A 109,601-nucleotide genomic window follows, 5' to 3' on the forward strand; every position below is an offset into this window, starting at 1 on the left:
GTCGATCGTCGCGACCGGGGTCGTCGCCTACCTCTACGTCGCGACGCTCAACGGCTCGCTCACCGACGCCACGAAGGTCAACGGCCGGGCGGTCGCCGCCCTGGTCGCGATCGGCGCGCAGCTCGCCGGGGCCCTGCTGGAGCCGGTGCGCTCGACGCTCGGCTTCGGCCAGATCAACGCGCTGCTCATGGTCCTGGTCGTCCTCGACGTCCTGCTCCCCGGCGACCGCCGTCGGACGAAGGGCCTGCTCATCGGCGTGGCGGCGGCGATCAAGCTGACGCCGGCCGTCTTCGTCGTCTACTTCCTCTTCCGCCGCGACTTCCGCTCGGCCGCGCGCGTGGTCGGCGGGTTCGTCGCGGCGGGGGCGCTGCTGTGGCTGATCCGGCCGTCGGCGTCGGTCACGTACTGGACGAAGCTGGTCTTCGACGCGGGCCGCATCGGCGGCGTCGACTACGTCGGCAACCAGTCGCTGAAGGGCCTGGTGACGCGGATCGGGCTGCCCGAAACCGCGGGCAACGTCGTGTGGCTGCTGGCCGCCGTCGCCGTGATGGCCGTGGTCGCGGTGGTCATCGTGCGGGCCGCGGAACCCGTGCTCGCGCTCACCGCGTGCGCGCTCGGCGGGCTGCTGGTGTCGCCGATCTCGTGGACCCACCACTGGACGTGGTGCGTGCCGGTCCTGGTGCTGGCCGGGTACTACGGCGTCCGCGCGTGGCGGACCGACCGCGTCGTGACGTGGTGGTCCGGCGCCGTCGTGGTCGCGGGCCTGGCGCTGTTCATCGTCGGCCCGATGTGGTTCGCGCCGCGCCCGGCGCCGTCGCTGGGCTGGTGGCTGGCGACGGAGTCCTACGAGCTGTTCGGCCTGCTCCTGCTGGTGCTCGCCGCGATCGCCGCGCCCCGGCTGCGCACGAAGAAGGGGGCCCTCCCCGCCGTGGCGGAAAAGGCCCCCTCCGAGGCTCCTCAGGTCAGCTGAGGCGCTCGACCACGTACTCGACGGCCTGCGTCAGCTTGGTGACGTCGTCCGGGTCGATGGCCGGGAACAGGCCGACGCGCAGCTGGTTGCGGCCCAGCTTGCGGTACGGCTCGGTGTCGACGATCCCGTTGGCGCGCAGCACCTTCGCCACCGCGGCGGCGTCCACGTCGTCGGTGAAGTCGACCGTGCCGACGACCTGCGAGCGCAGGTCCGGGTCCTTCACGAACGGCGTCGTGTAGCTCGTCTTCTCGGCCCACTCGTACAGCCGCGACGACGAGTCCTTCGTGCGCGAGGTCGTCCAGGCCAGGCCGCCCTGGCCGTTCATCCACTCGATCTGCTCGGCGAGCAGGAACAGCGTGGCGACGGCGGGGGTGTTGTACGTCTGGTCCTTGCGGGAGTTGTCCAGCGCGGTGGTCAGCGACAGGAACTCGGGGATCCAGCGGTCGCTCCCGCCGATCTCGCCGATCCGCTCGACGGCGGCCGGGGAGGCCAGCGCGATCCAGAGGCCACCGTCCGCGGCGAACGACTTCTGCGGCGCGAAGTAGTAGACGTCGAAGTCCTCGGCCTTGACCGGCAGCCCGCCGGCGCCGGAGGTGGCGTCGATCGCGACGAGCGCGTCGCCGCTGCCTTCGGGGCGGCGCACCGGGACGGCCACACCGGTGGACGTCTCGTTGTGCGCCCAGCCGACGAGGTCCGCGCCGGCTTCGTAGGCGATGTCGGGCGCGCTGCCCGGCTCGGCCTTGACGACGATCGGGTCGGCCAGGAACGGCGCGCCCTTGGTCACGGTCGCGAACTTCGAGGAGAACTCGCCGTAGGTGAAGTGCTGCGCGCGCTCGCGGACCAGGCCGAAGGCGGCCGCGTCCCAGAACGCCGTGGTGCCGCCGTTGCCGAGGATCACCTCGTAGCCCTCGGGCAGGGAGAACAGCTCGGACAGGCCCGCCCGCACGCGCCCGACGAGGGACTTGACCGGCTTCTGCCGGTGCGACGTGCCGAGGTAGGTGGAGCCGGACTCCGCCAGTGCGCTCAGCTGCTCGGCGCGGACCTTCGACGGTCCGCAGCCGAACCGGCCGTCGGCCGGCTTGAGGTCTGCGGGGATGGTCAACTCAGCGTCGGTCATGTGGCCAGTCTCTCAGGTCGGGATGCGGCTGGTGAAGGTGGTGTTGAGGTGTCCAGTATGTGAAACAAAGGGGTGTTCCGGGCACTGGGACGCCCGCCGTCGACTGTAGGCGGCTCGGCTGTACGGCGGCTTCTCGCGGCGGGCCTTGGGGGTAAAAACACGGTTTCCGCCGGTCCCGGCCGCCGGTAGGTTCCCGCCATGAACACCGTCCAGCTGCGCTTCCCGGCGCCGCCCGAGGTGCTGTGGAACGCGCTTCCCGCGGCCGTCGCGACGCTCGGCGGGTTGACCCCGTGGTACGACCGGCCGCGGGGAACCGTGTTCTTCAAGACCGGGATGACCTTCCTCAGCTGGGGCCAGAACGTCACCGCGCAGGTTTCGCAGGGAACGGAAGGCTCAGTGCTCACGGTGACGACCAGCCTGAAGTTCGGCCTGTTCGACTGGGGTGAGGGCAAGCGCCTCGCCCACCGGTTCGCGGCGGTCATCGCCCAGGTGGCCGGCACCACCGCGCTGGCCTAGGGCCCCGCTCACCACCCTGGGGGTGTGAGCGGGGCCCGGCGGGTCAGCGCCAGCCGTCGACACCGCCCGGCACCGGCGCCGCCGGGTCGTACGGCGTGCGCGTGAAGATGAACGTCGCCAGGTCCAGGTGCGTCGCCACGCCCTCGGCGTCCCGGCCCACCTCCAGCGTCTCGCCCGCGTAGTACCCGTCCAGCCCGACGTACGTGTCACGGCCCGTCGCGCGGAACCGCGAACTGCGGCCCGCCCCCTCGGCTGGGGCCAGCAACAGCAGCCCGTCACCCTGGATCCGCAGGTGGTACGGCGTCGGCCCCCAGTGCCACAGCCCGGTCAGCGCCAGCAGCGCCGGGTCGACGGCGGCCGGCTGCCACTCGGCGGGCAGCCTCGGCTCCCGCTCGTCGGTCAGCGTGATCAGGTCCAGGCAGAGCTGGGTGATGCCGACGCCGGACGTCGAGTTCGTGAGCACCAGCGCGCCCGTCTGGGCGACCGGGTCCACCAGCGTGACCGCGAGGAAGCCCGGCATCGAGCCGGTGTGGCCGGCCAGCCGGCGGCCCTGGTAGCGCACCAGCATCAGGCCGAGGCCGAAGCCCGTCGTCCAGACGTCGGTGTCGTCGACCGTCACCATCGTCCGCATCTGCTCGATCGTCTCCGGGGACAGCACGCCGCCGCCGTGGCCGCCGAGGAACGCCGTCCAGCGGCCGAGGTCCTTCGCCGTCGACCACAGCTGGCCGGCGGGCGCCATCGCGCCGGCGTCCGGGCTCGGCTCCGGCAGCAGGACGTCGGCGAAGGGGTGCACCGCGAAGCCGTCCGCGTGCGCGCCGGTCGGGTGCGGGGTCGTGCGGGTCATCCCGAGCGGGCCGAGGACCTCCTCGTCCAGCACGGACAGCCAGCCCTTGCCGCGGTGGCGCGAGACGAGCTCGCCGAGCACGCCGTAGCCGACGTTCGAGTAGTGGAACCGCGCGCCCGGCCGGTGCTTGGTCGCGCCATCGGCGAGGCTCCCGACGAGCGCGTCCCAGTCGCCGCCGGGCGTGCGTTCCCACCACAGACCGGGCGACTCGGACGTCAGGCCGGACGTGTGCGAGAGCAGCTGCGCGACCGTGGCGGCGCCGAACGGCGTGCCCGGGACGTGCTTCTCGAGCGGGTCGTTGAGGTCGACCAGGCCTTCGTCGCGCAGCCGCATGACGGCGGTCGCGACGAGGGTCTTGGTGATCGAGCCCAGCCGGTACTGGGTGTCGGTGCCGGGCGGCTGGTCGCCGACGCGCCCCCGGGCCCCGGACCAGACGATCTCCCCGTCCCGCACCACGGCGGCGACGAGCGAGGGGGCCCGGCAGGCGGCCTGCTCGTGGGCGATCCGGCGGAGCAGGGCGTGTTCGGTCGACTCAAGCATGAGGGCATTCTGCCGCGCGGAGCTCAGCCGAGCAGGTTCCGGGCCATCGCCGTCGTCACCGCGGCCGTCCGGTCGGACACGCCGAGCTTGCCGAACACGCGCAGCAGGTGCGTCTTCACCGTCGCCTCGCTGATGTGCAGGGCCCGGCCGATGTCCGCGTTCGTGCCGCCCTTCGCGACCAGCCGCAGCACCTCGACCTCACGCGCCGACAGCGGTTGCGGCTCCGGGTTGCGTACGCGGTTGACCAGCTTCCCGGCCACCGACGGCGCCAGCACCGTCTCACCGCGCGAAGCCGCGCGGATCGCGTTTGCCAGCTCCGTGCGCGACGCGTCCTTCAGCAGGTAGCCCGACGCGCCCGCTTCGACCGCGCGCAGGATGTCGGCGTCCGTTTCGTACGTCGTCAGGACGACGATCCGGCGGCCCGGCTGGTCGCGCAGGATGCGTTTCGTGGCGCCGACGCCGTCGAGACCCGGCATCCGCAGGTCCATCAGCACGACGTCCGGCTGGGCGACGCGGTCGAGGGCGACGGCTTCGTCGCCCGAGCCCGCCTCGCCGACCACCGTCAGGTCGGGTTCGGCTTCGAGCATGCCCCGCAGGCCTTCGCGGACGACGGGGTGGTCGTCGACGAGCATGACGCGGATCAAGCCGGCACCTCCAGGGTGAGTTCGGTGCCGCTCGGGCCACTCCGGACGCTCAGTGTGCCACCCACCTGCTCGGCGCGGGACCGCATGCCGCGCAAGCCGAAGCCGGTCACGCCGTCCGGATCGAAGCCCGTGCCGTCGTCCCGGACGGACAGCCGGACGGCGTCGTCCACAACGGACAGCCGCACCGAGACCGCCGACGCGCCCGCGTGCCGCCGGACGTTGTTCAGCGCCTCCTGCGCGCCCCGCAGCAGCACCACCTCGCCCGCCATGCCGATCGCCGGGAGCGCACCGTCCACTTCGTACCGGACGATCACGCCCGTCTCGTCCGCGAGCCGGTCGGCCTGACGGCGGACAGCGTCCACAAGAGACCCGGAGGCCAGGTCCGCCGGCGCCAGCGCGGCGACCATCGCGCGGGCCTCGGTGAGGTTGTCCCGCGCCGTGCGGGCGGCCAGCTCGGCGTGCCGCCGCGCCGCCGCCGGGTCGGTGTCCACTTCGGACTCGATGGCCTGGGCGAGCGTGACGATGCTGGTGAACCCCTGCGCGAGGGTGTCGTGGATCTCGCGCGCCAGCCGCTCGCGTTCGGCCGCCGTGCCCGCCTCGCGGGAAAGCCGGGACACCTCGGCCTGGCTTTCCTCGAGCTTCGCGATCAGGTCCGCCCGCGCCCGGCTCTCCTCGATGACGTGGCCGATGAACTTGCCGCACAGCACACCGAACACGACGAGGATCGCGGTCATCGGCAGCAGGATGTGCAGCACCGGGCCGCGTACCCCGTCGGCGGCGACGGACGACGCGGGCACCAGCAGGATCATGACCGTGGTGAGCACCGCGGCCGGGCGGAACGGGAGCGTCGAGAACAGCAGCGGGCAGGCCATGAACAGGATGAAGCTCGACGTCGTGTCGGCGAAGAGACCGATCCCCACCAGGGCCACCACCGCGACGGCGAACGCCCACTGCTGCCCCGTCGGCGGGTCGTCGGCGCGCACGACCCGGCGCCCCCACACCAGGTAGGTCAGCGCGAGCGCGGTGAGCGCCCCGACCGCGACGACGGCGCGCACCGGATCGGACTCGTCCAGCAGCACCAGCGTCGTCGTGGCCAGGTACGCGACCGCGAAGAGGATCTCCCAGAGCCAGTTGAACCGGTCCCAGGCGTCCTTCACTTCGCGTCGGTCCACCGGAACGTCAGCCTCGCCAGCACCGCGCCCACCACGCACCAGATCCCCAGCACCAGCGCCACCCGCGGGAGTTCCCATGCCCCAGCCATCTCCATTCCGACCGCGCCGTCCGGCAGGAACACCGACCGGAACCCCTGGCAGATCCACTTCAGCGGGAAGAACGACGCGATGTCAACCATGATCTTCGGCAGGCTCGTGATCGGCGTGACGAACACGCCGGAGATGAACTGCAGCACCAGGTACAGCATCTGCACGACGGCGACCGCGCCGGTGGTGGACTTCGCGAGCGAGCTGAGCGCGATCCCGAGCAGCGTGCACGAGACGATCCCCAGCGCGAACACCCAGAGCAGCGTCAGCCACTTCTCCGGTTCGGTCGGCAGCTTCAGCCCGAACAGCAGCACGGCGACCGCGGCCATCAGCACGGTCTGGGCCAGGCTGGACACCGCGACGAGCACCATCTTGCCGACGAAGTAGGACGCGGACGGCATCGGCGTGCCGCGAAGGCGTTTGAGCGCCCCGGTTTCCCGGTCGGCCGAGACGCCGGTCGCGATGCTGTTGAACGACGTCGAGACGATGCCGGAGCCGATCATCCCGGCCGCCAGCAGCTGCCCGGACGTGACGCCGGCGAGCGCGGTCGGACCGTCCAGGATGGACCCGAGCAGGATCATCAGGACGGCGGGCAGGGAGAAGGTGAAGACCACCTGTTCCTTGTGCCGGAAGAACTGCCGCAGCTCGGTGCCGCCGCGGGCGAGTCCCAGCGACAATGGGCCCGGCAAAGCGCCTCCTGCTTTTCGGGGGTTCCGGGTGGCGGAGCCCCCGGCCTGGGGCGAAGCCCCGGATGTCGCAGCGGTCATGCCTTGTCTCCGATCAGGTCCAGGTAGATGTCCTCCAGGCTCGGCCTGGTCACGGTCAGCCCGGCGAGCTCCCTACCCCCAGCAGAGAGCTCGGTGACGAGCTTGGTCGGGTACGCGGTGCGCTCGACGTGCGCGCCGCGTTCGTCGGTCCACCGCACGGTCGCCTCGGCGGCGGCCCGGCCCCCGAGGTTCTGCGGCGTGTCCTGCGCGACGATCTCGCCGCGCGCGATCACCGCGACGCGGTCGGCGAGCGCCTCGGCCTCGTCGAGGTAGTGGGTGGTCAGCAGGATGGTGGTGCCCTCGGCGGCGAGGTCGCTGATCAGCGTCCAGAACTGCCGGCGGGCCTCGGGGTCGAAGCCGGTGGTCGGCTCGTCGAGGAAGAGCAGCTCGGGCCGCCCGATGATGCCGAGCGCGACGTCGACGCGCCGGCGTTGCCCGCCGGAGAGCGACTTGACCCGCGCCTTCGCCTTCTCGGCGAGCCCGACCTTCTCGATCACCTCGTCGGGATCGCGCGGGTCGGGGTAGTACTTCGCGAAGTGCCGGACGGTCTCGGCGACGCTCAGCTCGGCGGCGTCGTTGGCGGTCTGCAGGACGATCCCGATCTTCGACCGCCACGCGCGGCCGGCCCTGCCGGGGTCCTCGCCGAGCACGCTGACCTCGCCGGCCGTCCGCTGCCGGTGTCCTTCGAGGATCTCGACGGTCGTCGTCTTGCCGGCGCCGTTCGGGCCGAGCAGGGAGAACACCTCGCCTTGGGCGATGTCCAGGTCGAGCCCGGCCACCGCCAGGTGACCCGGGTACTGCTTGCGCAGGCCGCGCACGCTCACTGCTGTGGTCATGGCTCACAGCCTGCTCGCGCGGCGGCTTGATCGGGAGCAACGGGCAGCTGAATCCCGGTGTCCACCGTTCGGTGGACAGAGTCGTCAGCCTGGCCTGCTTGGTTCCACGGGAAACCTCGAAAACGGTGTCATACAAGCAAAAACCTGAACTTTCGATCACGCGTAACCGCCGCGCGGGTGAACGACACTATTGACAACTTGTCTAACATGACAGAATGTCTCACAAGTGGGTGACCGCCAGCGACGGTGTCCGCCTCTCCGTCACCATCGACGGCCGGGAAGACGGGCCCACGGTCGTGCTCGTGCACGGCTACCCCGACAACAGCTCGATGTGGGGCGGGGTAGCCGCGTCGCTGACGGCGAAACACCGGGTCGTCACCTACGACGTCCGCGGGGCCGGACAGTCGGACAAGCCGTCGGGACGCGCGTCCTACCGGCTGGACCAGCTGGCCGACGACCTGCGCGCGGTCGTCGAGGCGGTGCAGCCGGCCGGGAAGGTGCACCTGGTCGCCCACGACTGGGGCTCGATCCAGACGTGGCACGCCGTCACCGGCGAAGGGCTGCGCGGCCGGGTCGCGTCCTACACGTCGATCTCCGGCCCGAGCCTGGACCACGCCGGCGCCTGGTTCCGCGCGCAGCTCACCCGGCCGACGCCGAAGCGGCTCAAGAACGCGCTGAGCCAGTTCCTGCACTCGTGGTACATCCTCGCGTTCCAGGTCCCGCTGATCCCGGACCTGTTGTGGCGCACCGGGTTGCTGGGCAAGCAGATCCAGCGCATGGAGCCGGACGCGGCGCCGCCGGACAAGTCCGACGGCCTCCACGGCCTCGAGCTGTACCGCGCCAACATGTTCACGCGGCTCTCGCGGCCCGCCCCGCGCCCCGCGGACGTCCCGGTGCAGGTGCTGGCGCCGACCGGCGACGCCTACGTCACCACGCCGCTGCAGACCGAGGTCGCCCGCTGGGTCCCCGACCTGCGGATCCGCCGGGTCGTCGGGACGCACTGGGTCACCCGCGCCAAGCCGGACGTCGTCGCGCGGGCCGCCGCCGAGCTGATCGAGTACGCCGAAACCGGCGCCGAAAGCCGGGCTCTCCGCCAGGCCCGGGTGGGTGTCGGCCGGTTCGCGCACAAGCTGGTCGTCGTCACCGGTGCGGGCAGCGGCATCGGCCGGGCCACCGCGCTCGCCTTCGCCGCCGAGGGTGCCGACGTCGTCATCACCGACATCGATTCCGCGGCCGGTGCGGAAACCTTGAAGCTGCTGGAAGACCACGGCATCGCCGAGTACACAGTGGACTCCTCGGACGGCGACGCCGTGCACCGATTCGCCCAGGATGTGCGGGAGAACCACGGCGTCCCGGACATCGTCGTCAACAACGCCGGCATCGGGATGTCCGGCCCGTTCCTCGACACGTCCGTCGAAGACTGGGAACGCGTCATCGACGTCAACCTCTGGGGCGTGATCCACGGTTGCCGCGCGTTCGCGCCGATGCTGGCCGAGCGCGCCGAGGGCGGTCAGATCGTCAACCTCGCCTCGGCGGCCGCCTACCTGCCGTCGAAGATCCTGACCGCGTATGCGACGACGAAGTCCGCGGTGCTGACGTTGAGCGTCTGCCTGCGTGCCGAGCTGGCCGCGCACCACATCGGCGTCACGGCGGTGTGCCCGGGCATCGTCAAGACGAACATCACGAACACGACCACGTTCGTCGGAGTGTCCGAAGAGGAGCAGCGACGGCGTCAGAAGGAAAGCTCGAAGCTGTACGCGCGACGCGGGTTCGGCCCGGAGGGCGTCGCGCGGGACATCCTGCGAGCCGTCGAGAAGGATACGGCGATCGCACCGTCCACCCCGGAGGCCAAGGCCGCGCTCGTCCTTTCGCGACTGACGCCGGGGCTGCTGCGGGCGGCGGCGAAGCTGGACTTGACGCCGTGAGCCGGCCGCGGCGGATGTCGCCGCAGGCGCGCCGCGACGACCTGATCCGGGCCGCGCTCGATCTGTTCGGTTCGCGGGCGCCGGAGCTGGTCACCGTGGACGACATCGTCGCGCGTGCCGAGGTCTCGCGGCCGCTGTTCTACCGGTACTTCTCCAGCCTGCGCGAGCTGCAGGTGGAGGCGCTGCGCACGGTCACCGACGGGCTGATCGACGGTCTGGCTGGCCTCGAAGAAGGCCCACCGGAAACCCGGCTGAAGGCGGCGGTCCGCGGCCTGATCGACGTCGCCGACCACTACCGCGCCGGCTACATCGCCCTGCTGCGCAGCGGTTCCGTGATCGCGACGTCCGAAACGGACGCGGCGATCGACGAGGTCCGCAACCGCGCGGTGGCCCTGATCCTGGACGCCCTCGGCGTCGAAGACCCTTCGCCGTTGCTCTCGCTGACCCTCCGCTGCTGGACCGCGGTCGTCGAGGGAGCCCTGCTGAGCTGGCTCCAGGAGCGCACGGTCCCGCGCGAGAACCTGGACACCTGGCTGGTCGACCAGCTCACGGCCATGCTCGGCGCCACCGCCGCCCACGACGAAGCCGGAGCTTTCACGTGAAAGCTCCGGCTTCGGGGCGGGGTCAGTGCTTGGTGACCAGTTCCCAGCCCTCGACGTCCTCGGGGGTGCGGGGCGCCGGGCCGATGTACTTGGCCGACGGCCGCACCAGACGGCCGGTGCGCTTCTGCTCCAGGATGTGCGCGGCCCAGCCGGCGGTGCGCGCCGAGCTGAACATCGCGGGCATCATGTGCGGCGGGACCTGCGCGAAGTCCAGGATGACCGCGGCCCAGAACTCGACGTTCGTCTCGATCGGGTGGTCCGGACGCCGCTCGCGCAGCTCCTTCAGCGCCGCCTGCTCCAGCGCCGCGGCCGCCTCGTAGCGGGCCGCGCCCAGCTCCTGGCAGGTGCGGCGCAGCACGCGCGCTCGCGGGTCCTCGGCCCGGTAGACGCGGTGCCCGAAGCCCATCAGGCGTTCCTTGCGGTCGAGGATGCCCTTGACCAGGCCCGCCGGGTCGCCGGTGCGCTCGACCTCTTCGATCATCGGCAGCACGCGCGCCGGGGCGCCGCCGTGCAGCGGGCCCGACATCGCGCCGATGGCGCCGGACATGGCCGCCGCGACGTCCGCGCCGGTCGAGGCGATGACGCGGGCGGTGAAGGTCGACGCGTTGAGGCCGTGCTCGGCCGCCGACACCCAGTAGGCGTCCAGCGCCTTGACGTGCGCCGGGTCGGGCTCGCCGCGCCAGCGGATGAGGAACCGCTCGGTGATCGAGTGGGCCTCGTCGACGCGGGTCTGCGGCACGGCGGGCTGGCCGATGCCGCGCGCCGACTGCGCCACGTAGGAAAGGGCCATCACCGAGGCTCGGGCCAGCTGCTCGCGGGCCTCTTCGTCGGTGATGTCGAGCAGCGGGCGGTAGCCCCAGATCGGCGCGAGCATCGCCAGCGCGGCCTGGACGTCCACCCGGACGTCGCCGGTGTGCACCGGCAGCGGGAACGGCTCGGCGGGCGGGAGGCCGTGGCCGAAGCGGCCGTCGACGAGGAGGCCCCATACGTCACCGAAGGTCACCTTGCCGGCGAGGTCCTCGATGTCGACGCCGCGGTAGCGCAGCGCACCGCCGTCCCGGTCGGGTTCGGCGATCTCGGTGTGGAAGGCGACGACGCCCTCCAGGCCCGGTCGGAAGCCGTCGTCGGGTTGGCCGGACGGCTGTGGCTTGCTGATCGTGGAGGTAGTCACTGTTTCGCGGAACCTTTCGGTGCGCTTTTTTCCCCGTCTTGGTGGTGGTGCTCGCGCGGACGGAATAGCGCACGGAAAGCGCGCACCATCGCACGGATGGATAGACCTTGCTCCCTCGATCGCCGGGGGGCAATCGAAAGATGCGGTGGTTTCGGTCACGATTACGAGAACGATTCAGTCACCGAGGCCGTCCGGCAGGAGAATTTTCACCACACTGTGTGACGAAGCCCAGGTTAAAGGTATGTTTCCGAACCAGGCGATGCCGTGGTCCGGGTGATAGACCTGTGCGATGCACCTCAGCCCGCAGGAGCGCGACAAGCTGCTCGTCCACGTGGCGGCCGACGTCGCGCGGAAGCGGCTGGACCGCGGCGTCCGGCTGAACTACCCGGAAGCGGTCGCGCTGATCACCGACCACGTCCTCGAAGGCGCTCGCGACGGCCGCACGGTCAGCGAGCTCGTGGCCAGCGGCCGGACCGTGCTGTCGCGGGCGCAGGTGCTCGACGGCGTGCCCGAAATGGTGGACTCCGTGCAGGTCGAAGCCACTTTTCCGGATGGCACGAAGCTCGTCACCGTGCACGACCCGATCGTGTGAAGGAGGGCCGATGCACCCCGGCGAGATCATCCCCGGCGACGAGCCGGTCGAGCTGAACCCGGGCCGCCCGCGCGTCCGGCTGCTCGTGCGCAACCTCGGCGACCGGCCGGTCCAGGTCGGCTCGCACTACCACTTCGCCGCGGTGAACCCCGGCCTCGAATTCGACCGCGATCTCGCCCGCGGCCACCGGCTGGACGTCCCGGCGGGGACGTCCGTGCGGTTCGAACCCGGCGTCGAACGGGAAGTCGATCTCGTCCCGCTCGCCGGCGCCCGGCGCGTCCCGGGCGTGCGGTCCGAATTCTCTGGAGACTTCTGAAATGCCGCAGATCGACCGCGAGCGCTACGCCGAGCTGTTCGGCCCGACCACCGGCGACCGGATCCGGCTCGCCGACACCGACCTGCTGATCGAAGTCACCGAAGACCGCTCGATGGGGCCCGGCGGCTCCGGCGACGAGGTGCTCTTCGGCGGCGGCAAGGTCATCCGCGAGTCGATGGGCCAGGGCATGGCGACCCGTGCCGAGGGCGCGCCCGACCTGGTCATCACCGGCGCGGTCATCCTCGACCACTGGGGTGTGGTCAAGGCCGACCTCGGCGTGCGCGACGGCCGGATCGTCGGCATCGGCAAGGCGGGCAACCCGGACACGATGGACGGCGTCGACCCGGCCCTGGTCATCGGGCCGTCGACGGAGGTGCTGGCCGGCAACGGCAAGATCCTCACCGCCGGCGGCATCGACTGCCACGTCCACTTCATCTGCCCGCAGCTCGTCGACACGGCGCTGGCGGCGGGACTGACCACTTTGGTCGGTGGCGGCACCGGTCCGTCCGAAGGGACCAAGGCGACCACGGTCACGCCCGGCGCGTGGAACCTCGGCCGCATGCTGTCCGCGATGGACGGTTACCCGGTCAACGTCCTGTTGCTGGGCAAGGGGAACACGGTCCGGCACGAGGCGCTGCGCGAGCAGCTCGCGGCCGGCGCGGGCGGCTTCAAGCTGCACGAGGACTGGGGCACGACACCGGCGGCGATCGACGCGTGCCTCACGGTGGCCGACGAAGCCGGCGTCCAGGTCGCGATCCACACCGACACGCTCAATGAGGCGGGCTTCCTGGAGTCCACTGTGGACGCCATCGGGGGACGCTCGATCAACGCGTACCACACCGAGGGCGCCGGCGGCGGGCACGCGCCGGACATCATCGAGGTCGTCTCGCTGCCGAACGTGCTGCCGTCGTCGACCAACCCGACCCGGCCGCACACGGCCAACACGCTCGACGAGCACCTCGACATGCTGGTCGTCTGCCACCACCTCAACCCGTCGGTGCCGGAGGACCTCGCCTTCGCCGAGAGCCGGATCCGGCCGTCGACGATCGCCGCCGAAGACGTGCTGCACGACATGGGCGCGATTTCGATGATGAGCTCGGACTCGCAGGCGATGGGCCGGATCGGCGAGGTGATCATCCGGACGTGGCAGACCGCGCACGTGATGAAACGCCGCCGCGGCGCGCTGCCCGGCGACGGCGCGGCCGACAACCTGCGCGCGCGTCGCTATGTCGCCAAGTACACGATCAACCCGGCGATCGCGCACGGCATGGAGACCGAGATCGGCTCGGTCGAGGTCGGCAAGCTCGCGGACCTCGTGCTGTGGGAGCCGAAGTTCTTCGGCGTCCGCCCGCACGTGGTGCTGAAGGGCGGGTTCCCGGCGTGGGCGGCGATGGGTGACGCGAACGCATCCATCCCGACGCCGCAGCCGGTCCTGGCGCGCCCGATGTTCGGCGCTGCGATCGGGGCGGCGCTGAGCCTGCACTTCGTCGCACCGTCCGCTTTGGACAGTGGTTTGCGCGAGACGTTCGGTATCACGCGTCCACTGGTCGCGGTGTCCAACATGCGTGCGCGGACCAAGGCGGACATGGTGCTCAATGACGCGACGCCGGACGTCCGCGTCGAGCCGGACAGCTTCGCGGTGCACGTCGACGGTGAGCTGATCGAGCCGCAGCCGGTGACGGAACTGCCGATGGCCCAACGGTACTTCCTGTTCTGATGGACCTTTCGGCGCTGATCCTCGCGGACTCCCGCTTCCCCGGCGGCGGGCACGTCCACAGTGGCGGGCTGGAGGAGGTCGTCGCGCGCAAATTGGTGACTTCGGTGCGCGATCTCCCGGGGTTCCTTTCCGGCCGGTTGCGGACGGCGGGTTTCCTGGCGGCCGTTTTCGCCGCTGCTTCGGCACATGCGGCCGCACGTTCTGTCTCCAGTGGACACTGGTCCACTTTGGATGTCGAACTGGATGCGCGGACTCCGTCCTTGGGGCAGCGCGAGGCTTCACGAGCGCAGGGGCGGGGGACCGCTCGGGCCGGTCGGATCGCGTGGCCGTCGCCGGTGCTGTCGGCTTTGCTGGCCGAGACCCCGCGGCCGCACCACCCGATCGTGCTGGGGGCGCTGGTCGGCGTCGCCGGCGGTTCGCCGTACGACGCCGCGATGGCGGCCGCGTACTTGTCGGTTAGCGGGCCCGCGAGCGCGGCCGTGCGGCTGCTGGGTCTGGATCCCTTTGCGGTCAACGCCGTCGTGGCGCGGTTGGACCTTGCTTCGGTCTGTTCGGAGGCGGCCGCGGTGGCGGGAGACGACCCCGCGTCGCTGCCGTCGCCGGGGTCGCCCGCGTTGGATCTGTTCGCCGAGGCGCACGCCCGGCACCACCAGGAAGAGGTGCGTCTCTTTGCCAGCTGAGCACGGTCATGGACATTTCCACGAAGTCAACTTCGACCCGACGGCCGCCGAACCCGACCACTACGATGCGGCGCCGACGGCCGGGCGCGCGTACCGGATCGGCATCGGCGGCCCGGTCGGCTCCGGCAAGACGGCGCTGACCGCGGCGCTGTGCCGCGCCTTGGGCGACGAGGTGAACCTCGCGGTCGTCACGAACGACATCTACACCACCGAGGACGCGGACTTCCTGCGCCGGGCAGGAGTCCTGGACCCGGCCCGGATCGAAGCAGTCCAAACGGGAGCGTGCCCGCACACGGCGATCCGCGACGACATCACCGCGAACCTGGACGCGGTCGAGCGCCTGGAGGAGAAGTTCCCGGGCCTGGACCTGGTGATCATCGAGAGCGGTGGCGACAACTTGACGGCGGTGTTCAGCCGCGGGCTGGCCGACAGCCAGATCTTCGTCGTGGACGTGGCGGGCGGCGACAAGGTGCCGCGCAAGGGCGGCCCCGGCGTCACGACGGCGGACCTGCTGGTGATCAACAAGATCGACATCGCGCACCTGGTGAACGCCGACATGGCCGTGATGACGTCGGACGCGCACCGGATGCGGGGCTCGTTGCCGGTGATCACGCAGTCCCTTGTGGACACCCCGGACGCACCGGCGGTGGCCGACTGGGTGCGTTCCCTGCTGTGAAGGCCCACGCCCGCTTGACGGCGTGCTTCGACGGAACGCGCACGGTGCTGCGCGAGCTGCGGTCGATGGCGCCGTTGACGTTGTTCCCCCGCCGCGGTCGCGGGCCGACGGCGGTGGTGCACTTGGTCAACTCGGCGACTTCGCCGTTGGGTGGGGACGAGTTGCTGGTCACGGTTCACGTGGGGCCGGGGGCGTCGCTCCGGTTGTCCGGCGTCGCGGCGACTTTGGCTTTGCCCGGACTCCACGGTGAGTCGTCTTTGTCTACAGTGGACGTTGTGGTTGCCGGGGGTGGGTCGCTGGAGTACCTGCCGGAGCCGACGGTGATCACGTCGCGGGCTCGGCATACGGCGGTGTTTCGTGCTTCGCTGGCTTCGGACGCTTACCTGCACACGCGGGAGGTGCTGGTTTTGGGACGGGCAGGGGAGCGTGCGGGTTCGTTGACGAGTACTCAGGACGTGGTCCGGGCCGGGGTACCGGTGCTGCGCCAGACGTTGTCGATCGGTTCGGGGCTGGACGGGAGTTTGGCGGTGCTCGCGGGGCGTCGGGTGCTGGCGTCGGACCTGGTGGTCGGTGGGCCGGAGCTGCCGGCGGCTTCGGGTGAGTGGTGGTCGCGGACCCCGCTCGCGGCCGGTGGGTCGCTGGTGACTTCGCTGGCCCCGGATGCCGTGGCGGCGATGAAGGGGCTGACCGAGGCCGGAGCCGCGGCGTTCTGAGCAGCCCCCGTTTTCCACGCTACCGGGAGGGACCGACAGTTTCGGGTGGATCGCGCCGCTCGCCGGGGAAGGATCCCCTGCGCCCGTCCCCGGCGAGCGGAACTCTTCAGAACTTCGTGCCGAGCCAGCTCATCGCCACCGGGCCGCCCACCGACACCCCGCCGATGTGCTCCAGCAGCGGGAACTCCTGCCACGTCACCTTCGCGCCGGCGGCCTGCCAGCGGTCGCGCAACGCGGTTCCCACGCTGAACGGGATCAGCTCGTCCAAACTCGCGTGGTACAGGAACACCGGCATCGAAGGCGCCGTCGTGCCCAGCTCGTTCTGCGTCAACCGGGCCTGCCAGCGCGAGTCGTGGATCGGGTCCGGCACCGTCACGAAGTCCTTCAGGTGCGCGAACGGTGCCGCCGCACCCAGCTCGACCGTGCACGCCTGGGACACCCGGGCCACCGCCTCGCGGCCGCGGTCGTTCAGGATCGACGTGAACGGCACATCCGGGTACGCCGCCGCGAAACCCGTTGCCGCGCCCAGGATCAGGCCGAACGCCGCGCCGCCGTCGTTGGCGGCGAACACCGCGTTCAGGTCCGCCGGGACCCCGCCCGCCGCCACGCCGACCACGTTCACCGAGGGCGCGTACGACTTCTGCAGCTCCGCCGCCCACGCCGCCGCCTGGCCGCCCTGCGAGTAGCCGAACACGCCCACCGGGCCGGACGGCGACAACCCCGCCCCCGGCACCGAAACCGCCGCGCGTGCCGCGTCCAGCACCGCCCGGCCCTCCGACTGGCCCACCGCATACGTGTGCGTCCCCGGCGTGCCGAGCCCTTCGTAGTCCGTCACGACCACCGCCCAGCCCTGCGACAACGCCTGGGCCAGCAACGCGCTTTCGTTCTCGATGCCGCGCGCCAGCAGGGAAGAAGGTGCGCACTGGTCGCCGAGGCCGTGCGTCCCCGCCGCGTACGTGATCAGCGGCCGCGGGCCGCCGCGCAGCCACGGCGTCGGCGGCACCAGGAGCGTCCCCGAGACCGCGTTCGGCGCGCCCGTCGCGGACGTCGAGCGGTACAGCAGGTGCCACGCCCGGACCGGCGCGGGGAACGGGCCGACGAACACCGTCGTCGCCCGCGCGGACAGCAGGACACCGGGATCCGCGTGCGCCGCGGGGGTGAGCACCGCGAAAAGCAGCGTGACGGCGACCAGTAACCGACGAAGCATCGTTGCCTCCGGCTGTGTGGTAATCGAGATTTTCACAAGGTAGCCAGCCCGGTAGGATCTGGCAATCCCTCGGAAGGAGGAGACGACCGGTGGCTCGCACGTACGGCGGCGTCGCACCCGAGCAACGCCGCGCCGACCGCCGCGAGCGGCTGCTCGCGGCCGGCCTCGAGCTGTTCACCTCCGCCGGCTTCCGGCACACGAAGATCACCGAGGTGTGCGGCCGCGCCGGCGTGTCGACGCGGAACTTCTACGAGGAGTTCACTGGCAAGGAGGACGTGCTCCGCACCCTCCACGACCGGATCAACAGCCTCGCCCTCGACCACGTCACCGCGGCGCTCGACAAGGTCGCCGACGCCGACGCGATGACCCGCATCGCGACGTTGCTGGACGTCTTCATCGACACGGTCACCGTCGACCCGCGGCTGCCGCGCCTCAACTACGTCGAAGCCGTCGGCGTCAGCGCGGACCTCGAGGAGCAGCACCAGGTGTGGGTCGACCGCTGGGCGACGTTCATCGCGACGGAGGCCCGGCGCGCGGCCGAGCACGGCGCCGCCCCTGACCGCGACTACCGGCTGACGGCGATCGCCCTGGTCGGCGCGGCCACCGGCCTGCTGCGCGAGTGGCAGGCGCACGAGCCGCCGCTGCCGGTGGAGGACGTCGGCGCGGAGCTGCGCGCGCTGATGCTGGCCGCCATCATGCGGCCGGAAAAGATTTTGGAAATCCCGGGCAACCCCGGCGCGGCTTCGAACGTGAAGGAGTCGAGCCGGGAGGGGGACCCGGGGGGAAGCCGGCTCACGTGAGGGCCCTTTCCCGGCGGCGGACGCCGGGAAAGGGCCCGCACGGACGTTACGTGGCGCGGGTGGTCGGCAAGCCGAGCGACACGGGACCGGCCGTCCGGCACAGGTCGTGGCAGCTGTTGTCCAGCGTGCAGCACAGTGAGCAGATCGGGCCGTCCTGCTTCGCGCAGTCGGCGACGTCCGGCAGTTCGTACGGGTCGCCGCAGACCGAGCAGGTGTGCGTCGCGCGCGGATCGGCGTCCGGGGTCAGGACGGTGTTCTCCCGCGCCAGGTAATACTTCCCCTTCGTTGCCACGGCCAGCGCCGGCACGCCCGCGATCGCGATGACCAGCGCGAGCAGCGGGCTGAACGCGGCGAGGAACGGCCCGAACGCGCCGAAGTACGCCACGATCGACACCGCCGACGCGACGACCATCGAGCCGAACCCGACCGGGTTGATCTTGTGCAGGTAGGCCCGCTTGAACTCGATGTACCGCGGCGAGAGCCCGAGCGGCTTCGCGATCACCAGGTCGGCGCACACCGCGCCGATCCACGCGATGGCGACGTTCGAGTAGAAGCCGAGGATCTTGTTGAGGAACCCGAACGCGCCGAACTCCATCAGTGCGAGCGCGATCCCGCAGTTGACCAGCACGTACCAGACGCGGCCGGGGTGCTTGTGCAGCACGCGGGAGAAGAAGTTCGCGAACGACAGCGAGCCCGAGTAGGCGTTCGTCGTGTTGATCTTGATCTGTGAGACGACGACGAACAGCGCGGCGAACGTCAGCGCGACCGGGCCGAGCGCCGGCTTGACCGCCTCGAGGTACGGCGCGATCGGCTCCAGCGCGTGCGTCTTCCCGACGACGCCGAGCGCGAGGAACGCGAGCAGCGCGCCGCCGATCTGCTTCGCGGCGCCGAGGATCACCCAGCCGGGACCGGCGGCGAGCACCGCGGCCCACCACGACCGCTTGTTCTCCGCCGTCTTCTCCGGCATGAACCGCAGGTAGTCGGCCTGCTCACCGATCTGCCCTATCAGTGATAGAGCGACACCCATGCCAAGCCCGAACCCGATCGCGGAGAACCCGGAGCCGGCGCCCTCGGTGCCCCCGAAGTGCGCGAACTCGGCGAACTTCCCGGGCTTCCGGACGAGCACGACGACGAACGGCAGCACCAGCCCGGCGATCCACAGCGGCTGCGTCCAGGTCTGCATCTTCGCGACCGCGCCCATGCCGTAGAGGGCGAAGGGCAGCACGATGAGCGTCGCGAGGAGGTAGCCGATCGGCAGCGGGATGCCGAGGGCGAGCTCGAAGGCCTGGCCCATGATCGAGCCTTCGAGCGAGAAGAAGATGACGGTGAAGCTCGCGTAGACGAGCGACGTCAGCGTCGACCCGAAGTAGCCGAAGCCGGCGCCGCGGGTCAGCAGGTCCATGTCCACTCCGGACTTCGCGCAGGCGGCCGCGATGGGCACGCCGGTCACGAAGATGACGACGGCCGCGGCGAGGATCGCCAGGACGCCGGAGGTGAAGCCGTAGGAGAGGACGATGCTGGCGCCGATGGCGAAGTCGGCGAGGTAGGCGATGCCGCCCAGCGCCGTCGTCGCGACGACGAACGGCGACCATTTCCGGAACGAATGCGCGGCGAAGCGCAGTGAGTAGTCCTCGCGGTTCTCGTTCGCCGCGAGCGGGGCGTACCGGCGCTTCGCGGTCTCTTCGGCGTTCGACAGGGTCTCGGTCATGCCTGCCTCCGGGGTGGTGGGGAACGGGCCGAAGGTAGGTGCGTCCTGTATCGATCCTGGTCCGGCGGGTAACGCGCGGGTTACGGCTTGTTGTCCGGTGGTTACGCGGCGGTGGTGGCGGGTGTCACCGTTCAGTGGGTTCCGCCGCAGCTCGGAAGGCCCTAACGTGCCTAGAGCCGAAGTCGACTGATGCCCCGACCGGGCGTGGAGGTTTGGCGATGATGCCGGAGATCGAAGACGCCGTGGTCCGCCTGCCCGGGATGCGGGTGGCGTACGACGGGGCCGCGTTCGACGAATCCGCACTGGCGGCCACCTGGACCGATCAGCTGCAGGGCTGGCTGAACCAGGCCGTCGGAGCCGGGATCGCCGAACCGAACGCGATGGTGCTGGCGACGGCGGACGCCGAAGGCAGGCCATCGTCCCGCACGGTCCTGTGCAAGGGCCTCGACGACCGTGGCGTGGTGTTCTACACGAACTACACGTCGTCGAAGAGCCACGACCTGACGGCGACGCGCTACGCGTCGGTGACGTTCCCGTGGTACGCGTTGCACCGCCAGGTCCACGTCCGCGGCGAGGTCGAGAAGGTCGGCGTCAAGGAGACGGCGGAGTACTGGGCCCAGCGGCCGCGCGGGTCCCAGTTGGGGGCTTGGGCGTCGCCGCAGTCGCGAGTGGTCGACGGCCGGCGGGCGTTGGACAACGCGTTGAGCGGCATCGAGCGCCGGTTCGCGGACGTGGAGCAGATCCCGGCGCCCCCGCACTGGGGCGGCTGGCGGATCCGGCCGGACCTGGTCGAGTTCTGGCAGGGGCGTGAGGACCGGATGCACGACCGGTTGCGGTACGTGCGGAACGACGACGGGTGGAACATCGAGCGCGTGGCGCCCTAAGCCGCACCTTGTGCACAGCCCGGCCGTGATGTGGACAACCACGTCACGGTCGCGGCTTTTCCGGCCTTTGCGTCGGTGGGTACCGATACGCTGGACAAGGGCACGCCCCCAGGGAGGGCGGGGCGTCGCTGGGGCTGGGGCGCTGCTTGACTGCCGGCACTCGTCCGGGCGACGGAAATCACGCGACCCCAGGTAGTTAGCCGAGCTAAACTATTCCGTTGTGACCTCTGAGCCCGAGACCCTGCCGCCCCGGTCGGGCCGCGTGCGCACCCTCCTCGGCCGGATCATCGTCGACACCCGGCCTCTCAAGATCCCCGCCTTCCGGCGCCTGTGGCTGTCCACTGTGGTCACCGCCGTCGGTACCCAGCTGACCGCCGTCGCCGTGCCCAAGCAGGTCTTCGACCTCACCGGGTCTTCCGCCTACGTCGGCCTCACCGGGCTCGTCGCCCTCGTTCCGCTGCTCGTCTTCGGGCTCTGGGGCGGCGCCGTCGCCGATGCCGTCGACCGGCGGAAGCTGCTCGTCGTCACCAACGTCCTCGTCGCGATCACCTCCGCCCTGCTCTGGCTGCAGGCATTTCTGAACTTCGGCTCCGTCTGGCTGGTCCTCGGCCTGCTCGCCGTCAACCAGGCCCTCTTCGCGATCAACATGCCCACGCGCGGCGCCGTCGTCGCGCGGCTCGTGCCGGACGAGCTGCTGCCCTCGGCCAACGCGCTCAGCTCGACCATGTCCACCTTCGGCGCCGTCTTCGGACCGCTGCTCGCCGGCGCGCTCATCCCCGTCCTCGGCCTCTCGACGCTCTACCTGATCGACGTCGTCGCCCTCACCATCACCCTCATCGCCGTCTGGCGGCTGCCCGCGCTCCCGCCGCTCAACGGCCCGTCGCGCCGCGCCGGCGTCAGCGACGTCATCGACGGCTTCAAGTACCTCGCCACCAAGAAGGTGCTGCTCGCCTCCTTCGTCGCCGACATCATCGCGATGGTCTTCGGCATGCCGCGCGCGCTCATCCCGGAGATGGCCGAACGCACCTTCGGCGACCCACCCGGCGGCGGCCCCGCGCTCGGCTGGCTCTACGCCGCCCTGCCCGCCGGCGCGATGCTGATCGGTCTCTTCTCCGGCTGGCTGACGCGCATCCCGCGCCAGGGCGTCGCGGTCGTCGTCGCGATCTGCGCGTGGGGTGCCGCGGTGGCCGCGTTCGGGCTCGCGCACTCGCTGTGGCTCGCCGTCGTCTTCATGGCGCTCGCCGGCGCCGCGGACATGGTCAGCGCCGTCTACCGGATGGCGATCCTGCAGGTCGCGACCACCGACGAGATGCGCGGCCGCCTCCAGGGCGTCTTCACGGTCGTGGTCGCCGGCGGCCCTCGGATCGCCGACCTCGTGCACGGCTGGGGCGCGGCCGCGTTCGGCACCGCGGCCGCCGCGAGCGTCGGCGGCGTGCTGGTGATCGTCTCCGTGTGCGCGTCGATGTTCCTGCTTCCGGCGTTCTGGCGGTACCGGGCGCCCACGGCGTGAGCCAATCGGACTAGGGTGCCCGATATGCGTATTCTCGCCGTCGCCCTGGTCGCCTGTGCCGCGTTGACCGCCTGCTCCTCGGGCGACGAGCCGTCGAAGGCGCCGTCGTCCTCGAAGCCGTCCGAAGCGCCGAAGCCGAGTTCGAACGCGGCCGCCGCGTCGCTCGACCCGTGCAAGCTGCTGCCCGCCGCCGCCGTGTCGAAGGCCCTGTTCCTGGACAACCTCCAGGCGGTCGCGGGCCCGGTGCAGGACAACGCGGCCAACGGCGGCAAGGCCCGCAGCTGCGAGTACCAGCTGAACGGCAAGGCCGCGGGCGCGCTCGCGGTGACCCGCTACGAGGGTCGCCAGGCCAAGCCCACCGACATGGTCGCGTCCATCAAGAAGGCGAAGGCGGGCGCGCAGGACGTCGCCGGCTTCCCGGACGGCGCGGTCTACTACGTGGACGAGCAGAAGTCGGCCACGCTCGCGGCGGCCGAGCTGGTGCAGGGCACGCCGGTGCTGATCAACTACACCGGCCCGGCGAAGATGACGAAGGAGCAGCTGGCCCCGCTGGTCAAGACCGCCCTCGACGCGAGCTGACGCTCACCGGCGCAGCGCGGCCAGCTCCACCGGGCTGTGCGCGGAAAACACCCGGACCTCGTCCTGGTGGTCGCGCGCCAGCTCGTGCAGTCGCGTCAGGTTCTCCAGCCTCGGGCCGCGCAGCGTCTGGACGATGTTCTGGAACGCCGTCAGGCCCGGCGGGCAGTGCGGTGCCACCGGGTCCAGCTGGCCGTGGAAGAAGTACGCGTCGCCGGCGTGCAGGAGCCAGCCGGCGCCCGTGTCGACCGCCACGCCCGTGTGGCCGCGCGTGTGGCCCGTCAGCGGGACCAGCAGGATCTGCTCCGGCAACCCCTTCAGCGACCGGACCGCCTCGAAGCCGAACCACGGCTCGCCCAGCTCGTCGTACGTGCTCCACAGCGGCCGGTGCGCGAACTGCGCCGCCCGGTAGCGGTTCTTCTCCGCCGCGTTCGCCGGTGCCGTCGCCGCGCGGTGCTCCTCCGCGCGGACGTGCACGACGGCGTTCGGGAAGTCCGCCAGGCCGCCCGCGTGGTCGACGTCGAGGTGCGTCGCGATGACGTGCCGGACGTCGGCCGGGTCCAGGTCGAGGGCCTTGATCTGCGCGACGGCCGTCTCGGCGGCCGCGGGCTTCGCGCCGACCATCGCCAGGAACGGCCGGCCGAGCCACTCGCCCGGCCGGACGACGCCCTGGGTGCCGAACCCCGTGTCGACCAGCACCAAGCCGTCGCCGGTCTCGATCAGCAGGCAGTGCGCGACCAGCTCCGCCCGCCGCAGCAGGCCGGGCTCGCCGTCGAGCAGCTTGCCGCCCGCCGGGTGCATCGATCCGCAGTTCAGGTGGTGCACCTTCATACTCTGCTCCCGGAGTTCAAACGGCGGAACGCGGTCTCGTCGTGCGCGGCGAAGACGGTCACCTCGTCGCCGTGCTCCTGAACAAGCTGGCGCAGGCGCCGGTGATTGTCCAGCCTGGCGCGCTTGACCGTCTCCATGCGGCCCTCGAACCACTTCAGGCCCGGCGGGCAGTGCGGATCGGCGGCGACCTGGCCGTGGAAGAAGAACGAGTCACCGGCGTTGAGCAGCCAGCCGGCGCCGGTGTCGACGGCGACCCCGGCGTGCCCGCGCGTGTGCCCGGACAGCGGGACCAGCAGGATCTCCGGGCCCACGCCGTCGAGCTGCCGGACGGCGTCGAAGCCGAACCAAGGCTCACCGCTGTCCGCATAGGACGTCCACTGTGGACCGTGGGCGAACTGGATCCGGCGGTAGCGGCCGCGCTCGGCGGCGTCGCGCGGTTCGGTGAACGCCCGCAGCTCTTCGGCGTAGACGTGCACGCGGGCCCACGGGAAGTCGATCAGCCCGCCCGCGTGGTCGAGGTCGAGGTGCGTCAGCACGATGTCGCGGACGTCCGCCGGGTCGAACCCGAGCGCGCGGATCTGCGCGATCGCCGTCTGCGAAGGGTCGGCGACGGGGTTGGACTGGCGGACGAAACCCGCGCCCAGCCAGGCGTTCCGGTCGACGGCGGCCGGCGTGCCCATGCCGGTCTCGACGAGTACGAGGCCCGTGTCCGTCTCCAGCAGCAGGCAGTGGCAGACCATGGTGGCGCGCCGGAACAGGCCCGGCCGCCCGTCGATCAGCCGGCCGCCGAGCGGGCGCATGGTGCCGCAGTTCAGGTGGTGGACGCGCATCAGGACAGCTCCCGGTCGAGGGTGGCGTGCAGGTGGGTGGCGACGGCGCGCAGCGGCGCGAGGTCGCGGCGGGTGCGGGCCAGCAGCAGCCCGCCTTCGATCGCGGCGAGCACGACGGTGGCCAGCTCGTCGGCGCGTTCCGCCGAAAGCCGTTGTCCGGCAAGGTACCCGCGCAGGATCTCGTGCCACGACGAGTAACCGTCCACACAGGCTTCGCGGATCGGCTCGCTCTCCGCGGCGGCGTCCAACGCGACCGTCGCGAGTGGACAGCCGCGCTGGAAGTCCGACTCGGTCAGGAAAGACGCCAGCGCTTCGACGGCCCGGTCGATCGCGGTCACGGCGTCGGGCGCGTCCCGGAGGACGGCTTCGAGCAACGCGCCGGTGCGCTCGCCCGACAGCCGGACGGCTTCGGCGGCGAGCTGCTCCTTGCCGCCGGGGAAGTGGAAGTAGAGCGACCCCTTCGGCGCGCCGCCCGCCGTCGTGAGCTGGGTGAGGCCGGTGGCGTGGTAGCCCTGGGTCTGGAACAGGTCGGCGGCGGTGTCGAGCATCCGCTGCCGCGTGCCGGTGCGACGGACCATGGCGCCGACTGTAACTCAAACTATGACGACCGGTCTAGTTACATTCTGGATCGGTAAGGTCGTCCCCATGGGCAACCCGACCGGTCAGCAGTTCGAGATCACCCGCGGCAACGCGCGCGCCGTCGTCACCGAGATCGGCGCGGGCCTGCGCGCGTTCGAAGTCGGCGGAGTGCCGTACGTCGAGGAGTTCCCCGAAGACGCGAAGCCGCCGAAGGGCGCCGGGCAGGTGCTGCTGCCCTGGCCGAACCGGACCAAGGCGGGCAAGTGGACGTTCCAGGGCGAGGAGCAGCAGCTCGAGATCACCGAGGAGGCGCGCGGCAACGCCATCCACGGCCTGACCCGCCACCTCGAGTGGGAGCTGCTGGAGCACGCGGAGTCGTCGATCACCCTGGCCGTCGACGTCGAGGTCCAGCCGGGCTGGCCGGTGCCGCTGCGAGCGACCGTGACGTACGAGGTCGCGCCGCGCGAGCTGACCGTCACCCACGAGATCCGCAACGAGGGCGAGCAGCCGATCGGCGTCGGTGTCGGCACGCACCCGTACTTCCGGATCGGCGACGTCCCGACCGACGAGCTGACGCTCACGCTCCCCGCGAGCCGCGTCCGGCCGTACCTCGGCGACGAGCAGATGCCGTACGCGCCGGAACAGGACGTCGAGGGCACGGAGTACGACTTCCGCTCGGGACGGGTCCTGGCGGGCGTCGACCTGGACACGGCGTTCGGCTCGCTGTCGCCGGCGGACGACGGCCAGCACCACTTCGTGCTGTCCCACGAGGACCAGCAGCTGGTGGTCTGGACCGGCCCGGACTTCCGCTGGGCGCAGGTGTTCACCCCGGACGACCTGGTCGGCCGCGGCCGCGCGGTCGCGATCGAGCCGATGACGTGCCCGGCCGACGCGCTCAACACGGGCACGGACCTGATCGAGCTGGAGCCGGCGTCGTCGTGGTCGGGCAGCTGGGGCATCCGCCTCCGGTGATCCGCCTGGGGGCGGCCGACGCGGGCGAAGTGCTGACGCTCCAACGCGCGGCGTACGTGACGGAGGCGCGCGCCCACGACGACTGGGAGTTGCCGCCGCTGCTGGAAACCCTCGACGAGACGCGGACGGCGTTGGCGGGGTTGTCCTGGGGGATCCGGGAGGCGGGCCGGCTGGTCGCGTCGGTGCGGTTGACGGTGACCGGTTCGGTGGCGGTGATCGGGCGATTGGTCGTCGCGCCGGACCGGCAGGGGTTCGGGCTGGGTGGGTCGCTGCTTCGGCACGCGGAGTCGGCCGCCCCGGCCGAGGTGACGCTTTTTCGCCTGTTCACCGGGTCGAAGAGCGTCGGTCCGCTGCACCTGTACGCCAAGCACGGGTACCGCGAGACGCACCGGACGCCGGAGAACAACCACGAACTGGTGCACTTGGAGAAGGCCCGTGTGGAGGCGCCCGGCGCAGTTCGTTAGCGTGGCGAACTATGGCGAAGGCAATTGTCGGGGGCTATGTCGTCCCCATCGACGGTGATCCCATCGACGGCGGCACGGTCCTGATCGACGGCGGCAAGATCGTCGCCATCGGCACCGAGGCCGATGTCGACATCCCGGAAGACGCCGAACTGGTCGACGCGGCCGGCACCTGGGTGCTGCCCGGCTTCATCGACGCCCACGCCCACCTCGGCGTCCACGAGGACGGCGAAGGCTGGGCCGGCAACGACACGAACGAGATGACCGACCCGAACGGCGCCCGCTTCCGCGCCATCGACGGCATCGACCCGTACGAGCCCGGCTTCGACGACGCCCTGGCGGGCGGCGTCACGAGCGTCGTCATCAAGCCCGGGTCGGGCAACCCGATCGGCGGCCAGACGATCGGCGTCAAGACCTGGGGCCGCAGCATCCTCGACATGGTCTTCGCGGAGCACGTCAGCGTGAAGAGCGCGCTCGGCGAGAACCCGAAGCGCGTGTACGGCGACAAGAAGCAGACGCCGTCGACGCGGCTGGGCGTCGCGGCGATCCTGCGCGAGGCCTTCACTAAGGCCCGCAACTACCAGGCGAAGCGCGCGCACGCCGAGTCCGAGGGCAAGCCGCACGAGGTCGACCTGACGATGGAAACCCTGTCGAAGGTCCTCGACGGCGAGCTGTACTGGGACCAGCACGTCCACCGCGCGGACGACATCGTCACGGCGCTGCGGCTGGCCGACGAGTTCGGCTACAAGCTGGTGATCAACCACGGCACCGAGGGCCACCTGATCGCCGACCTGCTGGCGTCTCGCGAGGTCCCGGTGATCTTGGGCCCGCTGTTCACGACGAAGTCCAAGGTCGAGCTGCGCAACCGGACGCTGCGGTCGGCGGGCATCCTGGCCCGCGCGGGGGTGAAAATCGCGATCACGACGGACCACCCGGTGATCCCGATCAACTTCCTGGTCTACCAGGCGGCACTGGCGGTCAAGGACGGCCTCGACCCGGTGACGGCGCTGCGGTCGCTGACGATCAACCCGGCGTCGATGCTGGGGCTGGACGAGCAGATCGGGTCCCTGAAGCCGGGGCTGGACGCCGACGTGGTGCTGTGGAGCGGTGACCCGCTGGACGTGATGAACCGCGCGCTGCGCGTGTTCGTGCGAGGCGACGAGGTGTACCACTTCGACGAGTCGCTCGGTGAGGGCGTGTCGAAGGACCGGCGGTACCGCGAAGCCCGTTGAGTTTCGGACGGCACGCCGGTAACCGGGCGGTTCCGGCGTGCCGTCCGATCAGGTTCAGTCGAGGAGGGCGTCGAGGTCGATCTTGACCGGGAACGGGACTTCGGTGGTGAAGGTCCCGGTGACCGGTGGGGCGTCTCGGTAGCCTTGGCAGGCGACCAGGGTGACCGGCTCGGTGAGGTCGACGATCCAGTAGTGCGGGATGCCCGCGTCGGCGTACTCGTCGTGCTTCACGCGGTAGTCGGTGCGCCGGGAGTGCGAGGTCGCGATCTCGACGACCACCGTCACGTCGGTGGTACGGATCGGGTCACCGGCTGCCCGATCGAGGATCAGCAGGTCCGGACGGCGGGAGAAGCCGGGCTCACCTTTCGGCGCCAGGTCGAGGTCCAGGTCGGTGCCGAGGACGAACGCGAGGCTGTGCGGCAACTGGCGTTCCAGCTGCCCGGCCAGCCGGCACGCGGCGAGGTTGTGGGTGCGGCCGGCGCCGGGCGAGGGTACGACGCGGCCTTCCACCAGTTCGGTGAAGCCGCGGTCGGTCTCCCCGAGGGCTCGGTACTCCTCTGTGGACAGCAGCTGATCGGGCATGGGAAAAACGGTAGCTGTCGCATGAGCGGGACAGGGGTCGCTCGACCGGGTCGGGTCAGTCGAGGAGGGCGTCGAGGTCGATCTTGACCGGGAAGGGGACGTCGGTGGTGAAGGTCCCGGTGACCGCGGCGGCGCTTCGATAGCCCTGGCAGGCGATCAGCGAAACCGGCTCGGTGAGGTCGACGATCCAGTAGTGCGGGATGCCGGCGTCGGCGTACTCGTCGCGCTTGACCCGGTAGTCGGTGCGCGTCGATTCCGGCGACACGACCTCGACCACCACCGCGACCTCGTCGGCGGGAAGCATCTCGTCGTCACCTCGCGCGAGCACGGCTCTGTCGAAAACCGTCAGGTCGGGCCGGCGCGAGAAGCCGGGACGATCGGCAGGCGCCAGCCGCAGGTCGATGTCGATGCCGGGGATGATCCTCAGCTCGGGTGGCAACTGCGGATCGAGCCGGTTGGCCAGCTGAAACGCAGCCCGGTTGTGCACCGCGCCCGGGCTGGGTGACGTCACCACCCGGCCCTCCACAAGTTCGGTGAAGCCCACCTCGGTTTCGCCGACCGTGAGTAACGCTATCTGTACCGAGCGTGTGACGCCCTTCCCTCAACCGGCTAAGCCTTCTTCAGCTCCCGGGCAATGACCATCCGCTGGATCTGGTTCGTCCCTTCGAAGATCTGCGGCACCTTCGCCTCCCGCATGTACCGCTCCACCGGGAAGTCCCGCGTGTACCCCGCCCCACCCAGCACCTGTACGGCGTCCGTGGTCACCTTCATCGCCCCATCGGTCGCGACCAGCTTCGCGATCGACGCCTGCCGCTGGAACGGCAACCCCCGGTCACGTCGCCGGGCCGCCTCCAGATAGCAAGCCCGGGACGACTCCACCACCGCCGCCATGTCGGCCAGCAGGAACTCGACCCCCTGGAAGTCGATGATCGGACGCCCGAACTGCGACCGCCCCTTCGCGTACGCCACCGCTTCGTCCAACGCCGCCTGCGCCAGGCCCACCGCGCACGCCGCGATCCCGAGCCGGCCCGAACTCAACGACGACAGCGCGATCCGGAGCCCGTCACCCGGCGCACCCAGCAACCGCGACGAAGGCACCCGGGCGTCGGAGAAGACCATCTGAGCCGTCGGCGACCCCGTCAGGCCCATCTTGCGCTCGCGCGGGGCCGCCGAGAGACCGTCGGTAGCGGAAGGAACCAGCAGGCACGAAATCTCCGAAGCGCCCGTCCGGACCATCGTCGTGTAGAAGTCCGCCACCCCCGCGTGCGTGATCCACGCCTTCGTTCCGTTGACGACGTAGTCCGAACCGTCGAGACGCGCGCGGGTCGCCAACGCGGCCGCGTCCGAGCCCGCCTGCGTCTCCGACAGCGCGTACGCCCCCAGCAGCGACCCCTCCAGCATCTCCGGGAGCCACTCGGCGCGCTGGACGTCCGTGCCGTACTCCGCCAGCGCGTAGCAGGACATCGTGTGCACCGACAGGCCGACGCCGACCGTCATCCACGCCCTCGCGATCTCCTCCAGGACCTGCAGGTACACCTCGTACGGCACCTCGCCGCCGCCCCAGCGCTCCGCGTACGGCAGCCCCAGCAGGCCGGACTTGCCCAGCAGGCGGAACTGCTCGCGCGGGAACTGCTCGGCCTCTTCCGCCGCTGCCGCTCGCGGCGCCAGCTCGTCGCGGGCGATCTCCCTGGCCAGCGAGACCAGGTCCTCGGCCTCCGAAGAAGGCAGCAAGCGTTCGGCGGGCATCGTTGTCCTCCAAAGCGGTACTGAAAACAGTACTGTGGGCCCGCTCAGAGTACAGTACGACGGGCCTGGGGTGGCCGGAAGACGTAGGAGATAGTGAGCCGATGCCCCCCGAACCCCGCCGACGGCCGACCGCGCGCCAGCGCGCCCTGCTCGGCGACCTCGAGGCACTCTTCCTCGCGGAGGGGTTCGCCGATTTCACCCTCGACGACCTCGCCGGCCGCCTCCGCTGCTCGAAGTCGACGCTCTACGCGCTCGCGCCCAGCAAGGAGCAACTCGCGGTCAAGGTCGTCACGCACTTCTTCCGGGGCGCCGGCGAGCGGATCGAGGAGCGCATCGCCGGGATCGACGACGCCCGCAAGCTGATCGGGGAGTACCTCGCCGGCGTCGCCGAGCACCTCAACCGGGCGTCGCCGGCGTTCATGCGCGACCTCGCCGAGTTCGGGCCGGCCCGCGAGGCCTACCAGGTCAACAGCCGGTTCGCGGCGAAGCGGCTCGGCGAATTCATCGACAAGGGCGTCGCCGACGGCGTCTTCCGCGACGTCCACGCCCGGCTCGTCGCGGAGATGACGAACCTGATCATCGAAGGCATCCAGACCGGGGTGCTCGGGCGGCGGATCGACGTCTCCGACGCCGAAGCGTTCACCGCCCTGGGTGAACTGCTGCTCGGCGGGCTGAACAAATAGCGGACAGGAATTGTCAGCCCGAACTCCATTAAACTCCCCGCGTGATCGTCGTAGGCGGAGAAGCTCTGGTCGACCTGGTACCCGGCGGCCCTCTGGATTCCACTGTGGACGGTGGGTTGCGCGCGCTGCTGCCACGGCTCGGCGGTGGTCCGTACAACGTCGCGCTCGCGGCCGGGCGCCTCGGCGTGCCGGCGGCGTTCCTCTCGCGCGTGTCCACCGACCGCTTCGGCGACGCGATGGTCGAGCGCCTGCACGCTTCCGACGTCGACACGTCGTTGCTGCAGCGCGGTGACGAACCGACGACGCTCGCCGTCGTCGCCCTCGACGCGAAGGGCGCCGCGCGCTACACGTTCTACGTCGAAGGCACGGCGGACCGGCTCGTCGCGGACCCGGGACCGCTTCCGGAGAACGTGACCGCGCTCTCGCTCGGCACGCTCGGGATGGTCCTCGAGCCCGGCGCGTCGGCGTACGAGGCGATGCTGCGGCGCGAGGCCGCGCGCGGCGTGCTGACCGTCCTCGACCCGAACATCCGCGAGGCGCTGATCACCGACCCGGCCGCCTACCGCGCCCGGTTCACCTCCTGGCTGCCCGACGTTCGCCTGCTGAAGATCTCCGACGACGACGCCGCGTGGCTCACCGGCGGCGCCGACCCGGTCGCCGCCGCGAAGACGTGGGTCGAGTCCGGTGTGGACGCCGTGGTGCTCACCCGGGGGGCCGACGGCGTCGCGGTGATCACCGCCGCAGGTGAGCTGGCCCACGTCCCGTCGCGCAAGGTCACCGTGGTCGACACCATCGGCGCGGGCGACACCGTCCAGGGCGCGCTGCTGGCCTGGCTGCACACCCACGACGTCACCGACCTGGGCTCCCTCGACGCGGGCGCGTGGCGCGAAGCACTCGGATTCGCGGCGAAAGCGGCGTCCATCACGGTTTCGCGCAGCGGTGCCGAGCCGCCCACGTCCGCCGATATGGCCGCCGCCGTGTGAACCTGGTCCCAAAGGGGCACCCAGGAGCAACGTCACCGCTGCGCGAAAGCACGTTTCTCGACTAACGTTGAGGGGCATTCTTCATACCCCAGCGGGGCGGTGTGCAGCGAGGCGCCAGTGTTTCCTCGCGTGAACACGTGGCTACCTGTGGAACCCGCAGGCGCCGCCGACCCGTGCCGAACGTGAGAGGGACTTGCATGTCCGACGCGACGACTGCGGGGCAGTCCGGCGGCGAAACCGCGAAGCTGACCCTGCCGAGTGGCGAGCACGAGTTCAAGATCGTCCACCCGGTCGAGGGCGCGCCCGGGATCGAACTGGGGAAGCTGCTGGCGCAGACGGGGTACATCACCTACGACCCCGGGTTCGTCAACACCGGCGCCGCGTCGTCCGCCATCGCCTACATCGACGGTGACGCCGGAATCCTCCGCTACCGGGGCTACCCGATCGAGCAGCTGGCCGAGAAGTCGACCTTCGTCGAGGTCTCCTACCTCCTGATCTACGGCGAGCTGCCGACCGAGGCCCAGCTGGCCGACTTCACCGAAAAGATCCAGCGCCACACGCTGCTGCACGAGGACCTCAAGGCGTTCTTCAGCGGCTTCCCGCGCGACGCGCACCCGATGCCGGTCCTGTCCAGCGCGGTGTCGGCCCTGTCGACCTTCTACCAGGACTCGCTCGACCCGTTCGACGAGCCGAACGTCGAGCTGTCGACCATCCGCCTGCTCGCCAAGGTCCCGACCCTGGCGGCCTACGCGTACAAGAAGTCCGTCGGGCAGCCGCTGCTGTACCCGGACAACTCGCTCGGCCTGGTCGAGAACTTCCTGCGGATGACCTTCGGCTTCCCGGCCGAGCCGTACGACGTCGACCCGGACGTCGTGAAGGCGCTCGACCTGCTGTTCATCCTGCACGCCGACCACGAGCAGAACTGCTCGACCTCGACCGTGCGCCTGGTCGGCTCGTCCGAGGCGAACCTGTTCGCCTCGATTTCGGCCGGCATCAACGCCCTCTTCGGCCCGCTGCACGGCGGCGCGAACGCGGCGGTGCTCGACATGCTGGAAGGCATCCAGAAGGACGGCGGCGACGTCGCCAAGTTCGTCGAGCGCGTGAAGAACAAGGAAAAGGGCGTGAAGCTGATGGGCTTCGGGCACCGGGTCTACAAGAACTACGACCCGCGCGCGAAGATCATCAAGAACACCGCGGACGAGATCCTCGGCAAGCTGAAGGGCGGCGACCAGCTGCTCGACATCGCCAAGAAGCTCGAGGAGACGGCGCTTTCCGACGACTACTTCGTCGAGCGGAAGCTGTACCCGAACGTGGACTTCTACACCGGCCTGATCTACCGGGCACTGGGCTTCCCGACGAAGTTCTTCACGGTGCTGTTCGCGCTGGGCCGGCTCCCGGGCTGGATCGCGCACTGGCGCGAGATGATCAACGACCCGGCCACCAAGATCGGCCGCCCGCGGCAGATCTACACCGGCTACGCGTCGCGGGACTACGTCCCGATGTCCGACCGCTGAGTCACCCTGGTCAGCGCCCCGCCGTGCACCCGCACGGCGGGGCGCTTATCGTTGGGCCGCGTGACCAAAGAAGCGCCCGTCGTCCTGTGGTTCCGCCGCGACCTGCGGCTGGGCGACCACGCCGCCCTGCTCGAGGCGTCCAAGCACAGCAAGCACGTTCTCGCGCTGTACGTCCTCGACGAGGCGCTTCTCAAGCCCGGCGGGGCGCCGCGTGAAGCCTTCATGTACGGCTGCCTGGAGAAGCTGAACGAGCAGCTCGGCGGCCGGCTGATGCTGGTCCGCGGCGAGCCGGCGACCGAGGTCGTGAAGGCGGCGAAGAAGATCGGCGCGGCGGCGGTGCACGTCAGTGCCGACACCGGCCCGTACGGCCGGCGCCGGGACGCTTCCGTGGCGAAAGCGTTGGCGGAGAACAACATCGACTGGGTCGAGACCGGATCGCCCTACGCCGTGACACCCGGGCAGGTCACCAAGCCGGACGGTGATCCCTACCGCGTCTTCACGCCGTTCTACCGGGCGTGGACCGGACGCGGCTGGCACTCGCCGGCCGACACCGGACCGTCCCTTGTGGACTGGGTCGAGCCGCCGCGTTCGCTGAAGATCCCTCGGACACCGCGCGTCTCGGCGACGTTGCCGGAGCCGGGTGAGCAGGCCGCGCTGGAGGCCTGGCACGACTTCCTCGACGGCCCGATCGAGACGTACGACGCCGACCGCGACCGGCCGGACCGCGAGGGCACCACGCGGCTTTCGCCGTACCTGCGTTGGGGGAACATTCACCCGCGGACCATCCTGGCCGACCTTTCCGGTGATGAGCGGGTCGGCGCGAAGTCGTTGCGCAGCGAGATCTGCTGGCGCGAGTTCCACGCCGACGTCCTGTGGAACCGCCCGGAAACCGCGCGGAAGAACTACGACAAACGCTTCGACGGTATGAAGCACGACGACGACCCCGAGGCTTTCGAGCGGTGGTGCGCGGGCAAGACGGGCTACCCGATCGTCGACGCCGGGATGCGGCAGCTGCTGGCCGAGGGCTGGATGCACAACCGCGTCCGGATGGTCGTCGCGAGCTTCCTGGTGAAGGACCTGCACCTGCCGTGGTGGCTCGGCGCGCGGCACTTCATGAAGCACCTCGTGGACGGTGACCTCGCGTCGAACCAGCTGAACTGGCAGTGGGTCGCCGGCTGCGGCACCGACGCGGCGCCGTACTTCCGGATCTTCAACCCGACGACGCAGGGGGAGAAGTTCGACCCGAACGGCGACTACGTCCGCAAGTACGTGCCGGAGCTGCGTTCGGTGCCCGGGAAGGCGGTCCACCAGCTGAAGGACCGCCCGGCGGACTACCCCGAGCCGATGGTCGACCACGCCCACGAGCGCCAGGTTTCCTTGGAGCGGTACGGCAAGATCACCTCGTGAGTGAGAAACAGGGTTAGAACCCTGTTTCCCACTCACGAGCGTCAGCCGCGCAGGGCCTCCCGCAGCTTGATGCGGCTGCCGATGCGCAGCACGCTGTTGCCGTAGATCTTGCCGCCCAGCCAGGTCAGCACCGCGACCAGCGCGATCGTCAGCCCCAGCGAAAGCGCGATCTCCCAGCCCGCGGCGGCGCCGGTCGAGATCCGGGCCGGCATGAGGATCGGCGAGAGCAGCGGAATCAGCGACAGCACCTTCGTCCCCGAGCCGGACGGGTCCTGCAGCAGCAGGTTGATCCCGGCGATGAATCCGACGATGAGGATGATGTTCAGCGGCGAGACCACCGACTGCGTGTCCTCCTGCCGTGAGACGAGCGACCCCAACGCGCCGTAGATCGTGGCGTACAAAAGGAAACCGAGCAGGTACCAGAGCAGGCCCCACAGCAGCGTGCCGGTGGCGAAGCCGGACAGGGAGAAGACCCCGGTCGCCGACGCCGCGGCGAGCCCGGCCGCGCCGAGGATCACCAGCTGCGTCAACCCGACCAGCCCGAGCCCGATCACCTTGCCCAGCAACAACTGCCACGGCCGCACGCTGGCGAGCAGGATCTCCACGACCCGGCTGGACTTCTCCTCGACGACGCCCTGGGCGACCATCATCCCGTAGGTGATGATGCTGATGTAGAGCAGGAACGCGACGATCAGGCCGACGACGAGCCGTTGCGTCTGGTCGGCCGGCTCCGGCGAGATCGGGTCGTCCTGCACGTGGGTGCCGTCGACCTGAGCCATCACCTCGGCCGGCTCGAGCTGCGCGGACGACAGCACGCCGTCGAGAACCTGTTGCTGCGCAACCTGGTCGAGCACCTTGCGGAGCTGATCGTCCAAAGAGGACTTGTAGGTGGCGGTCAGCTTCGCCGCGCTGCCCGAGACGAGCGCGTCGAGGTCGCCGTCCTCCACCTTCGCGCGGCCCTCGGCCGGGTCGGTGACGGTGACCGTGTCGACGTGCCGCCCGGACTGCGCCGCCGCGACCTGCAGCTGCCGCGCGATCCCGGTCGCCTGGCCGGTGAGCCCGACCGTGCTCTTGTCGGCCGAGCCCGCCAGCGACGTCTGGAATCCGACGTACCCCAGCAGCAGTACCAGAAGCACCACGGTGCCGACGACGAACGAGCGCGTGCGCAGGCGCGTGTTCAGCTCGCGCTTCATGACGAGCCAGACGGCCCGCCGTCCGCTCAGCTTCCTCATCGCTGGACCCCTTCTTGTGACACGGCGTCGCGGAACAGCTCGGTCAGCGACCGGCGACGGCGGCTGAACTCGGTGACCGGCCCGGTCGCCAGCGCGGCGGCGAGCACGGCCTGGTCGTCGGCGCTCGGGTCGAGGTCGAGAACCGTGGTGACGCCGTGGTTTTCCAGGACGCGCACGCCGGGCAGGCCGGCGGCCCACCCTTCGGGCGCGGCGGGCGCGGTGACGACGAGCTTGCTGCGCGCCCCGGCCGTCAGCTCATCGACCGTGCCGACGGCGACCATCCGGCCGGCGCGGATGATCCCGACCCGGTCGCAGAGCCGCTCGACGAGGTCGAGCTGGTGGCTGGAGAACACGACCGGCACGCCGGCCGCGGCCTTCTCGCGCAGCACGCCGCTCATGACGTCGACGGCGAGCGGGTCGAGGCCGGAGAACGGCTCGTCGAGCACCAGCACGGCCGGGTCGTGCACCAGCGCGGCGGCCAGCTGGACGCGTTGCTGGTTGCCGAGGCTGAGCTTCTGGACCTCGTCCTTGCGGCGGTCGGCCAGCCCGAGCCTGGTGATCCAGTTTTCGGCGTTGCGGTGGGCTTCGTTCGCGGTGAGGCCGTGCAGCTCGGCGAGGTAGACGAGCTGCTCGAGGACCTTCATCTTCGGGTAGAGGCCGCGTTCCTCGGGCATGTAGCCGATGTGGGTGCGCGTCTCGTGGGTGATCTTTTCGCCGTCGAATCGGACCTCGCCGGCGTCGGCGGCGAGGACGCCGAGCGCGATCCGCATGGTGGTGGTCTTGCCGGCGCCGTTGCTGCCGACGAACCCGAACAGCTCCCCGGCGCGGACGTCGAACGTGACGCCGTCCAGCGCGACCTTGGCGCCGTAGCGCTTGGAGATCCCGTCGATCTCCAGTGTCCCCTTCATGCCATCCCCTCTTCGAAGTCCTCGGGGTCGTCGTCAGGCAGTGCCCAGCCCAGGATGATCGTGGGGATGGTGGTGCCGGTGACGAGCAGCGCGGACAGCATCATCGCCCCGCGGAAGCCGCCGTTTTCGGTGTCGGCCACCAAGATGCCGTAGATCATCGCGGCGATCATCAGGTAGCTCAGGATCTGGAAGCCGATGTAGGTGACGCGGTGGCGCCATTCGCGCTCGCGTTCGTCCAGCAGCCGCGAGAAGCCCCCGCTCATCCGGCCGGTGAGGATCCGCAGCAGCACGAACGCACTGGCCCCGACGAGCATGCTGCTCACCCAGACGGCGCCGTAGACCCAGTCGTCACCGGTGGTGAAGACCAAGGCGCCGGCGACCAGGCCGAGATCCCCGGCCGCCACGACGACGGCGAGGGTTCGGCGGTGCTTCCGGGTGCGCCAGCCGGGCAGCCGCTTGGCGTGCCGGAGTTCCCGTTGGTCCATCTTGTCCAGCTGGCGTTCCCAGTAGGCGGCGAGTTTCGTGGTCATGCTCCCCCCTCGCGGTAGACCTGGGTGGACAACGGCGTGAACGGTTCGCGGCTGAACACCGCTTCGACCGGCAGGTCGAACACCGCGCAGATCCGGAAGGCCAGGTCCAGGCTCGGGTAGTGGTCGCCCCGCTCGAGGGCGCCGATGGTCTGCGGGTTGACTTCGACGGCGTTCGCGAGCGCGGCGCGGCTCAGGCCCCGTTCGGCCCGGAGCACGGGAAGCCGGTTGAAGATCGGCAGCTCCTTGCCGCGTCTGACCGGACTCATGAACGTACTGTTGCAAAAACACAACGAGTCGTCAAGTTAAGTGCACATCAAGTCGAGTTGGCGCTCGGGCTGTGTCCCGCGCTGCACTCAACTGCCGTGTTCGCTGGCACGGGTATCCACAGGTCGGCCGTGATGTGGACAGGTGGGCCGCCGCGGTGCTCGGAATGAGCCTGCTGTCGGTGGTCGCCGATAGACTGGACGTGGGCACGCCCCCCAGGGAGGGCGGGGGTCTGTCGTGCGGGGTGGCTGGTTGGCAGCTCAGGCGAGGCCGGCTAGCGACTTGTCGACAAGCTCCGCGACCCGCGCCCGCGCGGCCGCCGCGTCCGTTGGGATCAGTGCCAGCCGGGTGCGGCGCTCCAGTACGTCCGCCACGTCGAGCGCTCCCTCGTTGCGGACCGCCCACACCACCTCGGCCGCCGTGATCTCCGCTCCCGGCGCCACCGGCTCGGCGAACTCCGCGTCCAGCTCGCCCAAAGCCGCCACCCGCGGCGCCTCCGTTCCGTACCGGCCCACCAACCGCGGCGATGCGTCCACAAGGGACAAGCTCGACCGAGGCGCCGCCCCGAGCAGGGGCAATCGCGCCGTTCGGCACGGTGAAACGCCGAGGCCGGCCAGCTTCACCGCCGCGTCGACCGCGTCCTCGGCCATCCGCCGGTAAGTCGTCAACTTTCCGCCGACCACCGTCAGCAACCCGTCCGAACCCGCCAGGACGGCGTGCTTCCGGGACAGGTCCGCCGACCGTCCGCCGCCCTCGACCAACGGCCGCAACCCCGCGAACGACCCGGCCACGTCGGCGCGAGTCAACGGACGGGCCAACACCGAAGACGCCAACGACAACAGGAAGTCCACATCGGACTCGGGAACCACCGGCACGTCGGGGATCGGTCCGGAAACCGGCTCGTCCGTCAGTCCCAAGTAGACGCGCCCGTCCGGCTGGGGGAGCAGGAACACGAACCGGTTCGTCTCGCCCGGCACGCCGATGTTCAGCGACGTCGTCCCCATCGGGACCGTCCCCGGCGCCAGCACCAGGTGCGATCCCAATGACGGTCGCAGCCGGACCGAGCCGGTCAGCGTTCCCGCCCACACGCCCGTCGCGTTGATCACCTGGCGGGCGTGGATGTCCACAGTGGAACCGGAAACGCCGTCGACCACCGAAACCCGGTCCGCTGTCAGCGATGTGGCCGACAACCGGGTCAAGATGCGGGCTCCGAACGACGCTGCCGTTCGTGCCAGGGACACCACCAATCGCGCGTCGTCGACCAAAGCGCCGTCGTAGGCCAGCAGGGCGCCGCGCAAACCTCGCGGGGAAAGTCCGGGTGCCAACGCCAACGCCTCGGCGACCGGGATCGACCGCGGCCGCGGCAGCACCGACGACGGGGTTCGCGCTGCCCGGCGGAGGCCGTCGCCGGCACGCAAGCCCGCCGCCACCAAAGCCTGCTGTGCGCGGGATGTGCTGGGGTACAACGGGAACAGCTGCGGCATCGCGCGCGTGAGGTGCGGGGCCGTGCGCGTCATCAGGATGCCGCGCTCGACCGCGCTCTCGTGTGCGAGGCCCAGCTCGCCGTGTGCCAGGTAACGCAGTCCGCCGTGGACCAGCTTCGACGACCAGCGGGACGTCCCGAACGCCAGGTCGTGTGCCTCGACCAGCGCCACCGACAGCCCGCGCGAAGCCGCGTCCAGGGCGATGCCCGTTCCCGTCACGCCGCCGCCGACCACGACGATGTCGACGCGCTCGCCCGCCGCCAGCTCCGCGAGCTCCCGTTCGCGGCGCCGCGCGTTGAGCGAGCCGGACGTCACGGCTTCAGCGCCGCGTTGAGCACGTGCGTGAACTCCGCCAGCAGCGCGTTCTCGCCGACGTCCGCCGTTGCCGGGCGCAGTGAGAACGCGAAGGACTGGACCACCAGCAGTACCGACCGGGACTGCGCCGCGACCGGTGCGCGCCGGATCGAGCCGTCCTGGTGACCGGCCTCCAGGAGCTGGTGCAGGGCCTGCTCGGCGAACTTCTGCGTCGCGCCCAGACGCTCCACGATGTACGGGAGCACCAGCTCGGGGTCGACGTCGAGCAGGGTGCGGAACAGCGGGTCGGCCGACAGCGCGCGGACGCCGGCCGACGCGATGAGCACGAGCCGCTCGCGGCTGTGCGCGGCGTCGGCCCCGCGCTCGCTCGCCGTGCGCAGCAGCCCGCTGAACTCGCGGGTCATCAGCGCCGCGAGCACGCTGCGGACATCGGGGAACCGGCGGTAGACCGTCATCCGGCTGACGCGCGCGGTGCGGGCGATTTCGGCGAGTGTGGTGCGGCGCACACCGACGGCCAGCACGCACGAGCGCGCGGCGTCGAGCAGCACGTCATCGGCCACGCGCGTCGCCGTCTGGCGGTTGCGGGTGTCCGCGAGCGCGGACGATCCCGCGGTCGAAGTGGTGTGACGTTTCACGTCCATGTGTCACACTGTATCGGTGAACGCGCTCATTGACCACCGCCTCCGCCGGTCCTGGACCCCGGAAGCCGCCGACGCCGCCCGGCTGCCCGCGCGGGCGGCCAAGTGGCTTGAACAGCGTATAGGCCAGGCGGCTTCCGGTGCTGCCCCAGCCGGGAATTTGCCGGTGGAAATACCGTCACCGAAACTGGACGAATCTGCTGCCGCAGCGTTGTCGAAAGTGGTCGGTGCGGAAAACGTGCTGGTCGACGCCGCGGCCCGCCTGGCGCGCGCGACCGGACTGTCCTACCTCGACCTTCTGCGCCGCCGTTCGCCCGGCGCGGACTTCCCGGTGCCCGACGCGGTCGTGCTGCCCGCGGACCCGGACGAAGTCCAGGCGGTGCTCGACGTCTGCGTGACGCACGACGTCGGCGTCGTGCCCTTCGGCGGCGGGACCTCGGTCGTCGGCGGTGTCGCGGCGCTGCGCGGCGACAAGGCGTCGGTGATCGCGCTCGACCTCGTCCGGCTCGACGCGCTGGTGTCGGTCGACGCCGAGTCGCGCATCGCCGTCCTGCAGGCCGGCGTCCGCGGGCCCGAGGCCGAGCGCCTCCTCGGCGAGCACGGCCTGACGCTCGGGCACATCCCGCAGTCGTTCGAGCGCGCCACGATCGGCGGCTTCGCGGCGACGCGCTCGGCCGGGCAGGCGTCGTCGGGCTACGGCCGGTTCGAGGACATGGTCACCGGCGTGCGGCTGGCCACCCCGCGTGGCGAATGGAAGCTCGGTGTCGCGCCCGCGTCGGCGGCCGGGCCGGACCTGCGCCAGCTCGCGATCGGCAGCGAGGGCGCGCTCGGCGTGATCACGGAGGTGTCGCTGCGGGTGCGTCCGGCGCCGCCGGTCCGCCGCTACGAGGGATACGCCCTGCCCGGCTGGGACGCGGGCCGCGAGGCCGTCCGCGACCTCGCGCAGCACCACGCGCTCGCCGACGTCACCCGGCTGTCCGATGTGGACGAGACCGAGGTTTCGCTGGCGCTGAACGCCGGCCTCAAGACGGCGGCGCTGCGCCGGTACCTCGCCGCGCGCGGCGTGCCGCACCCGTGTTTCCTCATCGTCGGCTGGGAAGGCACCGCGCACGACGTGGCGCTGCGCCGCCGTGAGACGACGCGGCGGCTGAAGGCGGCGGGTGCTGTGCGCGTCGGCAAGGCGCTCGGCGAGTCGTGGCGCCACGGCCGGTTCGCCGGTCCCCGGCAGCGGGATGCGTTGCTGGATCAGGGAGTCTGCGTCGAGACGCTGGAGACCGCGGCTTACTGGTCCAATGTGGACGAGCTGCGCGACGACGTCCGGGCGGCGCTGACGGCGTCTCTTGGGCGCGCGATCGTCATGTGCCACATTTCGCACGCGTACGAGACGGGCGCGTCGCTCTACTTCACGGTGCTGACGGCCCGCGACGAAAGTGACCCGATAGGACAGTGGCAGCGCGCGAAAGCGGCGGCGTGCGAGGCGATCGTCGGCCTGGGCACGATTTCGCACCACCACGCCGTCGGTGTCGACCACGCGCCCTACCTGCAGGCTGAAATCGGCTCACTGGGCGTCGAAGTGCTGCGCGCGGCGAAGTCCACAGTGGACCCGAGCGGCATCCTCAACCCGGGTAAGCTGGTTTGAGCACTTCGCAGGGGACGCCGTGGCCGTCCGCGGCGACGCCGTCGAGCTTCGCCGCTTCAGCCTGCGGGAGGTCGGTGGTGCGCACGGGCTTGCCGTCGACGAGCAGCGGGTAGCGGATCGGCGCGGCGCCGACGTACGTGTGGACCTCGGTCAGCCGGGTGCCGTCTTCGAGCGTGATGTCGGGTTCGGTCAGCCGGGCCAGGTGGTAGCGCGTGCCGCGGCCCTCGCACCGGTCGAGCACGGCCAGCTGGTCCGGCGTCACGAACCAGATGGCGTGGTCCTCGACGCCGTCGAGCGCGGTGAGGGTGGCCGGGCGCTGGTCGTCGACCACGCGGAAGCCGGCGGCCCACACGGCGGCGAGCCCGGCGCAGCGTGCGTGCGCGACGACGACCGGGCCTTCGAGGCCGAGCCGCGCGCGCAGCCAGGTGATCTTCGACGGGTTCGCGTTCGAGCCGTAGGCCAGCACGGCCATCCGGTCGCGCCAGCCGTTCGGCGCGGTTTCCAGGGGGTGCCCGACGCCGTCGACGTGCACGAACGAGTGGCCCGGCCGGGTGCCCGGGTAGGGCTCGGCCGGGTACTCGTCGTCGGTGAAGAGGGTCAGAAGGTCACCACGCTGCGCAGGACGTCGCCGTGGTGCATGCGCTCGAAGGCCTGCTCGACGCCGTCGACGCCGATGCGTTCGGTGACGAACTTGTCGAGCGGCAGCCGGCCCTGCAGGTAGAGGTCGACGAGCATCGGGAAGTCGCGGCTCGGCAGGCAGTCGCCGTACCACGACGACTTGAGCGAGCCGCCGCGCGAGAAGAAGTCGATCAGCGGCAGGTCGTTCAGGCGCATCTCCGGTGTTGGGACGCCGACGAGGACGACGGTGCCGGCGAGGTCGCGGCCGTAGAAGGCCTGCCGCCAGGTCTCCGGGCGCCCGACGGCGTCGATGACGACGTCCGGGCCGAAGCTGTTGGTGGCGTCCTGCATGGCCTCGACGACAGCTTCTTCGCTGAGCCCGCGACTGTTGACGGTGTGCGTCGCGCCGAAGTCCTTCGCCCAGCCGAGTTTCCGGTCGTCCGTGTCGATCGCGACGATGGTCGTGGCACCGGCGAGCTTGGCGCCGGCGATGGCGGCGTCCCCGACCCCACCGCAGCCGATGACGGCGACCGAGTCACCGCGGGTGACGGCGCCGGTGTTGATGGCGGCACCGAGCCCGGCCATGACGCCGCAGCCGAGCAGCCCGGCGACCGCGGGTTCGGCTTCGGGATTGACCTTCGTGCACTGTCCGCTGTGGACGAGCGTCTTCTCGAGGAAGGCGCCGATGCCGAGGGCGGGCGACAGCTTGGTGCCGTCTTGGAGGGTCATCGGCTGGGCGGCGTTGAAGGTCGAGAAGCAGTACCACGGCTTGCCGCGCTTGCAGGCCCGGCACGTGCCGCAGACGGCGCGCCAGTTGAGGATGACGTAGTCGCCGGGCGCGAGATCGGTGACGCCCTCGCCGACGGCTTCGACGACCCCGGCGGCCTCGTGGCCGAGGAGGAACGGGAACTCGTCGTTGATGCCGCCTTCGCGGTAGTGCAGGTCGGTGTGGCAGACCCCGCAGGCTTGGACGTTCACGACGGCCTCGCCGGGACCGGGATCGGGCACGAGGACGGTTTCCAGCGAGACGGGCTCGCCCTTCGCCCGCGAAACGACCCCCTGCACCTCGTACGGCATGCGAATCCACCTTCCGGCTTTGCTGGATGTGCCCGCAGCTAATCACGGATCACGCTGGGATGGCGACATCCGCATGAGTGAGTCTTGGTGGGTTGGGCGCAACAGGTTGCGTCTTGCGCAACTCTGCTGACCCAGTCGGCGACGAGTTCGAAGTCGTGGCCGGTGAGTCCGGTGCCGGCGGCGACGGTGACCAGCAAAGCCGGCCCCGGGTGGTGGCCCGCGACCCAGGTCCGGTCGGTGTCGGTGGTTTCGTCGTCGATCCAGGCGAACGGGCCTCCCGCCGCGTGCTCGACGATCCGCCGGGTCTTCCAGTGCGCTCCCGGGCTGGTGTCTTCCTCTGGGAAGTCGAGCACCGGCAGCTGGGGCAGGCCCAGCAGCGGGGCGACGACTTCGTTGGCGTCCTCCAGCCACGTGGTGGCCCAGACGAGGTCGCACCCGAGCGCCAGCAGCCGCGGACCGAGGCGCGGGTCGAGCCGGGCGAGCAGGGGATTGCCCAGGTCGGTGTCCGTGAAGTGCTCGTACTCGCCGGAACTCCGCCCGAACGGGATCAGCGGGCCGTCGACGTCGAGGAACAGCAGTGGGCGGGGCATGGCTCCCGCAGTTTGGCACGAGCGCGTGCCTCCGGCCCCCGGTTTCCAGCTTATCGGCCGGCACCGACAGTTTCGGGCGGCTCCGGCAGCTCCATCGCCGCCAGCCTCGCCGGGTCGGCCACCGCCGCGATGCCCGTGATCCGGCCGCCCACCACCGTGAACGCCACCACCGACATCGGCCTGCCGTCCGCGTGCCACGCCACCACGCCCGGCAGCCCGCCCACCAGGACCTCCTGGCCGCCCGCCGCCGCTCCGATGCGGGCTCCCGCCGCTACGTTCGTGGCCCCCAGGACCACCACCACGCCGTCCGGGGTGTCGACCGTCAAGCGGACCTCCGGGTCCAGGACCCGCAGCAACTCCTCGAAGTCGCCGTCTCGGGCCGCTCTCAGGAACGCGTTCACCACCTCGCGTTGCGACTTCCCCGCGCCCGAAGGACCCACCGGTGTGCGGACCTTCTTGCGCGCCCGGCTCGCCAGCATCTTCGTCGCGCCCGGGGTCTTGCCGAGGATGCGGCCGATCTCCTCGAACGGCACCGCGAACAGGTCGTGCAGCACGAACGCCAGCCGCTCGCCCGGCGCCAGGGACTCCAGGACCACCAGCAGCGCCAGCCCGACCGAATCCGCGAGCGCGACGTCGTCCTCCGGCGCCGGACCCTCGTCGACCGCCACCACGATCTCGTCGTAGGGCGCCTCGGGACGGGACCGGCGCGAGCGCAGGACGTCCAGGCTGAGCCGGCCGACCACCGTCGTCAGCCAGCCGGCGAGGTTGTCGATCGCCGCCGCGTCCTGGCGGGACAGCCGCAGCCACGCCTCCTGGACCACGTCCTCGGCGTCCGCGTGCGAACCCAGCACGCGGTGGGCGACCGCGCGCAGCCGGTCGCGCTGCGCCTCGAAGACCTCGGTCATCGTGTCGGGCATGTCGTTACCTTCCTCGGTTCCGCTCCGTCATGGGGATGACGGATCCGGACCACCACAGGTAACAGCAGGAGGAACGATGGAACCACGGCTCACGGACTCGGGCGACCCCGAGGTGTTCGGCGCGATCCAGCGGATCGTCAAGGCGGTGCAGGACGGCGGCGTCGACCCGCTGCTGCTCGACCTGGTCCACCTGCGGGCCAGCCAGATCAACGGCTGCAGCCCGTGCGTCTACGGGGGCATCCAGTCGGCGAAGCGCCGCGGGGAGACCGACGAGCGGCTGCACAGCGTCGTCGCGTGGCGCGAGACGCCGTTCTTCACCGAGCCGGAGCGGGCCGCCCTCGCGCTGACCGAGGCCGCCACCCGGATTCAGGACGGAGAGCCGGGCGTGACCGACGAGGTCTGGGCGGCCGCGGCCAAGCATTTCGACGAGAAGCAGCTGGGTGCGATCACCCTGAACATCGCGCTCACCAACTTCTTCAACCGCATCAACCGCACGACGAAGCAGCAGGCGGGCAAGGCCTGGTGAAACCCGGCGGGGCGCCACCCCGGCGCCCCGCCGGATCCCGGTCAGGCCGGGGTGATGATGTACGCGATGCCGCCCGGGCCGCTCGCCACGGTCCCGTCCGCGCGGTAGCGCTTCGTCCGCTGCCAGATCTTCTCGAACTGGTCGCGCTTGTACACGTTGCGCACGCGGTCGTTGCTGCTCGACGCCGGGTCGTTCGCGATCACGTCGCCGTCCTTCGTGAAGCCGACGACCACCATGATGTGGCCGGCTGTCCCGTAACCCGCGCCGTCCAGCTCTTCCGACAGGAACGACTGGGACGTGATCACCGGGATGCCCCGCGCGATGTAGTTCTCCAGCTCGTTCAGCGAGTGCAGCCGCGTGATGTGACCGCGCAGGCCGCGCGAAGCCGCGTATGCCGTGTTGAACGGCCAGTTGCCCGTGCCGTCGTACGCGTGGTCGTACGTGTAGCGCGCCGCGAACGCCACCGACGGGTCGACGTAGTCCGCCGGGATCCAGGACATCTCCGCCGCCGACGGCTTCTTGCCCCAGTACTCGGCCACCATCTCCGTCGACGTCGGGCTGCACCACGCTTCGCCGCCCCCGCCGTACTGCGGGAACTGTCCCTTGTGGAGGTTCTGCGCGTACGCCGGCACCTTCAGCTCGATCCCGGTGGCGCGGCCCGGCTTCGTCGTCTGGACGTCGAAGCGGTCCGGCACCGCCGAAGTCATCGCGCCCAGCGACGTCACCGACGGCGTCGCGTGCGAGCCGGCTTCGCGGTAGAGGTTGACCCGCAGCTGGTACGACTTCAGCGTCACGCCGGTCTTCATGACGAGCGTGTCGACGTCGACCGCCGCGTTCGCGTCGTCCTGGCCGTCGACGCTGGTGCGCAGGATGTCACCGTCGCCGCTGGCCCAGCGGCCCATCACGTACCACGCGGTTTCGACGCCGGCCGACGTCCGGCCGCGCGCCTCGACCTGCAGCCACGTCTTCGCCGGCGTCCGCGCGTTCCAGGACGCGACCAGCTGCGTCGCGCCGAAGCCCTCGCGGTACTCCGGCGACGTCCACTGGCCGTATTCGTACGTTCTCGTCGTGCCCAGTTCCGGCTCGGTGTGCTCCACCGTGCCGGCCGGGCGCGTGATGCGGAGGCCGTCGCGGGTCAGCGCGAGCCCGGCGAAACCGCCTTCGTGGAAGCGCCCGCCGTTCCATTCGTGGTAGTCGATCGCCTCGTCGTCGTGGGGCCGGGCGGGCGCGGCCTCGGCGACTTGCGCGGTTACAGCTGTTAACACGACTACCGACAATAAGGTGAACAACTTGCGTACGCGCATCCCGGCTCCCTGATAGACCCACCCAGTAGCCAGGGATTTTCGCCGCTCCGGCCGGGTCTGTAAACAGGTACCTAGAGGACGGCCTGGGTCTGTGTCACTTTCGCGACCAACTTGCCGTCGTCGTCGTGGATCTCCGTCTCCACCACGACGAACTTGCGGCCGGCGTGCAGTGGTCTGGACGACGCAACGGCGTAGCCCGAACGCACCGCGCGCAGGAAGTTCGTCTTCGACTCGACGGTCGTCGTGCCCTGGCCGCCTTCGGGCAGGTTGAGGAACGCGCACACGGCGCCGGTCGAGTCGGCCAGCGCCATGAGCGCGCCCCCGTGCAGCGCGCCGCCGAGCGTGCAGAGGCTTTCGTCCCACTTCAGCCGGCTGCGGACGAGCTCGCGCCCGTGCTCCAGCACCTCCACGCCCAGGCGCTCGGAGAACGGCATGGAACGGTGGAAGAGCTGCGTGCCCTCGGGATCGGTCATGCGGTCACTGTGCCGCACGCCCGGCCCGAGGGCGATTACCTCGCGCGTAACGCGCTCAGCTCAGCGGGTTGACGAGCAGCAGTTCCGTGTTGTGGTCCGCGGGGTCCCCGACGCGGCCGAGGTCGGTGTGGATGTCGTTGTACGACAGCTCGCGGTAGAGCGACGCAAGCGCTTGCGGCGTCCGGGAACCGTAGTCCACGGCGTACGGGGCTTCCGCCTCGATCAACGTCGTGAACAGCGACAACGTGCCGTCCGCGTTGTCCGCGACCTCGACGATCCGCGCGTGCTGCGGGAAGTCGATGTGCGACGCCGTGTTGATCTCCCAGAAGCCCTGTTGCGGCGTGTTCCCCGCGTGCGGCGTGATCTTGTTGAGGTGCGTGTGGCCGTTGACCCACGCCAGCACGTTCGGGAACCGCTTGAGCAGGGCGACGAACGCGTCGCCGTTCAGACGCGGGTCGAGCAGGTGGCGCGAGTCCGGCAGCAGGTTGGTCATCGTGCCGCTCGTGTGGTGGCTGAACAGCAGGAACAGCTCGTCGGTGACGTCGTGGACGACCTTGCGGCCGAAGAAGTCGTAGTACGTCGAGCTGCTCCGCTTCAGCGTCGACTCGACCCAGTTGTACTGCGCGAGGCCGATCGAGCCGTCGGCGAACCCGGCGTCGGTCGTCGTGTCGAGGCTGATCCCGGTGATGCCCGGCGCGATCCGGAACGTGTAGTAGACGTTCTTGCCGTCGGCGTTGGCGCTGGTGAAACCGTGCCCGACCGGGCCGGGGCCGGTGTTGGCCGCGTCGAGGTGCGCCTGGACGAACTGGCCGGTGGTGAACGGGCGGCGCCGCGCGTCCGGCGTCACCTCGCGGATCGTGCCCGAGCCGCCGAACAGCTCGGCGACCGGGACGCTCGAGCCCTTCTTGATGGCGTCGGCGAGCTTCCTCGAAGTGCTCTCGTCCTTACCGATGACCTTGTATCGGCCGGTGTACCAGGCGTCGATGCCCGGGATCTGCGCCGGCAGCGAGCCGACGATGCTGTCGTCGTGGTTGCCGAACGTGCAGAACCACGGGACGTCGAGGCCGGGCGCGGTGAACGTCCCGATGCCGGCTTCGAGCAGGCCGGGCAGCTGCGGGAAGCCCTTGGCGGAGTAGTCGTCGCCCACGCCGGGGATGGCCGGGTTCCAGAACGCCTCGTTGCCGGAGCTCTGCACGCCCTCGTAGGCGTTCGTGGCGCCGGAGTTCGGCGTGACGCTGCCGCCGTTGAGGACCTTGAGGAACCAGTCGAGCTCGATCAGCTCGTGGTTGTCGGTGTTGTCGCCGGTGGTGACCATGAGGTCGAACGGCCGTCCGGTGAACGGGCCCTGCCGCACGCTGTTGACGCGCTCGACGAGCGCGCTGGTCGCGATCGTGCCGAGCGCTTCCTGCGGCCGGTGCGCGGAGCCGATGAACGGGTGCAGGTACTCGAAGCGCGCGGGGCTTTCGGTGTCGGTGATGTGCAGGTCGGTGAACTGCACGAACGCGCTGAGCGCGCGGCGGCGGTCGTCGCGCCCGGACTTCGGCGTGGCGAGGTCGCTGCGGACGACGAGCGGCCAGCCCGGGCCGCCCTGGAGCCGGGTGTAGGCCGGGCCCGCGGTGACGGCGGCGGCGGCCTGCTCGAGCGTGGTGCCGGACGTGGTGACCGAGCGCGTGCTCGTGAGCCGCAGTGCGCGGTCGAGGGCGTTCGCGGTGGGCGTGCACAGCAGCAGTCCGAGACCGGCGGCGCCCGCGGTGGCGACGGCGCGCCGGGTGAGTTCGGCCATGGTTGTTCGCTCCCCAGTCTTCTCGGTTGCCCAGCACCGTGCCGGACGTGGGTGGACGCGGGGTGAACGTGAAAAACATTCACCGTGACAGTTCAATCCACCCTGTCACAGGCTTCGGGGTGGGGTGTACCGCCGAAGGTCGTGGTCATTTCCGCCGCTGGGCGAGCCCGTCGAGAATGACTTCGGTGCCGAGTGCGAACAGGTCGTCGGCGCCGAGCTTGGTGAACCCGAGTGCGCGCGCGTTCGGGTAGTTCTTCAGGTTCTCCTGGAAGGCTTTCGCGGCTTCGGGGTCCGGTTTCCCGGGGCGCTCGACCGACGCGAGGACGTGCGCGGTCAGCAGCCGCGCGATGCCCGCGGTGTCTTCGGGGGTGAAGCCGGCTTCGAGCAGGATCCGGGCGGTCTGCTCGATGTGGGCGAGCCGGTTCGGGCCGGGCGGGCGTTCACGCAGGAGTGTCGCGGCGTCGCGGTGCTTCAGGACGATCGCGCGGAACTGGTGGAGGCCCTGCTCGAGCTGGTGGCGCCAGTCCCGCGTCTCGTCGATGTCGAACGCGTCTTCGCAGACGGCTTCGGCGAGCAGGTCGAGGAGCTGGGCCTTGTCCTTGACGTGCCAGTAGAGCGTCGGCGAGCTGACGCCGAGCCGCGCGGCGAGCCGCCGGGTGCTCAGCTCGGCGAGGCCGACCTCGTCGAGCAGGGCGAGGGCGGCGTCGGTGATCTGTCGGCGATCGAGCGTCACCCGGCGCACTCTATCAGTGATAGAGTGGTCTCTATCACTGATAGAGGGGGACGTGATGCGCTGGTGGATTGCGGGGTGCTCGCTGGTCTTCGCGATCGGTACGGCACTGCAGAACTTCGTGGTGATCGACGCCGAACTGGTCGCGCGGGCGGCATCGCTCGCGGGAACGCCGGTCTCGGACGGCTTCCTGACGGGCCTGCGCCTGGTCGGCGACGTCTACCTGGTGGGCAACCTGCTGGGGTTGCTGGCACTCACGGGGCGCCCGTGGGTGTTCTGGCTGGTGCTGGCGGTGAACGCAACGCAGGCCGCGGGCGTGTTCGCGATCCCGCCATCGGTGTGGCGGGCGACGGTGGACTTGTACGGCTGGGTGGGGCTGCTGCCGTCGGTGGTGACCGACGGCGGTGCGCTCGTGCTGACGGTGGTGCTGGTCAGCAGGCGATTCCGCACGCGGTCCCGGCCGCGGCGAACAGACCGAAGAAGAACAGCATCACGATCAGCGCGGGGATGACGGCGACGATCCCGCAGACCAGGCCGGCGATGCCCATGCCCTTGCCGGTGTAGCCCGGCCGGTCGGCCTGCACCATGCCGCCCCACGACAGGCCGATCGCCAGGAAGCCGAGGACCAGGTCGACGAACGGGATCCAGAAGGTGACGAGCGCGATGATGCCGACAACCATGCCGGCGACCGCCATGCCGCTGGTCATCAGCGGTTGGTAGGCGGGGTACGGCTGGGCGCCGTACATCGGCTGGGGACCGTAGGCCGGGTACGGCTGGGTCACGTACGGCTGGACCGCGTACTGCGGCGCCGAAGGCGGGTACACCGGTTCGGCCGGGGCAGGGAACTGCTGATCCGGCTGGTAAGGGTCGTAACTGGTCACCGTGCACCCACTTCTGTCCGTCCCCAGCGAAGTCGCCCGGACGGTGCTGCACGTTACTCAGCCCGTCAGGCCCGACTCCGTCACCCCGCGGACCAGGTACCGCTGCAGGAACGCGAACAGCAGCACGATCGGCAGGATCGACACGGCCGCCGCGAGGAACAGCAGGTTGAGCTGCGGGTTCTGCGCCGTCAGCAAACCGGACAGTGCCACCTGGACAGTCCACGAATCCGGCGACTGCGCGATGATCAACGGCCACAGGAACGCGTTCCAGCTGCCGATCACCGTGATCACCGCGATCGCCGCGAAGAACCCCTTCGAGTTCGGGACCACGATCCGCCAGAACACGCCCCAGCGGCTGAGCCCGTCGACCCGGCCGGCCTCCTCCAGCTCGCGCGGGAAGTCCAGGAAGTACTGGCGGAACAGGAACACGCTGAACGCGCTGAACAGCCCGGGGATCACCAGCCCGCGGAAGTCCGACAGCCAGCCCAGCGACGAGACCACCACGAAGCTCGGCACGAACGTCACCGACGTCGGGATCATCAGCGTCGCCAGTACCGCGTAGAACACGAACCGCGAGTGCCGGTACGGGATCCGCGCCAAGCCGTAGCCCGCCAGGGAGCAGATCACCAGCAGGCCGAGGGTTTGCAGGACCGCCACGATCGCCGAGTTCAGCAGGCTGCGCGCGAAGGGGACGTCGTCCGAAGAGAACAGCTTCGAGAAGTTCTCCCAGTGCACTGTGGACGGGAAGAACGTCCATCCCGGAGCGGTGATTTCCGCCCGCGACGACAGGCCGTTGCGCACCAGCAGGTAGAACGGCAGGAGGAAGAGCACCGCCGCGACGACGAGCGCGGTCCAGCGCAGGACGGCCTTCACGACACCCGTCCGAAGCGGAAGACGCGGCCCTGCAGCAACGTCACCAAGGCGATGATCAGCGCCAGGATCACCGCGCCCGCGCTGCCGCGGCCCAGGTCCTGGCCGCCCGAACCCAGCGACGTGTAGTACAGGTACACCAGCGGGGGCCGCGCGAACGGCGGATAGCCGCGTGAATCGCCCATGATGTTGTAGAACTCGTCGAACGCCTGGTACGCGTTGATCAGGTTCAGCAGGAGCACCGCCACCGCCGTCGCGCGCAGCTGCGGCAGCGTGATGTAGCGGAACACCTGCCAGCCCGGCTTCGCGCCGTCGAGCCACGCTGCTTCGTACAGGTGCCGCGGGATCCGTTGCAGCGCCGCGATGAACAGGATCATGTAGAACCCGAGCTGCAGCCACAGCCGTGCCGTCACCAGGACGATCCAATACAGCGGCGGGTCCACCGTCCCCGTCCAGGCCACCGGCTCGACGCCGAACACCGACAACACGCTGTTCGCCAGTCCATATCGGACACCCGAGAACAACGACGTCTTCCAGATCAGCGACGCCACGACGTACGAGCACGCGAACGGCAGGAAGAACACCGACCGGAAGAACGCCCGCGCGAACCGCAGCTGGTTGACGCCCAGCGCGAGAGCCAGCGACAGTGCGAACGTCAGCGGCACGATGAACACCGCGAACACGCTGAACGTCCCCAGGCTCGACAGGAACGGCTCGTCGGTCAGCATGTGCCCGTAGTTGCCGAGCCCGACGAACTCCGTCGGCGTCACCGTGTTGCGCGCGTCGAAGAAGGACAGGTACGCGCTCCAGCCGATCGGCAGGTACGCGAACACCGCCAGCCCCAGCAGGAACGGCCCGACGAACAGCCAGAACGCGCGCGCGTCGCGCCGCTTCACCCGAACAAGCGCTTCAGCTCGGCCCGAGCCACCTCGACCGCCGTCTTGGTCTGCGCGACCGGGTCCGCCCCCTCCTTCGCGATCTTCGCGACCGCGTCGGACAGCGCCGTGTTCGACTGCTGCGTCCACACCGGACCGCCGACGAGGTGGCCGTTCTCGCGGACGAACCGGGCGGCGTCCGCGGCCGGGCCGGACGCGAGGCTGCCCGCCTGGCCCACCAGGCTCTGGCGCGCCGGCACGTGGAAGCCGAACTTCGTCGCGAACTCCAGCTGGTCGTCGGTCTTGTCGACCCACAGCCACTTCACGAACGCCTTGGCCTCGGCGACGTGCGCGCTCTTGGCGTTGACCATCGCGCCGTACGCGCCGACCGGCACCGACGGCGCGCCCGTCGCGTCGAGCCGGGGGAACGGCAGGACGCCGAAGTCGTCGTCGAACGCCTGCCGGATCTTCGGCACGTTCCACAGCCCGGTCCACTGCATCGCGGCGAGCCCGTCGACGAACGCGCCCGGGTCCGACCAGTCCGCCGGCGCGCCGAGCAGCAGGGACCCGTTGGCGTTCAACGTGTGCAGCTTCGCCAAGGCGGTCGCCGCGCGCGGGTCGTCGAAGCCGACTTCGCGGTTGCCGTTCTTCAGGTAGTCGAGGCCCGCCGACCACAGCAGCGGCCCGGTGAGGACGCCGACACCGCCGTCGTTGCCGGCGAAGAAGCCTTTGACGCCGTCCTTCGACAGCTTCGCGGCCGCGTCGATCAGCTCGTCGACCGTCTGCGGCGGCTGGACGCCGGCGGCCTGCAGCAGGCTCTTGCGGTAGAAGAGCACCTGCGTGTCGACGGCCTGCGGGATGCCGTAGACCTTGCCCTCGACCGTCTGCGCGGCCAGCACGGCCGGGCTGAAGTCGTTGCGGACCGGCGCGATGACGTCGTCGAGCGACACCACCTGGTTCTGCCGCACCCAGTCGATCTTGACCTGCGCCTCGAAGACGTCCGGGACGGCGCTGTTCTGCAGCGCGGTGACGATCTTCGAGTCGTAGTCGCCGGGGTTCCACTGCACGTTGACGCTCGCGCCCGGGTAGCTCGCCGCGTACCGCTTGACGGCTTCCTGGACGCCGTCCTCGCCGTACGCGTGGTACCACTGCTGCAGCGTGACCTTCGGCGCGTCGGACGGCGGCGGGCCCGCCGAGTACGCCGTCGACGGCGGCGCGGTGCCCTGCCGTCCGGTGTTCGACCCGCAAGCCGCGGTCAGCGCGCCGACTCCCGCCAGCGTCAAGAACGTGCGCCTGTTATGCATCCCCAGAACCCCTCCGACGTGCTCTGAAGGCCACCATGAGGGAGGTAGGTTCCCCCATGGTGGCCGTTCCAAGCGTGCAGACTCGCCGGAGATTTACCCGTTAGAGCTGGGCGATGTCGAGCTTTCCCTCGGAGTAGGACGCGCGGATCCGCTTCTTGTCGAACTTGCCGACGCTCGTCTTGGGCACTTCGTCCACGAACGTCCAGTTCTCCGGCAGCTGCCACTTCGCGACCTTGTCGCTCAGGAAGTCGCGCAGCTCCTCGGGTGTGGCCGTCTGGCCCTCCTTGAGCACGACGGCGACCAGCGGCCGCTCGTCCCACTTCTCGTCGGGGATGCCGACGACCGCCGCCTCGGCCACCGCCGGGTGGCCCATGACCTGGTTCTCCAGGTCGACCGAGGAGATCCACTCGCCGCCGGACTTGATGACGTCCTTGGCGCGGTCGGTCAGCGTCAGGTAGCCGTCGGCGCTGACCTTGCCGACGTCACCGGTGCGCAGCCAGCCGTCGTGGAACTTGTCCGGGTCGACGTCGGAGCCGCCGTAGTACGAACCGGCGATCCACGGGCCCTGGACCTCGAGCTCGCCGACGGCGTCGTCGTCCCAGGGGAGCACCGCGCCGTCGTCGTCGATCAGCCGGGCGCGCACGGACGCCGGGAAGCGGCCCTGCGTGTAGCGGTACTTCCAGGCGTCCTCGCCGGTCGCGCCGGCCGGCGGGCGGGCGACGCTGCCCAGCGGCGACGTCTCGGTCATGCCCCAGGCGTGCAGGATCGACACCTTGTGCTTCTCCTGGAACGCGTGCATCAGCGACGGCGGCACCGCCGACCCGCCGACGACGACCTCGCGCAGGTGGGAGATGTCCTGCGGGTGCGCCTCGAGGTGGGCGAGCAGCCCCTGCCAGACGGTCGGGACCGCGCCGGCGAACGTCGGCTTCTCGGCGGCCAGCATCGCGGAGATCGGCGCCGGCTGGAGGAAGCGGTCGGGCATCAGCAGTGACGCGCCGACCATCAGCGCCGCGTAGGGCAGGCCCCACGCCATCGCGTGGAACATCGGCACGATGGCCAGCGCCTTGTCGCTTTGCGCGAGGTTCATGCTGTCGCTCATGCAGACCTGCATCGAGTGCAGCCAGATCGAGCGGTGGGAGTAGGCGACGCCCTTGGGGTCACCCGTGGTGCCCGAGGTGTAGCACATCGCGGCGGCGGAGCGCTCGTCCACGTCCGGCCAGTCGAAGGTGTCCGGCTGCTGGGCCAGCAGGTCGGCGTAGGCGTGCACCTGGACGCCGTCCGGTGCTTGAAGGGCGGCCGCGTCGCCGTTGGCCACGATGACGTGCCGGACGGTCTTGAACTCCGGCAGCTGCTTCGCCAGCAGCGGGACCAGCGTGCCGTCGACGATGACGACCTGGTCCTCGGCGTGGTTGGCGACGAAGGTCAGCTGCTCGGGGAAGAGCCGGATGTTCAGGGTGTGCAGCACGGCGCCCATCGCCGGGACGGCCAGGTAGGCGGCCATGTGCTCGGCGTTGTTCCACATGAACGTGCCGACGCGCTGGTCGCCCGTCACACCGAGGCTCCGGAGCGCGTTCGCCAGGCGGGCGGCGTTGCGGCCGAGGTCGCCGTAGGTCTCGCGCCGGGCTTCTGAACCGGTCCAGGTGATGACTTCGCTCGCCGAGTGCACCGACGTGCCGTGGCGGAGCAGGTTGGCCAACGACAGCTGGCCGTCCTGCATGGTGCTCAACATGGTCGCTCCCGGGGGTCGTTCGCCGGTGGACTGGGGTTGCGCCGACTCTAGTGCGGATCGGGTGAAGCGGGCATGGTCGACAACGGCTCCGTTCGGTCACGGTCGTCGCGCGATCGGGGGACGACCGGACGATGATCAAGATCATCAATTTTTACGCTTTTCCTTATAGGCGAGGAAATGCACGACGTAACGGAGGCTTCACTTCCGGGTGAGTCTGGCCACTCCGCCCGCTTCTTGGGAGCGTTTCCGCAGGCCGGAGCGGGTTGCCCGGTATCACCTCCGGGGGTAATAAGTGCGTGTCGGTTGCACGGCCGCGAAGCCGGTGGCGTTTACTGGGGCCGTGGCAAGAGACGGCTGAGCAGCGCTTGCAGGAGCAAGCACTCAGAAAAGCTGTCGGCCGCGAAAGCGGAGACCTGAGAGGAAAGGACACTACGTTGGCTCTGCCTACGTTGACTCCGGAGCAGCGCGCCGAGGCCCTGGCCAAGGCCGCCGAGGCTCGCAAGGCGCGTTCGGAGCTGCTCGCGTCGATCAAGTCCGGCAAGGAGAGCATCGAAAAGGTGCTCAAGCAGGCCAAGGAGAACAAGACCATCGGGAAGACGAAGGTCACCCAGCTGCTGAAGGCCGTTCCCGGCCTCGGCGCGGTGAAGGTCGCCGCCCTGCTCGAGCAGGCCGGCATCGACCCCGACCGGCGTGCGGCCGGCCTGGGCGAGCGCCAGCGCGAGGCGCTCATCGACGCGCTCAAGTAGCTCGTCGTCAGGAGCTCCCGCGAGGGGAGTGTCGCTCGTGACACTCCCCTCGCGGATCTCCCGAAGCCTGGGACGCTGGAGTCGTGAGTTCTCCTGATCCGGCGACCCCGGTACTCGACCTCGCCGCCCGCTACCAGCGAGGCGACTTCCTCTTCACCACGGCCCAGCGCGCACTCCTCGCGCAGGGCGTGCTCCGGACCGTCACGGACACGGACCCGCGGCAGCTCGCCGCGGCGATCCCCGGCGTCCTGGCCTCCACCGGAGCCCCGCTGGCCGTCGGTGTCCTCCCGTTCGACACCGGGCCCGACACGAAGGTGCCGGGCCACCTCGTCGTGCCCCGGACCGTTCACCGCGCCGAGGGAGCGCCTTCGTTCGCGCGTGAGGTCCTGCCGGCGCCCGCGCGGGTGCGTGCGGTGCCTTCGCCCGCGCAGCACATGGCGGCCGTCTCGGCGGCTGTTGACGCGCTGGGCTCGCGGGGCCTCCGGAAAGCCGTGCTGGCCCGTGCGCTGGACCTCGAATTCGTCTCGCCGGTGTCCGCCGAGCGCGTCGTGCGCAACCTGGCGGTCGGCAACCCCCGGCACTTCACGTACGCGGCCGAGCTGCCCGGCGGCCGCACGCTCGTCGGCGCCACGCCCGAGCTGCTGCTGCGCCGGACCGGGCGCACGGTGTTCTCGTCACCGCACGCGGGCTCGATGCCGCGTTCGGCCGACCCGGTCGCCGACCGCGCCAACGGCGAGGCCCTGCGGACGTCGCGCAAGGACCAGCTGGAGCACGCGGTCGTGATCGACTACCTGGTCGAAGCGCTGCGGCCGTTCTGCCGGACCCTGGAGGTCCCGGCCGAGCCGGAGCTGGTGACGACGCCGGCGATCTGGCACCTGCGCACGCCGATCACGGGCGAGCTGGCCGACCCGGACGTCACGGCCCTGGACCTCGCGGCGGCCCTGCACCCGACCCCGGCGATCTGCGGCACCCCGACCGACGGCGCCCGCGAGCTGGTCCAGGAGCTGGAGCCGTTCGACCGCGACTACTACGCGGGAGCGGTCGGCTGGGTGGACGCGTCGGGCGACGGCGAGTGGGCGGTGGCGATCCGCTGCGCCGAGATCGCGTCGACGTCGATGAGGCTGTACGCGGGCGGCGGCATCGTGGCGGCGTCGGAGCCGCAGGTGGAGCTGGACGAGACGACGGCGAAGTTCCGGACGCTGCTGACGGCGATGGGCCTGGAGGACAGCGTCTAGGGGGCCCAGAGTTCCTCGGTCACCGACAGCTCGTCGGTGGTCAGGACGGCGATGGCCGCGCGGTAGCCGTCCGCGGCCTTCAGGTCGACCAGGCGCGTGCGGGCCGGCTCCAGCGCCGGGTCGCCCGACTCGACCAGCCTCGCCGGTTCGTCGAAGCGGGAGAACGTGATGCTCTTGAGCGGGATGCGCAGGCCCTTGCCGGTGGCCTTCATCACCGCTTCCTTGCGTGTCCAGTAGACGAAGAACGCGTTCGCCTTCTCCGCGTCGGTCAGGCCGGTCAGGTGGGCCGCCTCGGCCGGGCTCAGCGCGTACTCGATCAGGCCGTCGTCGGCCTTCCGGGTCGCCGTCTCGACGTCCAGGCCCACCGGGACCGACGGCGTCGCCGCGACGCCGATCAGGTCGCCCGAGTGGGAGATCGACAGCGTCAGGTCGGCACCCGGGACGTGCGGCCTGCCGTGCTGCTTGCCGCAGTCTTCGCAGGTCGCGTCGAACTTCACCTGGTCGACGGGGGTGCCGAGCCACTCCGCGGCGACCGTCTTGGCCAGCACGCGGCCGGTGAGGAAGCGGCGCTTGTCCGCGTCCTGCCGGTACGCCTCGAAGCGGCCTTGCTCGACGTCGTCCAGCAGGCGCAGGAAGCGCTCTTCGGCGGGCAGCGGGGACGACCAGCGGACCACGATCTCCATCACGCCCCCGATCCTCCCGGGCGCTCACCCCGTTGTCACGAATTCGGGGAGAGGTCTGGGGTAATCCGGCTCATAAGAGGTACCCTGGGCTAAGCAAGCGCTTAGCCAGTGTCGGAGGAGCAGCTCACCCATGGATTTCTCTCTCAGCACCGAAGAACGGGAAGTGCGCGACTGGGTCCGCACGTTCGTCCAGCGGGAGCTGATCCCGCTCGAGCAGGAAGTCCTGCGGCGTGAGCGCGCGCACCAGCCGGGGTTGACCGGCGAGGAGCTCAAGGACCTCCAGCTCAAGGCGAAGGAGTCCGGTTTCTGGGGCGTCTTCACGCCGGAGGAGTACGGCGGCATGGGCCTGTCCGCCGTGATGGCCGCGCTGCTGGAGGCCGAGCTCGGCCGGACCTTCGTGCCGTTCCGCTTCGGCGGTGCCGCGGACAACATCCTGTTCCACGCCAACGAAGAGCAGAAGCAGACCTACCTGCTGCCGACCATCTCGGGCGAGCGCAAGTCGTGCTTCGCCATCACCGAGCCGGGTGCCGGGTCGGACGCCAAGGCCATCCGGACCACCGCCCGCAAGGACGGCACCGACTGGATCATCAACGGCGAGAAGACCTTCATCACCGGCGGCAACGAAGCCGACTTCACGATGGTCTTCGCGATCACCGACCCCGAGAAGGGCGCGAACGGCGGCGTCACGTGCTTCCTCGTCGACCGCGAGGCCGGCTGGAAGTCCGAATACATCGACACCATGGGCGAGTGGGGCCCGGCGTCGCTGATCTTCCAGGACGTCCGCGTGCCGGAGACGCAGATCCTCGGCGAGGAGGGCCGCGGGTTCGAGCTCGCCATGCAGTGGATCGGGCAGGGCCGCTACCTCCTGCCGGCGCGCGCGATCGGTTCGTGCGAGCGGCTGATCTCGATGGCCATCGAGCACGCCAACACGCGTGAGACGTTCGGGCAGAAGATCGCCGAACGCCAGGCCATCCAGTGGATGATCGCCGACTCCGGCGTCGAGCTCGAAGCGCTGCGGTGGCTGGTGCTCAACGCCGCCTGGCAGGTCGACCAGGGCGTCGACTCGCGGCACGCGCAGTCGATGGCGAAGCTGTACGGCGGCCAGAAGGCCAACGAAATCGTCGACCGCGTCCTGCAGATCCACGGCGGCATGGGCTACACGCGGGAGCTGCCGGTCGAGCGGTGGTACCGCGAGCTGCGGCTGCTGCGCATCTACGAAGGCACCGACGAGATCCAGCGCCGCACGATCGCCCGCAACCTGCTCAAGGGGCACGTGAAGGTCGGCGGCGTCCTGGGCTGAGTCCGCCCCTGAAACGCGTGAAGCCGTCAAGGCCGCCTTCTCCGGCGGCCTTGACGGCTGTTCGGCTGCGTGCTGCTTACTGCTTGTTGCGAATGGCGATCGGGACGCCCGCGAGGTCCTCTTCGTTGCACAGGAGCTTCACGTCGTAGTACGGCGAACCCTGGCGGTCGTCGTAGTCGAGGTGGATGGCCAGGACGTCGAGCGGCTCGCCCAGCCATTCCTGCGCCTGCCGTAGCCACGCGGAGCACCGCTCCAGGGCGGTGGGGAGATCGTCATCACGGAACTCGACGGGGCGATAGGGGACATCCTGCACCTGATCGCGGGGGTGTGCCGGCGCCGGGAGGCCCGGCGCGAGACCCGAGTCGTCCAGTTCCAGTTGGATCGTTTCCTCAGTCACCCTTCGAGCGTCCCCCACGCGCGCCGTCTGGGCAAGGCGTACACAGGTAAAAGCGCCGCTAAACGGACATGCCCCACTCTTTCGCGACGATTTCGCGGCAGCGTCGCAAGTCGGCTACACCGGGCGGGGACGTGCAGCCCAGCGCCCTCGAGACCAGCTCCGCGTAGTGCTCGGCGAGCTGGTCCAGCGCCAGCGGGCCGCGCGGGGAATACCACCGGGCGACGCCGCTGCACATTTCCAGCAGTGCGAGCCGGGTCACCGCCGGGTGTTCGGTGTGGAACACCCCCGCCGCCACCCCTTCTTCGATCGCCGCCGCCCACAGGTTCTCGTAGGCGTCCCGCAACGCCACCACCGGTTCGCGCGCCGACGGGGACAGCACGTCGACTTCGTTGTCCACCACCCGGGTTTCGGCCGGGCCGACCGCGTGCGCGAGCACGTGCAACGCGACCAGCGTGCGCAGCCGGTGCACCGGGTCCGGGCTGCCGGCCGTCGCCTCGCGGGCGGCGTCGAGCAGGCGGTTCAGCGCCGTGTGCATGATTTCCGCGAGCAAATCCTCCTTGGTGCCCATGTAGTGGTACAGGCTCGCCGACGAAAGTTCGGCCTCCTGCGCCAGATCGCGGATGCCCGTGCCGTGGAAACCCTTGGTGGCGAACAGCTTCACCGCCGCCGCGCGGACGCGCTCCCGGCTCGTCACAGCCATGCCGCCGCCTTCGCGTCCCACGACCCGGCGCGCGGGTCGGCCACCTTCCGCAGCTCGCCCTTGGCGACGCGCTCCGACGGCGTCATCGGCAGCTCGTCGGCGAACGCCCAGAAGCGCGGAACCTTGAAGTACGCCAGCTTTTCCGAGCAGAACTCCGCCAGTGCGGCGGGTTCCGGACGTTCGCCGTCGCAGACGACGTACGCCTTGATCTCCTCGCCGCGCAGCTCGTCCGGTACCGCGACGACGGCGGCCAGCCTGACCGCGGGGTGCAGCAGCAGCGCGCGCTCGACCTCGTCGGCGGAGACGTTCTCGCCGCTGCGGCGGATCATGTCCTTGGTGCGGCCGACGTAGTAGACGCGGCCGGTGTCGTCCATCCACGCGAGGTCGCCGGTGTGGAACCAGCCGTTCTCGAACGCTTTCGCCGTCGCGGCCGGGTCGTCGTGGTAGCCGTGCATCAGGCCGATCCCGCGGAGCAGCAGCTCGCCGGTTTCCCCGCGTGGCAAGGGTTTCCCGTCGGTGCCGGCGATCATCGCCTCGCGGTCGCGGGCCGGCCGGCCGATGCAGCCGGTGCCGACGGTCTCGTCGTGGTCGGCCGCCGTCATCCGGATGTCGCCGCCGGTTTCGGTCATCCCGAACGCCTCGTACCACGGCACGCCCCAGCGCTGTTCGAGTTCGGCGTGCAGCTCGTGCGGGATCGCCGACGCGCAGATCGCGCGGACGCGGTGGTCGCGGTCGGCCTCCGACGGTTCCTGGCGCAGCAGCAGCGTCGGCATCAGGCCGAGGCAGTAGAACCAGGTGACGCCGTGCTCGCGGACCTTCGCCCAGAACGTGCTGGGGTGGAAGCGGTCCAGCACGACGAGGGTGGCGCCCGCGGCGAGTCCCAACGCGACGTTCCACTGTGGATCGATGTAGTGGAACGGCTGCGCGGTCAGCAGGACGTCGTCCTCGCCGACGGCGGGGAAGTCGGTCGCCAGGCCGATCGCGAGGGTCGTCCAGTAGCGGTTGGGCAGGACGCAGCCCTTGGGCGCGCCGGTGGTGCCGGACGTGTACTGGATGTTCACCGGAAGTTCGGGCACCGGCGCGAACTCCGAGCTTTCACGTGAAAGCTCGGCCCCCAGGTGGGAGCTTTCACGTGAAAGCTCCGCGGGGGTGAGCACCTCGGCCGCGTCGATCCGGCCCAGCAGGGCGGTGAACTCTTCGGCGGCGACGACCAGTTTCGCGCCGGAGTGCCGCAGGACGTGGGCGCCGTCGAACTCCCGGTAGTTCGTGTTGACCGGCACCAGCTGCGCGCCGATCTTCGCCAGTGCCAGCCAGGTCAGCGGGAATTCGGGCTGGTTGCGCAGCATCACGGCGACCCGGTCGCCTTCGCCGATGCCGCGCCCGGCCAGCGCCGCGGCGATCCGCGAGCTTTCGCGGTCGACGTCGGCGAACGTGAAGGTCTGGTCGAGGTGGTCGAACACCCACGCCGTGCGCTCCGGCCACAGCTCGGCGGCCCGCGTGACGAGCTGCGCCAGCGTGCCGATCTCGGCGAGCGGGGTCATCCCCGGCTCCGGAACGCTTCCGTCGACGCGGCGACGGCGGCCGAGTGCTCGGTGATCAAGGCGTGGCTGACTTCGAGTTCGAGCGCCGGTTCGACGTCGATCGGAGCGTCGAGGACGCGCTTCGCCATCGCCGCGGCCGCCGGTGGGTGTTCCGCGATCCGCTTGGCCCAGCTCAGCGCCTCGGCTTGGAGCTGTTCGGCGGGGACGGCGGCGTTGACCATGCCCAGCTCGGCGGCTTTCCGGCCGTCGAAGCGCTCGCCGAGCAGCAGGAGCTCCTTCGCCTTCAGCGGGCCGACGAGCAGCGGCAGCAGCCGCGACGCCGCGCCGGTGACGCTCAGGCCCAGCGAGACCTCCGGGAACGCGAAGACGGCGTCCTCGGCGGCCAGGATCAGGTCGCAGCCGAGCGCGAACTCCGCGCCGGCGCCGATCGCGTAGCCGTGCACCGCCGCGATCACCGGCTGACGCAGCCCGCGCAGCCGCCGCGTGACGTCCTGGAGCCGGTCCAGCCGAGCCCGCGAATCACCCTCGGGGGTGGGTTCCTTGAGGTCGTGGCCGGCGCAGAAGGCGCGGCCGTTCCCGGACAGGACGACGACGCGCGCGTCGCTGCGGGCGGCCGCGTCGAGGGCGGCGAGGAAGTCGTCGACCAGCAGGGCGGCGACCGCGTTCAGCCGCTCCGGGCGGTTCAGCCGGATGTGCGCGATGCCGTCCTCGACGGCGAAGTCCACGGTGGGCATGAGGGCGATGCTAGACGTTCGATCGATCGATCGATAGCCTCGGAAACTATGCAGGTCGACACGGTCTACGAGAACACCACGGTGTGGACGGGTGCGGGCGTGACCAGCGCCATCGCCGTCCTCCACGGCCGGGTGGTCGCGCTGGGAGATGACGCCCTGTCGCTGTCCGCGCGGGAGCGGGTCGATCTCGCCGGCGGGTTCGTCGTGCCCGGGTTCCACGACGCCCACAACCACATGGCGTGGTTCGGCATGGGCCTCGACGACGTCGCACTGGGCGGCTGCCGCAGCGTCGAGGAGGTCTACGACGCCGTCGCCGCGCGCGCCGCGACGCTGCCGCCCGGGAGCTGGGTGGTCGGCAGCGGGTACGACCAGAACAAGCTCGCCGGCGGGCACCCGGACCGGCACGGCCTCGACCGCGCCGCGCCGGGGATGCTCGTGCGGCTCAAGCACACGTCCGGGCACATGACCGTGGTCAACTCGGCCGTGCTCGACCAGCTCGACCTGGCCAACGTGCCGGTCGGCGGCGACGTCGTGCACGCCGGCGGCTCGCCGACCGGGCTGCTGCGCGAGCAGGCCCAGCTGCTGCTGCGGCCGCTCACGTACCCGACGCCGGTCGCGCAGGTCGTGCGCGGGCTCGAGCGGGCGTCCGAGCGGTACCTGGCCGAGGGCATCACCAGCGTTCAGGAGGCCGGGATCGGTGGCGGCCTCGTCGGCGAGACCCCCGCCGAACTGGCCGCCTACCAGGAGGCGCGCGACCGCGGCGTCCTGCGCGTGCGCAGCACGGTGATGGTCGCCGCCAGCGTGCTCCACGACCTGCCCGACGACGCCGGCTTCGGCCTCGACCTCGGCCTGCGCACCGGCCTCGGCGACGAGTGGCTGCGCGTCGGCCCGATGAAGTTGTTCGCCGACGGCTCCCTGGTCGGGCGCACCTGCGCGATGCACGACCCCTTCGACGGAGAGCCGGACAACCGCGGCTACTTCCAGGTGCCCGAAGACGCGCTCACGGAGACGATCCGCCGCGCCCACGAGGCGGGCTGGCAGATCGCGACGCACGCGATCGGCGACCGCGCGATCACCGTCGTCCTCGACGCCTACGAAGCCGCGTTGGCCGCTTCGCCGCGCACGGACCACCGTCACCGGATCGAGCACTGCGCGGTGCTCCAGCCGGCGGAGCTGACCCGGCTCGCCTCACTCGGCATCATCCCGTCACCGCAGGGGCGGTTCGTCAACGAGCTCGGCGACGGCATGCGTGCCGCGCTCGGCGAGGCGCGCGTCCCGTGGTGCTACCGGCTGCGCAGCGTCCTCGACGCGGGTTGCGTGCTTCCGGCGTCGTCGGACCGGCCCGTCGTGAACGGCGCGCCGCTGCTCGCGCTGGCCGACATGGTGCGTCGGCGCACGGCGTCAGGCGCCCCCTTCGCACCGGAAGAGGCGTTGACGCCGGAGCAGGCGTTGCGCGCGTACACGTACGGTTCGGCGTACGCGACCTTCGCCGAGCGTGACCTGGGCACGCTCGAACCCGGGAAGCTCGCCGACTTCGCCGTGCTGTCCGGATCGCCGCTCGAAGAGTCCGCTTTGGACGGGCTCACCGTGCGAGGCACCGCCGTCGGCGGCGAACTGCGTTATCAAGCGTGATGACTCACTTCCTTCCCACGAACTCGAGTGCTTCTTCGGCCAGCGCGGACCAGGGCTGCGTCGACCCCGTGTCCAGCGCCAGCCATTCCTTCATCGGGGTGCCCTTGTTGGCGTCGAAGCGCACGCCGTGCCCGGCTTCGACCAGCGCGTCGACCCTCGGCCGGGGCAGCTTCAGCACCAGCTGCCCGCGGACGAACATCGCGAAGATCCGGCCGTGCGCGCGCAGTGCCGTGCGCCCGAACCCACCGGTCGCGCCGGGTGGCGTGATGCCCGCGCGTCCGGTGAACTCGTCGACCAGGTCTTCGAACTTCTCCTCCGGTGACATCGACCACCTCCGAGCCCGACAGTAACGACCACCACCGACAAAAACGGGAGGCGAGATGCCCGTCCGCGACGCCGTCTTCGAAGACGTCGACGAGATCTGCGCGCTCATCGAGGAGCACGCCGTCTACGAGGACAACCACGACCTGAAGCTCGACCGCGCCGAGATGAGCGGTCACCTCTTCGGGCCCGATCCGAAGGCGTGGGTGCTGATCGCGACCCCGCCCGGCGAGCCCGGCACGGTCGCCGGCTTCGCGTTCTGCAGCTGGAACTTCTCCACGTGGGAGGCCCGGCCGGGGATCTGGCTGGACGACCTGTTCGTCCGGCCGGCGCACCGGCGCTTCGGGCTCGGCAGCGAGCTGCTCGACGAGCTGCGCACCCGCACGAGCGGGCGCGTCGAGTGGGACATGCAGGCGGGCAACGAGAAAGGCGAGGCGTTCTACGCGCAGCTGGGCGCGGAGCCGGTCCCGGGCTGGATCCGCTACCGCTGGCGGCCGTGAGCTTTCACGAGAAAGTACGTAGCACCGTAAAGTATGCGGCATGGGAGATGGTTCGGTCCGGAGGTCCTCGTCGGTCGAGGACTACGTCCGGGTGATCTACGGCCTGGTCGAGCGGGGTGAGGCGGTCACGAACACGTCGCTCGCCGGCCGGCTGGAGGTCAGCCCGTCCTCGGCGTCGGGGATGGTCACCAAGCTGTCCCAGCTGGGTCTGGTCACCCACGTGCCGTACCGCGGGATCGAGCTGACGGCCGACGGCCGCCTCTTGGCGCGCTCGGTGCTGCGCCGGCACCGGCTGATCGAGACGTACCTGGTGTCCGAGCTCGGCTACACGTGGGACGAGGTCCACGCGGAGGCGGACGCGCTGGAGCACGCGGTGTCGGACCGGCTGGTCGAGCGCATCGCGGCGAAGCTGGGCAACCCGGTCCGCGACCCGCACGGCGACCCGATCCCGGCCCCGGACGGCAGCGTGGAGGAGCTCGCGGTCCGCATCCTGGACGACCTCGAGCCGGGCGCGGTGGGCGAGATCGTCCGGGTGTGGGACACCGACCCGGAGCTGCTTCGCTACTTGACGGAACACGCGATCAACCTGGGCGAACGCATCGAGGTCGTGGAGCGGCAGCCGTTCGGGGGGCCGATGGTGGTCAAGGTCGGGTCCCCGCCGGATGCGGCCACCCACGCCATCGGCAAGGAGATCGCGCAGGCGCTGTCGGTCACCCTGCGCTGAGAGACGTACGCGCGAGTGACGTCGTGGAGCGGATGTGGTGACATGCCCGCCGCCGCGACCATGGGCGCATGAAACCCTTCCGCTTCGGTGTCGTCGCCGGGTTCGCGCCGGATCTGACCTCGTGGACCGCTCAGGCCGAGCGGGTCGAGAAGCTCGGCTTCGACACCCTGCTCGCCACCGATCCCGTCGGGACCGCGGACCCCTTCGTCCTCCTCGGGGCCGCCGCCGCGGTCACCATCGACCTCACCCTCGGGACCTTCGTGCTCGCCGACCCCTTCCGGGACGCGCGTGCCCTCCGCTGGCAGGTGCAGACCCTGCACCAGCAGACCGGCGGTCGCTTCGAACTCGGGCTCGGCGTCGGGCGGCCCGGGGCGCAGGCGCACACCGAAAACCTCGGCCGGGAGTTCGGCGGACCGGGTGAGCGCATCACACGGATGGCCGAGACCATCGCCCTCCTCAAGGAAACCGCGGACCGGCCGCGGCTGGTGCTCGCCGGCGGTGGGCCGAAAATGCTGGCGCTCGCCGCGCAAGAAGCCGACACCCTCACCTTCACTTGGGCGCCCACGACCAGCGAAACCGAAGCCGAGTCCATTGTGGATCGATTCCGTAAGCTTGCTGACGAACGGTTGCCGGACATCGAACTCGGGCTGAACCTCATGGCGATCGGGGACGCGCCGTCGCCCGGGATCGCGCGGTGGGCCGGGGTCGACGTGCCCGAGCTCGCGGCCGCCGACGCCGTCACCGTGTTGCCCGAAGATCCAGGTCAAGCGGCGGAAAGGCTTCTCGGCTGGCGGGAACGGTGGGGGATTTCCTACGTCACGATCAACTCGGGCTACGCCGAACCGTTCGCCGCGATCGCCGCGGAGGTGCGGCTCGCAGGTGGGTGAGGGCCCTTCCGATCTTGCGAAGCTGGGCCTACGCTCCAATTTTCGTACTCGGGAGTGCTTCGGAGCGTTGTGATGACCGGTCAGCGAACTCGCACCATCGACCGGGGGGAGCAGGCGGAACTGGGTCACCTCCTGGCCGCCGGGCCGTTCGACGTCGCGTTGCGCGCGGCGATCAGGGCTCGCGGCCTCGGCCTCGACCGGATCCGCTATCGCTTGCGCGGCAGGGGAACCACGGTCAGCCTGGCCACCCTCAGCCACTGGCAGTCCGGGAGGTGCCGGCCCGAGCGGCCGGAATCGTTGGAGGCGTTGCGGAATCTCGAGGACATCCTGAACGTGCCGGACGGCTCGCTCAGCAGGCTCCTCGGCCCGCCGCGCGGCAGAGCGCGGTTCCACGCTCAGCCGCCGCCGCTCAACTGAGAGGCTTGTTCGGGCTAAGCCGGCGCTACGGCACGCGCGCCGCGCTGGGCTAGTGCGGCTTGCGCCGGATGACGGCTGAATAAGTCTCTCTGCGGTACCAAAGGAAAACCGCTCACCTGAGCACCCGTAGGCTCGGGTCCATGCGAGCTGTCGTCATGGAGGAGTTCTGCGTCCCGCCGGTCGTGCGGGACGTGCCGGAGCCGGTGGCGCCGCCCGGTGGCGCGGTGATCGAGGTCGACGCCACCGGCGTCTGCCGCAGCGACTGGCACACGTGGCAGGGCCACGACACCGCCGTGACGCTGCCGCACGTCGCCGGGCACGAGCTCGCCGGCCGGCTCGTCGCGCTCGGCGAGGGCGTGCGGGGGTGGGAGCTCGGCGCACGCGTCACCGTGCCGTTCGTCTGCGCGTGCGGCAGCTGCCCCCAGTGCGCCCGCGGCGACCAGCAGATCTGCGACCGCGAGTTCCAGCCCGGCGCGACGCACTGGGGGTCCTTCGCCGAGCGCGTCGCCATCGAGCACGCCGAGACGAACCTCGTCGCGCTGCCGGACTCCCTCGGCGCCGCCGAAGCCGCCGCGCTCGGCTGCCGCTTCGGGACGGCCTTCCGCGCGGTGCTGCGGCAGGGCCGGGTCACCGCGGGCCAGTGGGTCTCGGTGTACGGCTGCGGCGGCGTCGGCATCTCGGCGGTGCTGCTGGCCGTCGCGGCGGGGGCGAAGGTCGTCGCCGTCGACGTCTCGCCGTCGGCCCTGCAGCTCGCCGCGAAGTCCGGTGCCGCGCTCACCGTCGACTCGTCGGCGTTCGACGGCCCGGAAGCCGTCGCCGCGCACGTCCGCGAGCTGACCGGCGGCGGCACGCACGTGTCGCTGGACTGCCTCGGCGCGCCGTCGACGTGCGCGGCGTCGGTGGGCAGCCTCCGCAAGCGCGGCCGGCACGTCCAGGCCGGCCTGATGCCGCCCGCGCAGGGCGTCGCGCCGATCCCGATGCACCGGGTCATCGGCGGCGAGCTGGAGCTCGTCGGCATCCACGGGCTGCAGGCGCACGAGTACCCGGAGCTGCTGCGCGTCGTCGAGACGGCCGGCATCGACCTCGCCGCGCTCATCGGGCAGCGGATCGGCCTCGACGACGTCCCGGCCGCGCTGGCCGCGATGAACGACCCCGTGCCGGCGCGTGCGGGCGTCACCGTCGTGACTTTCCGTGACTGATCCGCGCCGCCCGGGTCAAGTGACCGCTTCGTAGCTGATCCACGCTGGTCTTGTGACATTCAGGTGTGGGAACGTCTAGGCATGGTGGCCCGTAGCGAGGGGATTCGGCCGCAGGAGCGCCCGGTTGGTCCGTTCGGGCGGCTCCTGCGGCTGTTCGCTATCGCGGGCGTGACGTTCCGCGGTCACCGGGTCGTGCCTTCGACGATCACCGAACGTGTCCGGCGGGAGTCTCCGGCACAATCGAGGTGATGGACGCCCTCCTGCCGCGCCCGCGCGCCGAACTCGCGCCCGGTGCCGTCCACGTGCCCGACTGGCTCGGCTTCGACGAACAGCGCGAGCTCGTGGCGGCCTGCCGCGGCTTCGCCGGCTACCGCCACACGCGGCTGCCCAACGGCGGCGTGATGTCGGTGAAGTCCGTCTGCCTCGGCTGGCACTGGTATCCGTACGGCTACTCGCGTACGACCGGCGAAGGGACGCCGGTGCTGCCGTTCCCGGACTGGCTCGGCGACCTCGGCCGCCGCGCGCTGGCGGAGGCGTACGGCGAGCCTTCGGAGGACTACGAGCCGGACATCGCGCTGGTCAACTTCTACGACGCCACCGCGAAGATGGGGCTGCACCAGGACAAGGACGAGCGCAGCCTGGCGCCGGTGGTCTCGTTCAGCCTCGGCGACGCGTGCGTGTTCCGCTTCGGCAACACGGAGACGCGCGGCCGGCCGTACACCGACGTCGAGCTGAGGTCGGGCGACGTGTTCGTGTTCGGCGGCCCGTCCCGGCTCGCCTACCACGGGGTGCCGAAAACGCTGCCGGGCACGGCGGACCCGGCACTCGGCCTGACCGGGCGGTTGAACATCACGCTGCGCGTCTCGGGTCTCTAGTCCTCTGTGGACTCTTCCTCCGGCACGACGATCAGCCGGACGGCGACCGCGCGCGAGCCCGGCGGGTGGTGGCCCGGCTCGGTGACGTACTTCCAGAGCAGCGTCTGGTACTCCTCGACGAACGACGTGATCTGGTCCTTCGTCAGGGTCAGGCCGCCGCGGTGGATCTGGGTCCAGCCCTTCGCGTCGTCGTAGCCCGCATACGCCCTGGTGACCAGGCCGAGGTCGTGGCTCATCTTGAGCGCGCCGAGCTTGCGCGCGGCTTCGCGCTCGTCCGGCGTCATCTCGAGGCCGGGCGGGGTGTAGATGTCCTTCATCAGTGACCGCCACCAGCGTTCGCGGCCGGTGGAGCGTTCCTCGATCTCCGCGATCAGCTCGAGGTCGGCGAGCCGGCGGAGGTGGTAGGAGGTCGTCCCGGTGCTCTCGCCGAGGGCCTTCGCGACGCTCGTCGAGTTCGCTTCGCCGTGTTTGCCCAGGTAGGACAGGATGTCGCGGCGGACGGGGTTGGCCAGTGCCTTGTAGAAGGCCTTGAGGTCCGCGCCGGTGAGGACGCGGCGTTCGGGACGGTCGACCATGGCCGGAGCGTACTACAGAGACTGTTTGCAAAGAATCTCTGCAATCGCTACCGTGGTCAGCGAACGGGGGTTCGCGATGAAAAAACTCTTCTGGGCGGCGGGGCTGTGCCTGCTGCCGTGGATCGCGGTACTGGGGACGACGCTGCCGGACGTCTACGCGGCTCAGCACTGGCGGCTGGCGTGGACGGGCTTCGACGCCGCCGAGGCGATCGGCCTGCTGCTCACGGCGTGGCTGCTCGGCCGCGGCGACCCGCGCACGCCGTTCGCGGCGATCGGCACGGCAACGCTGCTTCTCACCGACGCCTGGTTCGACGTAGTCACGGCCGGCGATGATGTCGTGTTCTCGCTGCTCATGGCGGGGTTGGAGGTGCCGCTGGCGCTGGCGTGCCTGTCGGTGGCGATGCCGCGACCGGCGGCGGTCCAGGCGCATGTCTGAGCTGAGCCCGCGGTTGCGCGACGAGATCGACGACCAGGTCGCCGAGGCCCTGGACGCCTACCTCGCGGAACCGGGACGCTTGCCGCGGGTGCGCACCTGGCCGCTGTGGCTCGCGATCACCCTCACCAACATCGCGTGGCTGCTGGTGGTCGTGAGTGAGAAACAGGGTTAGAACACTGTTTCTCACTCACGACGCGGGACGGAAGGTCACTGTCTGGCCGGGGCGCAGCTGGGCGGCGACGTCGAGGTCGGCCTCCTCGACGACCGCGATCACCGGGTAGCCGCCCGTCGTCGGCGAGTCCGCGTGGAACAGGATCGGGCGGCCCGACGGCGGCACCTGCACCGAGCCCGGCACGCACGCCTCGGACGGCAGCTCGTCATGACGCACCCGGGCAAGGGGCGGCCCGGTGAGCCGGATGCCGACGCGGTCCGAGTCCGGCGAGACCGTGTACACAGTGGACAGCAGCTCGTCCGGCGAGACGAACCAGTCTCGACGTGGTCCCGGCGTCACGCGCAGAACGGGAGACAAGGGCAAAGCCGCGCGCGGAGCCAAGTCGACCACCGGGAACGCCGAAGGAGCGCCCACCGGCAACAGCATCCCGGCCGTCAGCGGCGGCGGGCCGAGCTTGCCCAGCGTGTCCGTCGATCGCGAACCCAGCACCGGCGCCACGTCGATGCCGCCGCGCACCGCGACGTAACAGCGCAAGCCCTCCGATGCCATGCCCAGCACCAGTTCGTCGCCCGGCCACAGCGTGACCGGGCCGTTCATGCCGCCCGGCGAGACCGCGCACGCTGCCCCGGTCACCGCCACCGTCGTGACGGCCGAAGCGCGCAAGACCAGACCGCCGAGCGTCACTTCCAGCGCCGCGGCTCCCAAAGGGTTGCCGACGAGCCGGTTGGCCAGTTCGTACGACGCGCGGTCGGCGGCGCCGGACCGGGAGACGCCGAGCGCCGCGTGGCCGGGGCGGCCGCGGTCCTGCACCGTCGTCGAAAAGCCCGGTCGCACCACCTCCAGCTTCACGACCGCACCGCCTCGAACCGCACGCGCGTGCCCGGCGGCAGCAGGTTCGGCGGGTCTCGCTCGACGTCCCACACCGGCACGTCCGTCCGGCCCAACAGGCGCCAACCGCCCGGTGACGCGCTCGGGTAGACCGCGCTGTACTCGCCCGCGATCGCCACCGAGCCCGCCGGGATGCGCGTCCGCGGCGTCGACCTGCGCGAGACGTGCAACGCCGGGTCCAAACCGGACAGATAGGCGAACCCCGGCGCGAACCCGCAGAACGCCGAGACGTACGAACCCGCGCTGTGCCGGGCGATCACCGAATCCACGGAGATGCCCGCCGAAGCCGCGACGTCGGCCAGGTCCTCGCCGTCGTACACCACCGGCACGACCACTTCGTCCGATGTAGACACCATACTGTCCACAGGGGACACTTCGCGCAGCACCGCGCCGAGCCGGTCCGCGTCCGTCACCGCGGGGTCGAAGCGGACCAGCAGCGTCCGGGCTGCCGGGACCAGCTCCTCGACGCCGTCCACGGACAACCGCGTCAGCGCCGCCTGGAAGCCCAGCACGTCCTCGAGCTCCACCAGCACCGCGCGCCGTCCGCACGGCAGCAGCCGGACGGTCATCCGGTGAACGCGCCCAGCTCGATGCCGGCCTCGATCAACGCCGCCTCGATCCGGCGGGCCAGCTCCACCGCGCCCGGTGTGTCCCCGTGCACGCACAGGGAATCCGGGCGCACGTCGAGCTTGGTGCCGTCCGCGGCGACGACCCCGCCGGTCGCCATGCCGATCGCGCGTTCGGCCACGGCGTCGGCGTCGTGCAGGACCGCGCCGGGCTGCTTGCGCGAGACGAGCCTGCCTTCCGCGGTGTACGCCCGGTCCGCGAACGCCTCCGCGTACGCCACCACGCCCGCTTTTTCCGCCTGCCGCTGCATTTCCGAGTTCGGCAGGCAGAGCAGCGCGAGCGCGGGGTCGTACCGGCGCAGGCCGTCGACGATCGCCGCCGCCTGTTCGACGTCGACCGCCGCGGTGTTGTACAGCGCGCCGTGCGGCTTCACGTACGTCACGCGGCTGCCCGCCGCGCGCGCGAACGCGTCCAGCGCGCCGATCTGGTAGAGCACCTCGTTCGCCAGGTCGTCCGGCGCGATGTCGAGCGCGCGCCTGCCGAACCCGGCCAGGTCGTGGTAGCCGACGTGCGCCCCGATCGCGACACCGCGTTCGGCCGCCAGGTCGCACACCCGCCGCATCACCGACGGGTCGCCGGCGTGGAAGCCGCACGCGATGTTCGCGCTGGTCACGATGTCGAGCATGGCTTCGTCGTCGCCCATCTTCCAGGCGCCGAAGCCCTCGCCGAGATCGCTGTTCAGATCCATTTCAGCCCACCCGGTATTCGCTGTCGAGCCGGTCCGTGATGAACATGTACCCCGGCGCGTGCGTGATCGCAAAGGGAGGCCGCGACGCCATCAGCGCCGCCTGCGGCGTGACCCCGCAGGCCCAGAACACCGGGACGTCGCCGGGGCGCGCGTCCACCGGGTCCCCGAAGTCCGGCCGGGACAGGTCCTCGATGCCCAGTGCCCGCGGGTCGCCGATGTGCACGGGCCCGCCGTGCACGGCCGGCATCGCGCGGGTGACCCGGACGGCGTCGTCGACGCGGTCCTCGGGGATCTGCCGCATCGACACGACCATCGGGCCGAACAGCCGCCCGGCGGGTTCGCACTGCCGGTTCGTCACGTACATCGCGACGTTGCGGCCCTGGTCGACGTGCCGCAGCGGAACGCCCTCGGCGGCCAGGGCCGTCTCGAACGTGAAGCTGCAGCCGATCGAGAACGCGACCATGTCGCTGCGCCACAGCCCGGTCGCGTCGGACACCTCGCCGGCCAGCACGCCGTTCTGCCAGATCCGGTAGCGCGGCAGGTCGGTGCGCAGGTCCGCGCCCGCGGCGAGCCGGGTTTCCGGGTCGCCGGGGTCGGTGACGTCGAGCAGCGGGCACGGCTGCGGGTTGCGGGTGCAGAACAGCAGGACGTCGTAGGCCCAGTCCTCGGGCACGGCGATCAGGTTGGTCTGGGTGAAGCCGTTGGCCCAGCCCGTGGTGGGGCGGGCGGTGCCGCGGCGGAACGCTTCGCGCGCTTGCGCCGGCGTGAACGTCGCGGGTTCGTCCAAGGTCGTCATGAGAATCCCCCTCAATCGACGAGTTCGATGCCCCGGGTCTCCGGGAGTCCCAGCAGCGCCAGCACGGCGATGCCGTAGCCCAGCGCGCCGAACACGATCGCGCCGCCCGCGCCGAGGAAACCCACGACCGTCGGGAAGATCGCGCCGACCGCGCGGCCGAAGTTGTACGTGAAGCCCTGTCCCGTCCCGCGCAGCGCCGTCGGGTACAGCTCCGCCAGGAAAGCGCCGAAGCCGCTGAAGATCGCGGACATCGAGAAGCCGAGCGGGAACCCGAGGACGAGCACGAGCCCGTTGGCGCCCTTGGGGATCTGCGTGTACGCGACGATCAGCGCGGCCGAGAGCAGCGCGAACGTCAGGAAGGTCTTCTTGCGCCCCATCAGGTCCGTGAGGTAGCCGCCGCAGACGTACCCGACGAACGCGCCGGTGATGAGGAACGCGAGGTAGCCGCCGGTGCCGATCACGGTCAGCTCGCGCGTCTTCTTCAGGTAGGACGGCAGCCACGTCGAAATCGTGTAGTACCCGCCCTGGACGCCGGTGGCGAGCAGCGCGGCGAAGAACGTGGTGCGCAGCAGGTCGGCCTTGAAGATCTGGCCGAGGGTGCCCTTCGGGCGTTCGGTCTTGAGGCGTTCCTCGGCGCGCGGCGCGTCCTTGACGCTCTTGCGGACCCACAGCACGAGCAGCGCGGGGATGACGCCGGTCCAGAACATGATCCGCCAGGCGACGTCGTCGCTCGCGACGCTGAACACGACCGTGTAGACGATCACCGACAGGCCCCAGCCGACCGCCCACGCGCTCTGCACGAACGCCACGGTCCGGCCGCGGTACTTGGCCTGCGAGTACTCCGCGACCAGCGCGGCGCCGGCCGCCCACTCGCCGCCGAAGCCCAGGCCCTGCAGGGCGCGGAACACCAGCAGCGTCTCGAAGTTCGGCGCGAAGCCGCAGAGCACGGTGAAGATCGTGTACATCGCGATGGTGATCTGCAGCGTGCGGACGCGGCCGATCCGGTCGGCCAGCATGCCGGCGCCGACCCCGCCGACGGCCGACACGACCAGCGTCGTCGTGCCGAGCAGGCCGGCTTCCCCGCTGGATATGCCGAAGTACGCGGTGATCGCGGCCAGGCCGAGCGGCAGGGTCTGGTAGTCGAACGAGTCCAGCCCGTATCCGCCGAAGGCGCCCACGAAAGCGCGGCGCCCGCGTTTGCCGAGCGTGCGGAACCAGTCGAACGGCCGGGCCTCGGTAGCAGTTGTCGCAGTCATGGGGCACCTCCTGGCCAGTGTCTCATCGTGGCGTGCCTCACACAGTAGAGATTGTTGAACAATTCCACAAGACGGCAATTACATCGTCCTCAGTGTGACGGGTACCATCGTGGGCGTGGTCATCGAAGACAGCGGGCTCCCCGGCCTGGAGGCCGACCGGGGCCTGGTCAGCCGCCAGAGCACGGCCGAGCGCGTCGCCGGCGTCCTGCGCAAGCGCATCGCCGAGGGCTTCTTCCTGCCCGGCGGCCGGCTGTCGGAGCAGGACATCGGCAACGCGCTCGGCGTCTCCCGCAACACGCTGCGCGAGGCGTTCCGGCTGCTCACGCACGAGCGGCTGGTCGCCCACGAGCTCAACCGCGGCGTCTTCGTCCGCATCCCCAGCGTCGAGGACGTCGTCGACATCTACCGCGTCCGCAAGATCATCGAGTGCGCCGCGGTCCGCGGGGTGACGGCGAAGCCGGCGAACTTCCAGCGGATCAAGGAGAAGGTCGAGATCGGCGACGAGGCCGCGCGCACCGGGAACTGGAAGGACCTCGGCACCGCGAACGTGTGGTTCCACCAGGAGCTGGCCGCACTGTCCGGCAGCGAGCGCGTCAACGAGCTGGTCGGGCGGCTGACCGCCGAGCTGCGGCTGGTCTTCCACATCATGGCCGAGCCGCGGCGCTTCCACGAGCGCTACCTGCCGCGCAACCACGAGATCCTGGACCGCCTCGAGGCCGGCGACGGCCCGGGCGCCGAGCAGCTGCTGATGAAGTACCTCGAGGACGCCGAGGAACAGCTGGTCGGCGCTTATGCGGACCGCGCCGAAGCGGCCCGGGCCGCGGTCGCGGCGGAATAGCTACGACCGGCGGCGCACCATCTCGGCGATCCAAGCCGGCGCGAACGGCGACGTGCAGTTCGGCGGCGTCGGGTAATCCTTGAGGACTTCGAGGCGTTCGCCGATTTCGACGGCCCGTGCGCGGTGGCCTTCGTGCTCGATGCCGATCTGGGCCAGGCAGTGGTTCATCGCCCACTGCAGCCGGTCCGGGGCGTCCTTCATCTCCTCCTCGATGACGTCCAGGAGGCCGTCGAGGTCTTCGGGGTGCGTCGCGACGCGGTCGGTGGTCAGCGCCCAGCCGGCGCTCGCGACCACGGGATCCGGATCACTGAACCACTTCCGGCGCAGATCTTCGGCGTGCGGGCTCTTCTTCACCACGTAATTCACGAGCCAGTCGTGGACCTTGGGCGTGCGCGCGGTCCGGAGCATCGCGTCCAGCTCGTCGCGGTCGAACGCTTTCGGGCGGCAGATCAGCGTCGCCAGGAGCTTGGCCGCCGTGTCGTCGGTGGCCCAGAGTTCGCGCGCGAGGTCTTGCTGCGTCTTCAGCCGCTTCGCGACCGCGCGCAGCTCGGAGAGGTTGACGCCGTGGTCGTCACCGTGCTTTTCGTTGACCGCGCGGGCCTTGGGGTCGTCGAGGGCGGCCAGCTCGGCTAGCACGTCGTCCACTGTCGGTTCGGGCACGGCGGCCAGTCTACGGCTGCCCGTTCGGGCACCCCGGCATTTTGACGGTCCCCAATTCGCCTCCGGCTCGCTAGCCTGCGAAAGCGGTTTCGCCGCCGGAGACCCCCAGCGGCCGGCGGAACCCACCGCTGCCGGGCCGGGGCCTCCCCAGTGCCACGGCCCGGCAGCCCTTCGAACGCACGAAGGCCCGGCCGGAGCCGGGCCTTCGTCGTCCTGCCGGGGTCAGCCGGCGTAGCGGGCGAAGATCCTCGTGAAGTCCCACGCCTGCTGGGAAACACCCGAACACGTGTCGTCGTTCGGGTAGGCGCCCGGGCACGGGCGGTCGCGGTTGGCCGACCAGAACGTCAACCGGGCCAGGTGGTGCTGGTTCGCATAGGCCAGGATGGTCGTGAAGTCGTTCAGCGTGACCGTCTCGTTGTTGTCCGTGATGCCGTTCATCGACGAGATGCCCATGTGCCGGTAGGCCGTGTCGTCGTCGTAGCCGTAAGCCGACTTGACGACGTTCTTGAGCCCCTCGGCCGCGCGCTGGGTCAGCGTGCCCATGTTCTGGCCGGCGCCGCCGAAGTCGAACGGCATGATGACCCAGCCGTCGACCGTCAGTCCGGACTGCGCCGCCCGGTTCACCAGGCTGTTGTCCGGACCGGACTGTCCGGTGCCGAACGTGACGTACAGCTTGATGCCCGGGTTGTTCGCCCGCACCGTCTTCAGCGCGTCGACCGTGCGCTGCTGGACGGTCGGGTTGCTGTAGGCGTCGGCCTCGATGTCGATGTCGATCGCCTTGAGGCCGTAGGCGTTGATCACCTTCTGGTAGCCCGCCGCCAGTTCGCCCGCGCTGCCGCACGACGACTCCAGCTTGTTGCCGGAGTAGCCGCCGAACGACGGGATGACGTCGCCGCCGCCCGCGCGGACCGCGTTGATCGTGTTCTGGTCGACGCCGCCGGTGAGCGCCCGGCCGCCGTCCCACATCGGGTTGCAGTAGCCGTTGGACAGGATGAACGCCAGCGTGAACCACTTGACGCCGGTGGCGTTCTGGATCGTCTGCGGGCTCGGCGGGTTGCCCCAGCCGTTGTAGAGGTACGGCGCGACGGCCATCACGCCTGGCCCGGTCGGCGGCGGGGTGGTGCCGCCGGACGGGAGCGTCCACTGCTGGTTGGCCGTGCTCGCGCACGTCCAGATCTGCAGCCGCGTCCCGTTCGCGCTGGAGTTGCCGGTCGCGTCGAGGCACTTGCCCGACCCGGTGTTGACGAGGTTCTTCGCCGCGTTGGCCGTCCACTTCTGGGCGTTGGAGCCGTTGCAGTCCCAGAGCTGGATCGTGGTGCCGTTCGCGGTGCCCGCGCTGGTGACGTCCAGGCACTTGCCCAGCGCCTGCAGGGACCCGTCGGAGCCGACTGTCCACTGTTGAGCGCCCGAGCCGTTGCAGTCGTACAGCTGGATCGCGGTGCCGTTGGCGGAGCTCGCCGCGCTGACGTCGACGCACTTGCCGGCGATGCCCGTGATCGGGCCGGTCGCCGCCTGCGCGACGCCCGGGGCGAGCACCAGCGCCGATGCTGCTGCTACGAGAGCACCGAATGCTGCGAGTTTCTTCATGCGGGCACGTTCCACTTCTGGTTGGCGGCGCCGGTGCAGGTCCAGATCTGCAGCCGGGTGCCGTTGGCGCTGGAGTTGCCGGTCGCGTCGACGCACTTGTTCGAGCCCGCGCCGACGAGGTCCTTGGCCGCGGTGGCCGCCCACCTCTGGTTGGCCGTCCCGCCGCAGTCCCACAGCTGCAGCTGCGCACCGTCCGCTGTGGACTGTCCTGTCACGTCGAGGCACTTGCCGAGCGCTTTCAGGGTTCCGTCGGTGCCGACCGTCCACTGCTGCGCGCCCGAGCCGTTGCAGTCGTAGAGCTGGACCGCCGTGCCGTTGGCGCTGTTGGCACCGGCGACGTCGAAGCACTTGCCGCCGAGACCGGTGATCGGGCCGGTCTTGCCGGTGGTGCCGCCGTTGCCCTGGTTGCCGTTCCACGTGAACGTGGCCGACGTGTGGCCGGGCAGCGTGTAGGTGAAGGACGAGTTGCCCCAGTTCACGCGCACGCTTTGGTTGCCGGTACTGGTGTTGTACGCGATCAGCGCCTTCGAGCCGTCCGGGTTCTTCCAGGCGACGTTGCGGACGGTCGAGTTGTCGTTCGAGTCGATCCGGTACGCGCCCGGCTTCACGAACTTCGTCAGGTGGCCCATCGTGTAGTACTCGACGGTGTAGTCGACCTGGCCGTTGCGGCCGTCTCCGTTGTGGACGGTCACCAGCCCGGTGCAGGTGTCGCAGCCGCCGTTGTGCGGGTTGTGCGCCTGGTCCATCGCCAGGCTCCACTTGGTGACCGTGCGGCTCCAGTTGCGCGTGTAGTCGACGATGTTGGTCATGTCCTCGGCCTGCTGGTTCGACACCCAGGTGCCGCCGGAGTGCTCGGTCGAGTACGCGTTGACGCTCGGGTACTGGTTGTGCACGGTCGTCTGCTGCGAGACGTTCCCGCCGTACCCGTGCCACGCCATGCCCCCGAAGTTCGGGTGGCTGCGGATCGCGGCGTCGTCCATCGTGGGCGCGGCGAAGGACTGGTACTGGTCCCAGTTCCAGTCGAGGGCCAGGACCTTTGTGGACAGACCGGCGTTCTGCAGTGCGGGCAGCAGGTTGTTCTTGGTGAAGTACGCCAGCCCGGCGCCGTTCCAGTTGGTCGACGGGTAGCTCGCGCAGCACGTCGGTTCGTTCTGGACGGACAGGTAGTTGATCGGCACGCCGGCGGCCTGGTAGGCCTGGACGTACTTGACGAAGTACTGCGCGTAGGCCGGGTAGAACTGCGATTCGACCCAGCCGAGCAGGTAGCTGTCGTTGTCCTTCATCCACGGCGGCGCGCTCCACGGCGACGCCATGACCTTGATCTGCGGGTTCAGCTGCAGCGCCTGCTTGGTGAGCGGCAGGACGTCGGTCTGGTCGTGCGCGATGGAGAACTTCGTCAGGTTCGGGTCGGTCTGCCCGGCCGGCACGTCGTCGAACGTGTAGCTGTAGCGCGCGATGTCCGACGCGCCGATCGGGTTGCGCAGGAAGCTGATGCCGATGCCCGCGTTCGGGTCGAACAGCTTCTGCATGACCTGGTTGCGGGTGCTCGCGCTGAGCAGGTTGCTCGAGTTGAGCAGCCACGCGGCGGAGTCGGTGAATGACGCGCCGGCGCCCTCGAACTGCTGGTACGTCGTGTTTTCGTTGACGTTGATGGTCTGGCCGCCGGTCCCGGTGCCCGCGGCGAAGCTGATCGGCGTCTGCTGCTGCAGGCCGCGGGTGACGTTGACGCCCTTGGCGTCGTCGGTGGTGGTGAGCCAGACGTTCACGGTCTCGCCCGCGGCCTGTGCTGGGGCGGCGAGGGTGGCCGCGGCCAGCGCGGTCACGCCGAGCAGGGTGAGCAGTTTCTTCATGGCAGCGTCCACTTCTGGTTCGCCCCGGTGCCGCAGGTCCAGATCTGCAGCCGGGTCCCGTTGGCACTGGAGTTGCCGGTGGCGTCGAGGCACTTGCCGGAACCGGCGTTCACGAGGTTCTGCGAGCCGTTGGCCGACCACTTCTGCGCGTTGCTGCCGTTGCAGTCCCACAGCTGGATCGGCGTGCCGTTGGTGGTGCCGGCGCTGGTGACGTCGAGGCACTTGCCGAGCGCCTTCACGGTTCCGTCGGTGCCCACCGCCCACTGCTGGGCGTTCGACCCGTTGCAGTCGTAGAGCTGCACGGCGGTGCCGTTGGCGTTGTTCGCGCCGGCGACGTCGACGCACTTGCCGCCGACGCCGGTGATCCGGCCGGCGTTCTGGGTGGGCGGGGTCGTGGTGCCGCCGGCGAACTGCGTCGCGACCTGCTCGCCGAGGCTCGTGGCGTTGGCGTGGTTTTCGATCGGGTTGACGTGCGTGTTCGGGAAGACGATGTACGTCACCGGGCCCTCGGTGCCGCCGTTGGACGGGTCCGGGTTGATGCCGAGGTTGACGGCGGTCGCGTACGACGCCTCACCGATGATGCTCGTCGGACCGGTGTCGCCGACGACGGCGTAGGTGACCTGGTTGTTGTAGATCACCGCCACGACGGAACCGCCGTCGATGCCGTAGTTCCGGTAGTCCCAGGTGGACGTCGGCTGCGGGAGCACGATGTACGGCAGCTGGGCCGCGTTGAGCGGCTGGTCGGTCGACGTGTGGAACGCGGTGTCGGGGTAGAAGCAGCAGTCGGTCTGCTCGTTGCACTGCGACGTGCGGACGCCGTCGCAGTCGATGTCCATGTCGGCGGTGAAGAACACCGCGCCGTTGGCCTGGCAGACGGGCACGGTGGCCGCGCCGCCTTCGTCGAAGGAATACTTGCCGTTCGAGATCTGTTGGCACGTCTGTGTTTTCGCGAGCAGCTGGCTCGCGGACGGACCGGCCTCGACGGCGGCTTGGGCGGAGCCGGAGGTCAGGGAAGAAAGCGCTAACAGGGCACACCCCATTAGCGCGACGAAAATGCGTCGCACTGGGATTCTCCTCGTGGGGAAAGGAAAGGGGGCCGGGTAGGCGGGCCGGGCGGGGCCCGCCTACCCGGGGGGATGGATCAGGGAGTGGTCCACTTCTGGTTGGCGCCGCCGCCGCAGGTCCAGATCTGCAGACGGGTGCCGTTCGCGCTCGAGTTGCCGGTGGCGTCGAGGCACTTGTTCGCGTTGGGGTTCACGATGTCCTTGGCGCCGGAGATCGCCCACTTCTGCGCGACGGTCCCGTTGCAGTCGTAGAGCTGCACCGGTGTCCCGTCCGCGGTGCCGGCGGCGCTGACGTCCAGGCACTTGCCGAGGGCGCGGATCGTGCCGTCGCTCGCGATGGTCCAGTTCTGCGCCGCGTTGCCGTTGCAGTCGGTGATCTGGATCGGCGTGCCGTTGGCGGAGTTCGCGCCGGCGACGTCGACGCACTTGCCGCCGATGCCGGTGATCCGCCCGGTGCGCCCGGTCGGCGGGGTGCCGCCGCCGACGTCGTTGGTGACGTGGACGTAGTCGACGACCAGCTGCTGCGGGAACTGCGTGCTGCTGTTCGGGTCGCCGGGCCAGTACCCGCCGACGGCGAGGTTGAGGATGATGAAGAAGTTGTGGTCGTAGACCCAGCGGTTGCCGTTCAGGTCGGACGGCGTGCGCGTCTGGTAGAGGTTGCCGTCGACGTACCACTTGATCTGGTTGGGCGACCAGTCGACGGCGTAGGTGTGGAAGTCGTCGGAGAAGTTCGGGCCGTTGTAGGCCGCGCCGATGCCGCCGGAGCCGGAGTAGCCGGGGCCGTGGATGGTGCCGTGCACGGTGTTCGGCTCGAACCCGACGTTCTCCATGATGTCGATCTCGCCGTCGGTCGGCCAGTTGCCGCCGCCGAGCATCCAGAACGCCGGCCACATGCCCTGCCCGCGCGGGAGCTTCATGCGCGTCTCGAAGTGGCCGTAGGCCTGGCTGAACTTGCCGGCCGTGTTCATCCGCGCGGAGGTGTACTCGCAGCGGCCGTACCAGCAGTTGTAGTTGCCGGGGTTTTCCTTCTTGGCGGTGATGACGAGGTGGCCCTGGCCGTCGAGCTGGGCGTTGTTGGTGCCGGAGGTGTAGTACTGCCGCTCGTGGTTGTTGACGTTGTCGCCGGTTTCGAGCTGCCACTTCGAGCCGTCGACGGCGGACCCGGCGGGGCCGTTGAAGTCGTCGGTGAAGGTGGCGGCGGCTTCGGCCGCCACTGGGGTCAGGACCTGCTGGCCGAGGAGGAGCAAGGAGGCCGCGGCGAAGAGCGCGGCTGTTCTCTTTCTGGCTTTGCCGGCTTTTCGGGCTTTTTGGAACGAGGTGGACATCGTTGTCGCCTCTCTCACCGTGGGGGGAACGGCGTTCCGCGCGCAGCACGGAACGCGGGGAGGGGGAGGTGGCCTCGCATGCCGGGGCGGCGGCAGGCGCGACCGTTTCGCCGGCGCTCGCGGTCCGTGGGCGGGGTGGGACTTGGCGAGCGGCGACGGGTCTTTGTTGTGTCTGGCAACAAAGTATGCATGGTCCAGACAAGCCGGGCAACCGTCGGACGGTCATTTTTTTTCAACCCGAATTAAGGGTGAGGAGGTGGCGGAGAGGGTTGCTTGCGGTGGGTCCCGGTGAGTGGGGCATGGGTGGTTGGGGTGGCCGTCCACAGGGATGGCGAGTTGTGGACAACCAGGGTCGGCCGGGTGGCTCTCCGGTGGTTTCGTCGGGGGGGGCTCGATACGCTGGAGCGGGGCGGATCCCCCGGGAGGGTGGGCGATGCTCGGCGCGGCGATGCTCCGGGGGGCTACTTCTGGCACCTCGAAGCCCGTCCCGGTTGGTTGCCCCTCCGGCACCCCGAAGCTGTCATTGTGACTACGGCCGGCAACACCGCGTCAAGGCGGGAAAGATGCCTTGACCCGGTGCTGCCGGCCGTGTTCTGGCTTCGGATCGGGGTGCGGGGGAGTCTGGGTCCTCGTCGGTGCCTGTTTCCTTGTCCCCTTGCGTCTGGCGTTCTGGCGTGGGTTGCTTGCCGAGATCCCCTTGGTCTGGCGTGGCTCGCTGTCCGCTTCAGGCCGCGTCTGAGTCTGGTGCTCCTGGCTTTGCGATCTTCGAAGTTGCTCCCTGCTCCAGCAGGTCCGCCACCGGGAGCGTTGCCGCTCCTGTTGCCACCGCGTCCAAGCCCAGGGAGCCCAGCTGGATCGATGTCTGGCTGAACGGGTGCCTCAGCGCGTGCTCTCCTGCCGCCGAACGGATTCGAGGCAGCAACTGCTCGCCCAGCGCCAACCCTGCCCAGCCGCCGATCACTATGCGCTCCGGGTTGAACAAGTTGATCAAGTTCGCGATCCCCGCGCCCAGGTAGCCGGCCGTTTCGTCCAGTACCCGGGCCGCCGTCTTCGAACGGGGGGCCGCCTCCAGCAGTGCCGCGAACTGGGCCTGCTCGTCCTCGCCCGGGACCTCTTTCCCCCGCACCTTCCGGTACCTCGCCAGCACCCCGCCCGCGCCGATGTACGCCTCCAGGCAGCCCAGCGCGCCGCAGCGGCACTGGTTTCCTCCGTACGCGATCGTTGTGTGGCCCCACTCGCCCGCGCTGCTCGTCGACCCTCGGTACGTCGTTCCGTCCGTCACCACCGCTGCTCCGACGCCCGAGCCGATCAGGGCTATCACCGCGTGGCGCGCCCCTCGGCCCGCGCCGAACCACATCTCCGCCTGGCCCTGCGTCTTCGCCCCGTTGTCCACGAACAGCGGGAGCGACACCCCCGCCTCCTGCAGCAGCGATACCAGCGGCACCGCGTCCCAGCCCACCGTTGGCGCGTGGACCAGCACCCGTGATCCCTGCTCGACCGTGCCCGGTACGCCGATTCCGACCCCCAGCACGCTCGCGTCTTCGAAATCCGCGAACACCTCGCGCAGTCCCGACGTCACCTGCTCGACCGCCGTTGCCGGGTCCGGGGCCTTCGGGAGGGGGTGGTCGACCGTCGCCAGGCGGGTCATCGCCAGGTCGAACAGCTCCACCTTGACGCCCGTCTCGCCGATGTCCACGCCTGCGACGTAGCCGTACGCCGGGTCGACGCGCAGCAGGACCCGGGGCCGGCCGCCGTCCGATTCCACCTGGCCCGCCTCCGTGATGAGGCGCTCCTCGCCCAGTTCGGCCGTCACGTTGCTGACCGTTGCCGCACTCAATCCGGTGAGCTGGCTCAGTTCGTGCCGCGACAGCGGGCCGTCGAAGTACAGTTTCGACAGCAGCAGGGAACGGTTGTGCCGCCGCAGATCACGGACGGTGGTGCGCTTGCTCGCCATGGGCAACCCATCTGAAACTCTTACCGGCTGCGACCAGGATGCCTGATCACCGTAAGTTGTGGCTATGTATTAAGTGGTGAACTAAGTCCCGAACCCATAGTGACATGGGCAGCGTCTGGCAGAATCCCCCAGGTGACCCAGGTGGTACGCCAGACAACTCGAGACCTCCGGCGGCACAACCGCGCGGCACTCCTGTCCTCCCTCTACCTCCGCGGTCCCGTCAGCAGGCTGGAACTAGTAGCTGAATCGGGACTGTCGGCCGCCACCGTTACCAACGTCGTCTCCGAGCTCATCGCCGACGGCGTCGTCGAGGAAGCCGGCTCGGTCGAATCCGACGGCGGGCGGCCGCGGACGCTGCTCGCCGTGAGGCCCGGCTTCGGGAACGTCGTCGGCGTCGACGTCGGCGAGACGCACGTCGAGGTCGGCCTGTTCGACTGCGCGCTCGGGACGCTCGGGACGGTGCGCCACCCGCTCGTCGGCACCCGGCTCGACCCGGACGAAGTGGCCGGTTTGGTGCGAACCGGCATCGCGGAAGTGCTCGAAGGGGGCGAACCGGACGCGGTGTTCGGCGTCGGCATCGGCGTACCCGGCGCCGTCCGCGACGGCGGGATCGTGCACGCGCCCACCCTCGGCTGGCGCGGTGTCGCCTTCGCTGACCTCATCCACCCGCACATCCAGGCGCCCCTCCACCTCGACAACCGCGCCCGCACCCTGGGGCAGGTCGAGGCCTGGCGCGGGGCCGGGCGAGGCGCCGAACGCGCCATCGTCGCCCTGCTCGGCGTGGGCGTCGGGGCCGCCGTCGCGACCGCCGGGCCGTCGCACCCCGGCATCACCACCAGCGAGTGGGGCCACACCGTCGTCAAGGCGGGCGGGGCGGCCTGCCGGTGCGGCTCGCACGGCTGCCTGGAGGCCTACGTCGGCACCGAGGCCGTCGTCCGGCACTACGCCGACCGCGTCGGCAAGCAACCGGTCATCGGGGACGAAAGCGACAACGAACTGGCCCGGATCGTGGCCGAGGCCGACGTCGAGGGCCCCGCGGCCGACGTCCTCGCGGAGACCGGCGAGTACCTCGGGATCGGCATCGCGAACCTGATCAACCTGCTCAGCCCGGACCGGGTGGTGCTCTCCGGCTCGGCGGGGGCGATCATGGGGCAGGCGATCCTGCCCGCCGTGCGCGACGCGGTGGGCCGGCACGCGCTCGGCTACCTCGCCGGGCGCACCGAGGTCGTCCTCGGCAGCCTCGGGCTGGACGCCGTCGCGCTCGGCGCGGCGACGCTGCCGATCGCGGAACTGCTCGCGAACGGCGGCCGGACCGGCTGATTCCCTTGCATCGCAAGGAGTAATCACGGCGACAGGTCCAGACCGCCAGTTCTTTTAGTACTTAAACTTAGGTACAAAACGTTACCGCCGTGTTATTGACGTGACCCGAGTCACCCGGGTTGACTTCTGGGCGTCGTTCGGTCGCCGGCGGTCGGGGCTCGCTACCAGTCGACACTTACGCACGTCGTCGATGACTAGGAGGAACGATGCGAGTCAAGCGCTCCATCGTCGCAGCGCTGGTGGCCGTCATGGCCCTCGGAGGCCTGACAGCGTGTTCGGGCGGCAGTTCGAACGCCGCGCAGAGCAACCCGGACCAGGTGCTCAACGTGGGCAAGCCCGACGGCCCGCAATCGGAGAACAACAACCCGTTCCTCGAGACGTCCGCCCTGTCGAACATGGGGTACCGGTGGATGATCTACGAGCCCCTCGTCATGCACAACCGCGTCAAGCCGCAGGAGCCGGGCAAGCCGTGGCTGGCGACCAAGTGGGACTGGTCGGACAACTACAAGAAGCTGGTCCTGACCGTCCGTGACGGCGTCAAGTTCTCCGACGGCCAGCCGATGACCGGCGACGACGTCGCCTACACGTTCCAGCTGCTGCGCGACAACAAGGCGCTGAACGTCGACGCCGTGCCGTACAAGGACATCGCCGCGGCCGGCAACCAGGTGACGCTGGGCTTCGAGACCTCGCAGTTCGTCAACCAGCTCAAGATCCTGCAGACGCTCGTCGTGCCGAAGCACGTGTGGCAGTCGGTCAAGGACCCGGCGCTCGACACCGTGAAGAACCCGATCGGCACCGGGCCGTACACGCTCAAGTCGTTCACGCCGCAGACGATGATCGTCACCCGGCGCGACACCGGCTACTGGCAGGAAGCACCGAAGGTCAAGGAGATCCGCTACACCTCCTACACCGACAACAACGCGCAGGTCGCGGCGCTGGTCAGCGGGGCGTCGGAGTGGAGCTTCGTCTTCATCCCGAACTACAAGGCCGTCTACACCAACAAGGACCCGCAGCACTACAAGTTGTGGTTCCCGGCGCAGCTGGCCGTGCACGGCCTGTGGTTCAACACCGAGAAGGCCCCGTGGAACGACGCGAAGCTGCGTCAGGCGGTCAGCAAGGTGATCAACCGCGACGACATCTTCAACCAGGGCGAGGCCGGCTACTTCTACCCGAAGAACGACCAGATCACCGGCATCCCGACGCCGGCGGGCGACTCGTTCATCGCGCCGGAGTACAAGGGCAAGACGGTCCAGGTCGACGTCCCGGGCGCGAAGTCGCTGCTGACCGGCGCGGGCTACAAGTTCAACGGCGACAAGCTGGCCGACCCGAGCGGCAAGCCGGTCACGATAAAGCTGACCGTCCCGTCCGGCTGGTCGGACTACATCACCGACCTGGAGATCATCAAGGACAACCTGGCGCAGATCGGCATCACCGCCACGGTCGAGAAGATGAACCAGGACGCGTGGATCAAGTCGGTCGACACCGGTGACTTCGAAGGCCTGATGCACTGGACCAACGACGGTGCGACGCCGTACGACATGTACCGCGACGTCATGGACGGCAGCCGCTACAAGCCGACCGGCCAGGGCGGCATCAACGGCAACTACGGCCGCTTCAAGAACGACGAGGCGACCAAGGCGCTCGAGACCTACGCCAACGCCGAGGACGACGCCGCCCGCACCGCCGCCATGGCGACGCTGCAGAAGATCATGATCGACCAGCAGCCGATGGTCCCGACCTCGGCGGCCAACTCCGGTGGCGAGTACAGCACGAAGAACTGGGTCGGCTGGCCGGACGAGGCCAACCCGTACGGCCCGGCGCAGCCCACGCTGCGCAACGCGCTCGACATCGTCCTGCACCTGAAGCCCGCGGCCTGATGGCGGATTCAGTGATGACGGAACACGGGGACGGCCGCGGCGACGCGGCCGCCCCCGCCCCCTCCGACCCCATCGCCGTCGGGTCGGAGGGGGACCTCCCCGTCGTTCTCGAGGCGGCGGGACTCACGAAACACTTCCCGGTCCGCCGCAAGGGCCGGGCCGCGCTGACCGGCCCGCGCCGCGCGGTCCAGGCCGTCGACGACGTCACCTTGACGCTCCGGCGGGGCCGCGTCACCGCGCTCGTCGGCGAGTCCGGCTCGGGCAAGTCGACGGTCGCCCGCCTGCTCGCGGGCCTCTACCCGCGCACCGGTGGCGACATCCGGCTGCACGGTGAGACGGTGAACATCAAGCACGGCCGGACGTTCCGCGCCTACGCCCGGCGGGTCCAGATGATCTTCCAGGACCCGTTCGCGTCGCTGAACCCGGTGCACACCGTGCGCTACCACCTGACGCGGGCGCTGAAAATCCACGGCCGCGCGGGCGACGACCTCGAAAAGTCGTTGCACGACCTGCTTTCCCGCGTCCAGCTGACGCCGCCGGAGCGGTACATCGACAAGTTCCCGCACGAGCTGTCCGGTGGGCAGCGCCAGCGCGTCGCGATCGCGCGGGCGCTCGGTGCCGACCCGGAGGCGCTGCTGGCCGACGAGCCGGTGTCCATGTTGGACGTCTCCATCCGGCTCGGCGTGCTGAACCTGTTGCGGGACCTCAAGGAACGGCTGCACCTGGCGATCCTGTACATCACGCACGACATCGCGTCGGCGCGCTACTTCGCCGACGAGACGATGGTGATGTACGCCGGCCGGATGGTCGAGGGCGGCGACAGCGAGACCATCACGCAGCGCCCGGCCCACCCGTACACGCGGCTGCTCATCGACTCCGCTCCCGATCCCGACCGGCTGGTCGGCGGCGCGGCCGAGCTCGACCCCGGCGAGGTGCCGGCCGAGCGCGGGGCGGGCGAGCCGCCGAGCCTGATCGACCCGCCGTCCGGCTGCCGGTTCCACCCGCGCTGCCCGGTGGCGATGGAGCGGTGCAAGACCGACCTGCCGCCGCGGTTCGAGGTCGACGACGCGCCCGGTCACTGGGCCGCGTGCTGGCTGTACGACGGGGCCGCCCGATGAGGTACCTGCTGCAACGGCTGGCCTTCTACGTCTTCACGGCCTGGGCCGCCGTCACCATCAACTTCTTCATCCCGCGGATGATCCCGGGCGACCCGGTGCAGTCGCTGATCGCCAAGAACCAGGGCATGATCAGCCAGGACGCGGTCCAGTCGCTGTACGTCCTCTTCGGACTCGACAAGAACGAAAGCCTGATCTCCCAGTACTTCGACTACTGGGGCCAGCTCTTCCGCGGCGACCTCGGCGTGTCGTTCACGTTCTTCCCGTCGCCGGTGTCCGACCTGCTGAGCGACAGTCTGCCGTGGACGATCATCCTGGTCGGCATCACCACGATCGTCGGCTTCGCGCTCGGCACCGGGCTCGGCGTGGTCGCCGGCTGGAAGCGCGGCTCGTGGGTCGACGGGCTGCTGCCGGTGACGACGTTCCTCTCGTCGATCCCGTACTTCTGGCTCGGCCTGATCGCGCTGACGCTGCTGGCCGGCCCGGGCAGCTTCTTCCCGTCGTCCGGCGGCTACGACCCCGGCACGGTGCCCGGCTGGGACGGCACGTTCATCGGCAGCGCGATCCAGCACAGCCTGCTGCCCGCGCTGACCATCCTGATCAGCTCGATGGGCAGCTGGATCCTGGGCATGCGCAACATGATGGTCACCGTCGCGTCGGAGGACTACGTCACGGTCGCGCACGCCAAGGGCTTGCCCGAACGCCGGGTGATGGTCGGGTACGCGGCACGCAACGCGTTGCTGCCCAGCGTGTCCGGCTTCGCGCTGGCGCTGGGGTTCATCGTCGGCGGCACGCTGCTCGTGGAGATCGTCTTCTCCTACCCGGGTGTCGGCTACCAGCTGTTCCAGGCGGTCGGCTCGCAGGACTACCCGCTGATGCAGGGCATCTTCCTGATCATCACGCTGTCGGTGCTGGTGGCCAACCTGTTCGCCGACGTCGCCTACCTCGCGCTCGACCCGCGCACCCGGAAGGAGGGCTGACGTGGCTGTACCCGCGGCGGACGTCAAAGCCGCCCAAGCCCTCCCCGTCGACGCCGTCGTGCGCCGGAAGCGGTTCCGCTTCCTGACCGGCGGCAAGACGGTCACCGGGCTCGCCGTCATCGTCTTCTTCGTGGTGATCGCGGTCATCGGCGACTGGATCGCGCCGTTCGACCCGTCGGCGCGCAGCAACGACCTGATGGAAGCGCCGTCGGGACGGCACTGGTTCGGCACCACCCACCTCGGCCAGGACATCTTCAGCCAGGTCGTGGTCGGCACGCGCAGCGTCATGCTCGTCGGGCTGACCGCCGGGATCGTGGCGACGATCCTCGCCGTGCTCGTCGGCGTGACGTCCGGCTACCTCGGCGGGACGCCCGGTGAAGGGCTGTCCGCACTGTCCAACGTGTTCCTGGTGATCCCGGCGCTGCCGCTGATCATCATCATCGGCAGCGCGGTGCCCACCGGCGGCGACTACCTGGTGGCCGTCATCATCGGCTTCACGTCGTGGGCGTGGGGCGCGCGAGTCCTGAGAGCGCAGACGCTTTCGTTGCGAGGCAGGGAATACGTCGAAGCCGCGCGGGCGACCGGCGAGTCGACGTGGCGGATCATCTTCTTCGAGATCCTGCCGAACCTGACCGCGGTGATCGCGTCCAGCTTCGTCGGCACGGTGATCTTCGCGGTGATGTCGGAGATCACGCTCGCGTTCGTCGGCGTCTCGGGACTGTCCAACTGGAACTGGGGCACGATCCTGTTCTGGGCGCAGAGCCAACAGGCCCTCGCGCAGGGCGCGTGGTGGTGGTTCGTGCCGGCCGGGCTGGCGATCGCGATCCTCGGCACGGCGTTGTCCCTGCTCAACTTCGGCATCGACGAGTTCGTCAGCCCGCGGCTGCGCGGCAGCGGCAAGGCCCGCGTGCGCGGCGCCGACGGGAAGACGCACCGCATGCGGGTGGGCTTCACGCCCGTGCTCGGGCGAGAGGAAAAGCCATGATGGACCCGGTACTGGAGATCAAGGGCCTCGACGTCGACTACGGCGTCGGCGACGAGGCCGTGCGCGCGGTCCGGGACGTGCACCTGACGCTGCACCGCGGCGAAGTCCTCGGCCTGGCCGGGGAAAGCGGCAGCGGGAAGTCCACTTTGGCCTACGGGCTGACGCGGCTGCTTGCGCCGCCGGGCGTGATCCGCGGCGGTCAGGTGATCTACCACCCCGCGGACGGCGAACCGTACGACGTCCTCCGGTTGACCGACAAGCAGCTGCGCGGCTTCCGGTGGGCCGAAACGTCCATTGTGTTCCAAGGCGCGATGAACTCGCTCAACCCGGTGCACAAGGTCGTCACGCAGCTCGTCGACGTCATCAAGGCGCACGAGCCGCGGTCGACTCGCGAGAGCCGGGTGGCGCGGGCCCGTGACCTGCTCAAGCTGGTCGGGATTTCGGCCGACCGGCTGGAGGCGTACCCGCACCAGCTGTCCGGCGGCATGCGCCAGCGCGTGATGATCGCGATGGCGCTGGCGCTCGAACCGCGGATCGTCATCATGGACGAGCCGACGACCGCGCTCGATGTCGTCATGCAGCGGCAGATCCTGGGCCAGCTCGTGGAACTGCGGGAACGGCTCGGCTTCTCGGTTCTGTTCATCACGCACGACCTTTCGCTGCTGGTCGAGTTCTCGGACCGGATCGCGATCATGTACGGCGGCCGGATCGTCGAGCAGGCGCCGGCGTCGGCGCTCTACCGGGACGCGCTGCACCCGTACAGCTTCGGCCTGCTGAACTCGTTCCCCGCGCTGCGCGGGCCGCGCCGCGAGCTGGCGGGGATCCCGGGGTCGCCGCCGGACACGCGCGGGATGCCGGCCGGCTGCGCGTTCCACCCGCGGTGCCCCAAGGCCTTCGAGCCGTGCGACTCGAAGGTGCCCGTGCTGGGCTTGCCCGGCGGCGACGCTTCGCGGGAAGTGGCTTGCTTCCTGCACCCGGTCGCCACCCCCTGAACGCCGTCTGTCCTATCCGGTCCCACCTGGAGGAGACCCGCCTTGACCGAGACCACCGCCGCGACCGCCGAACAGCAGGCGCTGATCGACTCGCTGCCGCCGGACTTCCGCTGGGGCGTCGCCACCGCCGCGTACCAGATCGAAGGCGCGGTCGCGGAAGACGGGCGCACTCCGTCCATTTGGGACACCTTCTGCCAGGTCCCGTGGGCGATCGACAACAACGACAACGGTGACGTCGCCTGCGACCACTACCACCGGATGCCGTCGGACATCGAGCTGGTGCGCGAACTGGGCGCGGACACCTACCGGTTTTCCGTGGCGTGGCCCCGGGTTCAGCCGCGCGGCCGCGGCGGCGTCAACGAAGCCGGGATCGGGTTCTACGACCGGCTGGTCGACGAAACGCTGAGCCGCGGGATCACGCCGTGGCTGACGCTGTACCACTGGGACCTCCCGCAGGAGCTGGAGGACGCGGGCGGCTGGCCGGCGCGCGACACGGCGTACCGGTTCGCGGACTACGCGATGCTGGTGTTTGACCGGCTTTCCGACCGCGTCCGGCATTGGACGACGTTGAACGAGCCGTGGTGCTCGGCGATGCACGGGTACGTGCACGGCGTGATGGCGCCGGGGCGGCGTGACTACGCGGCGGGACTGCACGCGGTGCACCACCTGCTGCTGGGCCACGGGCTCGCGACGCAGCGGATGCGCGAGGCAGCGCCGGCCGACACGGAGTTCGGCATCACGCTGAACATGTGCACGGCGGACCCGGCGACGGACTCTCCGGAGGACGTCCGCGCGGCGAGGCAGGCGGATGGCCTCGGCGTCCGGATCTACCTGGACCCGCTGGTGCGCGGGGAGTACCCGGAGGACGTGGTGGACGACCTGGCGTCACGCGGGGTGCGTCTCCCGATCCAGGACGGCGACCTTTCGGTGATCTCGACGCCGCTGGACTTCCTGGGCGTGAACTACTACTTCGGCCAGCAGTTCTCGGGGGTGGACGAGAACGGCTCGTCGGTGGACGACGAAGGCGTCCCGGCATCGCGGCTGGTCCCGTTCGGCGAGCCGACGACGGCGATGGGCTGGGAGATCCTGCCGGGCAAGTTCACGGAGTTGTTGACGCGCTTGGGTCGTGATTACCCGGGCTTGCCGATGTACATCACGGAGAACGGCTCGGCGTTCGACGACGACCCGGACTCGTCGGGGTTCGTCCGCGACGAGCAGCGGACGGCGTACTTGGCGTCGCACATCGCTGCTGTCGCGGCGGCGCGTGAGGCGGGTGCTGATGTGCGTGGGTACTTCGCTTGGTCCCTTTTGGACAACTTCGAGTGGGCGTACGGGTACGCGAAGCGGTTCGGGTTGATCCGGGTGGACTACGAGACGCAGGAGCGCACGATCAAGCAGAGCGGCTACTTCTACCGCGACACGGTGCGGCGAGTCCGCGGCAGCTGAGCGGGGTCACTCGATCGGGGGTGGGGTACACCCCACCCCGGGTCGGTGGTTCGCACCATGGTTCGCGCCGCTCGTCAACCCCTAACGTCGGATGGGACGGATCCCGACGACGGAGGGGAATCATGGCAGTCCGAACTGCGGCCCGGCCCGTACCTCAGACGGCGCGAAAGGCCTGGTGGCGACGGCCCTGGATCGGCCCGTTGGCCCTGCTCGTGCTGGCTTTCCTGTCCTTCTCGCTGCCCCCGTACCTGGCGCTCGACCCCGCGCAGTCGCGGGTGCCGCAGCCCGATGGCTTCCCGGCGCACTACTGGTTCCTCGTCGGGCACGTCGTCTTCGGCTCGATCGCCATGGGTGGCGCCGTCCTGCAGATCTGGCCCTGGCTGCGGCGGACGCACCCGGTGATCCACCGCAACGTCGGCCGCGCGTACGTCTTCGCCGGCGTGCTGCCCTCGGGGCTGATGGCCCTGACGATCGGGTCGCAGAGCCCGTTCGGCCCGGTCACGCGCGTCAGCGACGTGCTCGCCGCGGTGCTGTGGATCGGGTGCACCATCGCCGGCTGGCGGGCGGTGCGCGAGCGGCGCTTCGGCGACCACCGCAAGTGGATGATCCGCAGCGTGACGCTGACCTTCTCGATCATCGTCAACCGCGTGATCTCGCCGATCGCGATGATCATCCTGGAACCGCAGATCCCGACCACGTTCGGCGGCAGCGAGCTGGCGTTCAGCCAGAGCGTCGGGGCGATCTCGTCGTGGGGCGGGCTGGCCTTCGCGGTGATCGTCAGCCAGCTGATCCTGGAGCACCGGCCCGCGCGGAAACCCGTCGGTGCGCGATGACGGCCACCCTGCCGGACGCGAGACCGGCGGCCAAGGCTTGGTGGCGGCGGCCGTGGGTGGCGCCACTGGCGCTGCTGGTCGCCGCCTTCCTCGCCTACTCGGTTCCGCCCTACCTGACGCTGGACCCCGCCCAGTCCCGCGTGCCCGCGCCGCCGGGGTTCGCCGCGCACTACGGGTTCCTCGTCGGGCACATCCTGTTCGGCACCATCGCCATCGTCGGTGTGATCCTGCAGGTCTGGCCGTGGTTGCGGCGCACGCACCCGGTCGTCCACCGCCGGGTCGGCCGCGTCTACGTCTTCGCCGGCGCGATCCCGTCCGCGCTCCTGGCGCTGACCATCGCCCTGGCGAGCCCGTTCGGCCCGGCGGCCGGCGTGCTGAACGTCGTCGCGGCGCTGCTGTGGCTCGGGTTCACCGTCGCCGGCTTCCGCGCGGTCCGGCAGGGCCGGTACGCCGACCACCGCCGGTGGATGGTCCGCAGCTTCGCGATGGCGATGAACACCCTGCTCAGCCGGGTCTACGCGCCGATCGCGTTCCTGACCCTCGCCCCGCACTACCCCGACCAGGCGGTGCTGTTCCAGACCGCGTCGACGCTGGCCGGCACGATGAGCGTGCTCACCTTGCTGCTGCTCAGCCAGTGGTGGCTGGACCGGCGGCCGGTGAGGGATCGGGCCGGGGTGCGGTGAGGGCTGTGCTGTCGGGCGCGAGGCCGGGCGAGACGTGGGGTTGCCGGTGGTGGGCAGGGTGAGGCTGGGGGTCGAGTGCTCAGCCGGTGGTGGCTGGACCGCCGGCCCGTGAGGGAGCGGGCCGGTGCGGTGAGGCCGTGTTGCCGGGCGGGAGGCCGGGCTAGACGTGGGGTCGCGGGTGGCGGGCAAGGGTGAGGCTGAGTGCTCAGCCGGTGGTGGTTCGACCGGAAGCCAGCCAGCGGGCGATGATCGTCCGCTGGATCTCCGAGGCCCCTTCGTAAATCCGGGGCGCGCGGACCTCGCGATACAAATGCTCCAGCAGGTGCCCGCGTCGCAAGGCGCGGGCGCCGTGCAGCTGGACCGCCGAGTCCACGACGAACTGCGCGGCCTCCGTCGCGAACAGCTTCGCCATCGCCGCGCGGCCGCCCAGGTTCTGCTCACCCGCGTCGTACGCTCCCGCCGCCGCGTAGACCAGCAGCCGCGCCGCCTCCGTGCGCGTTGCCATCTCCGCCAATGCGTGCGCCACCGCCTGCTGCTTGATCAACGGGCCGCCGAATGCTTCACGTTGACTCGTATACGAAACGCTGGCGTCCAGCGCTGCCTGGGCCATTCCGACGGCGAACGCTCCGACGCTCGGGCGGAACAGGTCCAGCGTTCGCATCGCCACCGCGAACCCGCGGTTCTCCTCGCCGAGCAACTCCTCGCGCCGGACCTCGACGCCGTCGAACGTCACTGTGCCGATCGGGTGCGGGCTCACCAGGTCCAGGTGCTCGCCGCCCAGGCCCGGGCGGTCGGCCGGGACGACGAACGCGCTCACCCCGCGCGAGCCCGCTCCCTGGGTCGTGCGTGCGAACACCGTGTAGAAGTCGGCCTCCGGGGCGTTCGAGATCCACATCTTCGAGCCCGTCAAGCGCCAGCCGTCGCCGTCGGGTTCCGCGGCCAGGGACAGCGCCGCCGCGTCCGAACCCGCGTCCGGCTCCGTCAGCGCGAACGCCGCCACCGCGTCGCCGGCCGCGACCGCAGGCAGCCACTTCGTGACCTGACTGTCCTGTCCGGACTGCAAGATCGGGTAACTTCCCAAGCCCTGCAACGCGAGCGCCGTCTCGGCCTCCGTGTTCACCGTGGCCAGGTTCTCCCGCAGGATGCACAAGTCCGTCGCGGCCGCTTGACGGGAAGGCGATCCCGAAGCGACGCCGGGGAAGAGCCGAGCGAGCAGCCCGAGCGCGCCCATCTCCTTGAGGAGCGGCCGGTTCACCGCACCCTCCACACCGGACTCGGCGAGCGGACGCAGCTGCTCCGCGCCCAGCCGGCGGACCTCGGCGGCGAACGCCTGCTGGTCGGGATCGAGGGTGAAGGTCATGACGAGGCTCCCGGACGCCAGCGGGCATGGGCGGTCCCCGTCGGCCCGGAGCGGACGAGGTCGAGACGCGGTTCGGGCCCGTCGCTGCGGCCCGTCTGTGGCTTGCGGCTGCCGGCGGCGAACGGCTTCGGCCACGGCATCGGGTACCCCTGCTCGGCCGCCGCGTGCAGAGTCCACTGTGGATCGTAGAGGTGCGTGCGGCCCAATGCGCAGAGGTCCGCGCGGCCGGCCAGGATCAGCGAGTTGACGTCGTCGTACGACGAAATCGCACCCACGGCGATCACCGCGATGCCGTACTCCTGCCCGATCTCGTTGCGGATCCGGTCGGCGTACGGTGTCTGAAAGCTGCGGCCGTACTGCGGCTTCTCCTCGCTGACGACCTGGCCGGTCGAGACGTCGATGCCCGCGGCCCCGTGGGCAGCGAACGCGCGCGCGATCTCGACAGCCTCGTCGGCGTCGACGCCGCCCTCGCACCAGTCGGTCGCCGAGATCCGGACCGTCATCGGCCGCTCGGCGGGCCAGACCGCGCGCACGGCGTCGAACACTTCGAGCGGGAACCGCAGCCGGTTCTCCAGTGAGCCACCGTAGGAATCGGTCCGCTGGTTGGTCAACGGTGAGAGGAAGGACGACAGCAGGTACCCGTGCGCGCAGTGCAGTTCGAGGACGTCGAACCCGGCGCGGGCGGCAGCTTTCGCGCACGAGACGAACTGCGAACGGATCTCCGCGAGTTCCGATGTGGACAGTTCACGCGGCACCTGGTTCCGCGACGAGTACGGCAAAGCCGAAGGTCCGCAGACCTCCCAGTTGTCCGACGGCAACGGCTCGTCGATGCCGTCCCACATCAGCTTCGTCGAGCCCTTGCGGCCCGAGTGTCCCAATTGGACACCGATTCGAGAAGACGACTGCGCGTGCACGAAGTCGACGACGCGCTTCCACGCCGCTTCCTGCTCGGCCGTGTACAAACCCCCGCAGCCAGGCGTGATCCGGCCTTCGGGGGAGACGCACACCATCTCCGTCATCACCAGCCCGGCCCCGCCGAGCGCCTTGCCGCCCAGGTGCACCAGGTGGAAGTCACCCGGAACACCGTCCACAGCGGAGTACATGTCCATCGGGGACACGACGATCCGGTTGGGCAGCTCGAGACCACCCAAGGAGAACGGCTGGAACATCGGCGGCCGCGACGTCGTCCCCAGCGACCGCGCGAACCAGTGGTCCAGCTCGGCCGCGAACTCCGGGTCGCGCAGGCGGAGGTTGTCGTAGGTGACGCGGCGGCTGCGGGTGAGGATGTTGAACGCGAACTGCGGCGGCTCCTGGTGGGCGTACTGCGCGATGTTCTCGAACCACTCCAGGCTGGCTTGCGCGGCACGCTGCGTCGACGTGACGACCGGCCGCCGCTCCAGCTCGTAGGCCTTCAACGCCGCCGCGACGCCGTCGTTTTCGTGCAGGCACGCGGCCAGCGCGAGCGCGTCCTCCATCGCCAGCTTGGTGCCCGAGCCGATCGAGAAGTGCGCGGTGTGCGCCGCGTCGCCGAGCAGGACGATGTTGTCGTGCACCCACGTCTCGCAGCGCACGGTGCCGAACGAAACCCACTTCGAGTTGTTCGCCATGATCCGGTGTCCACTCAGGACGTCGGCGCACAGCTCGCGGATCAGCGCGATGGACTTCTCGTCGCTTTCGCCGGGCGGGAGCGACGTCGCCGCGATCGGCCCGAACGTCCGCTGCCAGACGTCCTCCTGCACCTCGAGGATGAACGTGCTGCCCTCGCGGCCGTACGGGTAGCCGTGGATCTGCATGATCCCGGCCGGCGTTTCGAGGACGTAGAACTTGAAGGCGTCGAACACGAGGTCCGTGCCCAGCCAGATGTAGCGGCAGCGGCGGGTCTCGACGCTCGGCCGGAACGTCTCGGCGTGCCGGGCCCGGATCGCCGAGTTGACGCCGTCGGCGGCGATCACCAGGTCGTAGCCCGAGAGGTCGGCCGGCGCCTCCTCCTGGAAGTGCAGGCCGACGCCGAGTTCGGCGCAGCGGCTCTGCAGGATGCCGAGCAGGCGCTTGCGGCTCATCGCGGCGAAACCGTGGCCGCCCGAGGTGGTGACCGTGCCGCGGTAGTGGACGTCGATGTCGTCCCAGCGCGCGAACTCGGCCTTCATGGCCTCGTGCACGGCCGCGTCGGCGTGCTCGATGCCGCCGAGCGTCTCGTCGGAGAACACGACGCCGAAGCCGAACGTGTCGTCCGGCGCGTTGCGTTCCCAGACGGTGATTTCGTGGCCGGGACCCAGCTGCTTCGCGAGCGCGGCGAAGTACAGACCCGCCGGGCCGCCACCGATGACCGCGATACGCACGTCGTCGAGGATATGTCGTCAGCGGTACGACCGTCAATAACGCGAAAGATGGCGTACGGTGTGCCGCATGGAACGCATCAACCCGCCGGAGCTGGGCAAGCCGTCCGGGTTCTCGCACGCGGTGGTGGCCGAGGGCCGGGTCGTCTTCCTCGCCGGGCAAACCGCGCTGGACGCGTCGAACAAGATCGTCGGCGACGGCGTCGTCCAGCAGTTCGAACGCGCGCTCGGCAACCTGCTGACGTCGTTGCGCGCGGCCGGCGGAACTCCGGAAGACCTGTGCAGCGTGACGATCTACATCGTCGACATGGCGGACTACCGCGCCCACGCGCGCGAGATCGGCGCGGTCTGGAAGCGGCTCGCGGGCACCGAGTACCCGGCGATGGCCGGCATCGGCGTCTCCCGGCTGTGGGACGAAGAAGCCTTGGTCGAGGTGCAGGGCTTCGCGGTCGTCAGCCGAAGTTGATCGACTTCGCGACGAACGCGCGGGCCGGGTTCTCCAGCTGCGCGTGCAGCTCGAAGAACAGGTCGGCCGCGCGGATGCCGGACCAGTCGCGGGGCAGGAACTCCGCGGGCAGGCCGGGGTCGAGGTAGGGCATCCGCCGCCAGCCGGTCAGCACCCGGACGTAGTCGGCGAAGGCCTGCTCTTCGGTCACGGACCCGCGGCGCAACGCGGGGCCGTGCTCGTCGAGGAACGTCGTGTAGAGGTCGTCGAGCCGGTCGAGGTCCCACCAGTCGCGGACCTTCGCCCGGACGTCGCCGAAGGCCAGGTGGTCGGCGCGGAACAGGTCGGCGTACCCGGCCAGGCCGAGCCGGGTCAGCGCCTCCTCGGTCGCCGCGTGCAGGTGGGCCGGCGCGATCCAGACACCGGACGCGGCCGTGCCGAAACCCATCCGGGCGAGCTGGGTGCGCAGCAGGTGACGCTTGTGGCGCTCGGTCTCCGGCACCGAGAACACCGCGAGCAGCCAGCCGTCGGCCGGGGTCGCGCGCCCGCGGCGGAAGATCCGCTCGTCGCCCTCGCGCAGGATCTCGCGGGCGTCGTCGGACAGCTCGTATCCCGCCGTCGCGCCGCGGCGCACCGCTTCGAGGATCCCGCGCCGCTTCAGCCGGGAGATCGACGAGCGCACGGCGGGCTCGTCGACGCCGACGGCGGCCAGCAGGTCGATCAGCGAAGCGACCGAGAGCCAGCCGCCCTCGGTGCGCGAATAGAGGCCGTACACCGTCACGATGAGCTGGCGAGGCTGGGCCGCACGGCCGGAGCCGTCCAGCTCGGTTGCCTCGGGTACGGCCGTCATCGCGCCACGATAGCAACTCCCGCCGGGATCGCTCCGCTACGATTTCGCCGCGATGCTGCCAGCCACCAAGGGGATCTTCGACCGGCTCACCCGCCGCGGCCGCCTGATGACCAAGCGGACCTGCGACCGGCAGGGCCACGTCCTGCGCGAGGGGCGGTTCCTGTTCCGGACGCCGACCGCGTGGGAGTACGCGGCCGCCGTCGCGTGCGGCAGCGACCCCGCCGCCCAGCGGTGGCTCGGCTGGCAGGCCGACTCCATCGTGGCGAGGGGCGCGCGGGCCGACGCGCTGCGCGTGGTGCCTGGGACCGGCCCGGACTGGGTGTCGCCCGATCCGCAGTCGGTCGACCTGGTGATGATCGACGTCGAGGCCAACCGGTGCGTCGGCCTGGTGAGCGTGCACACCGGCGAGGACGGCGGCCCGGAAACCGGCGGCTACCTCGCGCCGGACTACCGCGGGCGCGGCAACGGCCGGATCCTCTTCGCGGCCGGTCTGACGCTGGCGCACGAGCACCTCGGGCTGCCGCGCGTCCGTGCCGGCGCCGAGGTCGGCAACATCGCGAGCGCGCGTTCGCTGCAGGCGGCGGGGCTCGCGCGCGTCGCCGGGCCGCCGACGTACCGGCTGCCGGACGGCCGCGTCACCGAGGCCTGGTGGTTCGAGCACGCCGTGCCGCGGGTGACGCGGTGCGGTGGTCCGCAGGCGACGTGGTTCCCGGCTTCCCTCCTGTAGAAGCTTCGGTCCACGCCGACGTTTTCCGTGGCTACCTTCGCCGCATGACTTCGCTTTCCGCCCCGGTTCCGCCTGTTCCCGCCGACGTTCCGCCGGGGAGCGTCGCCTGGCTGCGGGCTTCGGTTTCCCGGTTCAGCAACGGTCCCGATCACGCCCGCCGCCGCGCCCTCGCCGTGTCGGCGCTGGCCGAAGTGGACCCGGAAGTGTTGCGGCGCAAGGCGTCCGAAGCCGCCGGCGACTCGCGGCTGATCGTCGTCGGGGTGCTCGCGGGGGAACTGGGCCTTGCGGTGGTGCCTTCGGACGTCGTGGCGGTCGCGGCCGTCTACCACCCGCACGTGCCGTCGTCCGCGGAAGCCGAAGCCGCGCTGGGCCGGCTGGTCGCGGCCTGCGGTGGGACCGGCGAACTCGCCGCCGCGCGGATCAGCCTGCTCATCCAGGCTTGCGAAGCCACCGCCGGGCTGATCGGCAACGCGCTTCCGTTGGTGCGGGCGGGAAAGCCGCCCGAGGAAGCCGTGGCGGAAGTGCTGCGCGTGGACCCGCCGGTGGCGCACACCCGGCGCCGGGTCGACGGTGAGGACGTCCTGGTGCCGCTGGCCGGGACGCCGTTCGGCGCGGGCCCGCGCGAGTGCCCGGGGCCGGCGCACGCGATCGCGCTCGCGACCGGCGTGCTCGCGGCGACCCGCGGCTGACCCGCGGCGGGGTTCTGCTACTAATTACGCCTTCATCTTCTTGGGGGAAGGCGCGGGAATTGCTGTACATGAACGGTCTGCTCGGCATCGTCACGCTCGGGCTGTGGATCTTCTGCCTCGTCGACGTGATCACGACGGACGAGTCGTCCTGCCGCAACCTGCCGAAGGGTTTGTGGCTGCTGGTCGTGCTCGTCGTGCCGCTGGTCGGGTCGATCGTCTGGCTGGTGGCGGGCCGTCCGCAGCAGACGATGCGGGCGCGCGGGCCCTACGAGCGGAACGTGCCGGCGTACCCGGAGTACGACCGCCCGGGCCGGTTCGCGGCCGGGAACCCGGATGACGACGAGGAGTTCCTCCGCAAGTGCCGCGAACGCGCGGAGGCGCAGCGCAAGCTGGCCCGCGAGAAGCGCGCGGAGGACTGACCCCCGATGACGTGAATGACTCATTCATGTCGCCAGACGACATGAATGAGTCATTCACGTCGTTTCAGCAGGCCGGGCCTTCGCACGTCCCGCGTTCGTAGGCCTCCAGGGTGGAGATCACGACCTGGCGCTCGGCCGGCGTCAACGGCGCCAGCGCGTCGCTCCACGCCCTGGCGCCGCGCGCCAGCCACTCGTCGACCGCCGGGCGCTTGTCCGGCGTGATGCTGACGATCGTGCGGCGGCGGTCGGCCGGGTCCTCGTCGCGGTTCAGCACGCCCTGACGGCTCAGGTCGCCGACCATCAGGCTCGCCGTCGTCGGCGCGACCTCGAGGCGGCCGGCCAGCTCGGTGACCGTCATCGGGCCGTCGAACAGCAGGTACGACAGCAGCGAGAGGTGCCGCGGCGCGAGCGCGCAGCCGTTCAGCTCCTCCGGGACCGGCGTCCGCTTCGCGCGGCCCACCAGACGCGGCATCAACAGCAGGAGCCGGCGCACGCCGTCCTCGACACTCGGTCCGGCCTCCGTTGACACCGCCTGCCTCCCGTCGGTAGCTTTGTTTGCAAAGCAAACGCTTCGCGTGTCCCGACCCTACCTCGGGACACGAACGAGCGTACCGGCCACAACCAGGGGATCCCATGACTACGCCAGCCGACATGAACGACTTCAACACCCAGGTCGTCGAGGAGTTCCGGGCCAACGAAGGCAAGGTCGGCAACTACTTCGAGGGCAAGAACGTGCTCCTGCTCACGACGATCGGCGCGAAGAGCGGCCAGGAGCGCCTGTCGCCGCTGGTCTACACCCGCGACGGCGACCGCCTCGTCATCGCCGCGTCCATGGGCGGCGCGCCGAAGAACCCGGCGTGGTTCCACAACCTCGTCGCCAACCCGAAGGTCACCGTCGAGGTCGGCACCGAGACGTTCGAGGCCACGGCCACCGTGGTCGAGGACCGCGCCGAGCGCGACCGCCTGTACGCCGGCATGGTCGCGCACGCCGAGGGCTTCGCCGACTACGAGAAGAAGACCACGCGGCTCATCCCGATCGTCGTCCTCGAGCGCTGACGCTCAGCCGAACCGCCCCGCCGGGTCGTACTTCGCCTTCAGCTGCTTCAGCCGGGCGCGGTCCCCGGCGGGGAAGGCCGTCGCCAGTTCCTCGGCCGAGTGCGCGCCGTAGAGGAACGGCAGCAGCCGGCCGGTGGACCACGGCGCCAGCGCGTCGAACAGCTTCGCGTGCGCGCGGCGGATCGGGTCGACGTCGTCCTCGACGACCGACAGCGCCCGCACCACGAACTGCGCCGCCGAGTCCCAGCCGACGCCGTCCGTTCGCCGGCGGGCCAGTTCGCCGCCCAGCCGGTCGATGATCAGCACGGTCTCCGGGGTCGCGTGCTCGACGACCGCCGCCAGCATCGCATCGTTCAGGACCTCCACGGTCGCGTTCGTCCCGTGGTACGGGTGCGGGTGCGGCGGGTCGCTCGCGATCGACCCGGAATCCGTGTACGGCAACCGCTTCAGCGTGTCGAGCAGGACCGGCGCGGCGGCCCGCAGCGGCTTGACGAGCTCGTCGCCGTCCTCGCCGAGGTAGGCGATCCGGACGTTCGCGACGTGCTTGCCGCGGATCGGCTCGGGCAGGAACGGCAGGCCGGGCAGGGCGACCACCGCGATCGACGTCGTCAGCTCGTCGGGCGCGGTCACCGCCCACGTCCGCCACGCGCGCAGCACCGCGGGCAGGTCGGCGGCGTCGAAGTAGAGGCCGCCGCCGTACAGCTCGGTCACCGGGACGAGGCCGAACTCCAGCGCCGTCACGACGCCGAAACCGGCGCGGCCGCCGAGCAGCGCCCAGAACAGCTCGGACCCCGGGGTGACCGTGCGGAGTTCGCCGTCGGGGGTGACGACGTCGATGGCCTGGACGTGGTCGGCGGCGCGGCCGTAGCGGCGGGCCATCAGCCCGAAGCCGCCGCTGAGCGTGTAGCCGACGACGCCGACGTCGGGCGACGAGCCGCTCAGCGGGGCCAGCCCGTGCTTCGCGGCGGCCTCGATCACCGCACCCCAGCGGACCCCGGCTTCGACGCGCGCGGTCTGCTTTTCGGCGTCGATCTCGACGCCGGTCATCCGGCGGGTGCTGATGAGCAGGCCTTCGGTGCCGGCGTTGAGGCCGTGCCCGGTGGCTTGGACGGCGACGTGCAGTTCGTGCTCGGCGGCGTAGTTCACGGCGTCCTTGACGTCGTCCGCGTTCTCGGCGGCGACGACCACTGCGGGCCGCGTCGGGATGGACGTCTGGAAACCGGCGATCTCTTCGGCGTAACCGTCGTCGCCGGGGCGGAATGTCTGCATGTCTCCAGCTTCGAGCCGCCTTGATCAGAAGTCCAAGATCTAGGTTGTCTGGCGACTAGAATTAGTGCTTATGGAACTGCACCAGCTCGCATACTTCGTGGCCGTCGCGGAGGAAGGGAACTTCACGCGCGCGGCGGAACGGCTGCACGTCGCCCAGCCCGGGGTGAGCGCGCAGGTGCGGCGGCTCGAGCGGGAGCTGGGGCAGGAGCTGCTGGACCGGTCGGGCCGCACGGTCCGGCTGACGGACGTCGGCGCGGCCGCGTTGCCGCACGCGCGGGCGGCGCTGGCGGCGGTGAAGGGGGTGCGCGAGGCGGTCGACGAGCTGGCCGGGCTGGTCCGCGGCCAGGTCGCGATCGGCGCGGTGACGTCGGCGGGGCCGGTTCGCCTGCCGGACCTGCTGGCCCGCTTCCACGAGCGCTACCCGGCGGTGGAGATCACGCTGTCCGAGGCGAACTCGGACACGATGCTGGCAGCCCTGCGCGAAGGCCGGCTCGACCTGGCGGTGGTTGGGCTGGCGACGGACCCGCCGCCGGGAATCGCGACGCAGGTGCTGATCGACGAGCCGTTCGTGGCGGTGACGTCGGGTGTGCTGGCCGACCGGGCCGAGGTGGCGATCGCGGACCTGGCGGGGCTGCCGTTGATGGCGTTGCCGAAGGGGACGGGTCTGCGCACGGCGTTGGACGCGGCGTTCGTGCGGGAGGGGTTGGTGCCGCGGATCGCGTTCGAGGCGGCTGATCCGAACGTGCTGGTGCAGCTGGCGATGCGCGGGTTGGGGGTGGCGGTGGTGCCGGAGTCGCTGGGGCGGTTCCACGAGGGGGAGCTGCGGGTCGTCACGCTCAGCGGGCCTGGGCTGCGGGGCGTGCTGGCGTTGGCTTGGCGGACCGATGGGCCGCTCAGCCCGGCGGCTCGGGCGTTGATCGCGTTCGCCCGGGCCAGTTACCGCTCCTGAGGGCGGGATTCGGTGGCTCCGGCGCCGGCTTGGCGAGCTGGTCGGTCCGGTCAAGGCCGGTGGGGGCCTGCAACCGTGGCCGCGGCCGTTCACGAGTGAGTCGCCAGCAGCTCAAACCCGGGTTGCGGGGCGTGCTGGCGTTGGCTTGGCGGACCGATGGGCCGCTCAGCCCGGCGGCTCGGGCGTTGGTCGCGTTCGCCCAGAGCAGCTACCGCTCTTGACACGTCGTCAACAGTGTCGTTCCCTGGAGGACGTGACCGATACCGCGCTCGAGGACGCCGTGGTCGGGGCGGGGCTGCTGGCCGGCACCGCCAACGTGATCATGCAGCTGGCCCGCGCGCCCGTCGGGTACGGCGTGCTCGAAAGCAAGGTCGACAGCGGGAACCTCTTCCGGCACCCGCTCAAGCGGACGCGCACCACGCTCACCTACCTCGCCGTCGCCTCGATGGGCACCGATGCCGAACGCGCCGCCTACCGTCGCGGGGTCAACGCCGCCCACGCGCAGGTGCGGTCCACCGATGACAGCCCCGTCGCCTACAACGCCTTCGACACCGACCTCCAGCTCTGGGTCGCCGCCTGCCTGTACAAGGGCTTCGAAGACGTCTACCTCGCCTTCGTCGGCGGGCAACCGGCCACCTTCTACCGGGACGCCGCGCGGCTCGGCACCACGCTGCAGGTCCGCCCCGAGATGTGGCCCGCCGATCGCGCCGCCTTCGAGGAGTACTGGGCCGCCGGGGTTGCCGCCACCGGCATCGACGACACCGTCCGGCGGTACCTCACCGACCTCGTCGACCTGCGGTACCTGCCCTCGCCTGCCGCCGCGCTCGGGCGGCGGTTCAGCCGGTTCGTCACCACCGGCTTCCTGCCGCCGCAGTTCCGCGACGAGATGCGCCTGCCCTGGACGGCCGCCGACCAGCGCCGGTTCGAGGGGTTCCTCGCGAACGTCGGCCGGGTGACGCGGGTGCTGCCCGGCCCAATGCGGCGGTTCCCCTACAACCTCTGCCTCTGGGACCTGCGCCGGCGGCTGCGCACCGGGCGGCCGCTGGTCTGACGCGCCCCGTTAGAGTCTCGGCACCGCCACCCGAGGGGATCCCATGACGGTGCTCGAAACCGACGTCGCGTCCGAAGGAACCACGACCGCCCGCCGCGTGCCGCTGATCGTGGTGTCCGTGGTCCTCGTGGCCGTCTTCCTCGCCGGCGCCTGGGCCGCGTGGTTCCTCACCATCGACGACGCCTTCATCAGCTTCCGCTATTCGGCGAACCTCGCGGCCGGCCACGGCCCGGTCTGGAACGTCGACGGCCCGCGCGTCGAGGGCTTCACCAACTTCGCCTGGGTCGTCTGGTCGGGGCTCGGCGCGTGGCTCGGACTGGCGCTGCCGCTGTTCACCAAGGTGACGTCGCTGCTGCTCGGCCTCGGCACGCTGTACCTGCTCATCCGCGAAGGCCACCGCCGCGCCGGGCTCACCGGCGTGCTGGTCGGCGCCGGCGCGTACGTCGTGTTCCTGCCGACGTACTTCCACATCACCGCCGGGCTCGAGACGGCCGCGTTCGCCGCGGTGCTGCTGCGCGTGGTCGTGCTCGGGCTGCGCGTGCTCGCGAACGAGCGGGTGCGGACGTGGGAACCGCCGGTGCTGCTGCTCCTGCTCGGCATGCTCCGGCCGGAGGGCGTGCTGGCCGCGTTGCCGGTCTTCGTCGTGTGGTTCTGGCGCGAACGCGGGACCCGGCGCTGGGTGTGGACCGGCGCGGCCGTGGTCGTCGGCGCCGCGTACTTCGTCTGGCGCTGGCGCTTCTACGGCCAGCTGCTGCCCAACACCTTCTACGTCAAGTTCGGCAACCTCGACTCCGGCTGGGTGTGGACCAAGCACACGACGCTGCTGCTCCTCCCACTCCTGCTGCTGACCCTCTCGCTCCTCGTCCGGAAGACGACGAGGGCGGCCGGCGGGCTCCTGGTCGTCACCGTCGCGGTCACGTACCTGACGTACGCGGTGTCCGGCCCGACCATGGACTACCTCGACCGCTTCGCCGACCACGCGATCCCCGTCCTCTGCCTCGGCGCCGGGATCGCCGTCGGGACGCTGACCCAGCGCGTGGTGGGCGCGGTGCTCGGGCTGGTGGCCGTCGGCTGGTCGGCCGTCGCCGGCGCGACCGCGCCCGACCTCGGCGTCATCGCGAACTACGGGCCCGACCTGCAGCGCGCGCACGTCGCGATCGGGCAGGGCCTGGCCGAGGCGGACGTCCCGGCGCCGGCCCGCAGCCTCGCCGTCACCGACGCCGGCGCGATGCCGTACTACAGCGGCTGGACGTCGATCGACTACATCGGCCTCAACGACGCGGCGATCGCCCGCGGCGCCGACCCGACGCAGGTCGTCATGCAGGCGCGGCCGACGGTGATCGTCGTGACCGCGAACGGCCCCGAGCCGGTCGGCACGCGCTACGGCTTCGACTTCGCGAAGGCGACCGCGGGCTACGAGAAGGTGGCCGCGGTCGAGATGCGGGCCGGGTACTGGCAGGACGTCTACGCGCTGCCGCAGTACGCGTCGACCGTCGGCGAGCACGTCCGCCAGCGCGCCGACGCCGCCCGGCAGGTCAACGACCCGGATCGGATCGACGACTCGGTCGACCGCTGGCTCGACCGGCTCCGGAGCCAGCTGCCCTTCTGAGAGTTGACCGCTTCGCGAAGGGGCGCGAAGGTGGGCCGATGAGCGACGAGGTTCGTCACGGTGTGAAGCTGAGCAGTCTCGACCAGGAGGTCTTCCCCGGCGCGGGCGTGACCAAGCGGGAGTGGGTGGACTACCTCGAAGCCGTGTCCGACCGGATGCTGCCCGAGCTGCGCGACCGGCTGCTGACCGTCCTGCGGGTGCTGCGCGGGCAGGGCCCGTTCATGCAGAAGAACCTGCCGAAGTACACGCCGGACTGGGTCGAGCGGGTCAGCGTCTGGGCCGAGACGTCCAAGCGGGACGTCCACTACGCACTGTGCAACGACCTCCGCACGCTCATCTGGTTCGGCAACCAGCGGGCGATCGAGTTCCACACGTCGCTCTACCGCGGCGAGCCCGGCAACGGCCCGACGCACCTCATCCTCGACCTCGACCCGCCCGAGGACGGCCCGTTCTCCCTCGCCATCGGCGCCGCGAAGCTGGTGCGCGAAGCCCTGCGCAACGACGGCCTCGACGGGGCCGTGAAGACCAGCGGTTCCAAGGGCGTCCACGTGTTCGTGCCGCTGGCGCCCGGCCAATCCACGGAGGACATCGCCGCGGCGACGCGGGCGGTCGCGGCCCGCGCCGAGCGCATCGACCCGGCGCTCGGGACGACGGAGTTCGTCAAAGATCGCCGCGAGGGCAAGGTGTTCCTGGATTCGACGCGCGCGGGCGGCGCGACCGTCGTGTCGGTCTACAGCCCCCGCCACCGCCCGGGTGCGCCGGTGTCGTTCCCGGTTCCGTGGGCCGATCTCGACGGCGTCAAGCCCGCGGACTTCACGGTCCGCACGGCCGCGGCGCAGCTCGGCGACGGTGTGGACGCGTGGACGGCGGAGATGCCGGAGCCGTTCGTGCTGCCGGAGGACCTGGTGGCGGAGGGGCACACGATCCCGATCGCCCGGGTGGTGGCGATGCACGAGGGCAAACGCCGGGCCCGGGCCGCGCGCGAGTCGGGCTAAGCCGCCTGGTTGTGGCCGCGCCAGGCCGGGCCGTGGAGGCGCCGCGGGAGCTGGACGATCGCGACCGGCCGCTGCTCGGCGACGCGGTGGCGGGCCAGCCAGACCGTGTCCCGGCCGAACGACCACACCAGCGACACCAACGCCGCCACGACCACCGCGAACGCGAGGAACCCGGGAAGCAGACCGGACACCGCCACCAGCAGCACGACTCCCTGCACCGCGGCGACCGTCTTCCGGGCCATGCTCGGGTACAGCGGCGCGGTCAGCCACGGCAGCGCCCAGGAAGCCGCGACGAACGCGTACCGCATTAGGCCGATCGCCAGCACCCACAGCCCCAGCGAACGGGACACCTGGACGCACAGGAGCAGGATCAGGAACGCGTCGACCTCCATGTCGAACCGCGCGCCGAACTCGGACGCCGTGCCCGTGCGGCGGGCGACCTGGCCGTCGAAGCCGTCCATCGCCAGGGCCACCGCGACCAGGCCGACCAGCCACCAGAGGTGGTGGCCGCCGTCGGCGATCAGCTCGGCCGCGCAGCCGACCAGCACCGCGCGGGCGAACGTGATCCAGTCCGCCGGGCCGAACTTCCCGCGGCCGCTCTGCCGCAGCCCCCAGGCCGTCAGCAAGACCAGCGCGAGGCCGTACGCGGCCCCGGTCGCCCAGGCGAGCGGGGAGAGGAAACCGGCCCCCGCGGCGAGCGCCCACGCCGGGACCGAAGAGCGTAGGAGAAGTCCGTTCTTGATCATCTTTCACTCCGCGAATCGGCACGGCTGCTCATAAGGTGGCGGCGACACCAGCCTCCGGTCGCCTGCGAAGGAGAACACGTGGAACAGGCTTTCTGGGTTCAAAGTCCCGGCGAAGGCGCGCTCCGGCCGGTGGACCTGCCCACCCCGGGAGAGGGCGAAGTTCTCGTCCGGACGCTGTGTTCCGGCGTCTCCCGCGGCACCGAAACGCTCGTCTTCCGCGGCGGCGTCCCGGCGAGCCAGCACGACGTCATGCGCGCGCCGTTCCAGGAGGGCGAGTTCCCCGGCCCGGTCAAGTACGGCTACCTCAACGTCGGTGTCGTCGAGCAGGGCCCGGCCGAGCTCAAGGGCAAGACGGTCTTCTGCCTCTACCCGCACCAGACCGCGTACGTCGTCCCCGCGAGCGCCGTGACGCTCGTGCCGGACGCCGTCCCGCCCGGCCGCGCGATCCTCGCCGGCACGGTCGAGACCGCGGTGAACGCCGTCTGGGATGCGAAGCCGAAGCTCGGCGACCGGATCGCCGTCATCGGCGCCGGGATGGTCGGCTGCAGTGTCGCGAAACTGCTACAGGGCTTCCCGGCCACCCGCGTGCAGCTGATCGACGTCGACCCGGCGCGCGCGGAAATCGCGGAAGCGCTCGGCGTCGAGTTCTCGACGCCTGAGAACGCACACGGTGACTGCGACCTCGTCGTGCACGCGAGCGCGTCCGAACAAGGCCTCGCGAAAGCACTGGAACTGCTCGCGCCGGAAGGCACGGTCGTCGAAATGTCCTGGTACGGCGACCGCCGGGTCAGCGTGCCGCTCGGCGAGAACTTCCACTCGCGACGGCTGACGATCCGCAGCAGCCAGGTCGGGACGGTCGCGCGGCCCGACCGCGACTACGCCCAGCGGCTCGGCCTGGCCCTCGAACTGCTGACCGATCCGGCGTTCGAAGCGCTGGTCAGCGGCGAGTGCATGTTTGAAGATCTTCCAACCGTGTTACCCCGGTTGGCCGCGAATGAACTTTCCGCCCTCTGCCTCCGTGTTGTCTATCAGCCGCAGTGACCACGTCCACCCGAACGCATCGGAGGTCTTGGTGTTCAGCATCACCGTCCGTGACCACGTGATGGTCGCCCACAGCTTCCGCGGGGAAGTCTTCGGTCCCGCGCAACGCCTGCACGGCGCGACCTTCGTGGTGGATGCGACGTT

115 protein-coding genes (2 of these 115 running past the window's edge) are annotated in these 109,601 nt (G+C 70.5%); 57 read left to right on the forward strand and 58 right to left on the reverse strand.

All coding sequences use genetic code 11. From position 1 onward, the window contains the following. A protein-coding gene (locus tag ACIQWX_RS10460) for a glycosyltransferase 87 family protein (protein ID WP_400867992.1) crosses the window boundary here: on the forward strand, nt 1-970 show its 3' portion. Its footprint begins 272 nt before the window's first position; 970 of the gene's 1,242 nt are visible here — the last part of the coding sequence; its start codon lies beyond the left edge, outside the window; its stop codon occupies nt 968-970. Here ACIQWX_RS10460 and serC read toward each other — a convergent pair. Beyond that, nucleotides 963-2,087, reverse strand: coding sequence for a phosphoserine transaminase (gene serC / locus ACIQWX_RS10465; RefSeq protein WP_400867994.1), 1,125 nt, complete (start codon nt 2,085-2,087; stop codon nt 963-965). The genes ACIQWX_RS10460 and serC overlap by 8 nt on opposite strands. 198 nt (nt 2,088-2,285) lie before the next feature. Between serC and ACIQWX_RS10470 the strand changes: the two genes are divergently transcribed. Then, nucleotides 2,286-2,603 carry a hypothetical protein gene (locus tag ACIQWX_RS10470; RefSeq protein ID WP_400867996.1) on the forward strand — a complete coding sequence of 106 codons (318 nt, stop codon included), beginning with the start codon at nt 2,286-2,288 and terminating at the stop codon, nt 2,601-2,603. 43 nt (nt 2,604-2,646) lie between these two features. On the opposite strand, the gene ACIQWX_RS10475 is transcribed toward ACIQWX_RS10470, so the two are convergent. From ACIQWX_RS10475 to ACIQWX_RS10495, 5 genes are all read right to left on the reverse strand, one after another. Next, a complete protein-coding gene (locus ACIQWX_RS10475) occupies nt 2,647-3,987 on the reverse strand; it encodes a serine hydrolase domain-containing protein (protein WP_400867998.1) in 1,341 nt (446 codons plus the stop codon). Nucleotides 3,988-4,010: 23 nt separating this feature from the next. Beyond that, nucleotides 4,011-4,631: a response regulator gene (locus ACIQWX_RS10480; protein ID WP_400868000.1), complete on the reverse strand. Its 621-nt coding sequence runs from the start codon at nt 4,629-4,631 to the stop codon at nt 4,011-4,013. Further along, nucleotides 4,628-5,788 carry a sensor histidine kinase gene (locus ACIQWX_RS10485; RefSeq protein WP_400869506.1) on the reverse strand — a complete coding sequence of 387 codons (1,161 nt, stop codon included), beginning with the start codon at nt 5,786-5,788 and terminating at the stop codon, nt 4,628-4,630. The genes ACIQWX_RS10480 and ACIQWX_RS10485 overlap by 4 nt, the downstream gene beginning before the upstream one ends. Further along, nucleotides 5,785-6,579, reverse strand: a complete 795-nt coding sequence (locus tag ACIQWX_RS10490; protein ID WP_400868002.1) for an ABC transporter permease — start codon at nt 6,577-6,579, stop codon at nt 5,785-5,787. Before ACIQWX_RS10490 ends, ACIQWX_RS10485 begins: the two co-directional genes overlap by 4 nt. Before the next feature lie 74 nt (nt 6,580-6,653). Beyond that, nucleotides 6,654-7,493 carry an ABC transporter ATP-binding protein gene (locus tag ACIQWX_RS10495; RefSeq protein ID WP_400868004.1) on the reverse strand — a complete coding sequence of 280 codons (840 nt, stop codon included), beginning with the start codon at nt 7,491-7,493 and terminating at the stop codon, nt 6,654-6,656. Nucleotides 7,494-7,723: 230 nt separating this feature from the next. On the opposite strand from ACIQWX_RS10495, the gene ACIQWX_RS10500 reads away from it, so the two are divergent. Next, on the forward strand, nt 7,724-9,418 hold the full coding sequence (locus tag ACIQWX_RS10500; protein WP_400869508.1) for an SDR family oxidoreductase: 1,695 nt from the start codon (nt 7,724-7,726) through the stop codon (nt 9,416-9,418). A 14-nt stretch (nt 9,419-9,432) separates the two neighbouring features. Further along, on the forward strand, nt 9,433-10,020 hold the full coding sequence (locus ACIQWX_RS10505) for a TetR/AcrR family transcriptional regulator (protein WP_400869511.1): 588 nt from the start codon (nt 9,433-9,435) through the stop codon (nt 10,018-10,020). A 22-nt stretch (nt 10,021-10,042) separates the two neighbouring features. Here the strand turns inward: ACIQWX_RS10505 and ACIQWX_RS10510 are convergent, their stop codons facing one another. Continuing rightward, nucleotides 10,043-11,191 carry a citrate synthase 2 gene (locus ACIQWX_RS10510; RefSeq protein ID WP_400868006.1) on the reverse strand — a complete coding sequence of 383 codons (1,149 nt, stop codon included), beginning with the start codon at nt 11,189-11,191 and terminating at the stop codon, nt 10,043-10,045. Between the two features lie 289 nt (nt 11,192-11,480). Between ACIQWX_RS10510 and ACIQWX_RS10515 the strand changes: the two genes are divergently transcribed. The 6 genes from ACIQWX_RS10515 to ACIQWX_RS10540 are packed head-to-tail and all read left to right on the forward strand — an operon-like array spanning nt 11,481 to nt 15,885. Next, the gene (locus ACIQWX_RS10515) at nt 11,481-11,783 is read left to right on the forward strand and encodes an urease subunit gamma (RefSeq protein WP_086680249.1); all 303 of its coding nucleotides are present in this window, start codon (nt 11,481-11,483) and stop codon (nt 11,781-11,783) included. Between the two features lie 10 nt (nt 11,784-11,793). Next, complete coding sequence (locus ACIQWX_RS10520; protein ID WP_400868009.1) at nt 11,794-12,099, forward strand: urease subunit beta; 306 nt, start codon at nt 11,794-11,796, stop codon at nt 12,097-12,099. A gap of 1 nt (nt 12,100) precedes the next feature. Continuing rightward, nucleotides 12,101-13,816, forward strand: a complete 1,716-nt coding sequence (locus tag ACIQWX_RS10525) for an urease subunit alpha (RefSeq protein ID WP_400868011.1) — start codon at nt 12,101-12,103, stop codon at nt 13,814-13,816. Then, nucleotides 13,816-14,496: an urease accessory protein UreF gene (locus ACIQWX_RS10530; protein ID WP_400868013.1), complete on the forward strand. Its 681-nt coding sequence runs from the start codon at nt 13,816-13,818 to the stop codon at nt 14,494-14,496. Before ACIQWX_RS10525 ends, ACIQWX_RS10530 begins: the two co-directional genes overlap by 1 nt. After that, nucleotides 14,486-15,172: an urease accessory protein UreG gene (gene ureG, locus ACIQWX_RS10535; RefSeq protein ID WP_400868015.1), complete on the forward strand. Its 687-nt coding sequence runs from the start codon at nt 14,486-14,488 to the stop codon at nt 15,170-15,172. Before ACIQWX_RS10530 ends, ureG begins: the two co-directional genes overlap by 11 nt. Then, nucleotides 15,169-15,885: an urease accessory protein UreD gene (locus tag ACIQWX_RS10540; protein WP_400868017.1), complete on the forward strand. Its 717-nt coding sequence runs from the start codon at nt 15,169-15,171 to the stop codon at nt 15,883-15,885. The genes ureG and ACIQWX_RS10540 overlap by 4 nt, the downstream gene beginning before the upstream one ends. Before the next feature lie 106 nt (nt 15,886-15,991). On the opposite strand, the gene ACIQWX_RS10545 is transcribed toward ACIQWX_RS10540, so the two are convergent. Then, on the reverse strand, nt 15,992-17,092 hold the full coding sequence (locus ACIQWX_RS10545) for a lipase family protein (RefSeq protein WP_400868019.1): 1,101 nt from the start codon (nt 17,090-17,092) through the stop codon (nt 15,992-15,994). Between the two features lie 89 nt (nt 17,093-17,181). Here ACIQWX_RS10545 and ACIQWX_RS10550 point away from each other — a divergent pair, with 89 nt between their 5' ends. Further along, nucleotides 17,182-17,892, forward strand: a complete 711-nt coding sequence (locus tag ACIQWX_RS10550; RefSeq protein ID WP_400868021.1) for a TetR/AcrR family transcriptional regulator — start codon at nt 17,182-17,184, stop codon at nt 17,890-17,892. Nucleotides 17,893-17,938: 46 nt separating this feature from the next. Here ACIQWX_RS10550 and ACIQWX_RS10555 read toward each other — a convergent pair whose 3' ends face one another. Further along, a complete protein-coding gene (locus tag ACIQWX_RS10555; RefSeq protein ID WP_400868023.1) occupies nt 17,939-19,600 on the reverse strand; it encodes a purine-cytosine permease family protein in 1,662 nt (553 codons plus the stop codon). Between the two features lie 218 nt (nt 19,601-19,818). On the opposite strand from ACIQWX_RS10555, the gene pdxH reads away from it, so the two are divergent. From pdxH to ACIQWX_RS10570, 3 genes are all read left to right on the forward strand, one after another. After that, entirely contained in the window at nt 19,819-20,484 is a 666-nt protein-coding gene (pdxH, locus tag ACIQWX_RS10560) for a pyridoxamine 5'-phosphate oxidase (protein ID WP_400868025.1), read from the forward strand. A 262-nt stretch (nt 20,485-20,746) separates the two neighbouring features. Next, nucleotides 20,747-21,994: an MFS transporter gene (locus ACIQWX_RS10565; protein ID WP_400869514.1), complete on the forward strand. Its 1,248-nt coding sequence runs from the start codon at nt 20,747-20,749 to the stop codon at nt 21,992-21,994. Between the two features lie 24 nt (nt 21,995-22,018). Then, nucleotides 22,019-22,573: a DUF3558 family protein gene (locus ACIQWX_RS10570; RefSeq protein ID WP_400868027.1), complete on the forward strand. Its 555-nt coding sequence runs from the start codon at nt 22,019-22,021 to the stop codon at nt 22,571-22,573. Between the two features lie 3 nt (nt 22,574-22,576). Here ACIQWX_RS10570 and ACIQWX_RS10575 read toward each other — a convergent pair whose 3' ends face one another. Genes ACIQWX_RS10575 through ACIQWX_RS10585 form a run of 3 tightly spaced genes read right to left on the reverse strand, consistent with a single transcriptional unit; the run spans nt 22,577 to nt 24,809 of the window. Further along, nucleotides 22,577-23,401 carry an MBL fold metallo-hydrolase gene (locus tag ACIQWX_RS10575; RefSeq protein ID WP_400868029.1) on the reverse strand — a complete coding sequence of 275 codons (825 nt, stop codon included), beginning with the start codon at nt 23,399-23,401 and terminating at the stop codon, nt 22,577-22,579. Beyond that, nucleotides 23,398-24,231 carry an MBL fold metallo-hydrolase gene (locus ACIQWX_RS10580; RefSeq protein WP_400868031.1) on the reverse strand — a complete coding sequence of 278 codons (834 nt, stop codon included), beginning with the start codon at nt 24,229-24,231 and terminating at the stop codon, nt 23,398-23,400. Before ACIQWX_RS10580 ends, ACIQWX_RS10575 begins: the two co-directional genes overlap by 4 nt. After that, nucleotides 24,231-24,809: a TetR/AcrR family transcriptional regulator gene (locus tag ACIQWX_RS10585; RefSeq protein WP_400868033.1), complete on the reverse strand. Its 579-nt coding sequence runs from the start codon at nt 24,807-24,809 to the stop codon at nt 24,231-24,233. The genes ACIQWX_RS10580 and ACIQWX_RS10585 overlap by 1 nt, the downstream gene beginning before the upstream one ends. A gap of 67 nt (nt 24,810-24,876) precedes the next feature. Here ACIQWX_RS10585 and ACIQWX_RS10590 point away from each other — a divergent pair, with 67 nt between their 5' ends. Genes ACIQWX_RS10590 through ACIQWX_RS10600 form a run of 3 tightly spaced genes read left to right on the forward strand, consistent with a single transcriptional unit; the run spans nt 24,877 to nt 27,475 of the window. Further along, on the forward strand, nt 24,877-25,782 hold the full coding sequence (locus ACIQWX_RS10590; protein ID WP_400868035.1) for an aldose 1-epimerase family protein: 906 nt from the start codon (nt 24,877-24,879) through the stop codon (nt 25,780-25,782). After that, nucleotides 25,749-26,246 carry a GNAT family N-acetyltransferase gene (locus ACIQWX_RS10595; RefSeq protein WP_400868037.1) on the forward strand — a complete coding sequence of 166 codons (498 nt, stop codon included), beginning with the start codon at nt 25,749-25,751 and terminating at the stop codon, nt 26,244-26,246. Before ACIQWX_RS10590 ends, ACIQWX_RS10595 begins: the two co-directional genes overlap by 34 nt. 11 nt (nt 26,247-26,257) lie before the next feature. Further along, nucleotides 26,258-27,475, forward strand: coding sequence for an amidohydrolase (locus ACIQWX_RS10600; RefSeq protein WP_400868039.1), 1,218 nt, complete (start codon nt 26,258-26,260; stop codon nt 27,473-27,475). A 54-nt stretch (nt 27,476-27,529) separates the two neighbouring features. Here ACIQWX_RS10600 and ACIQWX_RS10605 read toward each other — a convergent pair whose 3' ends face one another. From ACIQWX_RS10605 to ACIQWX_RS10615, 3 genes are all read right to left on the reverse strand, one after another. Further along, entirely contained in the window at nt 27,530-28,057 is a 528-nt protein-coding gene (locus ACIQWX_RS10605) for a Uma2 family endonuclease (RefSeq protein WP_400868041.1), read from the reverse strand. A gap of 55 nt (nt 28,058-28,112) precedes the next feature. After that, a complete protein-coding gene (locus ACIQWX_RS10610; RefSeq protein ID WP_400868043.1) occupies nt 28,113-28,601 on the reverse strand; it encodes a Uma2 family endonuclease in 489 nt (162 codons plus the stop codon). A gap of 65 nt (nt 28,602-28,666) precedes the next feature. After that, nucleotides 28,667-29,803, reverse strand: coding sequence for an acyl-CoA dehydrogenase family protein (locus ACIQWX_RS10615; RefSeq protein ID WP_400868045.1), 1,137 nt, complete (start codon nt 29,801-29,803; stop codon nt 28,667-28,669). Between the two features lie 101 nt (nt 29,804-29,904). Between ACIQWX_RS10615 and ACIQWX_RS10620 the strand changes: the two genes are divergently transcribed. The 4 genes from ACIQWX_RS10620 to ACIQWX_RS10635 all read left to right on the forward strand — a co-directional run bounded on the left by ACIQWX_RS10620 (nt 29,905) and on the right by ACIQWX_RS10635 (nt 34,390). Next, nucleotides 29,905-30,486 (forward strand): TetR/AcrR family transcriptional regulator, encoded by a 582-nt coding sequence (locus ACIQWX_RS10620; RefSeq protein WP_400868047.1) that lies wholly within the window; start codon nt 29,905-29,907, stop codon nt 30,484-30,486. Nucleotides 30,487-30,527: 41 nt separating this feature from the next. Continuing rightward, the gene (locus tag ACIQWX_RS10625) at nt 30,528-31,469 is read left to right on the forward strand and encodes a carbohydrate kinase (protein WP_400868049.1); all 942 of its coding nucleotides are present in this window, start codon (nt 30,528-30,530) and stop codon (nt 31,467-31,469) included. Between the two features lie 197 nt (nt 31,470-31,666). After that, entirely contained in the window at nt 31,667-32,983 is a 1,317-nt protein-coding gene (locus tag ACIQWX_RS10630; protein ID WP_400868051.1) for a citrate synthase, read from the forward strand. Nucleotides 32,984-33,043: 60 nt separating this feature from the next. Next, entirely contained in the window at nt 33,044-34,390 is a 1,347-nt protein-coding gene (locus ACIQWX_RS10635) for a cryptochrome/photolyase family protein (protein WP_400868053.1), read from the forward strand. Between the two features lie 41 nt (nt 34,391-34,431). Here the strand turns inward: ACIQWX_RS10635 and ACIQWX_RS10640 are convergent, their stop codons facing one another. From ACIQWX_RS10640 to ACIQWX_RS10665, 6 genes are all read right to left on the reverse strand, one after another. Further along, on the reverse strand, nt 34,432-35,622 hold the full coding sequence (locus ACIQWX_RS10640; protein WP_400868055.1) for an ABC transporter permease: 1,191 nt from the start codon (nt 35,620-35,622) through the stop codon (nt 34,432-34,434). Next, entirely contained in the window at nt 35,619-36,530 is a 912-nt protein-coding gene (locus tag ACIQWX_RS10645; protein WP_400868057.1) for an ABC transporter ATP-binding protein, read from the reverse strand. The genes ACIQWX_RS10640 and ACIQWX_RS10645 overlap by 4 nt, the downstream gene beginning before the upstream one ends. Next, a complete protein-coding gene (locus tag ACIQWX_RS10650) occupies nt 36,527-37,060 on the reverse strand; it encodes a hypothetical protein (RefSeq protein ID WP_400868059.1) in 534 nt (177 codons plus the stop codon). The genes ACIQWX_RS10645 and ACIQWX_RS10650 overlap by 4 nt, the downstream gene beginning before the upstream one ends. After that, nucleotides 37,057-37,326, reverse strand: a complete 270-nt coding sequence (locus tag ACIQWX_RS10655) for a helix-turn-helix transcriptional regulator (RefSeq protein WP_400868061.1) — start codon at nt 37,324-37,326, stop codon at nt 37,057-37,059. Before ACIQWX_RS10655 ends, ACIQWX_RS10650 begins: the two co-directional genes overlap by 4 nt. 258 nt (nt 37,327-37,584) lie before the next feature. Further along, complete coding sequence (locus tag ACIQWX_RS10660; protein ID WP_400868063.1) at nt 37,585-39,123, reverse strand: glycerol-3-phosphate dehydrogenase/oxidase; 1,539 nt, start codon at nt 39,121-39,123, stop codon at nt 37,585-37,587. Beyond that, nucleotides 39,120-39,683, reverse strand: a complete 564-nt coding sequence (locus ACIQWX_RS10665; protein WP_400869517.1) for a TetR/AcrR family transcriptional regulator — start codon at nt 39,681-39,683, stop codon at nt 39,120-39,122. The genes ACIQWX_RS10660 and ACIQWX_RS10665 overlap by 4 nt, the downstream gene beginning before the upstream one ends. A 97-nt stretch (nt 39,684-39,780) precedes the next feature. Between ACIQWX_RS10665 and ACIQWX_RS10670 the strand changes: the two genes are divergently transcribed. Continuing rightward, entirely contained in the window at nt 39,781-41,400 is a 1,620-nt protein-coding gene (locus ACIQWX_RS10670) for an FAD-binding oxidoreductase (RefSeq protein WP_400868065.1), read from the forward strand. Here ACIQWX_RS10670 and ACIQWX_RS10675 read toward each other — a convergent pair. From ACIQWX_RS10675 to ACIQWX_RS10690, 4 genes are all read right to left on the reverse strand, one after another. After that, on the reverse strand, nt 41,378-41,932 hold the full coding sequence (locus ACIQWX_RS10675; protein ID WP_400868067.1) for a gamma-glutamylcyclotransferase family protein: 555 nt from the start codon (nt 41,930-41,932) through the stop codon (nt 41,378-41,380). The genes ACIQWX_RS10670 and ACIQWX_RS10675 overlap by 23 nt on opposite strands. Nucleotides 41,933-41,997: 65 nt before the next feature. Beyond that, complete coding sequence (locus tag ACIQWX_RS10680; protein WP_400868069.1) at nt 41,998-43,095, reverse strand: S-(hydroxymethyl)mycothiol dehydrogenase; 1,098 nt, start codon at nt 43,093-43,095, stop codon at nt 41,998-42,000. 38 nt (nt 43,096-43,133) lie between these two features. Continuing rightward, on the reverse strand, nt 43,134-43,685 hold the full coding sequence (locus ACIQWX_RS10685) for an HAD domain-containing protein (protein WP_400868071.1): 552 nt from the start codon (nt 43,683-43,685) through the stop codon (nt 43,134-43,136). A 50-nt stretch (nt 43,686-43,735) separates the two neighbouring features. Further along, nucleotides 43,736-44,602 carry a sigma-70 family RNA polymerase sigma factor gene (locus ACIQWX_RS10690; protein WP_400868073.1) on the reverse strand — a complete coding sequence of 289 codons (867 nt, stop codon included), beginning with the start codon at nt 44,600-44,602 and terminating at the stop codon, nt 43,736-43,738. Nucleotides 44,603-44,678: 76 nt separating this feature from the next. Here ACIQWX_RS10690 and ACIQWX_RS10695 point away from each other — a divergent pair, with 76 nt between their 5' ends. Next, nucleotides 44,679-45,128 (forward strand): carboxymuconolactone decarboxylase family protein, encoded by a 450-nt coding sequence (locus ACIQWX_RS10695; protein ID WP_400868075.1) that lies wholly within the window; start codon nt 44,679-44,681, stop codon nt 45,126-45,128. A 41-nt stretch (nt 45,129-45,169) separates the two neighbouring features. Here ACIQWX_RS10695 and ACIQWX_RS10700 read toward each other — a convergent pair whose 3' ends face one another. The 4 genes from ACIQWX_RS10700 to ACIQWX_RS10715 all read right to left on the reverse strand — a co-directional run bounded on the left by ACIQWX_RS10700 (nt 45,170) and on the right by ACIQWX_RS10715 (nt 49,421). Next, nucleotides 45,170-46,432: a peptidase C39 family protein gene (locus ACIQWX_RS10700; protein ID WP_400868077.1), complete on the reverse strand. Its 1,263-nt coding sequence runs from the start codon at nt 46,430-46,432 to the stop codon at nt 45,170-45,172. Nucleotides 46,433-46,503: 71 nt separating this feature from the next. Further along, nucleotides 46,504-46,905, reverse strand: coding sequence for a PaaI family thioesterase (locus tag ACIQWX_RS10705; protein WP_013230138.1), 402 nt, complete (start codon nt 46,903-46,905; stop codon nt 46,504-46,506). Between the two features lie 55 nt (nt 46,906-46,960). Next, complete coding sequence (locus ACIQWX_RS10710; protein WP_400868080.1) at nt 46,961-48,688, reverse strand: TIGR03767 family metallophosphoesterase; 1,728 nt, start codon at nt 48,686-48,688, stop codon at nt 46,961-46,963. 145 nt (nt 48,689-48,833) lie between these two features. Then, entirely contained in the window at nt 48,834-49,421 is a 588-nt protein-coding gene (locus ACIQWX_RS10715; RefSeq protein WP_400868082.1) for a TetR/AcrR family transcriptional regulator C-terminal domain-containing protein, read from the reverse strand. A gap of 55 nt (nt 49,422-49,476) precedes the next feature. Between ACIQWX_RS10715 and ACIQWX_RS10720 the strand changes: the two genes are divergently transcribed. Continuing rightward, complete coding sequence (locus ACIQWX_RS10720; protein ID WP_400868084.1) at nt 49,477-49,929, forward strand: hypothetical protein; 453 nt, start codon at nt 49,477-49,479, stop codon at nt 49,927-49,929. On the opposite strand, the gene ACIQWX_RS10725 is transcribed toward ACIQWX_RS10720, so the two are convergent. From ACIQWX_RS10725 to ACIQWX_RS10745, 5 genes are all read right to left on the reverse strand, one after another. Then, on the reverse strand, nt 49,850-50,299 hold the full coding sequence (locus ACIQWX_RS10725) for a DUF4190 domain-containing protein (RefSeq protein ID WP_400868085.1): 450 nt from the start codon (nt 50,297-50,299) through the stop codon (nt 49,850-49,852). The genes ACIQWX_RS10720 and ACIQWX_RS10725 overlap by 80 nt on opposite strands. A gap of 57 nt (nt 50,300-50,356) precedes the next feature. Next, nucleotides 50,357-51,172 (reverse strand): carbohydrate ABC transporter permease, encoded by an 816-nt coding sequence (locus ACIQWX_RS10730; protein WP_400868087.1) that lies wholly within the window; start codon nt 51,170-51,172, stop codon nt 50,357-50,359. Continuing rightward, a complete protein-coding gene (locus ACIQWX_RS10735) occupies nt 51,169-52,065 on the reverse strand; it encodes a carbohydrate ABC transporter permease (RefSeq protein WP_400868089.1) in 897 nt (298 codons plus the stop codon). The genes ACIQWX_RS10730 and ACIQWX_RS10735 overlap by 4 nt, the downstream gene beginning before the upstream one ends. Beyond that, entirely contained in the window at nt 52,062-53,348 is a 1,287-nt protein-coding gene (locus ACIQWX_RS10740; protein ID WP_400868091.1) for an ABC transporter substrate-binding protein, read from the reverse strand. Before ACIQWX_RS10740 ends, ACIQWX_RS10735 begins: the two co-directional genes overlap by 4 nt. A gap of 100 nt (nt 53,349-53,448) precedes the next feature. Further along, complete coding sequence (locus ACIQWX_RS10745) at nt 53,449-55,077, reverse strand: long-chain fatty acid--CoA ligase (RefSeq protein WP_400868093.1); 1,629 nt, start codon at nt 55,075-55,077, stop codon at nt 53,449-53,451. A 434-nt stretch (nt 55,078-55,511) separates the two neighbouring features. On the opposite strand from ACIQWX_RS10745, the gene mihF reads away from it, so the two are divergent. Both mihF and ACIQWX_RS10755 read left to right on the forward strand, forming a co-directional pair. Beyond that, a complete protein-coding gene (gene mihF, locus ACIQWX_RS10750; RefSeq protein WP_051767699.1) occupies nt 55,512-55,823 on the forward strand; it encodes an integration host factor, actinobacterial type in 312 nt (103 codons plus the stop codon). An 83-nt stretch (nt 55,824-55,906) separates the two neighbouring features. Further along, nucleotides 55,907-57,058: an isochorismate synthase MenF gene (locus ACIQWX_RS10755; protein WP_400868096.1), complete on the forward strand. Its 1,152-nt coding sequence runs from the start codon at nt 55,907-55,909 to the stop codon at nt 57,056-57,058. Here ACIQWX_RS10755 and ACIQWX_RS10760 read toward each other — a convergent pair. Beyond that, a complete protein-coding gene (locus ACIQWX_RS10760) occupies nt 57,055-57,741 on the reverse strand; it encodes a 4'-phosphopantetheinyl transferase family protein (protein WP_400869519.1) in 687 nt (228 codons plus the stop codon). The two genes, ACIQWX_RS10755 and ACIQWX_RS10760, sit on opposite strands and share 4 nt — an antisense overlap. A gap of 130 nt (nt 57,742-57,871) precedes the next feature. Between ACIQWX_RS10760 and ACIQWX_RS10765 the strand changes: the two genes are divergently transcribed. Then, nucleotides 57,872-59,041 (forward strand): acyl-CoA dehydrogenase family protein, encoded by a 1,170-nt coding sequence (locus ACIQWX_RS10765; protein WP_086680388.1) that lies wholly within the window; start codon nt 57,872-57,874, stop codon nt 59,039-59,041. A 76-nt stretch (nt 59,042-59,117) separates the two neighbouring features. Here ACIQWX_RS10765 and ACIQWX_RS10770 read toward each other — a convergent pair whose 3' ends face one another. Genes ACIQWX_RS10770 through ACIQWX_RS10785 form a run of 4 tightly spaced genes read right to left on the reverse strand, consistent with a single transcriptional unit; the run spans nt 59,118 to nt 62,413 of the window. Further along, nucleotides 59,118-59,438 carry a hypothetical protein gene (locus ACIQWX_RS10770; protein ID WP_086680390.1) on the reverse strand — a complete coding sequence of 107 codons (321 nt, stop codon included), beginning with the start codon at nt 59,436-59,438 and terminating at the stop codon, nt 59,118-59,120. Between the two features lie 58 nt (nt 59,439-59,496). Then, nucleotides 59,497-60,132 carry a TetR/AcrR family transcriptional regulator gene (locus ACIQWX_RS10775; protein ID WP_400869521.1) on the reverse strand — a complete coding sequence of 212 codons (636 nt, stop codon included), beginning with the start codon at nt 60,130-60,132 and terminating at the stop codon, nt 59,497-59,499. Further along, nucleotides 60,129-61,679: an ATP-dependent acyl-CoA ligase gene (locus ACIQWX_RS10780; protein WP_400868098.1), complete on the reverse strand. Its 1,551-nt coding sequence runs from the start codon at nt 61,677-61,679 to the stop codon at nt 60,129-60,131. Before ACIQWX_RS10780 ends, ACIQWX_RS10775 begins: the two co-directional genes overlap by 4 nt. Further along, complete coding sequence (locus tag ACIQWX_RS10785) at nt 61,676-62,413, reverse strand: enoyl-CoA hydratase/isomerase family protein (RefSeq protein ID WP_400868100.1); 738 nt, start codon at nt 62,411-62,413, stop codon at nt 61,676-61,678. Before ACIQWX_RS10785 ends, ACIQWX_RS10780 begins: the two co-directional genes overlap by 4 nt. Nucleotides 62,414-62,461: 48 nt before the next feature. Between ACIQWX_RS10785 and ACIQWX_RS10790 the strand changes: the two genes are divergently transcribed. Continuing rightward, on the forward strand, nt 62,462-64,045 hold the full coding sequence (locus ACIQWX_RS10790; RefSeq protein ID WP_400868102.1) for an amidohydrolase: 1,584 nt from the start codon (nt 62,462-62,464) through the stop codon (nt 64,043-64,045). 4 nt (nt 64,046-64,049) lie between these two features. On the opposite strand, the gene ACIQWX_RS10795 is transcribed toward ACIQWX_RS10790, so the two are convergent. Beyond that, on the reverse strand, nt 64,050-64,370 hold the full coding sequence (locus tag ACIQWX_RS10795; RefSeq protein WP_400868104.1) for a hypothetical protein: 321 nt from the start codon (nt 64,368-64,370) through the stop codon (nt 64,050-64,052). Between the two features lie 55 nt (nt 64,371-64,425). Here ACIQWX_RS10795 and ACIQWX_RS10800 point away from each other — a divergent pair, with 55 nt between their 5' ends. The 6 genes from ACIQWX_RS10800 to ACIQWX_RS10825 all read left to right on the forward strand — a co-directional run bounded on the left by ACIQWX_RS10800 (nt 64,426) and on the right by ACIQWX_RS10825 (nt 68,968). Continuing rightward, complete coding sequence (locus ACIQWX_RS10800; protein WP_400868106.1) at nt 64,426-64,866, forward strand: GNAT family N-acetyltransferase; 441 nt, start codon at nt 64,426-64,428, stop codon at nt 64,864-64,866. Nucleotides 64,867-64,906: 40 nt separating this feature from the next. Then, on the forward strand, nt 64,907-65,590 hold the full coding sequence (locus ACIQWX_RS10805) for a metal-dependent transcriptional regulator (protein WP_257920794.1): 684 nt from the start codon (nt 64,907-64,909) through the stop codon (nt 65,588-65,590). Between the two features lie 68 nt (nt 65,591-65,658). After that, nucleotides 65,659-66,477 (forward strand): LLM class flavin-dependent oxidoreductase, encoded by an 819-nt coding sequence (locus ACIQWX_RS10810; RefSeq protein WP_400868109.1) that lies wholly within the window; start codon nt 65,659-65,661, stop codon nt 66,475-66,477. Between the two features lie 72 nt (nt 66,478-66,549). Next, a complete protein-coding gene (locus tag ACIQWX_RS10815) occupies nt 66,550-66,894 on the forward strand; it encodes a transcriptional regulator (RefSeq protein ID WP_400868111.1) in 345 nt (114 codons plus the stop codon). A gap of 140 nt (nt 66,895-67,034) precedes the next feature. Beyond that, entirely contained in the window at nt 67,035-68,093 is a 1,059-nt protein-coding gene (locus ACIQWX_RS10820) for a zinc-binding dehydrogenase (protein ID WP_400868113.1), read from the forward strand. A 248-nt stretch (nt 68,094-68,341) separates the two neighbouring features. Then, nucleotides 68,342-68,968: an alpha-ketoglutarate-dependent dioxygenase AlkB family protein gene (locus ACIQWX_RS10825; RefSeq protein WP_400868115.1), complete on the forward strand. Its 627-nt coding sequence runs from the start codon at nt 68,342-68,344 to the stop codon at nt 68,966-68,968. Here ACIQWX_RS10825 and ACIQWX_RS10830 read toward each other — a convergent pair. Next, nucleotides 68,965-69,543 carry a helix-turn-helix domain-containing protein gene (locus tag ACIQWX_RS10830; protein WP_400868116.1) on the reverse strand — a complete coding sequence of 193 codons (579 nt, stop codon included), beginning with the start codon at nt 69,541-69,543 and terminating at the stop codon, nt 68,965-68,967. The two genes, ACIQWX_RS10825 and ACIQWX_RS10830, sit on opposite strands and share 4 nt — an antisense overlap. 76 nt (nt 69,544-69,619) lie before the next feature. On the opposite strand from ACIQWX_RS10830, the gene ACIQWX_RS10835 reads away from it, so the two are divergent. Continuing rightward, nucleotides 69,620-69,979 carry a hypothetical protein gene (locus tag ACIQWX_RS10835; protein WP_400868118.1) on the forward strand — a complete coding sequence of 120 codons (360 nt, stop codon included), beginning with the start codon at nt 69,620-69,622 and terminating at the stop codon, nt 69,977-69,979. Beyond that, the gene (locus tag ACIQWX_RS10840; protein ID WP_400868120.1) at nt 69,972-70,151 is read left to right on the forward strand and encodes a hypothetical protein; all 180 of its coding nucleotides are present in this window, start codon (nt 69,972-69,974) and stop codon (nt 70,149-70,151) included. The genes ACIQWX_RS10835 and ACIQWX_RS10840 overlap by 8 nt, the downstream gene beginning before the upstream one ends. A gap of 15 nt (nt 70,152-70,166) precedes the next feature. Here the strand turns inward: ACIQWX_RS10840 and ACIQWX_RS10845 are convergent, their stop codons facing one another. Genes ACIQWX_RS10845 through ACIQWX_RS10865 form a run of 5 tightly spaced genes read right to left on the reverse strand, consistent with a single transcriptional unit; the run spans nt 70,167 to nt 74,406 of the window. Further along, on the reverse strand, nt 70,167-71,000 hold the full coding sequence (locus ACIQWX_RS10845) for a biotin-dependent carboxyltransferase family protein (protein WP_400868122.1): 834 nt from the start codon (nt 70,998-71,000) through the stop codon (nt 70,167-70,169). Next, a complete protein-coding gene (locus tag ACIQWX_RS10850) occupies nt 70,997-71,608 on the reverse strand; it encodes an allophanate hydrolase subunit 1 (protein WP_400868124.1) in 612 nt (203 codons plus the stop codon). The genes ACIQWX_RS10845 and ACIQWX_RS10850 overlap by 4 nt, the downstream gene beginning before the upstream one ends. Beyond that, entirely contained in the window at nt 71,605-72,354 is a 750-nt protein-coding gene (locus ACIQWX_RS10855; RefSeq protein WP_400868126.1) for a LamB/YcsF family protein, read from the reverse strand. The genes ACIQWX_RS10850 and ACIQWX_RS10855 overlap by 4 nt, the downstream gene beginning before the upstream one ends. Before the next feature lies 1 nt (nt 72,355). Then, nucleotides 72,356-73,150: a putative hydro-lyase gene (locus tag ACIQWX_RS10860; RefSeq protein WP_400868128.1), complete on the reverse strand. Its 795-nt coding sequence runs from the start codon at nt 73,148-73,150 to the stop codon at nt 72,356-72,358. 11 nt (nt 73,151-73,161) lie between these two features. Continuing rightward, complete coding sequence (locus ACIQWX_RS10865) at nt 73,162-74,406, reverse strand: MFS transporter (RefSeq protein ID WP_400868130.1); 1,245 nt, start codon at nt 74,404-74,406, stop codon at nt 73,162-73,164. 115 nt (nt 74,407-74,521) lie between these two features. Here ACIQWX_RS10865 and ACIQWX_RS10870 point away from each other — a divergent pair, with 115 nt between their 5' ends. Next, the gene (locus tag ACIQWX_RS10870) at nt 74,522-75,244 is read left to right on the forward strand and encodes a GntR family transcriptional regulator (RefSeq protein ID WP_400868132.1); all 723 of its coding nucleotides are present in this window, start codon (nt 74,522-74,524) and stop codon (nt 75,242-75,244) included. Here ACIQWX_RS10870 and ACIQWX_RS10875 read toward each other — a convergent pair whose 3' ends face one another. The 6 genes from ACIQWX_RS10875 to ACIQWX_RS10900 form a co-directional block, all read right to left on the reverse strand. Then, nucleotides 75,245-75,904 (reverse strand): DNA alkylation repair protein, encoded by a 660-nt coding sequence (locus ACIQWX_RS10875; RefSeq protein ID WP_400868134.1) that lies wholly within the window; start codon nt 75,902-75,904, stop codon nt 75,245-75,247. Nucleotides 75,905-76,126: 222 nt separating this feature from the next. Then, the gene (locus ACIQWX_RS10880; protein WP_400868136.1) at nt 76,127-77,491 is read right to left on the reverse strand and encodes a ricin-type beta-trefoil lectin domain protein; all 1,365 of its coding nucleotides are present in this window, start codon (nt 77,489-77,491) and stop codon (nt 76,127-76,129) included. Beyond that, nucleotides 77,488-79,341 carry a ricin-type beta-trefoil lectin domain protein gene (locus ACIQWX_RS10885; protein ID WP_400868138.1) on the reverse strand — a complete coding sequence of 618 codons (1,854 nt, stop codon included), beginning with the start codon at nt 79,339-79,341 and terminating at the stop codon, nt 77,488-77,490. The genes ACIQWX_RS10880 and ACIQWX_RS10885 overlap by 4 nt, the downstream gene beginning before the upstream one ends. Continuing rightward, nucleotides 79,338-80,405 (reverse strand): RICIN domain-containing protein, encoded by a 1,068-nt coding sequence (locus ACIQWX_RS10890; RefSeq protein WP_400868140.1) that lies wholly within the window; start codon nt 80,403-80,405, stop codon nt 79,338-79,340. Before ACIQWX_RS10890 ends, ACIQWX_RS10885 begins: the two co-directional genes overlap by 4 nt. A gap of 77 nt (nt 80,406-80,482) precedes the next feature. Next, nucleotides 80,483-81,730, reverse strand: coding sequence for an RICIN domain-containing protein (locus ACIQWX_RS10895; RefSeq protein WP_400868142.1), 1,248 nt, complete (start codon nt 81,728-81,730; stop codon nt 80,483-80,485). A gap of 724 nt (nt 81,731-82,454) precedes the next feature. Continuing rightward, nucleotides 82,455-83,684 (reverse strand): ROK family protein, encoded by a 1,230-nt coding sequence (locus tag ACIQWX_RS10900; RefSeq protein WP_400868144.1) that lies wholly within the window; start codon nt 83,682-83,684, stop codon nt 82,455-82,457. 132 nt (nt 83,685-83,816) lie between these two features. Between ACIQWX_RS10900 and ACIQWX_RS10905 the strand changes: the two genes are divergently transcribed. From ACIQWX_RS10905 to ACIQWX_RS10945, 9 genes are all read left to right on the forward strand, one after another. After that, entirely contained in the window at nt 83,817-85,004 is a 1,188-nt protein-coding gene (locus ACIQWX_RS10905) for an ROK family protein (RefSeq protein ID WP_400868146.1), read from the forward strand. Between the two features lie 206 nt (nt 85,005-85,210). Continuing rightward, nucleotides 85,211-86,881 carry an ABC transporter substrate-binding protein gene (locus ACIQWX_RS10910; protein ID WP_400868148.1) on the forward strand — a complete coding sequence of 557 codons (1,671 nt, stop codon included), beginning with the start codon at nt 85,211-85,213 and terminating at the stop codon, nt 86,879-86,881. A gap of 14 nt (nt 86,882-86,895) precedes the next feature. Further along, nucleotides 86,896-87,999, forward strand: a complete 1,104-nt coding sequence (locus ACIQWX_RS10915) for an ABC transporter ATP-binding protein (protein WP_400868150.1) — start codon at nt 86,896-86,898, stop codon at nt 87,997-87,999. Continuing rightward, nucleotides 87,996-88,976 carry an ABC transporter permease gene (locus ACIQWX_RS10920; protein ID WP_086672166.1) on the forward strand — a complete coding sequence of 327 codons (981 nt, stop codon included), beginning with the start codon at nt 87,996-87,998 and terminating at the stop codon, nt 88,974-88,976. Before ACIQWX_RS10915 ends, ACIQWX_RS10920 begins: the two co-directional genes overlap by 4 nt. Nucleotide 88,977: 1 nt before the next feature. Next, nucleotides 88,978-89,961 carry an ABC transporter permease gene (locus ACIQWX_RS10925; protein ID WP_400868155.1) on the forward strand — a complete coding sequence of 328 codons (984 nt, stop codon included), beginning with the start codon at nt 88,978-88,980 and terminating at the stop codon, nt 89,959-89,961. Beyond that, the gene (locus ACIQWX_RS10930; protein WP_400868157.1) at nt 89,958-90,953 is read left to right on the forward strand and encodes an ABC transporter ATP-binding protein; all 996 of its coding nucleotides are present in this window, start codon (nt 89,958-89,960) and stop codon (nt 90,951-90,953) included. The genes ACIQWX_RS10925 and ACIQWX_RS10930 overlap by 4 nt, the downstream gene beginning before the upstream one ends. 42 nt (nt 90,954-90,995) lie before the next feature. Next, nucleotides 90,996-92,399, forward strand: a complete 1,404-nt coding sequence (locus tag ACIQWX_RS10935; RefSeq protein WP_400868159.1) for a GH1 family beta-glucosidase — start codon at nt 90,996-90,998, stop codon at nt 92,397-92,399. 122 nt (nt 92,400-92,521) lie between these two features. Next, complete coding sequence (locus ACIQWX_RS10940; RefSeq protein ID WP_400868161.1) at nt 92,522-93,232, forward strand: DUF2306 domain-containing protein; 711 nt, start codon at nt 92,522-92,524, stop codon at nt 93,230-93,232. Between the two features lie 56 nt (nt 93,233-93,288). Next, nucleotides 93,289-93,915, forward strand: coding sequence for a DUF2306 domain-containing protein (locus ACIQWX_RS10945; protein WP_400869524.1), 627 nt, complete (start codon nt 93,289-93,291; stop codon nt 93,913-93,915). Between the two features lie 205 nt (nt 93,916-94,120). Here ACIQWX_RS10945 and ACIQWX_RS10950 read toward each other — a convergent pair whose 3' ends face one another. Together ACIQWX_RS10950 and ACIQWX_RS10955 are read right to left on the reverse strand one after the other, a co-directional pair. After that, nucleotides 94,121-95,275 carry an acyl-CoA dehydrogenase family protein gene (locus ACIQWX_RS10950; RefSeq protein WP_400868163.1) on the reverse strand — a complete coding sequence of 385 codons (1,155 nt, stop codon included), beginning with the start codon at nt 95,273-95,275 and terminating at the stop codon, nt 94,121-94,123. Then, on the reverse strand, nt 95,272-97,614 hold the full coding sequence (locus ACIQWX_RS10955; RefSeq protein ID WP_400868165.1) for a bifunctional salicylyl-CoA 5-hydroxylase/oxidoreductase: 2,343 nt from the start codon (nt 97,612-97,614) through the stop codon (nt 95,272-95,274). Before ACIQWX_RS10955 ends, ACIQWX_RS10950 begins: the two co-directional genes overlap by 4 nt. Before the next feature lie 67 nt (nt 97,615-97,681). On the opposite strand from ACIQWX_RS10955, the gene ACIQWX_RS10960 reads away from it, so the two are divergent. Further along, nucleotides 97,682-98,077, forward strand: a complete 396-nt coding sequence (locus tag ACIQWX_RS10960; protein ID WP_400868167.1) for a RidA family protein — start codon at nt 97,682-97,684, stop codon at nt 98,075-98,077. Here ACIQWX_RS10960 and ACIQWX_RS10965 read toward each other — a convergent pair. Further along, a complete protein-coding gene (locus ACIQWX_RS10965) occupies nt 98,064-98,906 on the reverse strand; it encodes a PaaX family transcriptional regulator C-terminal domain-containing protein (RefSeq protein WP_400868169.1) in 843 nt (280 codons plus the stop codon). The genes ACIQWX_RS10960 and ACIQWX_RS10965 overlap by 14 nt on opposite strands. 52 nt (nt 98,907-98,958) lie before the next feature. On the opposite strand from ACIQWX_RS10965, the gene ACIQWX_RS10970 reads away from it, so the two are divergent. Genes ACIQWX_RS10970 through ACIQWX_RS10980 form a run of 3 tightly spaced genes read left to right on the forward strand, consistent with a single transcriptional unit; the run spans nt 98,959 to nt 100,741 of the window. After that, nucleotides 98,959-99,633: a GNAT family N-acetyltransferase gene (locus ACIQWX_RS10970; RefSeq protein ID WP_400868171.1), complete on the forward strand. Its 675-nt coding sequence runs from the start codon at nt 98,959-98,961 to the stop codon at nt 99,631-99,633. A 44-nt stretch (nt 99,634-99,677) separates the two neighbouring features. Continuing rightward, nucleotides 99,678-100,322 (forward strand): hypothetical protein, encoded by a 645-nt coding sequence (locus ACIQWX_RS10975; RefSeq protein WP_400868173.1) that lies wholly within the window; start codon nt 99,678-99,680, stop codon nt 100,320-100,322. A gap of 59 nt (nt 100,323-100,381) precedes the next feature. After that, nucleotides 100,382-100,741, forward strand: coding sequence for a PLDc N-terminal domain-containing protein (locus tag ACIQWX_RS10980; RefSeq protein WP_400868175.1), 360 nt, complete (start codon nt 100,382-100,384; stop codon nt 100,739-100,741). 64 nt (nt 100,742-100,805) lie between these two features. Here the strand turns inward: ACIQWX_RS10980 and ACIQWX_RS10985 are convergent, their stop codons facing one another. Then, nucleotides 100,806-101,270 (reverse strand): MarR family winged helix-turn-helix transcriptional regulator, encoded by a 465-nt coding sequence (locus ACIQWX_RS10985; RefSeq protein WP_400868177.1) that lies wholly within the window; start codon nt 101,268-101,270, stop codon nt 100,806-100,808. Nucleotides 101,271-101,374: 104 nt separating this feature from the next. Here ACIQWX_RS10985 and ACIQWX_RS10990 point away from each other — a divergent pair, with 104 nt between their 5' ends. Continuing rightward, nucleotides 101,375-101,797 (forward strand): nitroreductase family deazaflavin-dependent oxidoreductase, encoded by a 423-nt coding sequence (locus ACIQWX_RS10990; protein ID WP_400868179.1) that lies wholly within the window; start codon nt 101,375-101,377, stop codon nt 101,795-101,797. Nucleotides 101,798-101,800: 3 nt separating this feature from the next. Here ACIQWX_RS10990 and ACIQWX_RS10995 read toward each other — a convergent pair whose 3' ends face one another. Continuing rightward, a complete protein-coding gene (locus tag ACIQWX_RS10995; protein ID WP_400868181.1) occupies nt 101,801-103,066 on the reverse strand; it encodes an FAD-binding oxidoreductase in 1,266 nt (421 codons plus the stop codon). 70 nt (nt 103,067-103,136) lie between these two features. Here ACIQWX_RS10995 and ACIQWX_RS11000 point away from each other — a divergent pair, with 70 nt between their 5' ends. The 4 genes from ACIQWX_RS11000 to ACIQWX_RS11015 all read left to right on the forward strand — a co-directional run bounded on the left by ACIQWX_RS11000 (nt 103,137) and on the right by ACIQWX_RS11015 (nt 107,670). Continuing rightward, nucleotides 103,137-104,015, forward strand: coding sequence for a LysR family transcriptional regulator (locus tag ACIQWX_RS11000; RefSeq protein ID WP_400868183.1), 879 nt, complete (start codon nt 103,137-103,139; stop codon nt 104,013-104,015). A 253-nt stretch (nt 104,016-104,268) separates the two neighbouring features. Next, on the forward strand, nt 104,269-105,066 hold the full coding sequence (locus ACIQWX_RS11005; protein WP_400868185.1) for an oxygenase MpaB family protein: 798 nt from the start codon (nt 104,269-104,271) through the stop codon (nt 105,064-105,066). A 43-nt stretch (nt 105,067-105,109) separates the two neighbouring features. After that, nucleotides 105,110-106,675, forward strand: coding sequence for a hypothetical protein (locus ACIQWX_RS11010; RefSeq protein ID WP_400868187.1), 1,566 nt, complete (start codon nt 105,110-105,112; stop codon nt 106,673-106,675). A 38-nt stretch (nt 106,676-106,713) separates the two neighbouring features. Further along, nucleotides 106,714-107,670: a DNA polymerase domain-containing protein gene (locus tag ACIQWX_RS11015; RefSeq protein ID WP_400868189.1), complete on the forward strand. Its 957-nt coding sequence runs from the start codon at nt 106,714-106,716 to the stop codon at nt 107,668-107,670. Here ACIQWX_RS11015 and ACIQWX_RS11020 read toward each other — a convergent pair. Next, nucleotides 107,667-108,416 carry a CDP-alcohol phosphatidyltransferase family protein gene (locus ACIQWX_RS11020; protein WP_400868191.1) on the reverse strand — a complete coding sequence of 250 codons (750 nt, stop codon included), beginning with the start codon at nt 108,414-108,416 and terminating at the stop codon, nt 107,667-107,669. The two genes, ACIQWX_RS11015 and ACIQWX_RS11020, sit on opposite strands and share 4 nt — an antisense overlap. A 78-nt stretch (nt 108,417-108,494) precedes the next feature. Here ACIQWX_RS11020 and ACIQWX_RS11025 point away from each other — a divergent pair, with 78 nt between their 5' ends. Together ACIQWX_RS11025 and ACIQWX_RS11030 are read left to right on the forward strand one after the other, a co-directional pair. Then, the gene (locus ACIQWX_RS11025) at nt 108,495-109,457 is read left to right on the forward strand and encodes a zinc-binding alcohol dehydrogenase (protein WP_400868193.1); all 963 of its coding nucleotides are present in this window, start codon (nt 108,495-108,497) and stop codon (nt 109,455-109,457) included. Between the two features lie 31 nt (nt 109,458-109,488). Beyond that, nucleotides 109,489-109,601, forward strand: the beginning of a protein-coding gene (locus ACIQWX_RS11030) for a 6-carboxytetrahydropterin synthase (protein ID WP_257920749.1). It continues 286 nt past the right edge of the window; the window shows 113 of its 399 coding nt (coding positions 1-113); its start codon is at nt 109,489-109,491; its stop codon lies beyond the right edge, outside the window.

Origin of the sequence: Amycolatopsis sp. NPDC098790 (assembly GCF_044759945.1) — a bacterium.
In the GTDB taxonomy this organism is placed as follows: Bacteria; Actinomycetota; Actinomycetes; order Mycobacteriales; family Pseudonocardiaceae; genus Amycolatopsis.

Bases quoted from the DNA above. Each gene is read 5' to 3' on its own strand.
- serC (WP_400867994.1), bottom strand. From the start codon at position 2,087: ATGACCGACGCTGAGTTGACCATCCCCGCAGACCTCAAGCCGGCCGAC.
- ACIQWX_RS10470 (WP_400867996.1), top strand. From the start codon at position 2,286: ATGAACACCGTCCAGCTGCGCTTCCCGGCGCCGCCCGAGGTGCTGTGG.
- ACIQWX_RS10475 (WP_400867998.1), bottom strand. From the start codon at position 3,987: ATGCTTGAGTCGACCGAACACGCCCTGCTCCGCCGGATCGCCCACGAG.
- ACIQWX_RS10495 (WP_400868004.1), bottom strand. From the start codon at position 7,493: ATGACCACAGCAGTGAGCGTGCGCGGCCTGCGCAAGCAGTACCCGGGT.
- ACIQWX_RS10505 (WP_400869511.1), top strand. From the start codon at position 9,433: ATGTCGCCGCAGGCGCGCCGCGACGACCTGATCCGGGCCGCGCTCGAT.
- ACIQWX_RS10515 (WP_086680249.1), top strand. From the start codon at position 11,481: ATGCACCTCAGCCCGCAGGAGCGCGACAAGCTGCTCGTCCACGTGGCG.
- ACIQWX_RS10520 (WP_400868009.1), top strand. From the start codon at position 11,794: ATGCACCCCGGCGAGATCATCCCCGGCGACGAGCCGGTCGAGCTGAAC.
- ACIQWX_RS10525 (WP_400868011.1), top strand. From the start codon at position 12,101: ATGCCGCAGATCGACCGCGAGCGCTACGCCGAGCTGTTCGGCCCGACC.
- ACIQWX_RS10530 (WP_400868013.1), top strand. From the start codon at position 13,816: ATGGACCTTTCGGCGCTGATCCTCGCGGACTCCCGCTTCCCCGGCGGC.
- ACIQWX_RS10545 (WP_400868019.1), bottom strand. From the start codon at position 17,092: ATGCTTCGTCGGTTACTGGTCGCCGTCACGCTGCTTTTCGCGGTGCTC.
- ACIQWX_RS10555 (WP_400868023.1), bottom strand. From the start codon at position 19,600: ATGACCGAGACCCTGTCGAACGCCGAAGAGACCGCGAAGCGCCGGTAC.
- pdxH (WP_400868025.1), top strand. From the start codon at position 19,819: ATGATGCCGGAGATCGAAGACGCCGTGGTCCGCCTGCCCGGGATGCGG.
- ACIQWX_RS10570 (WP_400868027.1), top strand. From the start codon at position 22,019: ATGCGTATTCTCGCCGTCGCCCTGGTCGCCTGTGCCGCGTTGACCGCC.
- ACIQWX_RS10575 (WP_400868029.1), bottom strand. From the start codon at position 23,401: ATGAAGGTGCACCACCTGAACTGCGGATCGATGCACCCGGCGGGCGGC.
- ACIQWX_RS10580 (WP_400868031.1), bottom strand. From the start codon at position 24,231: ATGCGCGTCCACCACCTGAACTGCGGCACCATGCGCCCGCTCGGCGGC.
- ACIQWX_RS10585 (WP_400868033.1), bottom strand. From the start codon at position 24,809: ATGGTCCGTCGCACCGGCACGCGGCAGCGGATGCTCGACACCGCCGCC.
- ACIQWX_RS10590 (WP_400868035.1), top strand. From the start codon at position 24,877: ATGGGCAACCCGACCGGTCAGCAGTTCGAGATCACCCGCGGCAACGCG.
- ACIQWX_RS10600 (WP_400868039.1), top strand. From the start codon at position 26,258: ATGGCGAAGGCAATTGTCGGGGGCTATGTCGTCCCCATCGACGGTGAT.
- ACIQWX_RS10605 (WP_400868041.1), bottom strand. From the start codon at position 28,057: ATGCCCGATCAGCTGCTGTCCACAGAGGAGTACCGAGCCCTCGGGGAG.
- ACIQWX_RS10615 (WP_400868045.1), bottom strand. From the start codon at position 29,803: ATGCCCGCCGAACGCTTGCTGCCTTCTTCGGAGGCCGAGGACCTGGTC.
- ACIQWX_RS10620 (WP_400868047.1), top strand. From the start codon at position 29,905: ATGCCCCCCGAACCCCGCCGACGGCCGACCGCGCGCCAGCGCGCCCTG.
- ACIQWX_RS10630 (WP_400868051.1), top strand. From the start codon at position 31,667: ATGTCCGACGCGACGACTGCGGGGCAGTCCGGCGGCGAAACCGCGAAG.
- ACIQWX_RS10640 (WP_400868055.1), bottom strand. From the start codon at position 35,622: ATGAGGAAGCTGAGCGGACGGCGGGCCGTCTGGCTCGTCATGAAGCGC.
- ACIQWX_RS10645 (WP_400868057.1), bottom strand. From the start codon at position 36,530: ATGAAGGGGACACTGGAGATCGACGGGATCTCCAAGCGCTACGGCGCC.
- ACIQWX_RS10650 (WP_400868059.1), bottom strand. From the start codon at position 37,060: ATGACCACGAAACTCGCCGCCTACTGGGAACGCCAGCTGGACAAGATG.
- ACIQWX_RS10655 (WP_400868061.1), bottom strand. From the start codon at position 37,326: ATGAGTCCGGTCAGACGCGGCAAGGAGCTGCCGATCTTCAACCGGCTT.
- ACIQWX_RS10680 (WP_400868069.1), bottom strand. From the start codon at position 43,095: ATGCCGTACGAGGTGCAGGGGGTCGTTTCGCGGGCGAAGGGCGAGCCC.
- ACIQWX_RS10685 (WP_400868071.1), bottom strand. From the start codon at position 43,685: ATGCCCCGCCCACTGCTGTTCCTCGACGTCGACGGCCCGCTGATCCCG.
- ACIQWX_RS10690 (WP_400868073.1), bottom strand. From the start codon at position 44,602: ATGCCCGACACGATGACCGAGGTCTTCGAGGCGCAGCGCGACCGGCTG.
- ACIQWX_RS10695 (WP_400868075.1), top strand. From the start codon at position 44,679: ATGGAACCACGGCTCACGGACTCGGGCGACCCCGAGGTGTTCGGCGCG.
- ACIQWX_RS10700 (WP_400868077.1), bottom strand. From the start codon at position 46,432: ATGCGCGTACGCAAGTTGTTCACCTTATTGTCGGTAGTCGTGTTAACA.
- ACIQWX_RS10705 (WP_013230138.1), bottom strand. From the start codon at position 46,905: ATGACCGATCCCGAGGGCACGCAGCTCTTCCACCGTTCCATGCCGTTC.
- ACIQWX_RS10710 (WP_400868080.1), bottom strand. From the start codon at position 48,688: ATGGCCGAACTCACCCGGCGCGCCGTCGCCACCGCGGGCGCCGCCGGT.
- ACIQWX_RS10720 (WP_400868084.1), top strand. From the start codon at position 49,477: ATGCGCTGGTGGATTGCGGGGTGCTCGCTGGTCTTCGCGATCGGTACG.
- ACIQWX_RS10740 (WP_400868091.1), bottom strand. From the start codon at position 53,348: ATGCATAACAGGCGCACGTTCTTGACGCTGGCGGGAGTCGGCGCGCTG.
- ACIQWX_RS10745 (WP_400868093.1), bottom strand. From the start codon at position 55,077: ATGTTGAGCACCATGCAGGACGGCCAGCTGTCGTTGGCCAACCTGCTC.
- ACIQWX_RS10760 (WP_400869519.1), bottom strand. From the start codon at position 57,741: ATGGAGATCGTGGTCCGCTGGTCGTCCCCGCTGCCCGCCGAAGAGCGC.
- ACIQWX_RS10765 (WP_086680388.1), top strand. From the start codon at position 57,872: ATGGATTTCTCTCTCAGCACCGAAGAACGGGAAGTGCGCGACTGGGTC.
- ACIQWX_RS10780 (WP_400868098.1), bottom strand. From the start codon at position 61,679: ATGACCCCGCTCGCCGAGATCGGCACGCTGGCGCAGCTCGTCACGCGG.
- ACIQWX_RS10785 (WP_400868100.1), bottom strand. From the start codon at position 62,413: ATGCCCACCGTGGACTTCGCCGTCGAGGACGGCATCGCGCACATCCGG.
- ACIQWX_RS10790 (WP_400868102.1), top strand. From the start codon at position 62,462: ATGCAGGTCGACACGGTCTACGAGAACACCACGGTGTGGACGGGTGCG.
- ACIQWX_RS10795 (WP_400868104.1), bottom strand. From the start codon at position 64,370: ATGTCACCGGAGGAGAAGTTCGAAGACCTGGTCGACGAGTTCACCGGA.
- ACIQWX_RS10800 (WP_400868106.1), top strand. From the start codon at position 64,426: ATGCCCGTCCGCGACGCCGTCTTCGAAGACGTCGACGAGATCTGCGCG.
- ACIQWX_RS10805 (WP_257920794.1), top strand. From the start codon at position 64,907: ATGGGAGATGGTTCGGTCCGGAGGTCCTCGTCGGTCGAGGACTACGTC.
- ACIQWX_RS10810 (WP_400868109.1), top strand. From the start codon at position 65,659: ATGAAACCCTTCCGCTTCGGTGTCGTCGCCGGGTTCGCGCCGGATCTG.
- ACIQWX_RS10815 (WP_400868111.1), top strand. From the start codon at position 66,550: ATGACCGGTCAGCGAACTCGCACCATCGACCGGGGGGAGCAGGCGGAA.
- ACIQWX_RS10820 (WP_400868113.1), top strand. From the start codon at position 67,035: ATGCGAGCTGTCGTCATGGAGGAGTTCTGCGTCCCGCCGGTCGTGCGG.
- ACIQWX_RS10825 (WP_400868115.1), top strand. From the start codon at position 68,342: ATGGACGCCCTCCTGCCGCGCCCGCGCGCCGAACTCGCGCCCGGTGCC.
- ACIQWX_RS10830 (WP_400868116.1), bottom strand. From the start codon at position 69,543: ATGGTCGACCGTCCCGAACGCCGCGTCCTCACCGGCGCGGACCTCAAG.
- ACIQWX_RS10835 (WP_400868118.1), top strand. From the start codon at position 69,620: ATGAAAAAACTCTTCTGGGCGGCGGGGCTGTGCCTGCTGCCGTGGATC.
- ACIQWX_RS10840 (WP_400868120.1), top strand. From the start codon at position 69,972: ATGTCTGAGCTGAGCCCGCGGTTGCGCGACGAGATCGACGACCAGGTC.
- ACIQWX_RS10850 (WP_400868124.1), bottom strand. From the start codon at position 71,608: ATGACCGTCCGGCTGCTGCCGTGCGGACGGCGCGCGGTGCTGGTGGAG.
- ACIQWX_RS10855 (WP_400868126.1), bottom strand. From the start codon at position 72,354: ATGGATCTGAACAGCGATCTCGGCGAGGGCTTCGGCGCCTGGAAGATG.
- ACIQWX_RS10860 (WP_400868128.1), bottom strand. From the start codon at position 73,150: ATGACGACCTTGGACGAACCCGCGACGTTCACGCCGGCGCAAGCGCGC.
- ACIQWX_RS10865 (WP_400868130.1), bottom strand. From the start codon at position 74,406: ATGACTGCGACAACTGCTACCGAGGCCCGGCCGTTCGACTGGTTCCGC.
- ACIQWX_RS10880 (WP_400868136.1), bottom strand. From the start codon at position 77,491: ATGAAGAAACTCGCAGCATTCGGTGCTCTCGTAGCAGCAGCATCGGCG.
- ACIQWX_RS10885 (WP_400868138.1), bottom strand. From the start codon at position 79,341: ATGAAGAAACTGCTCACCCTGCTCGGCGTGACCGCGCTGGCCGCGGCC.
- ACIQWX_RS10895 (WP_400868142.1), bottom strand. From the start codon at position 81,730: ATGTCCACCTCGTTCCAAAAAGCCCGAAAAGCCGGCAAAGCCAGAAAG.
- ACIQWX_RS10900 (WP_400868144.1), bottom strand. From the start codon at position 83,684: ATGGCGAGCAAGCGCACCACCGTCCGTGATCTGCGGCGGCACAACCGT.
- ACIQWX_RS10910 (WP_400868148.1), top strand. From the start codon at position 85,211: ATGCGAGTCAAGCGCTCCATCGTCGCAGCGCTGGTGGCCGTCATGGCC.
- ACIQWX_RS10915 (WP_400868150.1), top strand. From the start codon at position 86,896: ATGACGGAACACGGGGACGGCCGCGGCGACGCGGCCGCCCCCGCCCCC.
- ACIQWX_RS10920 (WP_086672166.1), top strand. From the start codon at position 87,996: ATGAGGTACCTGCTGCAACGGCTGGCCTTCTACGTCTTCACGGCCTGG.
- ACIQWX_RS10930 (WP_400868157.1), top strand. From the start codon at position 89,958: ATGATGGACCCGGTACTGGAGATCAAGGGCCTCGACGTCGACTACGGC.
- ACIQWX_RS10940 (WP_400868161.1), top strand. From the start codon at position 92,522: ATGGCAGTCCGAACTGCGGCCCGGCCCGTACCTCAGACGGCGCGAAAG.
- ACIQWX_RS10950 (WP_400868163.1), bottom strand. From the start codon at position 95,275: ATGACCTTCACCCTCGATCCCGACCAGCAGGCGTTCGCCGCCGAGGTC.
- ACIQWX_RS10960 (WP_400868167.1), top strand. From the start codon at position 97,682: ATGGAACGCATCAACCCGCCGGAGCTGGGCAAGCCGTCCGGGTTCTCG.
- ACIQWX_RS10965 (WP_400868169.1), bottom strand. From the start codon at position 98,906: ATGACGGCCGTACCCGAGGCAACCGAGCTGGACGGCTCCGGCCGTGCG.
- ACIQWX_RS10970 (WP_400868171.1), top strand. From the start codon at position 98,959: ATGCTGCCAGCCACCAAGGGGATCTTCGACCGGCTCACCCGCCGCGGC.
- ACIQWX_RS10975 (WP_400868173.1), top strand. From the start codon at position 99,678: ATGACTTCGCTTTCCGCCCCGGTTCCGCCTGTTCCCGCCGACGTTCCG.
- ACIQWX_RS10990 (WP_400868179.1), top strand. From the start codon at position 101,375: ATGACTACGCCAGCCGACATGAACGACTTCAACACCCAGGTCGTCGAG.
- ACIQWX_RS10995 (WP_400868181.1), bottom strand. From the start codon at position 103,066: ATGCAGACATTCCGCCCCGGCGACGACGGTTACGCCGAAGAGATCGCC.
- ACIQWX_RS11000 (WP_400868183.1), top strand. From the start codon at position 103,137: ATGGAACTGCACCAGCTCGCATACTTCGTGGCCGTCGCGGAGGAAGGG.
- ACIQWX_RS11010 (WP_400868187.1), top strand. From the start codon at position 105,110: ATGACGGTGCTCGAAACCGACGTCGCGTCCGAAGGAACCACGACCGCC.
- ACIQWX_RS11015 (WP_400868189.1), top strand. From the start codon at position 106,714: ATGAGCGACGAGGTTCGTCACGGTGTGAAGCTGAGCAGTCTCGACCAG.
- ACIQWX_RS11020 (WP_400868191.1), bottom strand. From the start codon at position 108,416: ATGATCAAGAACGGACTTCTCCTACGCTCTTCGGTCCCGGCGTGGGCG.